The organism is Mycobacterium sp. TY814, from assembly GCF_030755175.1.
Lineage (GTDB): Bacteria > Actinomycetota > Actinomycetes > Mycobacteriales > Mycobacteriaceae > Mycobacterium.
The window spans coordinates 173,015-288,357 of the sequence record NZ_JAUFRY010000001.1; the positions used below are offsets into that span (position 1 = coordinate 173,015).

Consider the following 115,343-nt stretch of genomic DNA (forward strand, 5'->3'; position numbering starts at 1 on the left):
CCAGCAGTTCACGATTGGACCCGCGCCCGAAGGCGGCGTCCAGATCCACCAGGTGGATCCAGTCGGTGCCGTCGCGCTGCCAGCCCAGCGCGGCGTCCAGCGCCGAGCCGTACTCGGTTTCACTACCCGCCTTGCCCTGTACCAGACGCACGGCGCGGCCCTCGACGACGTCGACGGCCGGCAACAGAATCAGCGACATGACTACAGCCCTTCAACCCAGTTGTGCAGGATCGCGGCGCCGGCATCACCGCTCTTCTCCGGGTGGAACTGGGTAGCGGACAGCGGACCGTCCTCCACCGCCGCCAGAAACGGCACCTGATGTGTCGCCCACGTCAACATCGCTTCGGGTGAACCTTCCCACCGCTGCGCGGCGTAGGAGTGTACGAAATAAAACCGGGTGTCGGCGCTCATGCCCTTGAACAGCACACTGTCCGGCGGGGCATCGACCACATTCCACCCCATGTGCGGGATGACGGGCGCATCCAGCCGGGTCACCGCTCCCGGCCACTGACCGCACCCCGTGGTTTCGACGCCGAACTCGACGCCGCGCGCGAACAGGATCTGCATGCCCACGCAAACGCCGAGCACCGGCCGTCCGCCGGCAACCCGCTCGGCGATGATCCGCTCGCCGCCGATCTTGCGCAGGCCGGTCATGCACGCCTCGAAGGCACCGACGCCGGGCACCACGAGTCCGTCTGCGGCCAGTGCCTTTTCGGCATCCGCGGTGACGTCGACGTCAGCACCCACCCGCTCCAGCGCACGTTGCGCGGAGCGCAGATTGCCGGAGCCGTAGTCGAGAACAACGACGGATTTGGAAGTCACAGAACACCTTTGGTGGACGGAACGCCGGACACCCGGGGGTCGGGCTCAACAGCCTGGCGCAGTGCCCGGGCCACCGCCTTGTACTGCGCTTCGGTGATGTGGTGCGGGTCGCGCCCGTACAGGACCCGTACGTGCAGCGCGATGCGGGCGTTGGAGGCCAGCGTCTCGAACACATGCCGGTTGATGACGGTGTGGTAGGGCACCGAATTGCCGGCGATAGTGGTGTGCTGCAGGTGATCCGGCTCCCCGGTGTGCACGCAGTAGGGCCGCCCGGAGACGTCGACGGCAGCATGCGCCAGCGTCTCGTCCATCGGGATGAACGCGTCGCCGAACCGGCGGATGCCCTTCTTGTCGCCCAGGGCCTGTCCGAGAGCGGTGCCCAGCACGATCGCGGTGTCTTCGATGGTGTGATGCGCTTCGATCTCCACGTCGCCCTTGGTGCGCACCATCAGGTCGAAGCTGGCGTGCGAGCCCAGGGCGGTGAGCATGTGGTCGTAGAACGGGACGCCGGTGTCGACGTCCACCTCGCCGGTGCCGTCGAGGTCGAGTTCGACGACGATGTCGGATTCACGGGTGCGACGTTCGATGCGCGCACGCCGGTTTGCGGTTGTCACGGTGCTCCTAAGAATTGTTCACGATCCGCGGCACCCGATGTGGCCGCGCCGGCTAGATCGGTGGTGGCGATCTGGGCGCTCACCTTCAGAAACGCGTCGTTCTCGTCGGCCATTCCGATGGTGGTGCGCAGATATCCGGGAATGCCGACGTCGCGGATCAGGACGCCGGCCTCCAGGTAATGCTGCCAGGCAGCCGGCGCGTCGGCGAATTCGCCGAACAGGACGAAGTTAGCGTCACTGGGGATAACCCGGAACCCCATGTGGGTCAATGCCGTTGACACCCGCTCCCGCTCGGCGATCAGGGTGGCGACGCTGGCCAGGGTGTCGTCGGCGTGCCGTAGCGCAGCCCGCGCTGCCGCCTGGGTGACCGACGACAGGTGGTACGGCAGCCGGACCAGCAGCATCGCGTCGACCAGGGCGGGAGTCGCGACCAGGTAGCCCAGTCGGCCGCCGGCGAAGGCGAACGCCTTGCTCATGGTGCGGGTGACGACGAGCTTGGTCGGATATTCCTCGACCAGGGTGATGGCGCTGGGCTGCGAGGAGAACTCTCCGTAGGCTTCGTCGACGATCACGATGCCCGGCGCCACGTCGAGCAGCCTGCGCAGGTCGGCCAGCGAAATACTCTGTCCCGAGGGGTTGTTCGGGCTGGCGATGAACACCACGTCAGGCTGGCGGTCCACCACGGCGGCGACGGCCCGGTCGACGTCGAGACTGAAGTCGTCCGCGCGGGCGGCTTCGAGCCACTGGGTACGTGTGCTGTCGGAGATGATCGGGTGCATCGAATACGACGGGACGAAACCGATGGCACTGCGTCCCGGCCCGCCGAATGCCTGCAGCAACTGTTGCAGAATCTCATTGGAACCGTTTGCGGCCCAGACGCTTTCGACGGCCACCGGCGTGCCGGTCTGGGCGCTGAGGTAAGCGGCCAGATCGGTGCGCAGCGCCACGGCGTCGCGGTCGGGGTAACGATGCAGATCGGCGGCGGCCTCCCTTACCGAGCGCACCACATCGTCGATCAGCGCCTGAGTGGGCGGGTGCGGGTTCTCGTTGGTATTGAGCCGCACGGGAACATCCAATTGCGGTGCGCCGTAAGGGGACTTGCCCCGCAGATCGTCGCGCAGCGGCAGGTCGTCAAGGGTGGGTCGAGTCACCGCTCGAACCTCCGGCGTACCGCCTCGCCGTGCGACGGCAGGTCTTCGGCCTTGGCCAGCGTGACGACGTGGCCGGAGACGTCTTTGAGCGCGGCCTCGGTGTAGTCGACGACGTGGATTCCCCGCAGGAAGGTCTGCACCGACAGGCCACTCGAGTGGCGGGCGCTGCCCGCGGTGGGCAGCACGTGGTTGGACCCGGCGCAGTAGTCGCCGAGGCTCACCGGTGCGTACGGTCCGACGAAAATGGCTCCGGCCGAACGGATCCGGGCCGCGACCTGTGCCGCGTCGGCGGTCTGGATCTCCAGGTGCTCGGCGGCATAGGCGTTGACCACCTTGACCGCGGCATCGAGGTCGTCGGTCAGGATGATCTTGGACTGCGGGCCGGACAGCGCAGTGGTCACGCGCTCGCGGTGCACGGTGGTCTGCAGCTGGGCGGTGAGTTCGGTGTCGGTGGCGTCGGCCAGCTCGGGGCTGGGGGTGACCAGGACGCTGGCCGCCATCTCGTCGTGTTCGGCCTGGCTGATCAGGTCGGCGGCCACGTGCGCGGGGTCGGCGGTGTGGTCGGCGAGGATGGCGATCTCGGTAGGGCCGGCTTCGGCGTCGATACCGACCTGGGAGCGGCACAGCCGCTTGGCGGCGGTGACGTAGATGTTGCCGGGTCCGGTGATCATGTCGACCGGGACGAGCTCGCCCCCGCCGGTGTCGGTGCCTCCGTAGGCCAGCAACGCCACCGCCTGTGCCCCACCAACCGCCCAGACCTCCTCGACACCCAGCAGCTTGGCCGCGGCCAGGATGGTCGGGTGCGGCAGCCCCCCGAAGGCCGCCTGGGGCGGGCTGGCGACCACCAGCGAGTCGACACCGGCCTCCTGGGCCGGCACCACATTCATCACCACACTGGACGGGTACACGGCATTGCCGCCCGGCACGTACAGGCCGACCCGTTCGACAGGGACCCAGCGTTCGGTGACGGTGGCACCCGGGCCGAGCGTGGTCGTCGTGTCGGCACGGCGCTGATCGGCGTGGACGGCGCGGGTCCGTTCGATCATCACCTGCAGCGCTTCCCGCACGTCGTCATCGAGGCCGGCCACTGCCGCTTCGAGCGCGCTGTCGGGCACCCGCACGGCCGCCGGCCGCACACCGTCGAACTCTTCGCCGTAATTCAGCGCCGCCACCGCCCCGCGCTCGGCCACCGCCTCGACGATCGGCCGCACCCTGGGCAGCACCGCTTCCACGTCGACGCCGCCACGTGGCAGCTCAGCCCGCAACCGCGCAGCGGTCAACTCCACGCCCCGCAAATCGATACGGGACAGTGGCGAAGGCGATGGGGTCACGTCGACCATTGTCCCAGAGCAGCTCAAGTCGATATTCGACCGGTACAGTGCGCGGGTAAATGCGCGGGTAAAGAAGGAGCCAGCCATGTCTGCAAGGGATCGACACCCCAACAACGCCCCCGGCGTCCCGATGATCTTCCCGGTGTGGTTCGAGAACATCCAGGTCAAGTACCTCAACCCGCTGATCAAGCCGATCGCCCGGTTCCTGCCCGGTACCGCAACCATCGAACACCGCGGCCGCAAGTCCGGTAAGGCCTACAAGACGGTCGTGACCACCTACCGCAAGGGCAATGTGCTGGCGATCGCATTGGGCCACGGCAAGACGGACTGGGTGAAGAACGTGCTGGCTGCCGGCCAGGCCGACGTGCACTATGCCCGCCAGACCGTGCACCTCACCAACACGCGCATCCTGCCTGCGGGCACCGACGGCCCAGAGGCCGAAGGTCTGCCCAAGATGGCGCGGGCGCAGTTGCGCCGGATGGCCGTTTTCGTCGGCGACATCGCCTGAATCACGGCGTCGAGTGTGCGCCTACCGCCCTCGGCGTGCGTCTTCCGAGGCGAAATGGCTGTTTCACCGCCGTAGTCGCACACTTGATCAGCTCCTGACGAAGACGGTCTTGCCCGTCATCTCGGCCCACCCCGCCGGTGCGTCCTCCCACGGCACCACACGGTCGACGGCCGGCGACAGGTCGCAGCCGTCAGCCAGCATCCCCAGTACCTGCGGGATGGCGGCGCGGGCGTTGACCCGGCCGGTGACGAACCGCACGCCACGGGTGTAAAGCGGCAACAGCGCCAGCTCGACGGTCGGTTGGTAGTAGATGCCGGTGTCGGTGCACACGCCGTCGGGCCAGGTCGCGCGCAGTGTGGCAGCCAGCAGCGCCGGGTCGGCCGAGGTGTTCACCGTCACGGGGTACGGATCCCATTGCTTAGCGGGCTTCACCCGGTCGTGCACCGCGGCGCCCAGTTTCTCGGCGGCCGACAAACGGTGCGGGTCGGTGTCGACGTAGTCGACGTGGGCTCCCAGGGCCGCGGCGAACGCCGCCGCATACAACCCGATCGAGGCCCGGCCGACCACCAGAACCCGGCGATCCACCGCATCGACAGCGCTGAGTTCTTCCGCGAACGGCGCCACCGTTCGCCACCCGTCGGGGATGTTGTCCGACAGGGACGCGATGGCCACGGGATCCACCCCGTCCGGCACCGGGATAAGCATGGCGTCGGCGTAGGGCACCAGCACCAGATCCGACATGAAACCACCGCCATCCAGACCCGCGATGGGTCCCATCCCGTACATCGCCAGCAGCGGCAGCGAGGCGCACGACCCGGTGACGCCACGACGACACTCGCGACAGGTTCCGCAGTTGATCTGAAACGGCACCACCACCCGGTCGCCCACCCGCACGCCGGACACCTCATCGCCGACCGCCACCACCTCGGCCAGCCCCTCATGCCCGACGGCATATCCCGGCGGCAGGGGCAACCGGCCCGCACAGACCGCCACGTCCAGGTCGCAGCACGCCACCGCCAATGGCCGGACCAGGGCCTGACCGGGGGCCGAAATTTGCAGGTCCGCGGCGTCCCGCCACTCGTAGCGACCCGGATCGACATGCATCAGTTGCCTCATTGCAACATTCTTGAGTGATTACTCAAGTAAAGTCAAGACCATGCCGAGACCCGACCGCAGCCGCACCGCGCTCGTCGACACCGCCGCCACCCTGTTCCGGCGCCAGGGCTACGCGGCGACCGGCCTGAGCCAGATCCTCGAAGTGGCGGGCGTCAAACCAGGGTCGCTGTATCACCACTTCCCGCAGGGCAAGCAGCAGCTCGCCGCGGCGGCCGTCGACACCACCGGCTCGGCCATCGAACAGCTGCTGCGCCAGCTGCTGTCCACCGACAGACCGGTCAGCGACATCGTCGACCGCTGGATCGACGTGCTGGCAGCCGGACTGGCCGGCGACCCCCGCGACGGCTGTCCCGTGGAACCACTGGCCACCGAGGCCGTGCACGGCAGTCCCGCGATACGCGACGCCGCCGCCCGTGCCTTCGCGGGATGGTGCGCGGCGATCACCGACCGGCTGCGCCGGGACGGCTGGCCGGCGGCCCGCGCCGAGCAGGCCGGGTTTGCGGTGATCTCGCTGATCGAGGGAGCGCTGATCCTCTCGCGCACCAGCGGAGACACGACCGCACTCAACGCCGCGAAGGCCGCGGCCAGGCTGCTGCTGACGGTTTAACGTATTGGCGTGACCGACACCGTTGGCGAATTCCTCCGGGTCATCGACCTGGCCGGAGTCTTCGGCAACGCCATCCTTGGCGGGATCGTGGCGCGCGAGATGCATCTGGATCCCATCGGATTCGCCGCGCTGGCCACGCTGTCGGGCCTGGGCGGCGGACTGATCCGCGATACGTTGCTGCAGCACGGCCCGCCGGTCGCACTGACCGACTACCTTTATGCGCTGGCGGTCATCGCGGGAGCGATCGTCGCGTTCCTGACGCCGGTGCACGACCGCGCGTGGGCGCTGGTGTTCCCGGTGGTCGACGCGCTGGCCCTGGGGTGCTGGGCAGCGGCCGGCGCCCAGAAGACCCTGCACGTCGGCCTGGGCTGGCTGCCCGCGGTTCTGCTCGGCACCATCACCGCGGTCGGTGGCGGCGCCCTGCGAGACCTGGCCGTGCGACGGACGCCGCAGATCTTCGGGGGCAATACCCTCTACGCCACGTGCGCGGCGGCCGCCAGTGTTGTGGCGGTGGCCTTCGACTACGTAGGCCGGGCGTCGGCGGGCATGGTGATCGCCACTTTGGTCGGCGCCGGCTTCGTCCTGCTGGCCCGCTGGCGTGGCTGGCAGCTCTGGACGGGACTGGACTGGGATTACGACATCCAGCGGTCACCGGGCAGGCTGCTCCCGCGGATCGCGGTCCGGGTCAACCGCCGGCCGGCGCCCCCACCCACGCCCTGATCGGGCGACGATGCGCGTCGGAACGGACGCGGGCGGTCGAGGTCGGGCCTACATGTCCAGGCCGACGTCCAGCACCCGTACCGAGTGGGTCAGTGCGCCCACGGCGAGGTAGTCCACCCCGGTCCCGGCATAGGTTTTCGCGGTGTCCAGGCTGAGCCCTCCGGAGGATTCCAGCAGCACATCGGGCGCGTGAGCGTCGCGGCGCTGCACCGCGATCTGGGTCTGCCACACCGGAAAGTTGTCCAGCAGGATCAACTCGGGCTGCTCCGGCAGCACTTCATCCAGCTGCTCGAGGGAGTCGACTTCGACCTCGCAGGACAACTCCGGTACGGCGGCACGCACCGCACGCAGCGCCGCCAACACCGATCCCGCGGCCGCGACGTGGTTGTCCTTGATCAGCGCCGCGTCACCCAGGCCCAGGCGGTGGTTCACGCCGCCACCCACGCGCACCGCGTACTTCTGCAGTGCCCGCAGTCCGGGCAGCGTCTTTCGGGTGTCACGGATCTTGGCCTTGGTGCCCTCCACGGCGTCCACCCACGCAGCGGTCGCCGTGGCGATGCCGGACAAGTGGCACACCAGGTTGAGCATGGTCCGCTCGGCCGTCAACAGGCCGCGTGTCTCGGCCCGCACGGTCAGCAGCGGCTCACCCGGCACCACCCGCGCGCCATCATCTACCCGGTGCAGCACCTGGTAACCGTCACTGCCGATCACCTCGTCGAGCGCCAGCAGCGCCACGTCCACTCCGGCGATCACGCCGGGCTCGCGCGGCACCATCGACGCCGTGGCGACGGCGCTCGCCGACACCGTTGCCAGGGTCGTGGCATCCGGCCCGTAGCGCAGGTCCTCGTCCAGGCCACGGCGAATGGTCGCTATCGCATCGGCCCGCTCGGCGGCATCCAGTTTCATCAGCCCACCGCCGCCAGGGTCTCCACCTGAACGGAGCTGCGGTCGGGGCCGAGCCGTACCAGCGCGCTGCGTCCCTGGTCAGTGGCGGCAGCCGGGGACTCGGCGCGGTGATGGCAACCCCTGCTCTCGGTGCGCGCCCGCGCAGCGGCCGTGACCGTGCGCGCGGCCAGCGTCAACGCCGCATCCTCGGCATCCTGCCGGCACGTCACGGTGCGCGTCGCGGCCGCGTTCAGCATGTCGGCCAACCGGTTCAGGCCCTCGGCGTCGCGTACCACCGAGGCGTCGCGGCTCATCGCGTGCTGCAGGTCGCTGCGCCGCAGCGAGGTGCGCGTGATCGGCTCGGCCGGCTGTGCGCACGGACGACCGGACGCCACCGCGTGGGCGGCTGCCCCCTGCCCGGCACGGCCACCGACAACCAGGCCTTCCAGCAGGCTGTTGGAGGCCAGCCGATTGGCGCCGTGCATTCCGGTGCGGGCCACCTCACCCGCCGCGTAGAGACCTGGCAGCTCCGTTTGGCCGTACACGTCGGTGACGATGCCGCCACAGCTGTAATGCGCTCCAGGGACGATCGGGATGGGCTGGCGGACCGGGTCGATGCCGGCTGCCCGGCACGCGGCCGTCACGGTCGGGAAGCGCGAGGCGAACTCGGCGATGCCGCGCGCGTCGAGGTAGGCGCACGGGTCGCCGGTGGCTTTCAGCCGCGCGTCGATGGCGGCCGCAACCACATCGCGCGGGGCCAGGTCGCCCATCGGGTGCAAACCGGCGGTGATCGAATTGCCTTGACTGTCAAGCAGTATCGCGCCCTCGCCGCGGATGGCCTCGGTGATCAGCGGACGCCGCCCCTGCGCACCGGGAATGAAGAGCATGGTCGGGTGGAACTGGATGAACTCCAGATCGCTGACCGCCAGGCCCGCCCACAGGGCCAGAGCGATGCCGTCGCCGGTGGATCCGTTCGGGTTGGTGGTCGCGCTGTAGAGATGTCCCAGACCGCCGGTGGCCAGGATCACCGAGGGTGCGCTGATGATGCCGGTACCGTCCGGACGGGCCACCGACAGGCCGGTCACGCCCGCATCGTCGTGCAGGACTTGCAGCGCGACATGGCCGCTGCGGATGTCCAGGGTCCGGGCGGCATGGTCGAGCGTGCGCTGCACCTCGGCTCCGGTGGCATCGCCACCGGCGTGCACCACCCGCCGACGGGAGTGGCCGCCTTCGCGGGTCACATCCCAGGTGCCGGGCACGGCTTCGTCGAATCGTGCTCCGTCCCCGACCAATTCGGTGACGGCGCGGTAGCCGTCGGCGACGATCGAGTACACCGCGTCCGGGTCGCACAGTCCCGCACCCGCCGTCAGCGTGTCACTGACGTGGGCATCGACGGAATCGTCGTTGTCGGGCAGCACGACGGCGATGCCGCCCTGGGCGTAATGGGTCGCGGTGACCCCACGTGTCTGCGCCGCCTTGTTCAGGACCACGACCCGGGCTCCCGCGCGGTGGGCGGCCAGCGCGGCGGCCAGGCCTGCCACGCCCATCCCCACGACGACGACATCGGCGCTGTCACGCCACACCGGCCGGGTGCTCATTCGCCACCGCCGGGCTGACCGATCGCGATCATCCGCTGCACACTGCGCCGGCCCGCCGCGGCGACATCCGGATCGACGTGGACTTCGTCGGCGCCTTCCACCAGGCAGCGCAGCAGCGCCGCCGGGGTGATCATCTTCATGTACTTGCACGACGCGCGGTCGTTGACCGCCTGGAAGTCGACCTCCGGTGCCGCCCTGCGCAATTGGTGCAGCATGCCGACCTCGGTGGCGACTAGTACCTTCTGCGCGCGGGTCTGGTGCGCGGCGTCGAGCATGCCGCCGGTGGACAGGATCTTGACCCGTTCGGCCGGGAAGGCCCCCTCGCCCGCAAGGTACAAAGCCGAAGTGGCGCAACCACATTCGGGATGCACGTACAGCTCGGCGTCAGGGTTGGCACGCGCCCGTTCGGCGAGCTCGTCGCCGTTGATGCCGGCGTGCACGTGGCATTCACCGGCCCACACGTGCAGGTTCTTGCGGCCGGTCACCCGCCGCACATGCGCGCCCAGGAACTGGTCCGGGCAGAACAGCACCTCACGGTCGGGGTCGATGGAGGCGACGACGTCGACGGCGTTCGAGGACGTGCAGCAGATGTCGGTGAGCGCCTTGACCTCGGCCGTGGTGTTGACGTAGGAGACGACCACGGCGTCGGGGTGCTCGGCCTTCCAGGCGCGCAGGTCGTCCGGCGTGATCGAGTCGGCCAGGGAGCATCCGGCCCGCTGATCCGGGATCAGCACGGTCTTGTCCGGGCTGAGGATCTTCGCCGTCTCGGCCATGAAGTGCACGCCACAGAACACGATGGTGTCCTCGGGCGCCTCGGCGGCGATCCGCGACAGCGCCAGCGAATCCCCTACGTGGTCGGCGACGTCTTGGATCGCGGGCAGCTGATAGTTGTGCGCCAGCACGGTGGCGCCGCGCAACCGTGCCAGCCGGCGGATCTCGGCAGCCCACTGCGCGTCGCCGTCGACCCCGGTATAGCCGGTGGGCGTGCTGATGATGCGGGCCGCGAGCTCATCACAGATGGCGCCGACCCCCAGCGCCCGGCTGCGCCGTGCTTGCGATCGCCGCTCCGCGAGCGTGTCCATGCGATTCAAAATCGTCATGGCGGCTCCTTTCGCACTCGGGAGGTTTTCGACTTACAATCGAAAACATGCCCAATGGTAGCACCGCCCACGAAGTGCTCGCCGTCGTGTTCCAGGTTGGGATGGTTACCGGCGGCTCACACAAGGGAAAACCCCAGTTGAACGTGCTGTTATGGCAGCGCGCCCAGGATCCGCAGCGCGGCGCGTGGTCGCTGCCCGGTGGACGGCTGCGCAACGACGAGGACATGACCACCTCGGTCCGCCGGCAGCTGGCCGAGAAGGTCGATCTGCGCGAACTGTCCCACCTCGAACAGCTCGCGGTGTTCTCCGATCCACAGCGGGTGCCGGGCGGGCGGATGATCGCCTCGACGTTCCTGGGGCTGGTGCCCTCCCCCGCGACACCCGAGTTACCCCCGGACACGCGCTGGCATCCAGTCAATGCGCTGCCACCGATGGCCTTTGACCACGGACCGATGGTGGCCCACGCGCGCACCCGCCTGGTCGCCAAGATGTCCTACACGAACATCGGATTTGCCTTGGCGCCAAAGGAATTCGCACTGTCCACGCTGCGCGACATTTACGGCGCGGCGCTGGGCTATCAGGTCGACGCGACCAATCTGCAGCGGGTGCTGGCCCGCCGCAAAGTCATCACCGCCACCGGGACCATCGCCCAGTCCGGCCGCAGCGGCGGGCGACCGGCCGCGCTCTACCGCTTCACCGACTCCCAACTGCGGGTCACCGACGAATTTGCTGCACTGAAGCCCCCCGGATAGGGCCGACAATGGATTGTGACGAGCGGCACCCGGCGCGGTTTTAGGCGTGTCGACGGTTTGTACAGTAGCTTGTATAAGAGAAGAATAAGGCGAATTAAGATACTGGTAAGAGGCGCTGGCCGCCACGCGCAGCCGGCGCCGCATTATGACTAGCCTGAACTCCGCCCTCATTCGGGATCGCTGGGCGCGACGAAGGCCACGAAGGGAGCCTTAATGGTCGAGCTCGCAAAGCTGGGAGGCGAAACCGGGGCGGAATGGATCGGGCGACCCCCGCATGAAGAGCTGCAGCGCAAGGTCCGCCCGCTGCTCCCGGCCGACGACCCGTTCTACCAGCCGCCCGCCGGCTTCCAGCACGCCGCGCCGGGGACCGTGCTGCGCTCCCGCGAGGTCGAACTGGCGTTCATGGGGCTGATCCCGCAGTCCATCACGGCGACGCAGTTGCTCTACCGGACCACGGACATGAACGGAAATCCTGAGGCGACGGTCACCACCGTCCTGCTCCCGAAGGAACCCGCCCCCGGCAAGACCATGCCGCTGCTGTCGTACCAGTGCGCCATCGACGCCATCTCGTCCCGGTGCTTTCCGTCCTACGCGCTGCGCCGCCGCGCCAAGGCGGTCGGCTCGCTGACCCAGCTGGAGCTGCTGCTGATCAGCGCGGCCGTCGCCGAAGGGTGGGCGGTGTCGGTGCCTGACCACGAGGGCGTGCGCGGGTTGTGGGGGACCCCGTACGAACCCGGCTACCGGGTCCTCGACGGTCTGCGGGCCGTGCTCAGTTCGGAACGGCTCGGTGTGCCCGCGTCGGCACCGATCGGGCTGTGGGGCTACTCCGGCGGCGGGCTGGCCAGCGCGTGGGCCGCGGAAATGTGCGGCCAGTACGCCCCTGAGCTCGACATCGTCGGTGCGGTGCTCGGATCGCCCGTCGGCAACCTCGGGAACACCTTCAAGCGACTCAACGGCAGTCTGCTCGCCGGCCTGCCCGCCATGGTCGTGGCCGCGCTGACGCACGCCTACCCCGACCTGGACGCCGTGATTAAGGAACACGCCAACGAAGACGGCCTGGCCATGCTCGAGAGCATGGAGCGGATGACGACCGCGCAGGCCGTCATCTCGATGGCCAAGAAGAACATGGCCGACTACCTGGACGAGCCACTGGACGACATCCTGGCCACCCCGGCGGTCGCGCATGTCTTCGACAGCACCACCCTGGGAGTCGCCGTGCCGACGCCGCCGGTGCTGATCGTGCAGGCCGTGCACGACTACCTCATCGGTGTCGACGACATCGACGCGCTGGCCGACGCCTACTCAGCTGGCGGCGCCGACGTCACCTACCACCGCGACGCCTTCAACGAGCACATGCTGCTGCACCCGTTGTCCTCACCGATGGCGTTGCGCTGGCTCATCGACCGGTTCGCCGGCCGGCCCATCACCGACAACCTCATCCGGACCACCTGGCCCACCATGTTCAACCCGATGACCTACGCCGGGATGGCACGTCTGGCCGTGATCGCGGCCAAGGTCATCACCGGCAGGAAGATCCACCGGCGTCCCCTCTAGGGGGCGACCGGTCCGGCAGGAACGGGCGGCACCACAGCAGGACGCGGGTCGACGGGCGGGTAACCGCCCAGGTCGTCGCGCACCGTCCCGGTTGCCGCGAGGGCATAGATCAGGGCCGCGGTCGCCGTCGGCGACAGCAGCGTGGCGGCGATCTGCAGCGGCAGGTGACCGAAGAAAACCGGTGGCGCCTGTCTGACATAGGTCACGTTGTGATCGCCTGACGCGAGCGCAACCGTGTCGAAATTCAGTGCGCCGTAACGAAACAGGACCAGGAGCGCGCCGACGCCCGCGGCGGCCGCCGCGGCCCCGATCAGCCCGACGGTCAGCGCGGCGACCATCTGCGGTCCCCGGTGGTCGCGCCACTGCCACACCGCCACGGCGCCGACCACCGCAAGCACGCCGAGCAGACCGAGCAACATGAACGGCGCCACGAAGAAGTTCTGCGATTCGCTGCCCAGGTAATCGTGCACCCGCTCACCCTTGCGGCTGACCGCGACCACGGCGTGGATCGGCGGGGCGATCCACGCCCAGAGCGCACCGACCAAGACACCGGCAGCACTCAGTGCCAGCACGACGGTGAGCAGCGCGCGATTGCGGGGCGTGCGCGGCCCCACCGGGCGATCCAGGGGTGGAGAAACGTCGGTTACCGCTTCCTCGGTCATCTCTGCGCCTCCAGATCTGCCGAGTCCACCTGGCCATGTCGGGAGCATCGTGCCCACCAGCCGTCGGGCCGGACCTGCACGATCATCCGTCGTCCGCATTCGGCGCAGAACCGGGGCGGCTCCAGCCCCAGTTGTGCTGCCGTGGGCGTGGCCGAGCCCGCCGGTTCCCCGGTGTAGACGTTGTAGACACCGGCTCCGACCGGAGCACCCAGATTTCCCGCCACGCTTCTCTTTCTACAAACTCGCGTTGAGCGCCTTGAGCGGCATCTGCAGGTCGTCGAGCAGCTCCAGATCGGCCTCGGCGGGGCGACCCAGCGTGGTGAGGTAGTTGCCGACGATCACGGCGTTGATTCCGCCCAGGATGCCCTGCTTGGCGCCCAGGTCGCCGAGGGTGATCTCCCGGCCGCCGGCGAAGCGCAGCATGGTCCGCGGCAACGCCAGCCGAAACGCTGCCACCGCCTTGAGAGCCTCGCTGGCCGGCAGCACCTCCAGGTCGCCGAACGGGGTGCCGGGGCGCGGGTTGAGGAAGTTCAGCGGCACCTCGTGCGGGTCCAGTTCGGCCAGCTCAGCGGCGAATTCCGCGCGCTGCTCCAGCGTCTCCCCCATGCCCAGGATCCCGCCGCAGCACACCTCCATGCCCGCTTCGCGCACCATCGACAGGGTTTGCCAGCGTTCTTCCCAGGTGTGCGTGGTGACCACGTTGGTGAAGAACGAGCGGGCCGTCTCCAGGTTGTGGTTGTAGCGGTGCACACCCATCGCCGCCAGCCGCTCCACCTGCTCGGCGTTGAGCATCCCCAGCGAGCAGGCGATGTGGATCTCGACCTCGTTGCGGATCGCTTCGATTCCGGCGGCGACCTGGGCGAGCAGCCGCTCGTCGGGTCCGCGCACCGCGGCCACGATGCAGAACTCAGTCGCACCGGACTTGGCCGTCTGCTTGGCCGCCTCGACCAGGCTGGGGACGTCCAGCCAGGCGCTGCGCACCGGGGACTGGAACAGGCCCGACTGTGAGCAGAAGTGGCAGTCCTCCGGGCAGCCGCCGGTTTTGAGGCTGATGATTCCCTCGACCTCGACCTCCGGGCCGCACCAGCGCATCCGCACCTCGTGGGCCAGTGCGAGCAGCTCTTCCAGCCGGGCATCGGGCAACTGCAGGACCTGCAGCACCTGGTCTTTGCTCAGTCCCTGGCCACCGTCGAGCACTTGCCGGCGGGCAACCGCGAGGATGTCGTCGCTGTCTTTGCCATCCTGGCCGGTGTCGCTGGTCGGTCGAGTTGGCGCTTGAGTCACCGGGTACTCCCCTGTTTGTTGATCGCGTCCGAGCACGGTCGGACCTGTTCGCGGCCGCGGCGTTCGTGGCAGCCGGAATGAAATGGTGTTCAGGTTAGGGTAGCGGGCGCCCGGTCGGCGGATGCCGTGCGGTTGCCGGGATACGACCGGTTCCGGGAGGGTATGGAAGCACCATGAGCAATCCGCCCGTCACCTACCTGGCCGACCACGGGATCTGGCTGGCCATACCGGCGTTTCTGCCGGCGCTGATCGTCGCGGGAGTGGTGCTGTACGTCGCAATGAAAAACCGGCGAAGCTCCGGCAAAAAGCAGGATTGACCTGCCCGTCTTTTGGGCATTACAGGTTCGTCCCAGTCAGCCGTGCGCAACGGGAGGCGATCGCGGTGATATTGACAGTTGTTGCGGAGGCACCGGCGGCCGGTGGAGCCGCCATCAACCAGGTAATCGGGCTTTCGGTCGCCGCGCTGGTCATCACGTTGATCATGCTGGCCATCGGGTATGCGCACCGCACCCGCCGGATTACGTGGCTGGGGCGGTTCGCCGACTGGCTCGGCGTCAAGTTCAAGCGCCCGTCGTGGGTGGCGCTACCGGTGCTGGTGTACACCTCGTCGATCATCTGCGCGCTGTTCGGTTTCATCTGGGACGTCAGCTGGCATATCGGCGAGGGCCGCGACCCGGGCCCACTGGCCAATCCGGCGCACTACTTCATCATTTTCGGCCTGTTCGGGATATTCCTGGCCGGCATGATCGCCATCGTGCTGCCGTTCGACGAGCCTGGCCCGGCGCCGGTGCGCATCACTGACAACTGGCATGCACCCGTCGGCGGCATCTTGATGGCGGGCTGCGGAATGTACGCCCTGTTCGGGTTCCCGCTCGATGACATCTGGCACCGCATCTTCGGCCAGGACGTCACGCTGTGGGGACCAACGCACCTGATGATGATCGGCGGCGCCGGGCTCTCGCTGTTCTCGGTGCTCATGCTCGAATACGAGGGCGGACGGGCGCTGCCGGATGCGCCGCCGGAGAAGCCGTTCGTGCGGTTCCTGCGCTATCTGTCCTGCGGCGGGCTGCTGATCGGCCTGTCCGTCTACCAGATCGAATACGACTTCGGCGTCCAGCAGTTCCGCCTGGCGTTTCACCCGATGATGATCGCCGGCGTGGCATCGCTGGCGCTGGTCGTGGCCCGCGTGACGCTGGGCAAGGGCGCGGCGATCATCGCGGCGCTGTTCGCCATCGCACTGCGTGGTGCGGTCGCATTCACCGTCGGCCCAATTTTGGGAGCTCCGATCAACTGGTTCCCGCTGTACCTCGGGCCGGCGCTGATCGTCGAGTTGCTCGCCCTCAGTCCCCTGTTCAAGCGCCCCATCGCCTTCGGCGCCGTCGCCGGTCTGCTGATCGGAACCGTCGGCCTCTGGCTGAGTTCACTGTGGGTGGGCGCGGTTTACCACTACCCATGGCCGACCAGCATGTGGGGCGAGGCCCTCGCGATGTCGGTGCCCGTGGCGGTGATGATGGGCCTCTGCGGCGCGCTGACCGGGATGGTGCTCACCGGGCAACCGCTGCCGCGTCGGGCGATCGGCATCGCCATTGTCGCGGCGACCGTCGTCGTAATCGGTGGCGCGGTGGCCAACGGGCTGCACATCGTCATCCCGAGCAAGAACACCGCGACCATCAAATTGACCGACCTGCCCAGCGAGCCCGGCAAGCAGATGGTGTCCGCGGACGTCCAGATCAATCCGCCTGACCTGATCAAGGACGAACCTGACTGGGTGTCGATCACGTCCTGGCAGGGCAAGATGGAGAACCAGCGTGGTCTGGTCATCGATCGGCTGCAGCGGGTCGGCCCGGGGCACTACCGCAGCACTCAACCCATCCCGGTCTGGGGCTCCTGGAAGACCCTGCTGCGCGTCCAGGACGGCTACACCATGACCGCCGTTCCGATCTACGCTCCGGCCGACGAGGCGATCCCCGCTCCCGAGATCCCTGCCCAGCCCGTGATCACCCGGCCGTTCGTCCTGGAGAACACGATCCTGCAGCGCGAACGCGACCCGAACGCCCCAGAGTGGCTCTTCACGGCCGGCTCGATACTGGTGCTGATTTTCACGCTGATGGTGATCGCGGCCCTGACCTGGGGTGCCGGACGGATCAACGGCGAGACCAGCAAACCCAAACGAGCGGAGGAAGAACGACACCCGCTCCCGCGGGCGGCATGAGTTGATGACTGCACGCATCTTCGCCGCTGCCTGGGCAGCCGTGGTGGCCTGCGCGCTGGTCGGCTGCGGTGGCAGTTCGCACCGTGACCATCAGACCAGTGGTGCGGTGGGTCCGGGCCTGACGATCGAGGTCACCATCGCCAACGGACAGGTGAACCCGACCAACGCCACGCTGCAAGCCAGGGTGAAAGAACAGATCACGCTGAAGATCACCAGCGACGTCACCGACGAGCTGCATGTTCATTCGGTGCCCGACCACAAGTTCGAGATCGCGGCGGCGCCCAACCAAACATTCCAGTTCTCCGTCGACGTGCCCGGCAATGTCGACGTCGAGCTGCACCACCTCAAGCGCACTATCGCCACCATCCAGATCCAGCCGTGACCACCGCCGGGGCGGTGCTGGCGCATGGCCTCGGCGGGTCGAACGATCTTCCGGTCCCCTACACCTTCGCGTTGATCGGTGCGGCGTGGGCCCTGACGTTCACATTCGCACTGGTTGCCCTGGCGTGGAAGAAGCCCCGGTTCGATCCGGCCAAGCCGGGACACGCCCTGCCCGACGCGGTCACCCGCTTGGTCGATGCCCGTGTCACCCGCTGGACGGTGGCGGCACTGGCGTTGCTGTTGGCAGTGTGGGTGCTGCTGGCCGGGCTGTTCGGCCCGCAGACGCAGGCCAACGGTCTCCTCGGGGCGTTCTACGTTGTGCTATGGGTCGGGTTGGTGGCTCTCTCATTGGTTTTCGGGCCGGTATGGCGGATGGTCTCGCCGGTCCGCACGGTGTACGTCATGCTGCGGCGGTGCCTGCCGGAGCGGCTGGGACGGGCGCGGTTCGCCTATCCGGAGAGCTGGGGTTACCGTCCTGCCGCGCTGGGGCTGTTCGCGTTTGTCTGGATGGAGTTGGCCAGCCCCGACTCGGCGTCGGTGTTCGCCGTGAAGATCTGGTTGCTGGTTTACACCGTCGTTCTCCTGGTGGGCGCCTGGCTATGCGGTCAGCGCTGGCTGGCCCGGGCCGACCCGTTCGGCGTCTACAGCATGGCGGTGTCCCGGTTGTCGCCTTTTCGGCGTGATGCCGGCACCGGAAAGATCGTCGTCGGCAACCCGTTCGACCATCTGCCGTCGCTGCCGGTGCGGCCGGGCGTCGTGGTGGTACTGGCGGTGCTGCTGGGCTCCACGGCGTTCGACAGCTTCTCCGCATCGCCGACATGGCGCAACTTCTCCGACGGGGTGGCACGGGAGGCATCCGGGGTGCCGGAGACGCTGACGTCGTCGGCGCTGCGCACCGCCGGCCTGATCGTCTTCATTTCCGTTGTAGCACTGACATTTTCGCTTGCAGCTCGGGCCACCGGCGGAGTGGATGCCGAGCAGCGTCGGGCGTTGCCCGGCCAGATGGCGCACTCGCTGATCCCCATCGTGGTCGGCTACATTTTCGCGCACTACCTCACATACCTGGTGGAGCGTGGCCAGCAGGCCGTGATCGCGCTGGCCGACCCGCTCAGCCGTGACTGGCAGGTCGCCTACATCCTGTCGATGCACCCCGCCGTGCTGTCCACCATCAAAGTGACCTGCGTAGTTACCGGGCACATCGTGGCGGTCATAGCCGCGCACGACAAGGCTTTGCGGTTGCTGCCATCGGCACATCAGCTGACCGGGCAGCTCACCATGATGCTGGTGATGGTCGGCTACACCTTCATGGGCTTATATCTGTTGTTCGGCGGTTAGCCGAGACTGAATTCGACGCGCTCGTCACCGTCCCAGCGGCGGAGTCCGGCGAAGCGGCCCTCGAACTGCGCCGGCCGGCCCGCAACGGCCAGTGCCGAACCGAGATGCGCGGCGTCCATGCGCCGGGCCAGGGTCACATGTGCCGTCCACTGCCCCGGCAGGCTGTTCGCCATCGGCTCGGGGATCAGATGTGGGCCGCACAGCCGATGTACTTCGGCGTGCAGATCCAGCAACTCTCGTGACGGCACGATCAGCCGGGTGAACACGACGTTGGCCCGGCCGAACAACACCGGTGCGCCGATGGTGCAGCGCAACGGCAACTGCTGCGCCACCGGAACCAGCAATTCGTCGACGGCCGGGTCGATGCGCTGGGCGACCGCAACCGTCACGTGCGGACGGCCGGGCGGGACGCGGATGGGCAGCCCCGCCTTCTTCAACGCGCCGACGTCGTCCCACATCCGACGCAACTCGGCCTCGGTGTCAGAGTCGAAGAGCAGCTCGATCGAATGCGCCATCAGGACACCACCGACCTCACCCAGTCGCCGTCGAACGCGGCCGCACTCATCGCCGCAAAGCCGGCGGCCGTGCCGGCGCCCTCTGGCAGCGCGGCGCGCACCGGCGCCAGTCGGTTCAACTCCGGGCGGTTCGAACGCTCCACCGCTCCGGGTTGCGCCGGCCAACTGCCGATCACCAATCCGGCACACGGAACGTCATGTGTTGCAAGCGCTTCCAGTGTCAGCGCGGTGTGGTTGAGGGTCCCCAGACCGGCTCTGGTCACGACGAGCACGGGGGCCTCGAGGTCCGCCGCGAGATCACGCAGTGTGACGCCGCCGGCGGCGAGTTCCACCAGTAATCCGCCGGCACCCTCTACCAAGGTCAACCGGCCCGGTCGGTCCATGCCGCGGATCAGTGCCACCATCTCGTCGCGAGCCGGCAGCGACGTCCCGGCCTGCTCGGCAGCCGCCGCCGGAGACATGGGTAGCGGGTAGCGCGCCAAGCCCGCGAGTTCGGTCACACCGGCCAGGCGCCGCACCTCGGCCAGGTCGTCGTCGCCATCGGCGGTGCCGGTCTGGGCGGGCTTGCAAACAGCCACATCGATGCCCAGTTGACGGGCGCAGGACGCCAGCGCGGCGGTGGCGACCGTCTTCCCGACGCCGGTGTCGGTGCCGGTGACGACCAGGACCGTCAACGGCGGGCGCCGGACAGCACGTCGGCGAACACCCGCCGGGCCAGGTCGAGTTCGTCGGCGCTCAGCGAGGCCCGCGCGGTCAGGCGAAGGCGGGAGGTCCCGGCGGGTACGGTCGGCGGCCGGAAGCAACCCACCTTGACGCCCGCCTCCAGGCATGCCGTGGCCGCGGCCAGCGCGACCTCGGGATCACCCAGGATGACCGACACGACCGCCGACTGCGGAACCTCGGCGACACCACACGCCTGGGCCAGCGTGTCGGCATGGCTGAGTACCGCCGCCGGCCGCCACGGCTCGGAAATGAGCAGACGCAGCGCCGCCAGTGCGGCGCCCACCGCGGCGGGCGCCAGGCCGGTGTCGAAGATGAATGGTCGTGCCGCGTCGATCAGGTGGGCGCGCACCTCGGCCGGGCCGAGTACCACCCCGCCCTGACTCCCGAGCGCCTTCGACAGGGTGGTGGTGACCACCACGTCGGGCGCTCCGGCCAGCCCAGCCTCGTGCAGCAGGCCGCGGCCGCCGCCCCGCACGCCGAGTCCATGAGCCTCGTCGACGATCAGCAGCGCGCGGTGTCGCCGGCACACGTCGTGCAGTTCGCGCAGCGGCGCCAATGAGCCGTCGGCGCTGAACACCGAGTCGGTGACGACCACGGCGCGCTCTTCGTCGCGGGCGGCCAAAGCCGACTCCACCGCGCCGACATCGCGATTGGGCGTCACCACCACCCGAGCCCGGGACAGCCGGCAGGCGTCGACCAGGGATGCGTGCGAGTAGGCATCGGACACCAGCAACGAGCCCGGACCGGACAGGCTGACCACCGCACCCAGGTTGGCGGTGTAACCCGAGGAGAAAACCAGCCCGGCGGCGGCACCGACATACTCGGCGAGTTCGGCCTCGAACTGCGCGTGCAGTTCGGTGTCGCCGGTGACCAGCCGGGAACCCGTGGCCCCGGCACCCCACACCCGCAGCGCCTGGACGCCGCCTTCGATGACGTCGGGATGCTGAGACAAGCCCAGGTAGTCATTCGAGGCCAGGTCGAGTTCGGTGCTCACCGGCGGACGAGGCCGCAGGGATCGGCGCAAACCGGCCTGACGGCGCTGGATCTCCACCGCTTCCAGCCAGGCCAGCGGGGACGTCTCGGTTGACTTCATCGCTGATCAGACTACGAGCCGGGCAACCTGCACCATCGCCGAGGTGATCTGAGCGATCTCGTCGGGTGTGCAGACATACGGGGGCATTGCGTAAACCAGGTTGCGGAACGGGCGCAGCCACACACCGCAGTCCAGCGCCGTGGGCGTGGCAACCGCCAAATCAACCGCGCGGTCGCATTCGATGACGCCGATGCCGCCGCACACCCGCACGTCGGTGACCCCCGGCAGCGCGCGGGCCGGTGCCAGCCCGGCGCTCAGTCCGGCAGCGATCTCGGTGACCCGGGATCGCCAGTCCTGACTCAGCAGAACCTCGACACTGGCCACCGAAACCGCGCACGCCAGCGGATTGGCCATGAACGTCGGCCCGTGCATCAGCGCTCCCGCGCTACCGGCGCTGATGGTGTGGGCGATGTCGGTGGTGCACAGGGTCGCGGCCAGGCTCAGATATCCGCCGGTGAGGGCCTTGCCGACGCACATGATGTCCGGGCTGACGCCGGCGTGGTCGGCGGCGAACAGCTCGCCGGTGCGCCCAAAGCCGGTGGCGATCTCATCGAAGATCAGCAGCACCCGCTGGCGACGGCAGATCTCGCGCAGGTCGGACAGGTACCGCGGGTCGTGAAATCGCATCCCGCCGGCTCCCTGCACCACGGGTTCGACGATGACGGCTGCCAACTCGGCGGCATGGTCGGCCACCTGGGCTTCGAACGCCGCACTGTAGGCGGGGTCGTAGTCCCGCGGCACCTGCGGGGCGAACACCTGGGGCACCAGCACGTCGGACCACAGCGAGTGCATGCCTCCTTCGGGGTCGCAGACGCTCATCGGCGTGAACGTGTCGCCGTGGTAGCCGCCTCGCCAGGTCATCAGGCGATGCTTGGCCGGTTGGTCCAGGCTGCGCCAGTACTGCAACGCCATCTTCACCGCGACCTCCACCGACACCGAACCGGAGTCGCTGAAGAACACGGTCTCCAGGCCCGGCGGGGTGATCTGCACCAGCAGTTGGGCCAGCCGGGCGGCCGGTTCGTGGGTCAGACCACCGAACATGACGTGGTTCATGGTGTTCAGCTGGGCGATCATCGCCGCATCCAGGGTCGGGTGCCCGTGGCCGTGAATGGCGGTCCACCAGGAGCTCATCGCGTCCAGCACCTCGACCGGGCGACCGTCGCGGACCAGTGTCAGCCAGGCGCCACGCGCAGCGACGGCCACCACCGGCGGTATCGCTTCCCTGCCGATCGTGCTGTATGGATGCCAGAGATGTGCGGCATCGATCGCGCTGATCTGCGCGGGCGTCAATCGGGTTGGTGATTGTCCGGCCGCTGCCACGAAAGCCGACCTTAGTCGGTTGCGGTCGCAGAAAACCCGTTCATCGGGAAGCATGCAGGGCATGGCAGCACCGGAACAGTCCCGCGACCCGGACCAGGATCAGCGCCGGGTCATCCGGCTCCGCCTGGTTCCGTGGGACGTCATCACCATGTTTGTGCTGCTGGGGTTGCTGATCGCCGCGGTCACCATGACGACTTGGCCGACCCGGTTGTTCGCCTTCACCGACAACGTCTGCCAGGGTGACGACTGCCCGATGGTGCCGTTCGGGGTGAACTACTACATCTACCCCTTGGTGTGGGGCGGTATCGGCGCCGCCGGGACCGCCGCCCTGGTGGGTCCATTCGTGTCACTGGTCAAGGGCTGGTTCATGTCCTTCTGGCCGATCGTCGCGGTCGGCGTGCTCAGCCTGGCCTCGGTGCTGGGCCACGCCCTGACGGATTTCAGCAACACGTTCGGGCGCTGAACACGTTCTCGCGACATCACGTGGCGGCAACGTCTTTGAGACCGAAATCACAACTGCCATCACAAGATTGACCCTCTCCATCACCGTCGGGTCACGTTCCTACAAATAATGTTTCGCCACTCTGGCGGTCACTTATCTCTGTTGTCAAAGTGTCTGTAGTGACTGGTGTGATTTGGGCTCGGCTAACGGGGTCGGTCACGCCATCAGGTCCAGCGGCGCTCGGCCCCGAAGAGGCGGCCCATCGCTCCTGAACGCCGGCGGATGCGCGCGGTCACCGCGCTGAGGCACAGAGGGGCCACCCGGCCCCAGGAAACGAGGGAACGAAATGAAACGCGTCTACGCCTTCGCGATCGGGCTGCTGATGTTCGTGGCGCCAATGGTGACTGCCGCGGGGATAGCGTCCGCAGATCCTTACACCCGGTCCAACGACTACCAGCAGCTCGCCGACACGGTGATCGCGCGCGGACTCTCCCAGCGCGGCGTGCCGTTCTCGTGGGCCGGCGGCGGTGTCACCGGACCCACCCGCGGCACCGGTTCGGGCATCAACACCGTCGGGTTCGACGCCTCGGGCCTGATCCAGTACGCCTATGCCGGCGCCGGGCTCAAGCTGCCGCGTTCCTCGGGTCAGATGTACCGGGTCGGTGAGAAAGTCCTTCCCCAGCAGGCCCGCAAGGCCGATCTGATCTTCTACGGCCCCGAAGGCACCCAGAGCGTCGCGATGTACCTGGGGAACGGGCAGATGCTCGAGGTCGGTGACGTCGTGCAGGTCTCGCCGGTGCGCGCCAGCGGTATGGCGCCGTACCTGGTCCGGATCCTGGGGACGAATTCGTTGCAGACCGGACCGGTGCAGCCGGCGCCGGCGCAGACGGTGCCCGGACAGCAGGCTCCGGCCCAGACGATCCCCGGCCAACAGGCTCCAGCTCAGACCGTGCCCGGTCAACAGGCCCCGGCCCAGGCGGTGCCCGGTCAGCAGGCCCCAGCCCAGGCGGTGCCCGGTCAACAGGCCCCAGCCCAGACGATCCCCGGCCAACAGGCCCCAGCCCAGACGATCCCCGGCCAACAGGCCCCAGCCCAGACGATCCCCGGCCAACAGGCTCCCGTTCAGCAGGCGCCGCTGCAGCAGCAGGCCCTCCCGCAGGCACCGTTGCAGCAGGTGATCCCCCAGCCGCCGAATCCACTGGTTCCCACGCCGCAGCCGCCGCTGCAGCTGATGCCGGCGCAACCGGCCCCGGGAGCCACCGCCCCGCGCTGACCGACCGGGTTCCCGGGTTTCCCCCAAGCCGCCGCTTGCTCCGCACGGAGCGGGCGGCGGTTTTCGGTAAGTTAGCGGTGATCATGCCGACACCGCCGCCTCCTCCGATCCCGGCTGCCACCACGCAGGCCGCGGGCATGGGCACGCGCTCGTCCGGCTTCTACCGGCACGATCTCGACGGTCTACGCGGCATCGCGATCGCTCTGGTCGCCGTGTTCCACATCTGGTTCGGCCGGGTGTCCGGCGGGGTGGACGTGTTCCTGGCCCTGTCCGGATTCTTCTTCGGCGGCAAGGTGCTGCGGGCCGGATTGGGCGGGAAGCTGTCCCCGGCCACCGAGGTGGTCCGCCTGATCCGACGGTTGTTGCCGGCGCTGGTCGTGGTGCTGGCGGGGTGCGCGCTGCTGACCGTTCTGATCCAGCCGCAGACCCGGTGGGAGGCATTCGCCGACCAGAGCCTGGCCAGTCTCGGCTACTACCAGAACTGGGAACTGGCCCACTCGGCGGCCGACTACCTGCGCGCCGGCGAGGCGGTCAGCCCGTTGCAGCACATCTGGTCCATGTCGGTGCAGGGCCAGTTCTACGTGGCGTTCCTGGTACTGATCGCGGCCGTCGCCTATCTGGGCAGGCCGCTGGGCAGGCACCTGCGCACGGTTTTCGTGGTGCTGCTCAGCGTGCTGACGGTGGCGTCGTTCGTGTACGCGATCATCGCCCACCAGGCCTATCAGGCGACCGCGTACTACAACAGCTTCGCCCGGGCCTGGGAACTGTTGCTGGGAGCGCTGGTGGGCGCGGTGGTCCCCTACATCCGCTGGCCCATGTGGCTACGGACGGCGACCGCCACGGTGGCACTGGCGGCGATCCTGTCGTGCGGTGCCCTGATCGACGGTGTCAAGGAATTTCCTGGACCGTGGGCCCTGGTACCGGTCGGCGCCGCGATGCTGATGATCATGGCGGGAGCCAACATGGCCGGCGAGCCTGCCACCCGCGGCCGGATGCCCCTGCCCAACCGGGTACTGGCGGTCGGACCCCTGGTGACACTGGGCGCGATGGCCTACTCGCTGTACCTGTGGCACTGGCCGCTGCTGATCTTCTGGCTCTCCTACACCGGTCACCGCCAGGCCAATTTCCTCGAGGGGATGGGCGTGCTGCTGGTGTCGGGGGTGTTGGCCTATCTCACCACCCGCCACGTCGAGGACCCGTTGCGTTACCGGGCAGCCGCGGCACCGTCCGCGCCGGTGCCTTGGCGGCTGAGGTGGCGCCGGCCGACGATCGCGCTGGGATCAGTGGTGGCGCTGCTCGGTGTCACCCTGACCGCGACGTCATTCACCTGGCGCGAACATCTCGTCGCCGAGCGCGCCGGTGGCAAAGAGCTCAGTGGACTCAGCTCCGCCGACTACCCGGGCGCGCGGGCACTGGTCAACCACGTGCGGGTACCGAAACTGCGGATGCGGCCCACGGTGCTCGAAGTCAAGGAAGACCTGCCCGCCTCCACCCGGGACGGGTGCATCAGCGACTTCGTCAACCCGACGGTGGTCAACTGCACCTACGGCGACACCGATGCTCCGCGAACCATTGCCCTGGCAGGCGGGTCACACGCCGAGCACTGGCTGCCCGCGCTGGATCTGCTGGGCCGGCTGCACCACTTCAAGGTGGTGACCTACCTCAAAATGGGCTGCGCGTTGTCCACCGAGCAGGTCCCGCTGATCATGGGCAACAATGCGCCCTACCCCCAGTGCCGGCAGTGGGTGGAGACGACGATGGCCAAGCTGGTCACCGACCGCCCCGACTACGTCTTCACCACCTCGACCCGGCCCTGGAACATCAGGGCCGGCGACGTGATGCCCGCCACCTACATCGGCATCTGGCAAACGTTGTCCGACAACAACATTCCGATCCTGGGCGTGCGTGACACACCCTGGCTGGTCAAGGACGGTCAACCGTTCAACCCCGCCGACTGCCTGGCCAAGGCCGGCAATGCGGAGTCCTGCGGAGTGAAGCGCTCCGAGTTGCTGTCCGATCACAACGGCACGCTGGACTTCGTCGCTCAGTTCCCGCTGCTCAAGCCGATCGACCTGTCAGACGCGATCTGCCGGCCCGATACGTGCCGCGCCGTCGAGGGAAACGTGCTGATCTACCGGGATCCGCACCACCTGACGCCCACCTACATGCGGACGCTGGCACCGGAACTGGGACGGCAGATCGCGGCGATCACCGGTTGGTGGTGACACGCGACCAAGGGCGGCCGACACGGATAAGGTTTGGTGATGTCGTCGACGGAGCGCGGGAACCAGGGTGCATATGACGGCGCGGACGCCTCACCCGAACTGGCGACGGTATGGCCCGGGGCGCCATTTCCCTTGGGAGCCACTTATGACGGCGCCGGCACCAACTTCTCGTTGTTCTCCGAAGTCGCCGAGAAGGTCGAGCTGTGCTTGATCGCGCGCGACGGGAGCGAAACCCGGATCAATCTCGACGAAGTCGACGGCTATCTCTGGCACTGCTATCTGCCGACCGTTACCCCTGGGCAGCGGTACGGGTTTCGCGTGCACGGACCGTTCGATCCGGCGGCGGGTCACCGCTGCGATCCGAGCAAGCTGCTGCTCGACCCGTACGGCAAATCCTTCGTGGGCGACTTCGATTTCACTCAGGCGCTGTTTTCCTACGACCTGGAGGTGGCGGCCGAGGACCCGTCCGAAACCGGTACTCCCCCGATGGTCGACTCGCTGGGCCACACCATGACCAGCGTCGTGATCAACCCGTTCTTCGACTGGGCCTCTGATCGGGCGCCCTGCACGCCGTATCACGAAACGATCATCTACGAGGCGCACGTCAAGGGCATGACCCAGACTCATCCGGGTATCCCACACGAACTGCGCGGCACGTATGCCGGGCTGGCGCATCCGGCGATCATCGACCACCTCAAATCGCTCAATGTCACCGCCATCGAGCTGATGCCGGTCCACCAGTTCATGCACGACCACCGGCTGCTCGACCTGGGTTTGCGAAATTACTGGGGGTACAACACCTTCGGCTTTCTGGCTCCGCACTATCAATATGCGGCGACGCGCAAACCGGGTGGTGCGGTAGCCGAGTTCAAGTCGATGGTGCGCACTTTCCACGAGGCCGGCATCGAGGTGATCCTCGACGTCGTCTACAACCACACCGCCGAGGGAAACCATTTAGGCCCGACGATCAACTTCCGCGGCATCGACAACGCCGCCTACTACCGCCTGGTCGACGGTGACCTTCGCCACTACAAGGACTTCACCGGCACCGGCAACAGCCTCAACGTGCGGCACCCGCACACCCTGCAGCTCATCATGGACTCGCTGCGCTACTGGGTGCTGGAAATGCACGTCGACGGCTTCCGGTTCGACCTGGCCGCCACCCTGGCCCGCGAGTTCTACGACGTCGACCGGCTGTCAGCGTTTTTCGACCTGGTCCAGCAGGACCCGGTGGTCAGCCAGGTCAAGTTGATCGCCGAACCGTGGGACGTCGGCGAGGGTGGTTACCAGGTTGGGAATTTCCCAGGTTTGTGGACGGAGTGGAACGGGAAATACCGCGACACTGTGCGCGACTACTGGCGGGGCGAGCCCGCAACCCTCGGCGAGTTCGCTTCCCGGCTGACCGGGTCGTCGGACCTGTACGAAGCGACCGGCCGGCGGCCCGGCGCGAGCATCAACTTCGTCACCGCCCATGACGGTTTCACCCTGCAGGATCTGGTGTCCTACAACGAAAAACACAATGCCGCCAACGGTGAAGACAACCGCGACGGTGAGAGCCACAACCGGTCCTGGAACTGCGGCGTGGAAGGACCTACCGACGATCCCGACGTCGTCGCGCTGCGTTGCCAACAGATGCGCAACTTCTGGGCGACGTTGATGGTCAGTCAGGGCACCCCGATGATCTCCCACGGCGACGAGATCGGGCGCACCCAGTTCGGCAACAACAACGTCTACTGCCAGGACTCCGAGTTGTCCTGGATGGATTGGTCGTTAATCGAGAAGAACGCCGATCAGCTGACCTTCGCGCGCAAGGTAACGCGGCTGCGCAAGAAGCATCCGGTGTTTCGCCGCCGCCGCTTCCTCAAGGGCCGGCCCATCCGCAGTGGCGAGTCGGAAGTCCACGACATTTCCTGGCTGACGCCTGCCGGGCAGGAGATGACAGAGCAGGACTGGGACAACGATTTCGGCAAGAGCATCGCGGTGTTCCTCAACGGCCAGGCCCTGCCCGAACCGAACCGCCGTGGCGAACGGATCGTCGATGACTCGTTCCTGCTGTGTTTCAACGCCCACGACCAGGAAGTCACATTTGTCATGCCGCACGGCGACTATGCACAGCAGTGGACAGTGGAGCTGGACACCACCAGCCCGACCGGAGTGACCGAACGGGTGGTCGACGAGGGCGACGAGGTCGCACTGCCCGGACGCTCCGTGCTCATTTTACGTAAGACGTTGTGACGTATGCCTTTACCGGTCTCCGCAACCTATCGGTTGCAGTTGCGCGGCGCGTCCAGCGGCTTCGCGTTCACCCTTGGCGATGCTGAAAAGCTCCTGGATTACCTCGACGAACTCGGGGTGTCCCACGTCTACCTGTCCCCGATCCTGACCGCGACCGAGGGCTCCTCGCACGGTTACGACGTCACGGATCCGACCACGGTGTCGCCCGAAATCGGCGGCCCGGAAGGGCTGGCACGGCTGTCCGAAGCGGCGCAGGCACGCGGTATGGGCCTGGTGATCGACGTTGTGCCCAACCATGTGGGCATCGACCAGCCGGATCAGAACGCCTGGTGGTGGGATGTGCTGCGGCACGGGCGCGAATCCAACTACGCCGGGTACTTCGATATCGACTGGACCTTGGATGATGCGGGCCGAATCGTTTTGCCGCTGTTGGGTTCTGACGATGATGCGGCCGATCTGACGGTGGATGGCGACCTGCTGCGACTGGGTGACCTGGCGCTTCCCATCGCCCCGGGCACCGGCGACGGCCCCGGCCCCGAGGTGCACGAGCGCCAGCACTACCGGCTGGTGGGATGGCGCAACGGGGTGGTCGGATACCGCCGATTCTTTTCGATCACCTCGCTGGCCGGTCTACGTCAGGAGGACCGCAGCGTCTTCGACGCCAGCCACGCCGAAGTTGCCCGCTGGTTCAGCGAGCGGCTCGTCGACGGGGTGCGCATCGACCATCCGGACGGATTAGCAGATCCGGCAGGCTATTTGATCTGGCTGCGCGAGACGGTCGGACCCGACGCCTGGATCGTCATCGAGAAGATCCTGGGCGTCGACGAGGCGCTGGAACCCACGCTGCCGGTCGCCGGCACCACCGGCTATGACGTGCTGCGGGAGGTCGGCGGGCTTTTCGTCGACCCGGCAGGCGAGACCACGCTCACCGAACTCGTCGGGTCCGCGGGCGTGGACTACAGTGCAATGCCGGATATGTTGGCGCAACTGAAGATCCGCGCCGCCACCGACACCCTGGGCAGTGAGCTGGCCAGGTTGCGGCGCAGCATCGTCGCGAGCGCAGGTGCCGATGATCCGCGGTTGTCCGACGCCGTGGCCGCCCTGCTCACCCACATCGACGTCTACCGGTGCGACTACCAGTCTTTGTCGGCGATCCTGCCCACTGCCCTGGCGGAAACCCAAGCAGCGCAACCGGATCTGGGTCCCGCGCTGACGGTGCTGGCGGCGGCACTGGCCCGGGGCGGCGAGCCGGCCACCCGCCTGCAGCAACTCTGCGGCGCGGTCACGGCCAAGGCTGTCGAAGACTGCCTGTTCTACCGCGACGCCCGGTTGGTGTCGCTCAACGAGGTCGGCGGCGAACCGCACCGGTTCGGAGTCGGAGCCGCCGAGTTCCACCAGAGTTCGGCCACCCGCGCACGGCTGTGGCCGGCCGCGATGACGACGCTGACCACGCACGACACCAAACGCGGCGAGGACGTGCGGGCCCGGATCGGAGTGCTCTCTCAGGTGCCGTCGCTGTGGGCCGAGTTCGTCGGGCGCTGGGAGACTCATGCCCCCTCCCCCGATCCCGCAACCGGACAGTTCCTGTGGCAGAACATCTTCGGCGTCTGGCCGGTGAGCGGCGAAGTCACCGGCGAACTGCGCGAGCGGCTGCACGCCTACGCCGAGAAGGCGATTCGAGAGGCCGCCTGGCACACGTCGTGGAATGACCCGGACTCCGACTTCGAAGGCGCCGTGCACAGCTGGCTGGATACCGTGCTGGACGGGCCGGTGGCCGGCGAGCTGACCAGACTCGTGGGGCAACTCAACCCGCATGCCGCCAGCGACGCGCTGGGCCAGAAGCTGTTGGCCCTGACCGTGCCCGGCATCCCGGATGTTTACCAGGGCACCGAGCTGTGGGATGACAGTCTGGTCGATCCGGACAATCGCCGCGAGGTCGACTACACGACGCGGCGCAACGCACTGAAAGAATTGCAGCACCCCAAGATTCGCGTGGTCACCACCGCACTGCGGCTACGGCGGTCGCGGCCGGACTGTTTCCTGAACGGCGATTACGTGCCGGTGCTCGCCGCGGGTCAGGCCCGCGATCATGTCGTGGCGTTCCGCCGTGGTCCGGGCATTCTGGTGGCGGTGACCCGCTGGACGGTGGCCCTGGCCGACACCGGTTGGGGCGACACGGTAGTGCCGCTGCCGGAGGGGTCGTGGACCGATCGACTGACGGGCGCGGTGGCCAGCGGGCCGACGTCAGCCGCGCAATTGTTCGGTGAGTTGCCCGTGGTGCTGCTGGAGCGTCGTGATGACTGAATTCAAAGTATGGGCACCGAAACCCGAGCTGGTGCGACTGGACGTCGACGGCACGGTGCACGACATGGTCCGCTCCGACGACGGCTGGTGGCACACCGACGTCGACGCGCCCGCGGACGCCCGCTACGGCTTCCTGCTCGACGACGACGACACGGTGCTGCCGGACCCGCGCTCGGCCCGCCAGCCCGACGGGGTGCACGAACGTTCCCAGCTCTGGGACCCGTCGAACGCGGCCTGGACCGACAGTGACTGGTCGGGTCGGTCGGTCGAAGGCGCGGTGATCTATGAACTGCACGTCGGCACTTTCACGCCCGCGGGTACCTTCGACTCCGCCATCGAAAAGCTCGACTACCTGGTCGATCTCGGCGTCGACTTCGTCGAGCTGATGCCGGTGAACTCTTTTGCCGGTACGCACGGCTGGGGGTACGACGGCGTGCTGTGGTACAGCGTGCACGAACCCTATGGCGGTCCCGACGGCCTGGTCAGACTGGTCGACGCGTGTCACGCCCGCGGCCTTGGCGTGCTGATCGACGCGGTGTTCAACCACCTCGGCCCGTCGGGCAACTACCTGCCGAAGTTCGCACCATATCTGTCGTCGGCCAGCAATCCGTGGGGCGAGGGCATCAACATCGCCGACGCCGACTCCGACGAGGTGCGCCGGTACATCATCGGATGTGCGTTGCGGTGGATGCGCGACTTCCACGCCGACGGTCTGCGGCTGGACGCGGTGCACGCGTTGGTAGACCTCACCGCAGTGCACCTGCTCGAGGAGCTCGCCACCGAAACTGACTGGCTGTCAAGGCAGTTGGGCCGCCCCCTGGCTCTGGTCGCCGAGAGCGACCTGAATGATCCGCGGCTGATCACTGCACGCGAACGCGGCGGATACGGCCTGACCGCGCAGTGGGCCGACGACATCCACCACGCCATCCACACCGCGGTATCCGGCGAGCGGCAGGGCTATTACGGCGACTTCGGGTCCCTCGCCACGCTGGCCCAGACGCTTCGCCACGGTTTCTTCCACGCCGGCACCTACTCGTCGTTCCGGCGGCGCCGCCACGGTCGCCCGCTGGACACCACCGAGGACACCGGCATCCCGGCGACCCGACTGCTGGCCTACACCTGTACCCACGACCAGGTCGGCAACCGCGCCCTCGGAGACCGCCCGTCGCAGAACCTGACGCCGGGACAATTGGCCGTCAAAGCCGCTCTGGTGCTGGCATCTCCCTACACCGCAATGCTTTTCATGGGTGAGGAGTGGGGAGCATCCACGCCGTTCCAGTTCTTCAGCTCGCATCCTGAGCCGGAACTGGCCGAGGCTACCCGCAAGGGACGCAAAGCGGAGTTCGCCGAACACGGGTGGGACGCCGATGAGATCCCCGACCCCCAGGATCCGCAGACGTTCGAGCGGTCGAAGCTGAACTGGGGTGAAATCGCATCGGGAGCGCACACCCGGCTCCTGGCGTTCTACCGCGATCTGATCAACCTGCGGCACAACGAGCCCGACTTCGCCGACCCGTGGCTCGACCATCTGGTCGTCGACTACGACGAGGATCAGCGCTGGATCGTGCTGCGGCGCGGCGGCCTGACGGTCGCGTGCAACCTCGGCGAGGAGGCGGTATCCATACCCGTCAGCGGTGAGCTGGTGCTCGCCTGGGACGCCCCCGAGATCGGCAAGGACGCCACCCGGGTTCCCGGGCATTCCGTAGCCATCCTGCGGTAGCGTCCCCGCGCGAGCAGTCCCTGCGGTAGCGTCCCCGCGCGAGCAGTCGCAAAATCGCCCTAATCGCGCCCGATTTGGGCGATTTTGCGACTGCTCGCTGGCTGACCCGGCCCCGCGGGAACGATGACGGTCAGCTCGTTCCCGCTGCGCTCCACCCGCAGGCCGGCTCTGCGGGCGACGGCCGCGACGGCCGCCGCGTCGTCGGGCTCGGCCCTGGTCGCGGCCAGAACACGGGCCAGCCGTCCTTTGTGCGCCTTGTTGAAATGGGTCACCACCGCCCGCCGCCCATCGGGATACTCGGCCAGCACGTTCACCCCGACGGCCTCAGGCGCCCTGCCCAGCGCAACGTAGGACCCCGAACGGAGATCGACGATCAGGTGCTCGGCGGCCAACTCGCGAAGCAGCGGCTCCAGGACCGGGCGCCACCGGGTGGCCAAAGTGGGCTTGCCCGGCAGTTTCGACGTCGCCGAGAGCCGATAGGCGGGCACCTGATCGTCGGCGGCAAGCAGCCCGAACAATGCCGACACGATGAACAAGCGGGCACCCGCGCGCTTCGCCTCGGCGCCGCGCAGCGAATCGATGTCCAGCGCGTCGTAGAGGACCCCGGTGTAGCGGCGGATGGCCGGCAGCGTCGGCGCCACGCGCAGGGCTGCGTTGCGCTCGATCTCGGCGAGCTGCGACGGCGAGACGCCCAGTGCCGCCCTACTCGCCGCCGGGTCCGCCGCCAGCTCGACGAGCTCCGCCACCAGCGCCGACCGTAAGGGATTCAGCGCCGGGTGACCCAGGCTGTCGATGTGCAGAGGTGGGCCGTCGCCCCCCGCTCGCTTGGTCTCCGACGGGGGCAGCAGCACGATCACGGGTGCAGACGATAGTCGGCGCCCGCCACGCCCTCCCCGCGAGCAGACGCGAAATCAGCAGGCTCCAAGAATCCTTCAAGCGCCGTGGGCGACGCTATCTCCCATGACGACGATCGCCCCCCAGTTGGTAGCCCCCGCCCCCGCCGTCAAGGTCCCCACCGTCAAGCGCGCTGCCGTCACCCGGATCAGCGGCCTCGCCGTGATGAGCCTCGTCCTGGGCGTCCTGCAGTACGTGTTTCTCTTCATCCCCTGCTGGCTGGTCACGATCCCGTTCGGAGTACACGCGCTGCACCAGGCCGACAAGGCCAACGCCCCCAGCCGCGCGGTGGCGATCGCCGGCCTGGCGCTGTCGGTCATCCACTTCGCCGTCTACACCTTCGTCTTCATCTGGCTGCTCACCACCAGCTAACTCACACGCTCGCCGGTCCGGTGCCGTGAACGGCTTCCGCGATGGCATCCGCCAGCGGTTCGATCTCCTCGTCCGTCAAGTCGGCGATCGTGATGCGCATGCCCGGCGGCGTGTCCATCCGGAACCGTGTCCCCGGCGCCGCCGCCCAGCCCGCGTTGAGCAGCCTGGTGATGGCGACCGTCTCGTCGGGCACCGGAATCCACACGTTGAGGCCGGATCGGCCGTGAGCGGCAACGTCCCGCTCCGCCAGTGCTTCACACAGCGCGGTGCGGTTGCCGGCGTATTGTTTCCGCGCAGCGTGCACCAGCGTCGTCGCCGCGTCGTCCGACCACATGCGAACCGCGAGATCCTGCAGCAGCCGACTCACCCATCCCGGGCCCAGCCGCAGACGTCCGTGCACTCGCTCGATGGTGCGCCGGTCGCCGGCCAGCACGGCCAGGCGCAGGTCGGGACCGTATGCCTTGGACACCGAGCGGACAAATGCCCAGCGGCGCGTACATCCGGCCAGGGCGTGCAGCGGCACGCCGGAGATCTTGGCGCAGTGGTCGTCTTCGATGACCAGCACGTCGCTGGTCTTCGCGGCCAGCAGACTGCGCAGCGCCTTGGCACGCTCCTTCGACAATGCCGCGCCGGTCGGGTTCTGCGCGCGGGTGGTGACGATGACGGCCTTCACGCCGCGGCGCAGCGCCCGCGCCATGCTGAGCACCACCGGCCCGTCGTCGTCGACTCGGACGGGTTCTGGCGAAAGACCAAGTGCTGCAACGAGATCGAGCATATTCGCCCAACCCGGATCCTCCACCGCCACCCGGTCGCCGGGTCGCAGATGAGCACTGAGCACCCGCTCGATGCCGTCGAGTGCTCCACTGGTCACCGCGAGATGCTCGGCCGGAACCCCGTCGCCGCCCAGATCCAGACGGGCGCGATCGACCAGTTCGGCCGACATCGCGGACTGCCCGTACAACAACGGCCGCTCCTGCTTCGCCGGATCCAGCCTGGCGGTGGCGATGGGCAGCAGCGCCGGGTCCGGGTTGCCGGTCGACAGGTCGCGTGCGCCGTCGGGAACCGCGAGCCCCAGCAGCGACCGCGGCGTGGTCGCCGGCCGGTTGCGCACCCGGGTTCCACGGCGGCCCGCGGTCTCGACGGCCCCGCGGTCACGCAGCAGCCGGTATGCGGCGGCAACGGTGTTGGCGTTCACCCCGAGTTCGGCGGCCACTTCCCGGATCGACGGCAGCGCATCACCGGGCGCGAGGGCGCCCTCTGAGATGCCCTCTTCGATGCTGGCGGCGATCGACTCGGCACCCGTCCCGGAAATGGTGTATCGTACTGGCACAGTCTCAATTATGTACTAGAACAATAGCGAAGGCAAGCGGATGGACACGGCTTTTCACCCGACCCCACGCACCACCCCGACCCGCTACCGGGAGCGGGCCCGTTATGACCGCGAGACGGTGCACCGCATCCTCGATGAGTCGCTGATCTGCCACCTCGCATACATCAGGGACGGACAGCCGGTGGTCCTGCCGACCATCCACACCCGCATCGACGAGACCCTCTACATTCACGGCTCGTCCGGCAGCGGACCGATGCTGGCGACTCGGTTGTCCGGCATGCCGGTGTGCGTCACCGTCACGCTGGTGGACGGACTCGTGCTGGCCCGTGCAGCGATGCACCACTCGATGAACTACCGCTCGGTGGTCGCGGTCGGGACCGCGCGCCTCGTCGACGACCCGGACGAGAAGGGGCGTGCGCTGCACGCCGTCCTCGACCACATCCAGGCGGGCCGTGCCGACGATTGCCGACCGCCGAACGCCCGCGAACTCGCGGCGACCGCGGTGCTCGCACTGGATCTGGTGGAAGTCTCGGCCAAAATCCGCGAAGGCGGGGTGTCCGACGACGAGGAGGATCTGACGCTGCCGTACTGGGCCGGCGTGGTGCCGTTGCGGGTGACGGCCGAATCGCCCATTGCCGACGGCGATCTGGACCCCGCTACCCCGCTACCTGCGTATCTGCGCTAGACCGCCGCGCGTCAGAGCAGCAGGTAGCGGTACGCCGGCGAGCCGGGAAGCAGCGTTTCGACGTGAATCTCGGTCGCCCTCATCCGGGCGAGCAGACCATCGAGGTCCGCGGCCGAACCCAACTGGACCCCGACCAGCGCCTCGCCGGTCTCCCGGTTGTTGCGCTTGACGTACTCGAACAGCGTGATGTCGTCATTGGGACCCAGCACCTCGTCCAGGAACCGCCGCAGCGCGCCCGGCTCCTGCGGGAAGTCGACCAGGAAGTAGTGCTTGAGACCCAGGTGAACCAGGGATCGCTCGAGCACCTCGCCGTAGCGGGACACGTCGTTGTTGCCGCCCGAGATCAGACACACCACGGTGGAACCGGGCGCGACGTCGGCCTCCAGCAGACCGGCCACCGACAGCGCCCCGGCGGGCTCGGCGATGATGCCTTCGTTCTGATACAGGTCCAGCATCGCGGTGCACACCGCGCCCTCGTCGACCGTGGTGATCGAAACCATGTCCCCGGCGGCGGCCAGCGCGGCGTAGGTCAGCGTTCCCGCGCGCGCCACCGCGGCACCGTCGACGAACTGGTCGACGTGTTCCAGGGTCACCGGCTCGCCGGCGGCCAGTGCCGCCATCATCGCCGCGGCGCCGGCCGGCTCGATGCCCAGGACCGCGGTCTTCGACGTCCGTTCGGCCAGGTAGCTGGTGATACCGGCGATGCACCCGCCGCCACCGACGGGCACCACGACCAGGTCCGGCTCGTCGCCCAGGGCGTCCAGGATCTCGACGGCGATGGTGCCCTGACCGGCCATGGTGCGCAGGTCGTCATACGGCGGGACCAGCGTGGCGCCGGTACGTGCCACGTCTTCGCGGGCGGCCGCGGCGGCCATGTCGTACGTTGAGCCGCCCACGATCAGTTCGATGAACTCGCGCCCGTGATACCGGATCCGGTCCCGTTTCTGCTTGGGCGTCTTGGCCGGCACGTAGATGCGGCCGTGCACACCCAGTGAGCGGCAGGCGTATGCGAACCCCTGCGCGTGGTTGCCGGCCGAGGAGCATACGACTCCGGCGGACAGCTCCTCTTCGGAGAGCTGAACCAGCAGGTTGTAGGCGCCACGCAGCTTGTACGAGCGCACTACCTGCAGGTCTTCGCGCTTGAGGTAGACGGTGGCGCCGGTGATCTCGGACAACCGGTCGCTGTACTGCAGGGGCGTCGGCGTGACCACCGGAGCAATTCGCTTGGCCGCGCCGTCGATGTCAGCCGCGCACAGCGGCAGCTCGCGAGGGTTCTGGCTCAGTTCGGCGGACACCGGTCAATGGTGCCATGTCCCCAGGGGCCGCGTGCCGCCCCTATTCCTGACGACGGGCCAGTTCCGCGATCACGTTGACCCGGCGACACGCCGTCGCGATCTCGTCGGCGAACTCCCGCCGCCGCTTGGCGATGTCGGCCTGATCGGCACCGTCGACCAGCTCGCGATGGTGCGCCAGCCGCAGCGCGGTCTTGAACAGTTCCATCGAACGCGACTCGGCGTTGGCGATCCGGCGCTGCAACTCCCACTGCTTGCCCACTTCCAGGCACTCGGTGAGGAACGCGTCTTCGTCCAGCGCCTCGTCCTCGAGCGCGGCCAACCGGTCGGCGACGATGTGATACGCGTCCAGGAAGGGGCGCAGCACCAGGTGCGCCAGCAGCAGATCGGCGTCTTCCAGCAGGCGCCGCACATCGGCCGCGATGACTTCCTTGGACGTGTCCTCCACCGGCCCGATCAGCTTGACTTCGTCGGCGAGTTCGACCTCGAACTGCGCGCGCGCCGAGAACAGGAACTCGAACTTCAGCAACTCGCGCAGACTCAGCGCTTCGTCACGCACCGCCGCGGGAGAGACGAAACCGTCCCCGGAGCTCTCCGCGGTTTCCGACGCCGCCAGCAGAGCCAGCTCGGCGATCGCGCGGTCAACCAGGATGTGGATGGCGGTGTTGCGGTAGAACGCTGCGACCAGATGCTGGTCGGCGCCAACTCCCCACACCGCCTCGGTGCCGGCGTCATAGACACTCACCACCCCTGAATTGACCATCTGGTGCAGGGTCCAGCGGATCGTCGAGCGGTTCGTCAGGTCGGCGGCCCCGGCGACCGCCCAATTGCGGGCGGTGATGTAGCTGGCCAGCGGGCTCACCGTGGCCAAGACCTCGCTGATGGACAAGGACCGGTCAGCACCCAGCAACGCCAGACTCACCACCGCGGTGGGCGTCACCGGGGTGGCGCGGTTGATGCGGTGCTCGACGTCCAGCGCGATGCGTTCGACCACCGTGCCGGTTCCCGACGGGTCGGCCCTTAATTCCTCCAGGCGTTTGCGCAGCGGAAGTGGCTCACCGAAATCGAGATAGGCGCGGCCCAGTCGCTCCCCTTGCTGACGGGACAGCCGCACCAGGAAGCGCAGGTCCTCCGGGCGCTTGGTCGCCCCGTAGGCCTCGGTGGTCATCGCCTCCACTTCGTGCAGCTGGTCGTAGACGATTGATGTCGGCACCAAATACACTTCGGGACCGTCGATTTCGTCGACGGCGTCGGTGAGGTAGCGCAGGATGCCGAACACCGGCGGCCGCAGTTTGCCAGTGCGGGTGCGGCCGCCTTCGATCGACCAGGTCAGGTTGGTGTGGTTCTGCACCAGCTGGGCGGTGTAGGCGCGCAGCACGAACCGGTAGACCGGAATGTCCTTGGTCTGACGGCGAATGAAGATGGTGCCGGTGCGCTTGGCGAAGCCGCCCATCGGGAAGAAGTTCAGATTGGCGCCGCCGAAGGTGAACGCCGACGACAGGCGGTTGGCGGCGATCTCCTCGGGCAGCAGCATGCCGTCCAGGTAGGACCGATGAGAGAAGGCGAACGCCAGCGTCGCTTTGCGGTCCAGCGAACGCAACTGCGCGATCTGGTCCTCGTCGACGAGCACGTCGTAGGCCCGCATCAGCCATCGGCTGAAACCCCGCCACGCCTGCACCGCGCGCTCGTCGAGCGACGCAGCCACCTCACGCAGATATCCCGCGGCCTCCACCCGCACGCTGGCGGGATCGCGCCCGAGTTCGGCGGCCAGCGCTTCCAGCCGCTCACCGAACCAGTCGGCGTCCAGCAGCTGGGTCACCGCTTCGGGATCGGTGCCCAAGGCCGTTGTCGATTCGTCGACCAATCCGGTGCGCTGCAGCAGCTTTCGCACTCCGCTGCGACCGACCTCCCGTGCCGTCATCGCCCCTCCCTATGCCGGCTGCGGCGCCGGTGTGGCGCTGGGCTCGTGGATGTGCGGTCCGGGTTCACTCACGTAAAGCTCCTCAATCTCGGCGGAGTACTTGGCGTGGATCGGTTTGCGTTTGAGCTTCATGGTCAGCGTGATCTCGTCACCGCCGGGCTCCCACACGGTCGGCAGGATGCGGAACCGCTTGATCTGCTCCACCCGCGACAACTTGCCGTTCCCCTCGGCAACGCCCGCCGCGATCTCCGCGATCACATCGGGATGCGACGCCAGTGCCTCCGGCGAGGGATCGAGCCCCCGCTGCGCGGCGTAGGGGGCGACCGAGTCGGCATCGAAAACCATCAGCGCGGTGTTGTACGGCCGCCCGTCCCCGATCACGATCATCACACCGATCATGCCGCAGGCGGCGACGATGGTGTTCTCAATGTTGGCCGGGGACATGTTCTTTCCGGCCGCATTGATGATCAGTTCCTTCTTGCGGTCCACCACCCGGAGATAACCGTCGTCGTCGACCTCGAAGATGTCGCCGGTGTGTAACCAGCCCTCTCCGTCGATCGCTTCCGCGGTCTTCTCCGGTTCCTTGCGGTAACCCTTCATCACCAGCGGCCCCCGGACCAGATACTCGCCGTCCTCGGCGACCCTGCCCTCCAGCCCGGGCAGCAACCTGCCGACGGTGCCCAGCTTCGCGTCACGCGGGTGAGATGCGGTGGCCACACAGCTGAGCTCGGACATACCCCACACCTCAGACAGCGGGATACCGATACCCATGAAAAAGGCGAGTGTTTCGCGGGGAATCGGGGCTGCGCCCGACACCGCCCAGCGCAGCTCGCCGAAACCGATTCGCTCGCGCAGCTTGGACAACACCAGCTCATCGGCCGTGGCCCACTCGGCTGCCAGGTCCGCGGGCATGGTGTCGCCGGCCAGCTCGACCGCCGCGCGTTTGGCGGCGACCGACATCGCCCACTGCAGGGCCCGCCGCCTGGTGTCGTCGGTTTCCTGACTCACCGCGAATTCGATTCCGGCCCTGAGCTTTTCCCATACCCGGGGCACCGCACCCCAGACGTTGGGCTGCACGTCGGGCAGCACCGCGGCGATGGTGCGCACGTCCGCAACCGCCGTCACCTGGGTACCGAACATCTCTTGCGAGTACACGCCGGTCATCCGGTCGGCGATGTGGGCCGATGGCAGAAACGAGGTGATGCGGTCGCCGCGTTGCACTCCCAGCACCTCGTCCAGCGCGTATCCCTCGAAAAGCAAGTTGGCGTGCGTCATTTCGACGCCCTTCGGATTCCCGGTGGTGCCGGAGGTGTAAATGAGGGTGACGACGTCGTCGGGTTGCACGGCCTGCCAGGTTGCTTCGAAGTCGAAGTCCGCGGGTGCGGCCGCATAAAGGTCGGCTATGGACAGTGCGCCTTCGGGTGTGCCGTCGATACAGATGAGGTGCTCGATCGGTGCGCCGCTGGCCCGGATCCGCTCGACATATTGTTCTTCGCACATCACCACCCGGGTACCGGCGTTGCCGAACACATAGGTCAGCTGCTCGGCGGGCAAGGTGTTGTAGACCGAAAACGATGTCGCCCCAACGTGTTGGGCGCCGACCTCGAGTGGGTAAAACTCGACGCGGTTGGCCATCATCAGGGACACGGTGTCGCCGCGGCGAACGCCCAGACCGGTCAGCCCGGCGGCGACCTTGCGAACCTGTTCGGCGTAGTCGCGCCACGTCAGTTCTTGTGTGCCGCCTGGAGTGCGCAGGGCGACGGCGTCCGGGTCGACCAACGCGGCACGCTGGAAGGCCTCACACATGGTGCGCGGACGCTGGGTCGGGCTCATCTTCCGCACTCCTCGGCAGCAGATCGCTTCTCACCGCTGAGCCTACGTCCGCACTCGTGGCCCACGGAACACGGGACCGGGCGGACGTCGGTGCGCATTTGGATCGGGGATCGCTCAATGCCGAGCTGACGCTGCTGTGCCGCTCGGCCGGGCGTCGCCCTCACGCCGGCAGCGCGTGGTGGATTCCGCAGCTGCAGTCGTCGATGGACGGACAGGTGCAGCGCATTCCCCACTCGATGACCTCCCGCGCGCGCGCCAATGACGCCATCTGCGCGTCGATCTGCGCGAGTTTGGCCTCGGCGAGCGCACGGCTGGCGGGGCGCCCGGGCGCGTCGTCGGCGAACAACAGTTGGATCTCCTCCAGCGCGAATCCCGCGGACTTGCAGAGCCGGATCACCTCCAGCCGAGTCAGCACCGAGCCGTCGTAACGACGCTGGCCGCCCTGGCGGGCCGGTGGCGGTACCAAACCGATCTGTTCGTAGTAGCGCAACGTGGTCGCCGCGATACCGGCTCGGCGGGCCACTTCTCCGATGGTCAGGCGCATCGAGACCTCCAGGGCTTGACTTCGAGTTAACTCTAAGTCGTTGACTGTCGGTTATGCACACACTTCTGAACACCTCGCGGTACGCCATGCTGCGGTCGTTCCGTCGCGACGGCACGGCTGCCGACACCCCGATCTGGTTCGCATTCGACGGTGACGCGGTGGTCTTCCGCACCAAAATCGGGCCGAAGACCACGCGGCTGGCGCGACGCCCCGACGTTGCACTCGCCGCCTGCGACTACCGCGGCCGCGGCGCCACGGACTGGGCGCCCGGCCGCGCCACAGTGCTGTCCGGGGCCGACGCGCAGCGGGCCAATCGGCTGCTACACCAGCGCTATGGCTGGCAGTGGAATATCGTGCCGCTACTGAAGATTCCGGGCGTCACGAATGTGCACCGCGACCTCGGGCTGCGTGAGAAGCTGCGTCGGGCGCGGCACCGCGAGGTGTGGCCTGACAGCGCCATCGTCCGGGTTGAGCTGTAGCCCGACGAGAGCCCCGGACCGAGCGTGAAGCTAGCCGCACACTCGACGCCGAACGTGAAGCTGGCCGCACACTCGCGGCGGCCGCGAGCCGACTCAGCTACCCAGGCACCCCGGGCCGAGCAACTCCTTGAGGTCACCCATCAGCGCCGGCGACGGCGTCACACGCAGCGATTGATCCAGCTCCAGCGTGGTGATCCGGTCGCCGCTGATCAACCGCAGATGCACCTGCGATGTGCCCGGGTGCCGGGCCAGCACCTGCTTGAGCGCCGTCACCTTGTCGATGGTGCACTGCCGGGTGGGCAGACTCACGGCCAGCGGACGGTTCGGCTGAGCGTTGGAAAAGTCGGGCACCACAAGCTCATTGGCGATCAGGCTGATGCGGTCGTCGCGGATCGCGACCTTGGCGTTTACCAGTACCACCACGTCGTCGGCGATCTCGGCACCGTAGTTGGAATAAGTGTGCGGGAAGAACATCACCTCGATACCACCGGTGAGGTCTTCCAATTGCGCTGAGGCCCAGGGCATTCCGTTCTTATTGACGCGCCGGTTCACAGAGGCCAGAATGCCGCCGACCCGCACCTGGGTCTCGTTGGCGACGTCGCCGTCCAGGATCGCCGGGATGGCGGTGTCGACCTGCGTCGCCAGCAGATGCGCTACGCCGTTGAGCGGATGCCCGGAAACGTAGAGACCCAGCATCTCCCGCTCCAGGGCGAGTTTGTGTTTGTCTTCCCACTCGTCGTCGGGCACCTTGATGGTGAACACCGACTCGGTGCACCCGTCATCCCCCCCGAACAGGTCAAACTGGCCCATCGCCTCGGCTTTTTTGGTCCCGAGCACCGAGTCGACGGCGTCGGTGTGCACCAGGAACAGACCCTTGCGGGCATGCTTCAACGAATCGAAGGCACCGGCCTTGATCAACGACTCGGTGACCTTCTTGTTGCATGCCGAAATATCGATCTTGTTGAGGTAGTCCGAGAAGTCGGTGAATTTGCCTTTCTCGTTGCGGGTCTTGATCAGCGAACCGACCACGTTGGCGCCGACGTTGCGCACCGCACCCAGACCGAAGCGGATGTCCTCACCCACCGACGCGAAGTTCACCAAGGACTCGTTCACGTCCGGCGGAAGCACGGTGATACCCAGCTTGCGGCAGTCGGCCAGGTACACCGCGGCCTTGTCCTTGTCGTCGCCGACGGAGGTGAGCAGGCCGGCCATGTACTCGGCGGGATAGTTGGCTTTCAGATACGCCGTCCAGTAGGACACCAACCCGTATCCGGCGGCATGCGACTTGTTGAATGCGTAACCGGCGAACGGAAGAATGGTGTCCCACAACGCTTTCACGGCCTTTTCGGAGAAGCCGTTGGCGGTCATGCCCTCGTAGAAGCCTTTGTACTCGGCTTCGAGTACCTCGAGTTTCTTCTTACCCATGGCCTTACGCAGCGCATCGGCCTTGCCCATCGTGTACGAGGCGACCTTCTGGGCGATGAACATGATCTGCTCTTGGTAGACGATCAGACCGTAAGTCTCCGAGAGGATTTCGCGCAGTGGCTCCTCGAGCTCGGGATGGATCGGCTTGATCGCCTGACGGCCGTTCTTGCGGTCGGCGTAGTCGTTGTGGGCGTTCATACCCATCGGTCCCGGCCGGTACAGCGCCAGCACGGCGACGATGTCGTTGAACTCGGTAGGTTGCATGCGGCGCAGCAGATCGCGCATCGGGCCACCGTCGAGCTGGAACACGCCCAGGGTGTCGCCGCGGCCCAGCAGCTCATAAGTGGCCTTGTCGTCCAGCGGCAACGACTCCAGATCGAGGTCGATCCCTCTGTTGGCCTTGATGTTTTCCAGCGCGTCGCCGATGATCGTCAGGTTCCGCAGGCCCAGGAAGTCCATCTTCAGCAGGCCGATGGCCTCACAGGACGGGTAGTCCCAGCCGGTGATGATGGCGCCGTCCTGCGGCCGCTTCCACAGCGGAATGGCCTCCGTCAGCGGCTCACTGCTCATGATCACCGCACACGCGTGTACGCCGGCGTTGCGGATCAAGCCTTCCAACCCCCGCGCCGTCTGATAGATCGTGCGCACGTCGGGGTCGGTCTCGATCAGGCCGCGCACCTCGGCGGCCTCTTTGTAGCGTTCGTGGGCCGGGTCGGTGATGCCGGACAGCGGAATGTCCTTGGCCATGATCGGCGGCGGCAGGGCCTTGGTGATCCGGTCGGCGATCGCGAAGCCGGGCTGGCCGTAGTGAATCCGCGCCGAGTCCTTCAGCGCAGCTTTGGTTTTGATGGTGCCGAAGGTGATGACCTGGGCGACGCGGTCCTGCCCCCACTTGTCGGCGGCGTAGCGCACCATCTCACCGCGACGGCGGTCGTCGAAGTCGATGTCGATATCGGGAGCCGACGGACGCTCCGGGTTGAGGAAGCGCTCGAACAGCAGGCCGTGCGGGATGGGGTCGATATTGGTGATACCCATCGCGTAGGCCACCAGCGACCCCGCGGCCGAACCACGGCCCGGTCCCACCCGGATGTCGACCGAGCGTGCGTAGTTGATCAGGTCGGCCACGATCAGGAAGTACGCCGGGAAACCCTTGTCGCAGATGACCTTGATCTCGTACTCGGCGCGGTCAATGTAGTCCTGGCCGACACCATCGGGAAAGCGCCGCTGCAAACCTGCCATCACCTCGTGGTGCAGCCATGAACCCTGGTCGTGGCCATCGGGCACCGGGAAGATCGGCATCCGGTCGCGCGGCGTCCATACGTCGGCGTAGGACTGCACCCGCTCGGCGATCAGCAACGTGGAATCGCAGGCACCAGGGACCTGGCTGTCCCACAGCCGGCGCATCTCGTCAGCCGACTTGATGTAGTAGCCGTCGCCGTCGAACTTGAACCGGTTCGGGTCCGAGAGCGTCTTGCCGGTCTGCACACAGAGCAGGGCTTCGTGGTTGTGCGAGGCATCGCGGGTGACGTAGTGACAGTCGTTGGTGGCCAGCGGCGGAATGCCCAACTTGCGCCCGATTTCCAGCAGGCCTTCGCGGACCCGGTGCTCGATCGAGATACCGTGGTCCATCAGCTCGAGGAAGAAGTTCTCGGCGCCAAAGATCTCCCGCCACTTGGCGGCCGCCTCCAGCGCTTCGCGGTCATGCCCCAGGCGCAGCCGCGTCTGCACCTCCCCCGAGGGGCAGCCGGTGGTGGCGATGATGCCTTCGGCGTGTTCGGCAATCAGTTCGGCATCCATCCGCGACCACTTGCCGAGTTGACCTTCGAAGGACGCCAGTGACGACAGCCTGAACAGGTTGCGCAGGCCGGTCGCGTTCTCGGCCATCATCGTCATGTGCGTGTAGGAACCACTGCCGGAAACGTCGTCGGACTTCTGGCTGGGATCGCCCCAGGTGATGCGCCGGGTGTCGAACCGGGAAGCGGGAGCGATGTACGCCTCGACGCCGATGATCGGCTTGATCCCGGCCTTGGTGGCCGAGTTGTAGAACTCGCTGGCGCCGAACATGTTTCCGTGGTCGGTCATGCCGATCGCGGGCATCTCCAACCGTTGCGCCTCGGCCAGCATCGGCGAGATCTTCGCGGCACCGTCGAGCATCGAATACTCGGTGTGGTTGTGCAGGTGCACGAACGACGATTGGTTCATAGGGGAGCCAGTCTATGACCGGGCACCGACGCCTTTCGGGCGTGTCGCGCAAGTGTGTCTTGGCGGATTTACGCGTACCGCTCGACGAACAATTGCAGCGACTTTTCTACGTCCCCTTTGACCGCCCGCGCCGCGGCCGAGCCGACCGGGCCGAACAAGGCACGCCCGCCCAGCTCAAGGCGCAGACCCATGGTCGAACCGTCTTCGTGGGGCGCGACCGTGACGGTCACACCGTACTTTGCTCCGCCTTTGCCCGACCCTGACATGGCGACCTCGTGGGGCGGGTCCCACTTGGTCACGGTCCACGTCACCCGGTTGCGCAACCCCTTCGATCGCGCCACGCCGATGATCTCGGTTCCCACGGTGATCTCGTCGGGGATGTCGCTGCGCCATCCCTCGTGCATGACGAGCCATTCACCCAACTCGGAAAGGTCCGACACGCGCTCCCACATGTCCTGCGGGGCCATCGGAACGTTTGAGGTCAACTCAACGGAAGCCATCGGTTGAGACTAGCGAGGGTCGCAAGCCCGGCGAAGCCGGGCGCTGCGGGCCCGAGCCAACAACCCAGCGAGGGTCGCAAGCCCGGCGAAGCCGGGCGCTGCGGGCCCGAGCCAACAACCCAGCGAGGGTCGCAAGGCCGGCACAGCCGGCCGCCGCGGGCCCGAGCAATGCGGCTGGCCGCCGCGGGATGGTCCGCGATGCCGTTACGCTCAGCAACAGAGGAGGGGCGAGTGGTCGAGGATCGGGCGGGTTCGCAGTTCGGGCCGTATCGGTTGATCCGGATGTTGGGTAGCGGTGGGTTCGGCGAGGTCTACGAAGCCGAGGACACCGCCATGCACCGCACCGTGGCGCTCAAGCTGCTGAGCAATACGTACTCAAAGGACCCGGTGTTCCGCGAGCGCCTCTTCCGGGAGGCCCACACCGCCGGACGCCTCCGCGAACCCCACGTGCTGCCGATCCACAGCTGCGGCGAGATCGACGGCCAGGTCTACATCGACATGCGGCTGGTCCGGGGCGTCGACCTGGAGACGCTGCTCAAACGGGACGGGCCGCTCGACCCGGCGCGCGCGGTGAAGCTGATCCGCCAAGTGGCCGCCGCCCTTGATGCCGCCCACGCCGAAACCGTGCTGCACCGCGACGTCAAGCCGGCCAACATCCTGCTGTCCGGCGACGACTTCGCCAGCCTGGTCGATTTCGGTCTGGCCAGCGCGGCCGGCGACGCCCGGCTGACCAAGACGGGGAAAGCCGTCGGCACCTTCGATTACGTTGCTCCGGAACGGCTTTCGGAGGCCCCGGTAGACCATCGCTGTGATGTGTACGCGCTCGCCTGCGTCCTTTATGAACTGCTCACCGGCAAGGCGCCGTACGAAGAGCACCGGGATCTGTCCGCACTGATGACGGCGCACCTGACCGCGCCGATTCCGCGGCCCAGCCAACAGCGCCCGGGCATCCCGGCAGGGCTGGACGACGTCATTGCACGGGGCATGGCAAAGAATCCCGACGCGCGCTACCACAGCGCCGGGGAACTGGCCACGGCCGCGGAGAACGCCCTGAACCCGGCCGGCCCGACCCGCGAGTGGGCCGTCGAACCACCGCCGCCGCCGATCCAGCACGCCCCACCGCCACCCCCGACACAACCCGATCCCCGGCCGCCGTGGGCGCAGCCGCCCAGCCGGAAGCGCCGCAGTCGCGCCGCGCTGGTTGTGGCCGCGATCGCGCTGGTGGCCGTCGCGGTCACGGTCGGGGTTGTGGCCCTCACCCACCGGCACGAGGCTGCTCATTCCTCCATGTCCAGCGCGCCACGGCCCTCTTCGACGGTCCCGACGGTCCTGAAATTCCCCAACCTGGTGCTGGCGCGGGGAGTGGCAGTCAGCGGCGACGGGACGGTTTACGTCGCGGAGATGACCAGACACTCTCCGGAGGGCCGGGTGCTGAAACTCTCGCCCGGACAGGCCTCCCCCACCGAATTGGCATTCGGAGAGGTTTACGGCATAGACGTCGCGGTGGATTCAGCAGCAAACGTGTACCTCGCCGACGTTCACGCGCCCGGGGTATGGAAGCTCGCGCCGGGCGCCCGCGGCCCGATCTTGCTGCCATTCGGCCACGTTGGTCGGCCGGCCGGTGTCGCGGTGGGCGGGGACGGCAGCGTCTACATGACCGACAACGCCCTCAAACAGGTGCTGAAGCTGGCGCCCGGTGCAACCAGCGCCACCCAACTGATGCCCACCGTTCCGATGAACGGGCCCGGCGGCATTGCGGTGGACAAGGACGGCAACGTCTACATTGCTGACAGCGATGACCGCCGCGTGCTGAAGTTGCCCGTCGGCGCCGCCACTCCCACGGAGTTACCGTTCGCCGGCCTCGAAAAACCTTACGGTGTGGCGGTGGATCCGAGTGGCAACGTTTACGTCTCCGATTTGGAGGGTCACGGGATCATCAGATTGGCCAACGGCGCCACCAGCGCCGGTCGACTCACCTTCCCCGGCCTGAACTATCCGCTCGGCATCGCTGTGGACAACAGGGGCGATATCTTCGTCGTCGACTGCCACCGCACCGACGACTGCGCGACCGGGAAGGTGCTGGAACTGGGGCCGCCGCAATGACCGACGATCCCACCGTCCGCCACTCATCGAGTTCGCGGGTCGGCACCCGCTTCGGGCCGTATCTGCTGCGCCGCCTGCTCGGCACCGGCGGGTTCGGCGAGGTGTATGAGGCCGAGGACACCGTCATGCACCGGGTGGTGGCACTGAAGCTGTTGTCCAGCAGCTATTCTCACAATCCGGCTTTCCGGGAACGGCTCTTCCGCGAAGCCCGCACTGCCGGGCGTCTGCACGACCCGCACGTGGTGCCCATCCACGGTTGCGGAGAGATCGACGGGCAGCTCTACATCGACATGCGGCTCATCGACGGAACCGACCTGCAGAGCACGCTGGAGCGCGACGGCGCGCTGGGGCCGGCGCGGTCGGTGAACATCGTGCGCCAGATCGCGGCGGCCCTCGATGCCGCCCACGCCGAAACGGTGATTCACCGCGACGTCAAACCGGCCAACATCCTGCTCGGCAAAGACGATTTCGCCTGCCTCGTCGACTTCGGGCTGGCCAACGCCGCCACCGACACCAAGCTCACCAGCGAAGGCACCACAATCGGTTCGTTCGCCTATCTGGCCCCCGAGCGCCTCGCCTCGGGTGAGGCCACTCCCGCCGCCGATATCTACGCACTGGCCTGCGTACTCCACGAATGCCTGACCGGAGCGTCGCCCTTCGAGAACCGGACCGAGATACCCGCCCTGGTCGCCGCCCACCTGACCTCGCCGCCGCCGCGTCCCAGCCAGCAACGGCCCGGGACTCCGATCGGCTTCGACGAGGTGATCGCCCGGGGGATGGCCAAGGAGCCCGAGCGTCGTTACCGGACCGCCGGCGAACTGGGGGCCGCTGCCCAGCGCGCGCTGAATACACCGGTACCCAACCCGTCCTGGCCGCCCCAGGCGGCTCCGCCGACGCAGGCCTGGCATCCGCCGGCACCAGCGTTACCACCGAAATCGCAAGTGCCCGAGGCATTCCGGCGTAACTCCCGTCGCCGCATCGCGGTCGTCGTCGGCGCCTTGGCCGCCGTTGCCGTGATCACCGCCGTCGTGGTGGCGGTCTCCGGCACACCGAACTCCTCCAGCCCGGCCTCCAACTCAACGAGCGCCGCGCCCAGCCCGAGCACCCCGGCCGTCAACGCCGCACCTCCCCTGAACGCCACCCCGGTGACGACGATCGGCTACGGCGATCTGGGCGGTGTGGCGATCGACGCCGCCGGCAATGTGTTCGTGGTCGACACGGGCAACAAAAAGGTATTCAAACTTGCCTCGAACTCCAACGCCCCCACCGAGATTCCGATTCGCGGGCTGACCAAACCGAAGTCCGTGGCCGTGGACTCGGCCGGAACGCTGTATCTCACCGACTGGTCCAGACCCGGTACGGGTCAGGTGTGGAAACTTCCCCCCGGCGCCACCTCACCCATCGAACTGCCCTTCGGCGAGATACTTCCGTCCGGTCTCGCGGTCGACGGTGGCGGCAACGTCTATGTCACGGCACGGGATCAGGTGCTTCGGCTCGCCGTCGACGCTCCGGCTCCCGCCGTGCTTCCGTTCGGAGCCGGTTTGTTCGAGAGTGTCGCCCTGGACGCCGCCGGCAACGTCTATGGCCTGCAGATGGGCCGCGTCCTGAAACTGGCGCCCGGCGCAACCAGTCCCACACAGTTGCCCTTTGCGCAGCTGGGCCGGGCGCAAGGCATCGCCATCGACGCCAAGTCCACGATCTACGTAGTCGACAACTCCGACAATCTGGGGAAGCTCTTGAAACTCCCGGCGGGTGCCGCAATGTCGACAGCGCCCACCGTGCCCGAGAATCAGTCCTTCGACGGTATTGCGGTCGACGCAGCGGGGACCGTCTACCTGACCGAAAGCAACAGACTGCTCAAAATTGGAGCCGGTTGATGGGCGACTTGAAAACCCAACTGGCGCAACACGGTCCACTTGAGCCGGGTCGTGCGGTCGACGTTATTCGCCAGATCGCGGCGGCGATCGACGATGCCCACGCGCACCGAAGCGTGCACCACGGCGTGACGACCGAAACAGTCCTGTTGGCCGACGACGGCTCGGCACGTCTGGCGGACACGGAGGGCACAACACCGTCCACCGAGCGGACCCGCACGTTGGTCACCGATACCCAGGCGGCTTACGGCGCCGACATCTCGGCGCTGACTGCCGTGCTGTACGAGTGCCTCACCGGACACCCACCCAACGCCTCGGCGATGCCGCCGAGTCAGCAGAAGCCCGGCGTCCCAGCCGGTTTCGACGCCGTCATCGCCCGCGGCCTGGCGGCCAACCCCGATGACCGATACCGCAGCACCACCGAGTTGGTTGAGGCCGCACAAGCTGCGCTGTCGGCGGCGGTCACCCAGACGATCGATCTGCCACCACGCCAGCCCAATCCGCCTCCTCCACAATGGGATCCGGCGCACAACCGCACGATATCCTACCCACACACACGTCCCGTGGCGTTTCCACCGCCCCCGCGCCGACGAAACTTCGCGCCGCTCATCGCGGTGATCGCGATCGTCGTCGTGGTCGTGGTCGCTGCCTTCGCGATTCCCAAACTGGTCCACCACCCAGGGAATTCGGCAGCCCCCAAAACCACAACCACATCGACCCCACCCCAGCGCAACTACACCGGACTGCCCACCGCGCTACCGTTTCCCGGTCTGGGCGTGACGACAAGCGTGGGCGTCGATGGTGCCGGCAACATCTACGCGCTGGCTTCCCTCATCGGTGACGGGTCATTCGACACGATGCCGACGATGCTGTTCAAGCTGGCACCCGGTGCCGGGGATGCGGCCGCCGTCGACATCCCCGGTGTGAATGTTCGCTCGGCAACGGACTTCAAGGTCGACCAGGCCGGCAACATTTACTACAGCGAGGGCGCCCAGGTGTGGATGTTGGAGGCCGGCAAGACCAGCCCGATGCGGTTACAGTTCCGCGGCTTCTCCAAGATCGACGCCATCACGTTCGATTCGGCGGGCAACGTCTATGCGGTCGGCGGCATGCTGTCGTCCGACCTCAAACTCAAGTACGGGGTGAAGAAACTGGCCCCGGGCGAAAACCGCCCGACCGACCTGTCATTCGGCGGCCTGTACGTGCCCAAAGGCATCGCGGTCGATAAAGCCGGCAACGTCTACGTCAGTTCCGGCATCGAGAACACCGGCCACGGCAAGGTCGTCAAACTAGCGCCCGGCGCCACCTCGACGACCACGCTGCCCATTCCCGATATCTTGGAACCTCGCCAGATTGCTTTCGACAGCGCGGGCAATGTTTTCGTCGCTGACGGCTTCGGCAGGCGATTCTTCGAATTGCCGGCCGGTGGCGGCAGCGCCATTTCGATACCGATCCCCGCGAGCTCACACGGTGTCGCTGTCGACTCGGCCGACAATCTCTACGTCCTTACGGGCGCGATTGCCGATCAATCGGACAAGTCCGTGCGCCCAGGTCAAGTGCTCAAGGTCGTGCCCGAGAAGTAACCGCTTGGCGGCCGGGCTCAGTGGCTGGGGCCGCCGCGCAGTTTGTTTCCGATCCGGATCGCCGGCAGCAGCACGCTGCGCGGCAGCAACCGGCCGGTGGTGCTGGCGACCTTGGGCACCAAACCCGGTACCACGCCCCGCTTTCCGGACAACATGCCCTGAATGGCTTGTTCGGCGACTTCTTCCGGGGACACCTGCGCGAGCGGTACGCTGAACCGCTCGGCATTGGCGATCTCGGCCCACTCGGTGGGAACGGGACCGGGACACAGCGCCGTGACGGATACTCCCGTCCCGTGCAACTCCTCCTGGACGGCTTCGGAGAAGGTCAGCACGAACGCCTTGCTCGCCGAATACACCGCCATGAACGGAAGCGGCTGGAACCCGGCGATAGACGCGATGTTCAGCACGGCACCTGCGCCCCGCTCCACCATGCCGGGCAGTACCGCGCGGGTGAGCTCCATCAACGCCAGCGCGTTAAGGGTGACCTGCTCGCTCTCGCGCTCGGCGGGCAGTTCGTAGAAACGCCCACTGGTACCGAATCCGGCACTGTTGCACAGCCCGGCAATGGGATCGGTGCTGAGCCGCTGCGCGAGCTTGGCCCGTGAATCGGCGTCCGACAGGTCCAGGGGCAAGACCTCGACTTCAACCCCGTCGCTGTCTCGCAGCTGGTCGGCCAGCTCGTCGAGGCGCTCGCGGCGCCGGGCCACCAGCATCAGCGGAAAGCCGCGCCGCGCCAGGCCTTTCGCGAGTTCAGTACCGATTCCCGACGAGGCGCCGGTGATGACGACCGTACTCTGCTTGGTGGGCTTGGGAAGGCTCATGACGTCACCAATGGATCCCTCTGGTCGCCTGCAGGAAGGTCTCGCTTCGCTTGTCGAGATCTGTTTCGTCGGTTGGCTTTTCGCTGCCCTTGGCCGCCGAGGAGTCGTCGAACATGCCGAATGCGCGGTTACGCACCCGGTCCATCACCGCCGGGTTGACGGCGTCGGCGACGGCGGCGAATTGCCCGAAGGGCGAACTGGCCCGCCGCGGCCGGTGGATCAGCGCGTCGGTGATCACCCCGGCCGCCTGATCGGGCGTCAGGGTCGGGAAGTGGTCGTACATTGTCGTCGGGCTGATCATCGGTGTGCGCACCAGCGCCATGTGCACCGTGGTGAACCGGACGTTGTCGCTGACAGTCTCCGCCTGCAGCGCGTCGCACAGGCTGTCCAGCGCGGCCTTGCTGGCGATGTAGGCGCCGAAGCGTGGCGCGCGCGTCTGTACGCCGACCGAGGAGACGTTGACGATGTGGCCGAAGCCGCGTTCGCGCATGCCGGGGATGAACTTGAGGATCAGCTGGACCGCGCCCAGGTAATTCAATTGAATCGTGCGCTGGTAGTCATGAATCCGGTCGTAGGACAGAGCCAGCGACCGCCGGATCGAGCGGCCCGCGTTGTTGATCAGGATGTCGACCCCACCGAGGTCGTCGAGCACCTTGTCGGCCATGGCGGCGATCGCATCGGTGTCCGACAGATCGCACGGGTAGACATGGGCGGTGCCACCGTTGGCACGGATGTCGTCGGCGACTTTCTCGAGATTTTCCAGAGTGCGCGCGACGAGCACCACGGTGCCACCGGCCTCCGCGATCTTGTGCGCAGCCGCCTCGCCGATTCCCGAGGACCCGCCCGTGATGAGAACGACCCTGCCCTGCACCGCGTCGCTGAGTTTGCGACCCTGCACGGCGTCGAGCAGGTTCCTCAAATAGAAGGGCCGGTAGCGGCCCGCGGAGTTCGGCGTGTTGATCATGTTCGACATCGCCGCGAACGGTTTTTCGACCAGATGCGTGAGGTCCCCAAGATTCATCGGCAGTTGCTCCTGATGGCGGTGTGGAAGGTGTGACGGGGCGTCATGATGCCAACCTAGGACATCGCCCGGTGAATAGGTATACGGGTTGTCATTCCGGGAAGCGACGGCCGCGACGGCGATCGCGCCCCCGCCGTTGTCACACACCCTCGTCGTGAGCCCATTCTCGTGGGCCGGCATTCGGTCCCGGTGGTCCGCCCACCGGATGGGTTGACTGACACGTTTGCGCACGCGAGCCGGGCGAGCGGCGCGGTGAAAGTCGGGACGCTGTCCACGGCGTGTCGAGGACGTGCTAATCCCCGCCACCCGGTAGTCAGCAGGTATGAGACTGTTGGTCGTCGTCCTGGCCGTTCTGCTCGTCAGCGCCTGCAGCAGCAAGTCAGGGGGAACCCGGCCGACGACGCAGTCGAGCTCGTCGTCGGCGACCACCAGCACCCAGCCGCCCGCCCCGGCGATGACCTTCGACTGCGCCAAGCCGGCGAACAAAGCTCAGCAGTCAGTATGCGACGACCCCCAACTGACCGACCTCGACCGCCGGCTACAGGCCGCCTACCAGCAGGCCCTGGCACGACCGGGCGCCGACCAGGCGACGCTGACCACCGCACAGAGCGCGTTCGCGACCATCCGCGACGGGTGCGCCGATCGGGTCGAAATGCGGACCTGCGTATTGGAGGCCTATCAGACGCGGCTGGTCGAGTTGACGATCGCGGATCCGGCCACCGTCGCGCCGCCGGTCGTCACCTACACCTGCCCCGCTGACGCCGGAACGTTGACCGCGCAGTTCTACAACCAACTCGATCCCAAGACGGCGGTGCTGGACTGGAAGGGCGTGCAGGTCATTCTGTTCCTGCAGCCCTCGGGCAGCGGCGCCCGGTACGGCCGGCAGGGATCGGAGTACTGGGAGCACCAGGGCGAAGTGACGCTCGACCTCAGCGGCACCAAGTTCGTCTGCCGCACCCAGTAGCTGGTCGAAGACGACGACGGGTAGTTAGTCGAAAACGACGACGGCCCGTCCGACGATGTCGCCCCGGCCCAGTGCCTCCGGGTTCACATATGACAATGCGTAGGTGGGCAGGACCTTCGAAGAGCTGGTGGCCGGGGCCGATTGCGGGTCGAGGCGCGCAAGCGTGAGTGACAATGCTGAGCATGCGCTCGTTTGAGGAGCTGGTCGAAGAAGCCGTGGCCGTGCCGGTAGAAGGTTGGGACTTCTCCTGGCTGGACGGCCGGGCGACCGAGCAGCGGCCCTCGTGGGGGTATCAGCGGCTGATGAGTCGCAGACTGGCGAATGTGTCGGCGGCGCTGGACATTCACACCGGCGGCGGCGAGGTGCTCGCGGGCGCGGAAAAGTTCCCGCCAACCATGGCGGCCACCGAATCATGGCCTCCCAATGCGGCATTGGCCAGCAAGCGACTCCATCCCCGCGGCGTGGTCGTGATCGCCACCGGCAACGAGCCGCCGTTGCCGTTCGCGGACGAGGCCTTCGATCTGGTGATCAGCCGCCACCCGACAGCGGTGTGGTGGAGCGAGATCGCCCGGGTGTTGCGACCCGGTGGCACCTATTTCGCACAGCATCCCGGTCCGGCGACGGTGTCGGAGTTGGTGACCCACGTTGTGGGCCCGCAGCCACAACTTTGGGCACTCTACGAGCCGGATGCCCAGCGCGCCGGCGCGCAAGCTGCCGGGCTGCAGGTGCTGGATATGCGGATGGAGCGGCTGCGGGCAGAGTTCTTCGACATCGGCGCGGTTATTTATTTCCTGCGCAAGCTGATCTGGACGGTGCCCGATTTCACCGCCGAACCGTATTACTCGCGACTGCGCGAACTGCACGACCTGATTTCGGCGGAGGGCCGTTTCGTCACGCACCCGACGCGGGTGTTGGTGGAGGCACGCAAGCCCGCGCCGTCAGCCCTCGGCGCGTAGTACGTCCAGTGCATGCTGCAGATCGGCCGGGTAGGGACTGACGATCTCGATCCGCCGGCCGTCGGCCGGATGCGCAAAGGCCAGTGATCGTGCATGCAACCATTGCCGTTCCAGCCCAAGCTTTTTCGCCAGCTTCGGGTCGGCGCCGTAAACGAGGTCGCCGCAGCAGGGATGGTGCAGCGCGGAGAAGTGGACCCGAATCTGATGGGTGCGCCCGGTTTCCAGGTGCACGTCGAGCAGGCTGGCGGCGACGAACGCTTCCATGGTGTCGTAATGAGTGATGCTGTGCCGGCCGTCCCTGGTGACCGCGAACTTCCACTCGGGGCCGGGGTGACGGCCGATCGGTGCGTCGATAGTTCCGCTGGACGGGTCCGGATGGCCTTGGACCAGAGCGTGATAACGCTTTTCCACGGTCCGCTGTTTGAATGCCCGCTTGAGCACGGTATAGGCGCGTTCGGAGATGGCGACCACCATCACCCCGGAGGTGCCGACGTCGAGGCGGTGCACGATCCCCTGACGTTCATGCACACCGGAGGCGGTGATGCGGTAGCCCGCGGCCGCCAACCCACCCAGCACTGTCGGGCCCGTCCAGCCCACCGAGGCGTGCGCAGCGACCGCAGCCGGCTTGTCGACGGCGACGATGTCGTCGTCGGAGTAGAGGATCGTCATTCCCTCGATGTCGACAGGAGTGTTCTCCGGCGGTTTCGGCGGCTCCGGCAGCCGCACCTGCAGCCAGGCGCCGGCGTTGAGCCGGTCGGATTTACCCGCCGTCACGCCGTCGAGCTCGACACCGCCGTCTTCGGCGATGGCCGCCGCGGCGCTGCGGGACAGCCCGAGCAGGCGGGCCAGGCCGGCGTCCACGCGCATGCCCGCCAATCCGTCCGGGACCGGCAGCGAGCGCTCAGTCAACGGCGTCCTGGTCCTTGTCCCCGTTGGACTTCCGTCGCCCCACCGTGTCGAAATCGAAGCCGAAGATGGAGAGCACCACCAGCAGGATGGCGCCGCCGACCACCGACGGGTCGGCCACATTGAACACCGGCCACCACCCGACCGACAGGAAGTCGACGACGTGGCCGCGCAGTGGCCCGGGAGCCCGGAAGAAGCGGTCGACCAGGTTGCCCATCGCGCCGCCCAGGATCATGCCCAGGCCCAGCGCCCACCATGGCGAGACCAGCCGCCGCCCCATCCAGAAGATCCCGACCACTACGCCGGTCGCGATCAGGGTCAGCACCCACGTGTAACCGGTCGCCATCGAGAACGCGGCACCCGAGTTACGCACCAGCGTCCAGGTCACGGTGTCCCCGATGATCGACACCGGCTGGCCCGGCGGCAGAAGTTTGACCGCCAGAACCTTGGTGATGATGTCGAGCGCCAGCACCACTCCCGCGACCGACAAGAGCAGGCGCAATCGACGGGGCGGCGCCTGAGGCGCGGGGGCACCGCTGTCGCGGGCTCCTTCGGCGTCACCGGCTGAAGTCAGCGGATCAGCGGATCCCGTTGGTTCGTCAGGCACCCCACCATCATCCACTAAGAGGTGTTCATGCCCGTCACGCGGATGGGCCCGCGCGTGCGGAATGATCCCCTCATGGTCCGCATCACCGTCATCACCACCGGAGGGACGATCTCGACGACCACCGGCGCCGACGGCGTCCGCCGGCCCGCCCACCGCGGCGCCCAGCTCACCAGCGGTCTCAGCCCGGCATTCGAGGTCGACGTCATCGACCTGATGGCGGTTTACAGCTCGGAACTGGTCACCACCGACTGGGACCTGATCCGCGCCGCGGTGCTCACCGCGATCGACGACGGAGCCGCGGGAATCGTCATCGCCCATGGCACCGACACCATGGAGGAAACCGCGCTGTGGCTGGAGCTGGGGTACTCCGGCGCGGCGCCGGTGGTGCTGACCGGGGCGATGCGCAGCTCCGACGCCCCCGACTCCGACGGTCCGGCCAACCTGCGCGACGCGATCACGGTGGCAGGCAGTGCGCAGGCCCGTGGTCTGGGTGTGCTGTTGTGTTTCGCCGGCCGGGTGTTGCAGCCGTTGGGCCTGCGCAAGGCGTCAACCCAGGATCTGAGCGGTTTCGCCGGGCACCTGCTCGGCACCGTGTCCGGCGCGATGACCGCTCCCAAGGTGCGGCCGTTTCTCGGCGACCTGCGCGCAGCGGAGGCGCCGCGCGTCGACATCGCGGCCGCCTACCTGGGCAGCGACGCGGTAGCGCTGGACGCCTTCGCCGCGGCCGGTGCACGGGGCGTGGTGCTCGAAGCGTTGGGAACGGGCAACGCCGGGCCGGCCGTGGTCGATGGGGTACGTCGTCTCTGCCGCGACGGCGTAGTCGTGGCGGTGTCGACCCGGGTTCCCAACGGCCGGGTCAGTGCGCATTACGGCCCCGGCCACGATTTGGTCGAAGCGGGTGCCGTACTGGTGCCGCAGCTGGCCCCGCCACAGGCCCGGGTCCTGGTGATGGCGGCGCTGGCGCTGGAGTTACCGGTCGCCGATGTCGTCGGCCGATGGGGTTGACCGCACCTGGACCCTGCCCGGTTCGAGGTGACGTGGCTGCGCCGATCTGGCGAGAGCCACGTCAGAGGATGACTGTCCGGGGTAGACGCGAGGCTCGCCTACAGCAGGGCACGGGCGCTATTGCGGCGCAGCTTGCCAGACGTGGTCTTCGGAAGGCTCCCAGGCTGAAGGAGCCGCACCTCGCGCGGCGGGTGGCCTACATGACTGCTCACCCGTGCCGCGACGGCCCGACGGATTCCGGCCCGCTCGGACTCGTTGAAGCGTTCGTAGACTTCTGCGAGAACCGCAAAACCTTCACGTTCGGTGTCCAACCGCAGCGCTACGACGCAGCCTTTGCGCACACCCTCAACGCTCGCCGCGGCGCGCTCGATGTCGTGAGGATGAAGATTGCGGCCGGCTAGCACGATGACATCCTTGAGGCGTCCACAGACGTGGATCCGACCGAGTTCATCGAGATATCCGAGGTCTCCTGTGTCGAACCAACCTGTGTCGTCGAGCACCGGAACCGTACCGTCAACGGTGACGTATTGCCGGCCGATGGAGGGGCTGCAGAGCTCGATGGCGCCGACCTGCCTGGCCTCATGCAGCACCTGACCATTTCTGGCGATGCGGACCTGCATATCCGGGATCGGTAATCCCAAACACACCACGGGCTGGGCGTCCTCTGAGTCGGGATCGATCGGTTCGGCGCGGTGGTTCTCGGCGAGGCTCCGGCGGGAAACGTAATCGACGACCGCCGGCGCCCGGAAGTCGCCCGCGGAAACCGTGAGAGTTGCTTCGGCCAATCCGAAAAATGGCGTCGCCACGCCGGCACCCATACCGAACCGCGATCCCACCGAGGTCAGATATTCCAGGTCACGATGGTCGATCGGTTCGGCACCGTTGACCGCAACTCGCAAGCTTGACAAGTCAATTGAATCGGGGTCGGCCTTTTCGAGCACACGAGCCAGAACTGAATAGGCGAAGTTGGGACCAGCCGTCACCTCGGCGCGAAACTTACTGAGCATCTCAGCCCAGACAATGGGCCGCCGAAGGAACGCGTCGGTTCGAATGACGATCACTTCATTGCCGGTCTTCATCGGCAGGCAGATGAAGCCGACCATACCCATGTCGTGGCAGAGCGGCAGCCAGCTGGCCATCACGGTGTCGATGTTGATCTCGACTGCACGACATGACGCTTCGACGTTGGCGGCCAGATTCCCATGGCTGATTTCCACCGCTTTGGGCACTCCGGTGGAGCCAGACGTGAGCTGGCGCATTGCGATGTCGTCGTCGTCGGTTTCCACCAACGCGATCGGACCCGCGCCACGCAGAGAATTGACGGTGCAGACGCGCAATCCCTCTGCAGTGAGGGCCTCTGCCGCCACCTCGAACGGATCGCCCAGCACCACCAACGGGGCATTCAACATCCGGCACGCTTGTACGGTGTCGGCGGTCCACACCGCCAGATCGTTGCGTGGGGTGGGTTGCTGCAACATCGTCAACGCGGCTCCGCGAATCCACAGGGCCTGCGCCAGGGGCGCCACGTCAGATGCCTCCGCAGCCAACACGGCGACGGTGTCGTTGCGACCGATATCCATGCTGGACAGAACATTTGACATGCCGCAAGCCTGCTTGTGAACCTCCTGCCAGGTTATCGATAGAGGTTCATCGATCGAACCGACGCGCAGGGCGTGGGGCGAGGTTTCGGCGGTTAGGAAGATGTCGCGGAGTAGCGTGCTCAAGACATCAGGCCCTCTCTCGATACACTTGTCAAACGCAATTGCATTGGGCGGCGACTGATTTAAAACAGCCACAACCTCCGCCGCGCCTGCGGAGTCCCTACCGGCCCCGGAGCTTAATTCCCGGCAAACCTTCACGCTGTCACAACCGATCAATTGTTGTTCTTAGCGCGCGACTTCGCACCAAATATTTTGGAAAAAAAGTCATAGTGTCCATCCCGGAACTTAGCCACCAATCAGGTCAAGAAAGGCGCGCGCAGCAGGCATTCATGACACATACATGCGACCGCTCTCCGCCCTCACAGATATGAGATGCGCAGACAATGCCGTAATAGTTGGGTAGTCCCAGGCGATAGTTGCATCCGCCTCGATGTCGAGCTCGCGTTGCAGATCGGCACACAGCGAAAGACTCATTGTCGAGTCGAAACCATATTCCGGCAACGGGGTTTCGACGTCGATGGAGTCGCGCGGTGTGTTAAGATAACCGGCAACTCTTTCACTAAGCCAATCGGCAAGCTGAGCTTGGTTCACGTTTGTTGCTCCTGTTAACGAGTGCGTGCCGATGGGCCGTTAGTAATTGAGTACTCTACTTCCCGTACCTGCAGTCGTCACCCACCCGATCAACTGCGACTTATATGACACATATCGGTCTTATATGGGCATCGCTTGCTCATTCTGAGACAGCTTTTTCCGTAATTCCACTCTTGTCTACATCACCGAAACCGTCGTCGCCGACGTCATTGACAGCTCTTCGGCGCATCAGGCTGGTCGGGCGCTGGGGATGAAGGCGCCGGCACCGAATCCTGATCCCGGTCGCGCAGCTCACCGACGTAGTCGGGCCAGTCCAGGCTGTCAACCGGGTTAGCGGCGGTGATGTCGCCGGTATCGATCGGAAAGGTGCGGGCCAGCCCCGGTCCCGAACCGCGGGTCTCGAATCGGACGGTGACGACGCCGTGGCCCGCGCCCTGTACCCAGCCGTGTCCGAAGTCGCGGTGCGTGACGTCGTCGCCGATGCGCCACGACGAGCCGTCCTGTCCGGTGAGCAGTGCGGCGCGCATCGTCTCGAAATCCTGGTGTGCCTCCGTGGGTGACACGTCCAGCTCGGGAAACAACGATTCCTGCCGCACGTCGCTGAGACCCGAAAACCCAACGCCGAGAAGGCGGATCGGGCCGATCTGCAGTGGGTCCAGCAGCAGCCTGCGGGCCACCGCCGTCAGCGCGCTCGCTTCGGCCGTCGCATAGGGCAACGTCGCCGAGCGGGTGAGGGTACTCATGTCGGACTTCTTCAGTTTCACCGTCACCGTGCGCGCGCCGCGGCCGTCTTTGAGTAGCCGCCGATGCGCGTGCTCGGCGATCGGCTCGATCGCCTCCCGCAGCTGGTCCAGGGTGGTCAGATCAGTCGCGAACGTGGACTCGGCGCTGATCTGTTTGGCTTCGGCGCGTTCGGCGACGGGGCGGTCGTCGATCCCGCGGGCCAGCCGGTGCAGCGCGGGACCGATGGTGGCACCGAGAATGTTGGACACTTCCGCGTCGGACAGCGCCGCCAACTGTCCGATGGTCTCGATGCCGAGTCGGTGCAGTTTCTCCTCGGCGACCGGACCGATCCCCCACAGCCGCCGCACCGGCAGGCCGTCGAGCAGCAGCCGCTCTTCGGCACGGCGCACCACGCGAATACCGTCGGGTTTGGCCAGGCCCGAGGCAATCTTGGCGATCTGTTTGCCCGAACCCGCGCCCACCGACGCGATCAGACCGGTCTCATCGCGAACCCTGCGGCGCAGCATTTCGCAGAATTCTTCCGCGTCGGACGCCGAGGCCCCGACCAGTTGCGACGGCTCGCCGAACGCCTCGTCGAACGAGAGCTGCTCGACAACGGGAACCACACTGCGCACGGTGTCGAAGACGCGCCGGCTGGCCACGCCGTAAACGACTCCGCGCGGCGGCAACACGACCGCGCTCACCCCGACCAGCCGACGCGCCTGGTGCATCGGCATGGCAGAACGGGCACCGAACACGCGCGATTCGTAGCTGGCTCCGGCCACTACCCCTCGGCCACCCAAGCCGCCCACCAACACCGGACGGCCCCGCAGGGTCGGCCGGGTGAGTTGTTCGACTGAGGCGAAGAACGCGTCCATGTCCAGGTGCAGCACCCAACGGGACTCCACGACTGTCGATGCTATTGCGGCACGGCTGAGCCCTTGCGGCCGAGGCGCATCAGGGACTTCCGATCGCCGTACAAGCCAATTTGCGAAGGAAATACGGATTACGCAGGAGTAAATATTTCGTTGCGCACACGTTTAAGAAGTCCCATTCGGGGTCACTTCTCTTGAGGCGAGTGCGCTTGCCAAAGGCATGCATCAAGGGGGATGGCTATGTCGGTGTTGATCGCTCCTGAATGGGTTCAGTCGGCGGCTCAGGAATTGTCCGGCATTCGCTCGACGATAGAGCAGGCCGCCAAATCCATCGCGGGTTCCACTACATCGATTTCACCGGCAGCAGCCGACGAGGTTTCGGCCGCCGTCGCCGCGATGTTCGGCGACCTGGGCCGGGAGTTCCAGACACTCAGTGCGCAGACTCACGCATTCCACGCCGAGTTCGTCAAGACCCTGAACTCGAGCGTCAGCGCGTACCTCGGCGCCGAAATCGCCAACGCCCAAAAGACTTTGGCAAGCCTGGTACCCGCGGCCGCAGCCGCCTCGGCCGCCTCGATCCTGGACGGTCTCACCGGCAGCCTGGGCAACCTCGGCGGACTGCTGGGCGGCTCCGGCAGCCTCTTGAGCGGTCTCGGGACTTTCCCGTCCCTTCAATCCCTACTGCCCGGCATATTCGGTGCCACTCCCGGACCCACGCCGCCCAGCTTGGCCGCGATCACCGGACCCTACGAGGCATTTGTCTCCAACACGATCACCAATCTGCAAAGCCTCGGCACTGGTCTGGCCACCAACCCATTTCCGTTCCTGCACCAATTCATCACTAACCAGTCGAACTACGGGCAGATAATCACGTCGGCTTTTTCGAACGCGGCTCAGCACTTGAACAACGGGGCCGCCGCGACCCAGATCCTGGCCGATCTGGCGCCCATCGCCTCGATACCGGGCCGGATCGGTCAGAACGCGGTCAACCTGCTCGCGACCGTCACCGACTTCTCCTACTCCGTCGGCGTCAACCTGACCGATCCCCTGCAAATCGGGGCCGCCTTCTTCGGGATGCCCATAGCGCTCGGCATCGATGCCATCGGTTCGCCCGTCACCACGGCGAATGCCATCGCCTCCGTCGGTGCGGCCTTCAGCAGCGCCGTGCAGAGCGGAGACGGTTTCGGGGCCGCTGTCGCGGTCCTGACCTCCCCTGCCGTCGTCGCGAACGGGTTCCTGAACGGCCAGTACACGCTGGGGGTGACCCTGCCCGGGGTGCCCCTGCCCGTGCTCGGCGGTCTCCCTGCCATCACTGTCCCGCTGCACGCCAGCATCCCCCTGGGCGGGATATTGACCCCGTTGTCGACCGTGACGGTCAACATCGATCCGCTACCCGGCAGTCCCATCGTCAGCGTCCCGATGGGCGGCACGCCCACTGGCGGGATTCTGCCGGGGCTCCTGCTCTACGCACCTCAGCAGCTCGCCCAGGCGATAGGCGCGCCACCGCTGCCGAGCCCGCTGCTGCCCCTGCCGCAGATCACCGTGCCGGGTCTGCCGTCGCTGGGATCTCTGCTGCCCGGTCTGAGCCTGCCGACCCTGCCTGGGCTGACCGGATCGCCGCTGCCGCCGCTCCTGGGTGGGCTGCTGTAGCGGCGTCAGGTAGCCGCAAGCTCAATCTCGTTGTCCGACTGGCTTATCGCCCAGTCGACGTAGCGGTCGATCCCGGTCCAGATCTCGACCTGAGGCGCAAAACCGATGCTGCGCGCCAGCTGGATATCCGCGGGGTAGCGTGCGACCTCCCCGGGTCGCGCCGGCCCCCTGACTACGTCCACCTGGAATTTGGTGGCAATGTACTCGGCGATGTCGCGCACGCTCGTGTTGATACCGCTGGCGAAGTTGATTGCGCGGCCTTTGAGTTCCGGATTGTCCAGAACCAGCAGGTAGGCCCGCACCACGTCACTGACGTGGAGGTAGTCGCGCGTCGCGGTCCCTTCACCGAAGACGGTGAGATCCCTGCCCGCCATCGCCTGGCGCACGAGTATCGGGATCAGCGCACCGAATGCGCCGCTCTTCTGCCGCTCGCCGAAAATGTTGAACGGGCGGACCACGGTGATATCCATGTCGTAGGAACGGAAGTAGGAATAACAGAGCCGGTCGGCCGCCGCCTTGGACGCGCCGTAGGGACTGTTCGGCATCAGCTCGGCGGTCTCGTCCAGCAGCTCATCCGCGCCGAGGTCCTGCCCGTCGCCGTACACCTCACACGTCGAGGCGTAGACGACGCGCGATCCGCTCCGGCGGGCCGCCTCGAGAATGTTGTAGGTGCCCATCACATTGGTGTCCAGAAAGCTCTTCGGATCGCTGAGCGACTTGTCGACATTGACGTTGGCAGCCAGATGGAAGACGACCTCGTGCTCCGGCACCGTCTTGGCGGTCAGTTCGGCGTCAGTCACCGAACCGAAGACCACATCGGCCCGACTGTCGGCCTGCAGTCGTCTGGTATTGCGCTTGGCGGCGCTGGACAACGTATTGAGAACGGTCACTTGATGTCCCACGGCGAGCAGCACCTCGGCAAGGTGGCTTCCCTGGAAACCCGCTCCCCCAGTCACGAGAATTCTCACTGCACAAAGCCCCCCGCGTTCCGTGCCGTTCTTCGCTGAACCGGCTCATAGCTTACTGGCCCGCCGTGGCACATCCGGTTAGCCGGTCGCGACACGTACGGTGGCCGATAGAGATTGAGAGGGGGGTTTCTCGGTGTGTCCGTCGAATACCGGATCCGCTGACGTCGCGGCCCATGTCCGCGAGGAGATCCACGCCTGGGCTACGCATCCGGCTCTGACGGAGTTGGTGGAGATGTTCGGCGGGGCCGTTCCGTCAGACCTTGACCTCGTCGAGCGCCTCGGCTGGCTCGACGATTTCAGCACCGTGTGGGATTACCGGGCGCGGGCACGGGCAGGAGCGGGGCGGGTGAACAGCCAGGACGCTGCCGGAGCCGTGCGGTGGCTCATTCCCCGCCTGGACGTACCTGCCGGCCAGCAGCAGAAGATCGTCGCACTGGCAGACGAACTCGGCCTGATCGGCGAATCGATGCCCAGCGCAACCGATTTCGATTACCTGCTGGTGATCGGCGGCGGCCGGTACACGAACCGGCTGCGCGTCGGCTACGCACGAGAGGTGGCGGCGGGGCGGCAAATCGGGCATGTGGTGTTGGCTGCGGCCTCACGCCCCCTCATGGATTCCGAGCGGGACGCGGTAGCCGTCCTCGCGCCGGCGGCCCGCAGCGAGTTCGACCTGGTGGCCGCGGCCGCCGGTGAAATGCTGGGGCTCGATATCCGCGAGGTTGAGGATCATGCACGACGACGCGTCGATCGGCCGCACCGCGACCGAGCCGTCTGGCGGTTCCCAGCGGACAGCAACGAACTGGGCGTGCCGGTCACTCTGCTGGAAACGCCGTCACCCGATCCGGACAACCGCCGGGCGAATTCCGGTGACACGTATACCTTCGCCGCGCAGACGGTAGGTATGCGCGGGTCGACGTGCCTGCTGGTGACCGGCCAACCGGTGGTTCCCTATCTGCACTTCGAGGCGTTGCGCACGCTGGCGCTGCCGTTCGGAATCCGTTTGGAGTCTGCGGGATTCGGGATCGAGCGGTACAACCGTCTCGGCGAGCTGGACGAGCAGCATCCGGCCAAGATCCTGCAGGAGGCGCGATCGGCGATCCGGTCCGCGCGGGCCGTGGCCGAGCGGCTCACCCGGCAACGGTGATGGTGCACGGAGTGGCCGCCGGATAGGTACCCGACACCGGCCGCGGCCGGCCCTGCGGTGGCCACGGCTGCAAACCCCGGTTGCCCAGATAACGCAGCGGGCTGGTGTGCCCGCCGCCCGCGTGGACCTCGAAATGCAGGTAGCCGTCCGCTGATTCGGCTTCCAGACCAACGGCGCCGATCTGTGCCCCGGCAGCGATCTCATCGCCCACTCGGTGCTCGCCGCCGCGGAACACATAGACGAGGTCGGCCTCTGCGTTCGACACCGTCACCGACCGGAGCCCACGGTCATCGAGATCGTCTGTGCGAGTGACGGTTCCGGACGAGACAGCGTGGATGGCGGTGCCCGGCGCAGCGGCGAAATCGATACCGGGGTGGAATGTGCCGGCCCGTGGACCGTAACCCGCTCCGATTGACAGCTTTTCACGGTCGATCGGCAAGCGGGCATCGACGTCGACCGGATCGAAATCGCCTCGGCGGCGTCGACCGTAGTCAGCCGTGAGCAGGTCGACCTCGTCGCGCGCATAACCGAACAACAGCGCGCGGTCGTAGGGGACGCCGTAGTTCAGCCGGCAATCCGGGTCGATTCTGCGGTAGTGGTCGACCTTGGCCACTCGTTCGGCAAGCGTGGACCAGCCGTGGTGCACCAGGCGAACGTCGTACACCATCCCGATGCGACCGCGTTCGGTGATGTTGGCGGGCCAGTGCGGATTGTGAATCATCCTGGTCCCCGCCCGAAGTTCCGGACGCCAGCGCCAGAACGGTCCGCGCACCGACTCCGCCGGCCCCATGATCGGGATCATGTCCGGGAATTCCGGATCATGCCACGTCGGGATCATCGGGCACATCAGCGCCGCCACGTCGGCCGGAATATCGGCCAGCATGCCGCGCACGTCGACGTCGGCCTCGACCACCTGGTCGGAGTCGATCATGGCGATCCAGTCGGGACGGCAGAAATCGGCCATGCGATACAACAATTCCAGCCCCGGGGGTTCCGGGATGAGCCATGGCGTCTGCGGCAGATCCGACCGGGCGCGAACGACATTCGTCACCGCGGGATGCTCAGCCAGGATGTCGGCGGAGTTGTCGGTACTGCGGTCGTCGATCACATAGATGTCGTCGCACCAGCCGGACAACGAGTCCAGGACTCGCGGCAGGATGTCCTCGCCGTTGTGCACCCGGAACAGCCCCAGAACCCGCATCGTCCCCCTCCGTTCGGCCCGTGCCTCACGCGGAGGCACGTTGAATGAATACCCGCACTCCGTCCCCGATTTCGGCGGCCCCGTCCGCGGGTTCACCGAACTCGAAACTCGTGGCCAAGATTTCACCCGCGATCAGATCACGGTGCGTGGACGCCCACTCGGCCCGCCCGGCAGGCACCGACATCACCACAGTGATCCGGTCGGACACCTCGAGGCCGGTCGACTTACGCAGCTCCTGCAGTTCGCGGATGCGGTCTTTGGCCCAGCCCTCTGCCTCGAGCTCCGGGGTTACCGTTCCGTCCAGTACCACCAGCCCGGCACCACCCGGCAGGGCCGCGGTGAATTCCGGGTCGGCGGCCACCAATCGGGAGCTGTACTCCTCCGGCTGCAGGATCGCGGGTCCCGCGGTCAGGGTGCCGTCCGGGTTGACCACGCCCTCCCCCGCTTTGACGGCCTTGATCGCGGCCTGCACGTCCTTGCCCAGCCGCGGGCCGGCGACCCGCGCGTTGACGGTCAGCTCGAACCGGCCGTAGGTGTCGATCGCATCGGTCAGCTCGACCTGCTTGACGTTGAGTTCGTCCCCGATCAGCCCGGTGAACGGCTGCAACTGAGACGGGTTCTCCACGGCCACCGTCAGTTTGGGCAACGGCAACCGCACCCGCAGCTTCTTGGCCTTGCGCAGCGACGACGCCGCCGAGCACACGTCCCGCACCTGGTCCATGGCGGCCACCAGCTCGGGGTCGGCGGGCAGTTCGGCCGCCTCGGGCCAGTCCGTCAGGTGCACCGAACGGCCGCCGGTCAGCCCGCGCCAGATCAGCTCGGTCATGAGCGGCAGTAGCGGTGCCGCCAGTCGTGCCGTCACCTCCAGCACCGTGTGCAGTGTGTCGATGGCGTCGACGTCTTCCACCCAGAAGCGTGAACGTGACCGTCGCACATACCAGTTCGTCAACGCCTCGGTGAACTGGCGCAGCTGTTCGCAGGCGCCTGAGATGTCGCAGATATCCAGCGAAGCGGTCAGGTCGTCGCGCAGTACCGCAAGTTTGGCCAGGATGTAGCGGTCCAGCACATGCGCCGAATCGGTGCGCCATACACCGACCTTCGGCGCGTAGAGCGCCAGGAACGTGTACGCGTTCCAGAACGGCAGCAATACCTGCCGCACCCCGTCGCGGATACCTTGCTCGGTGACAATCAGGTTGCCGCCGCGCAGGATCGGTGACGCCATCAGGAACCAGCGCATGGCATCGGAGCCGTCGCGGTCGAACACCTCGGTGACATCCGGGTAGTTGCGCAGCGACTTGCTCATCTTCTGGCCGTCCGAGCCCAGCACAATGCCATGCGCCACACAGGTTTTGAACGATGGCCTGTCGAACAACGCGGTGGCCAGCACGTGCAGCGTGTAGAACCAGCCGCGGGTCTGGCCGATGTACTCGACGATGAAGTCGCCCGGATAGTGGCCGTCGACCTGCTTGTCAGGGTCGTCGCTCTGGACCCCGTCGAACCACTCCTTGTTCTCGAACGGGTAATGGACCTGTGCGTAAGGCATCGAACCGGAGTCGAACCACACGTCGAGCACGTCGGAGATGCGCCGCATCGTGCTGTGGCCCGTGGGGTCGTCGGGGTTGGGCCGGGTGAGTTCGTCGATGAATGGCCGGTGCAGGTTGTCCGGGCGCACTCCGAAGTCCCGTTCCAACTCGTCCAGGCTTCCGTAGACGTCGATGCGCGGATAGGCCGGGTCGTCGGACTTCCACACCGGAATCGGGGTGCCCCAGTAGCGGTTTCGCGAGATGGACCAGTCGCGGGCGCCCTGCAGCCACTTCCCGAACTGTCCGTCCTTGACGTGTTCGGGGTACCAGGTGATCTGCTGGTTGAGCTCCACCATCCGGTCCCGGAACTGGGTCACCCGCACGAACCACGACGACACCGCACGGTAGATCAGCGGGTTGCGGCAGCGCCAGCAGTGCGGGTAGGGGTGCTCGTAGGTCTCGTGCCGTAGCAGCACCGCGCCGTTGGTCGCGGCGGGACCGCTCTGGCTTTTCAGGTCGCGGATGATCTGCGGGTTGGCGTCAAAGACATGCTGCCCCTGGTAGTCCGGAACCGTCGCGTCGAATCGGCCCTTGGAATCGACGGGCGTAACAGGCACGATGCCGACCGGGTCGGTGGTGGCCATGTCGTCCTCGCCGTAGGCCGGCGCCATGTGCACCAGCCCGGTGCCGTCCTCCGTGGTGACGAAGTCGGCGGACAACACCTGAAAGGCCTTGGGCGAGTCCAGGAAATAGGCGAACGGCGGCAGGTACCGGGTGCCCAACAACTCGGCGCCGCGATAGGTGCCGAGAACTTCGGGGTCCTCCCCGAGTTCGCGGGAATATGCGGCCAGCCGCGCCTCGGCCAGGACGAAGCGCCGATCGCCGGACTGCACCTGGACGTAGCTCACGTCGGGATTGACCGCGACGGCGAGGTTCGACGGCAGGGTCCACGGCGTCGTCGTCCAGATCAGCAGGTAGGCACCGTCCAGTCCATTTTGTGAGTCGCCACCCACGACCTTGAACCCGACCGTGAGGGCGGGGTCCTGGCGGCTCTGATAGACGTCGTCGTCCATCCGCAGTTCGTGATTGGACAACGGGGTCTCGTCACGCCAGCAGTACGGCAACACCCGGTAGCCCTCGTAGGCCAGGCCCTTGTCCCACAGCTGTTTGAAGGCCCAGATCACCGACTCCATGTAGCTGGGATCGAGCGTCTTGTAGTCGTTGTCGAAATCGACCCAGCGCGCCTGGCGGGTCACATACTGCTGCCACTCGTCGGTGTAGCGCAGTACTGAGGCACGGCAGGCATCGTTGAAGGCGGCGATGCCCATCGAGTCGATCTGGGACTTGTCGGTGATGCCCAGTTGCCGCTCGACTTCCAGCTCGGCAGGCAGACCATGTGTGTCCCAGCCGAATCGGCGTTCTACCTTGTTTCCGCGCATGGTGCGATAGCGCGGCACGATGTCTTTGACGTAGCCGGTCAGCAGGTGCCCGTAGTGCGGCAGGCCATTGGCGAACGGCGGGCCGTCGTAGAACACATATTCCGGAGCGCCGTCGCGGCGGGCGATGCTGGCCCGGAACGTGTCGTCCCGGAACCAGTAATCGAGCACCTCGAGTTCGAGCGCCGGGAAATCCGGCGCGCCGCTGGCCAGCTTGGGGTAGGCCGTACGGCCGGCTTCGAGTTCAGCCTCGAATTCAGCTTCGTCGCTCACGTGGGTCGTCTCCGGTGCCTCGAGATCTTCAGGCACGGGGACGACGGGCGCGCTGGTGCGCGAACGCCGCGGTACCACCCCGCTTGCCACGCTGACGCGTGACCACTCGAAAGGCTGTGACGGGCCCGCCCGTTCGGTTCTACTGGGCCGATTGGCTGTTCTTCCGAAAGCTCCCCGGTGATGGCCGGATCGACGCTGGTCTGCCGCTGATTCTAATTGCGATCGCAAACCCGGCGAAGCCGGGTGCCGCGGGTCGCAATCAGAAGACGGGAAGCACTCCAAGGGGCCGGCCCGCCGCAGGACGCTCCTGCGGTCGGCTAGCCCCTTGGAGTGCCGGGTAGCGCACTATCCATGGGCGTCACGCCTGGACTTCGAGAACGCCGATGCGCCACAGCGCGGCGTACATGTGCCGCAGCGGGATGTTCAGCAGGCGGGCGGCGCCGGCCACCAGCGGGTCGCCCCCGGCCGCGAGCACCTGCTCGGTGCGACGGGCTTTCTTCGGCGCCGGAGCGACCGGCAGGTCGCGCACCACGTGCAGCTTGGGCGCAGCGGGAACGGCAACTACTTCGTCATACAGTGCAGCGGTCATGATCGCCTCCTCGGATAAGACGTTGGCAGGTGGAACTCAAAGGAATCTTGGGAAGTCCCGTCCCGCAACGGTTCCGACGTGAAGGCTGTGTGAAGACTCAGCCGAGAACGTCGCGCCGGAGACCGGTCAGGGACGAAACAGCGCCCGGATATCGACCCGGACTGCCACTGGAACTCATGCGTCCCTCACCTCCTCTCGGTCACGACCCACGCGAGTGTTCGCGTGATCTGCTGCGCGCACAAGGAGAACAGAATGCCGGCGTTCCGCCGGAAATCCGCACCCCTCTCGTCAGAGCTTTGGCACTACCCGACGTGTCCGGTAACCCGGAAGCCACCTGGGCTCAACCCTTAAGCCGGGAGGAGCTGTCCTGACCCGGGGCGTCTTTCGACGTTCGGGGTCAGTGGCCTGTGTTCGTGTAGCCGCCTCACCTAACGAGGTGCCTGCCTGACCGATAATGCACGACGTACGGGCGCGGGTCAACGCGGCACCCCCGGGTTTCGGGATCTTTATGCTTTCACTACGCACGCCCACAGCTTCCATTCAGCAATAACGCATCTGAGCTGCGGAAACGAGAAGGCCGCGGGACGATCTCCCAGGTTACGTTTCGGTATGAGTTCGCTATGTCACATCATTGAGCCGGCCGATGGTGTCGATGTATTCCTCCACCATGTCGAGCACCACCGCGCGGGTCGGACGGACCCGGTCCAGCGAGCCGACCACCTGGCCGACGAAGTACGTCGCCAGCTCGCGCGCTTTCGCCCCGGGATGGGCAGCCGCCTGGTTGATCCGGACCTGAGAGTCGGTAATCAGCGCCGTCTGCAGCGGCATTCCCAACGGGTTGGGGGTGTCGGGGCGTTCCCATTCTTCGGTCCAGGCGGTGCGCAGCATGCGGGCCGGCTTCCCGGTCATGGACCGCGACCGCACGGTGTCCGACGACGTCGCCGCCAGGAACTTGTCCTTCACCACTGGCGCGGTCTCGGCTTCCTCGGTGGTGAGCCATACCGAACCGCACCACACCCCCTCGGCACCCAGGGCCATGGCGGCCGCGATCTGGCGTCCGCGGGCGATCCCACCGGCCGCCAGCACGGGCGTCGGGGCCACCGCGTCCACCACCTCGGGCACCAGCACCATGGTCGCGACCTCACCGGTGTGTCCGCCTGCCTCGGTGCCCTGCGCGACGATCAGGTCGACCCCGGCCGCCGCGTGCCGGCGGGCATGTTCGGTGGTGCCGGCCAGCGCGGCCACCAGGACGTCGTGGCTGTGCGCCCGCTCGACGAGATCGTGCGGCGGCGGACCGAGTGCACTGGCGATCAGCCGTATCTTGTGGGCGAAGGCCACCTCCAGCAGCGGTTCGTAGCCCTTGGGTGAGATGTTGAGCCCACCTCTGATCGTCTGCTCCTGTTCGCCATGTGGCGCAACGCCGTAACGGTTCAGCATCTCCTCGACGAAAGCGCGGTGCTCGGCCGGCAACAGGTCCTGGGCCTGCCGTGAGTTGACGCCACCGGTGTCGGCGCCGACGTATTTCGGCGGTAGCAGCAGATCGACACCGTAGGGCTTGCCGTGCGTCTGCTCCTCGATCCAGGTGAGCTCGCTTTCCAGCCGTTTCGGGCTGTGGGCGGTGGCACCGAGCACCCCGAACCCGCCCGCATTGGTCACTGCGGCCACCACGTCGCGGCAGTGACTGAAGGCGCAAATCGGAAACTCGACGCCGAGCATCTCGGCAACTCTGGTTCGCATGTCGCCGACGCTACGCCCTACCGATCAGGGGAGGACGGAGCCCGGCCGTCGGGCGGCCACGCGGCCACCCCGTCTTCCAGCGGCACCTCAAGGCTCTGCAAAATCGACGCAACCATCCGCCACGCACCGATGACGGTGACCAGTTCGATGAGAACGGCTTTGCCGCCGCCCAATTCGTGTTCGCAGGCAGCCCAGTTCGCGGCACTCACCGCGCCGTCGTGCACGACGTCGTCGGTCGCCGCCAATACGGCTCGCTCGGTGGGCCCGAAACCGCCGTAGCCCTGCCAATCTCGCACGCCCAGCAGGTCCTCTGCCGAGACGCCGAGGCGGGTGGCCACCCGCCAGTGCTGCGTCCACTCATAGGTGCACTCGGTAAGCCACCCGATCCGCATGATGACCAGTTCGCGCAGCCTGCGGTCCAGGACACCGTGCCAGAGCATGCTGGCGAGCAGGTCGTTGAATGGTCCCGCCAACACTGGATGGTTCAGCAGCGTCTGAAAGATGCTGAGTTCGGCCATGTAGTCCGGGACGCCGGCCTGGTCGGCGGCGGCTTTGGCCTCTTCGACAGGCAGCAACGGTATCCGGGCGGGCTTGCTCATGCGGGCCTGTCAGGCGTCCAACCGGGCGAAGGCCTTGTCCTCGTACATCTGAACCGACTGCTGCCGGCGGATCTTGCCGCTGGTGGTGATGGGGATGGACCCGGGTGACACGAGCACCAGGTCGGCCACATTCAGCCCGTGCGAGTCGAAGATGGCGGCAGTGATGTCGCGTTTGAGCACAGCCAGTCGCTCCGCCAGCTCCTGCGCCGATTCGTCGGATTTCTGCTTGACTTCCACGATCGCCGCCAGCTTTTCGACACCGTCCTGCGGAACGGCGATTGCGGCGCAACGGCCGGCGCTGATCTCCTGAATGGTCGCTTCGATGTCGTCGGGAGAATGGTTGCGCCCGTAGACAATCAGCAGGTCCTTGATCCGGCCCATGATGAAAAGCTCACCGTTGGAAAAGAAACCGGAGTCTCCGGTACGCAACCACGGGCCTTCGGGAGTTCCCTCCGGCGGATTGACGATCGTCGCACCAAACGTGTCCGCTGTGGTCTCCGGTTTGTCCCAGTACCCCGACGCGACGTTGCCGCCCTGCACCCAGATCTCGCCGACCTTGCCTTCCGGGCACTCGGTGCGGGTGTCGCCGTCGACGATGCGAACCAGCTGTGATTTCGGCACTCCGTAGCTGACAAGCGGTGTGCCGCTGCCGCTTTCGACCCGCACGGCCTCCCCGTCCGGCAGCTTCTGTGAGTCGAAATCGACGATCTCCGGTGGATCACCCACCTTGCGCGTGGCGATGTACACGGTCGCTTCGGCCATGCCGTAGGCCGGGCGTAATGCCTTGGCGGCGAATCCGAAGCGGGCGAACCGGTCGGCGAAGCGCTTGAGGGTCGCGGGCTGGACCCTCTCGCTGCCGTTGAGCACGGTGTGCACGCCGCTGAGGTCGAACCCGGTCAGGTCCTCGTCGGAGGTCTTGCGTACCGCGATGTCGAACGCGAAGTTCGGCCCCGCCGAGATGGTGGTCCCGTAGCGCGCCAGCAACTGCGGCCAGCGGGCCGGGCGCTGCAGAAACGCCACCGGGCTGGTGAGCACCGTCCGTCGGCCGGCGAGGATCGGCATGATCGCCCCGAGCAGGAGACCCATGTCGTGGTATAGCGGAAGCCAGGACACCACGTCCAGGTCCGCCGGCGGCACTCCCCCTTCGTTGACGAAGAAGTCGGCCATGATCTGCTCGAAATTGGCGAAAACGTTCGCGTTCGAGACGGTGACGCCGGCTGGCGTCCGGGTCGATCCGGACGTGTATTGCAGATACGACGTGCGCGCACCCTCGTCTGCGATGCGTTCCGGCCGGGAAGATTTCGGCCGGGAATCCAGGTCCAGCAGGTCGACCTCGATGATGGCCGGTGGATTTTCGCCGGCCTGCGGTTCGACGCACTCCTTGACGTTGGTGATGGCGGCCGACGTCGTCAGGATCACCGACGGCGCGGTATCGGCCAGCACCGAAATGGTGCGCTCGTCGTGGGCGCCGCCGTAGGGCACCGAGAGCGGTACCCCGATGAATCCGGCCTGCAGCGCACCGAGGAATCCGACGACGTACTCGAGTCCCTGCGGGGCCAGGATCAGCGCGCGGTCACCGGGCGAACCGGTCTGCTTGAGCTGCTCGGCGATGTTGAGGGTGCGACGGTGCAGCTGCGCCCAGGTGAGCGTCTCCTCGACGCCTTCCCAGTCCAGGTCGTAGTTGAGGTAGGTGAGCGCCGCACCGTTCGGATTGAGACTCGCGCGTTCGCGCAGCACAGCAGGGATAGAAGAGCCAACCACGGGATCGCACACTACCCGCCGGAACACGCCCCTCGTGGTCCGTATCGCCGAAGTCAGGCGGCCACGTCCCGGAATCACACCGGAAGCGATCACGGCGGCCCCGCGGCCAGCGCTACCCACACGGCCTGTTGGCACTGGTGGCCGATCTCTACAGCGCAGGTGCCGCCCCGGATTTCGCGGCGCTCAATCCGGACGGCCGCCTGGTGGACGCACCGCTGCCGGCATAGACCAAGCGGCCGCTGCTGCCGACTGCGCAGCCGGGCCCCGGCCACGGCCACGGCCACGGCCACGGCCACGGCCACGAATACCGTTGCAGCACAACCGCTTCCTTCCCGCGCAATCCGATCGCTTAGGATTCCGTCGCCCGGTATCTGGACACGGTGAAATCGGTCTTTCGGCGGGTGGCCGCGGGACACGAACGCGCGCCATTGCGCGACACCGCACGATTGCAGTCACAGCCGTATTGAGCCATGCCGGAAACAGGTCGACCGGATGACGCCGGTTCACCATCTCAAGGCAGGGAAGGCTGCTGCGGGCCGGATACCGCCCGGCCGTGTCGGCACAACCGTCCCACTTTCCGGTTCGAGGGCCCTATGCTGGCGTTTTGCCGCTGATCGCGAGGCTTATCCGGCCGGCTGCGAGCGGTGTGATCAGCGTCACCTTGATCGAAATTTTTTGTACGTTCGCACGATTTTTCTACATGCGGCGGAGCGACCCGATACGCTTCTGATCGCGCCTGACTATGACGTGGGCGCCGAAATGTGGGGGTCGGCGATTGCGTCCGCTGCTGCGGGTTGGGGCAGCAGGGAGCGAAGTTCGACGAGAACTTGCCGAAGATGACTTGGACGCGGGCTAAGGAGATGACGTACCACCGTGGAAAAAGCACGCGTAACGCCGGTTGCGGTCATTGGTCTGGCGTGCCGGCTGCCGGGGGGCATCGACTCACCTGACCAGCTGTGGCAGGCGTTGCTCCGAGGCGAAGACTTCGTCACCGAGGTCCCGCTCGACCGCTGGGACATCGACGAGTACTACGACCCCGAACCCGGCGTGCCCGGCCGCTCCCACTGCAAGTGGGGCGCCTTCATGGACAACCTCGGCGACTTCGATCCCGAGTTCTTCGGCATCTCCGAACGCGAAGCCATCGCCATGGATCCCCAGCACCGTCTGTTGCTGGAGACCTCATGGGAGGCCATGGAGCACGCCGGCCTCACCCCCACCCAGATGGCTGACTCCCTCACCGGAGTGTTCATCGGCTTCACCCACGCCGACTACCAGTTCGTGCAAGCCGAGACCGGCGCCCTGGAAGGCCCGTACGGCAACACCGGCACCAACTCCTGCATGGCCTCCGGCCGGGTGTCCTATGCCCTCGGACTGCGTGGTCCCGCGGTCACCGTCGACACCGCGTGCTCGTCGGGTCTGTTCGCCGCACATCTGGCCGCCCGCAGCTTGAGCGAGGGCGAAAGCGACCTGGCCTTCGCCGGCGGTGTCTACGCGATGCTCGAGCCACGCCGCTTCGCGTCTGGTTCGGCCAACGGCATGCTGTCGCGCAGCGGCCGCTGCCACGCGTTCGACGTCGAGGCCGACGGGTTCGTCTCCGGCGAGGGCGCCGTGATGCTGCTCCTCAAGCGACTTCCGGACGCGCAGCGCGACGGCGACCGGATCCTGGCGGTCATCCGCGGAACGGCCGCCAATCAGGACGGCCACACCGTCAACATCGTCACGCCCTCGGCTGAAGCGCAGGAAGCGGTGTACCGGGCGGCGCTGGCGGCCGGCGGCGTGGACCCCGCCACCGTCGGCATGGTCGAAGCCCACGGACCCGGCACCCCGGTGGGTGACCCCCTGGAATACGCGAGCCTGGCTGCCGTCTACGGGATTGACGGGCCGTGCGCGGTCGGTTCGGTCAAGACAAACTTCGGCCACACCCAATCGACCGCCGGTGCGCTCGGGTTGTTGAAGGCCATCCTGGCCGTCCAGCACGGGGTGGTGCCGCAGAACCTGCACTTCCACACCATGCCGGACAAGATGGCCGAGATTGAGACCAATCTTTTTGTGCCACAAGAGGTTACAGCGTGGCCGATCAGCGACCCTGATCAGCCGCGACGGGCCGCCGTCTCGTCGTACGGCATGTCGGGCACCAACGTGCACGCCGTGTTGGAGCAGGCCCCGGCGCCGACCCCGGAACCCGTCACCGTGTCCCCGGACGGCAGCACCGGCCTGGAAGGCACGCTGGTCTTTCCCGTGTCGGCGAGTTCGGAAGAGGCGCTGCGCACGACGGCCGGGCGGCTTGCCGACTGGATCGACGCGCAGGAGGACCTGTCGCTGCCGGATCTCGCCTACACACTGGCACGCCGCCGCGGTCACCGCTCGGTGCGCACGGCCGTGCTGGCCGGCACCACAACCGAGTTGTCCGAGGCGCTGCGCGAGCTCGCCGGTGGCGAGCTGCCCCTTCCGCCCGCGGTGAGCCAGGATTACCGCGGTCCGGTCTGGGTGTTCTCCGGGCAGGGTTCGCAGTGGGCCGGGATGGGCAAGGACCTGCTGGCCAACGAGCCGGTGTTCGCGGCCACCATCGCCGAGATCGAGCCGCTGATTGCCGCGGAGTCCGGCTTCTCGGTCACCGAGGCGCTGACCGCACCCGAGAAGGTCACCGGCATCGACCGCGTCCAGCCCACCATCTTCGCCATGCAGGTGGCCCTGGCCGCCACCATGAAGGACTACGGCGTCACCCCCGGCGCGGTGATCGGGCACTCCCTCGGGGAGTCCGCAGCCTCCGTCGTCGCCGGCGCGCTGTCGCTGGAAGACGGCGTCAAGGTGATCTGCCGGCGCTCCAAGCTGATGACCCGCATCGCCGGCGCCGGCGCCATGGCATCGGTGGAACTGCCCGCGCAGCAAGTCTTTTCGGAGCTCCTGGGCAGCGGCATCACCGATGTGACCGTCGCGGTGGTCGCCTCGCCGCAGTCCACCGTGATCGGCGGGGCCACGGATGCGGTCCGCGAGTTGATCGCCGCCTGGGAAGAGCGCGACGTGATGGCCCGCGAGGTGGCCGTCGACGTGGCCTCCCACTCCCCCCAGGTCGACCCGATCCTCGACGACCTGACCGAGGCGTTGGAAGACATCAGCGGCCAGGAGCTCGCAGTCCCCTATTACTCGTCGACCTCCTTCGACCCGCGCGAGGAGCCCTACTTCGACGCGTACTACTGGGCCGACAACCTGCGCCACACCGTGCGGTTTGCCGCCGCGGTCCAGGCCGCCCTCGAAGACGGCTACCGGGTCTTCACCGAGCTGTCCCCGCACCCGTTGCTCACCCACGCCGTCGACCAGACCGCCCGGGGTATCGACATGTCGGCGGCCGCACTGGCCGCCATGCGCCGCGAGCAACCGCTGCCACACGGCCTGCGCGGCCTGGTCGGCAACCTGTACATCGCGGGCGCCGCGGTGGACTTCGCCGTGCTCTACCCGAATGGCAATCTGCTGGAGACACCGCTGCCGGCGTGGACCCACCGCCGCCTGCTGCTCGAAGAGAGCACCGACCGGCTCGCCCACGCCAACACCGTGGCAGTGCACCCGCTGCTGGGCGCGCACGTGCGCCTGCCCGAGGAGCCGGAGCGCCACGTCTGGCAGGGCGACGTCGGCACCGAAGCGCAGCCCTGGCTGGGCGATCATCAAATCCACCGCGCCGCAGCGCTTCCCGGCGCCGCGTACTGCGAGATGGCACTGGCCGCAGCCCGTACGGTGCTCGGCGACAACGCCGAGGTCCGTGACGTCCGATTCGAGCGGTTGCTGCTCCTCGACGAGGTGAGTCTTGTCGGGGCTACCGCGACGGTCGAGGCACCCGGTGTCGTTCCGTTCGTGGTGGAGACCAACGACGATGGCGAACGGTCCCGGCGGGCCTCGGCAATGCTGCATGCCGGGTCCGACGAAGACGCCGGCGCAGCACCGGCCGCCCATGACATCGAGGCGTTGCTGGCGTCGCACACGAACCCCGCCGACGGCGACGACCTTCGCCACGAGTTCGACGGGCGGGGCATCCAGTACGGTCCGGCCTTCAGCGGCCTGACCGCGGCGCACGTCACCGAGGAAGCCGGTGACACGGTGCTGGCCGAGGTCGCCGTTCCCAGCTCGATCCGCGCCCAGCAGGGCGCCTACGGCGTGCACCCCGCACTGCTGGACGCATGCTTCCAATCGGTGGCCGCGCACCCCAGCGTCGCCAGCGCCGGCGGTGGCGGCCTGCTGCTCCCGCTGGGGGTCCGGCGACTGCGGGCCTACGGTTCGGCCCGCCATGCCCGCTACTGCCTGACGACGGTGACCCCGGACGGTTCGGGGGTCAACGCCGATATCGACATCCTCGACGAGCACGGCACCGTGCTCCTGACGGTCCGCGGCCTGCAGATGGGCACCGGCGCCGCGCCCGGCAGCGAGCGCGACCGCGTGCTGGCCGAGCGGCTGCTGACTATCGAATGGCAGCAGCGCGACCTGCCGGACAAGACCGTGACCGAGCCCGGCAACTGGTTGTTGATCAGCACTTCCGACGCGGCCGACATGATGGCGACCCAGCTGACCGACACCCTGAAGATGCACGACGCCGACAGCGCGACGATCTCCTGGCTGCTGCGCGACGATCACCAGGCGCAGGCCGGACTCCTGCGCGACCAGCTCAGCGCCAACGCGTTCAACGGCGTGGTCGTTCTCACCGCACCGCAGAGCGCGGACGCGGAGGCCGGCGGCTTCGTCGACCGGGGCAGGGAATACGTCGAGCACCTCGTGCGCATCGCGCGTGAACTACCCGACATCGAGGGCCAGACCGCTCGCCTGTACGTCGTGACCCGCAACGCCCAGACGGTGCTGACCGACGATTGCGCAAATCTCGAACAAGGCGGTCTGCGGGGCCTGCTGCGCGTCATCAGCGCCGAACACCCCCACCTGAAGGTCACCTACGTCGACGTCGACGAGCACACCGGCGCCGAGCAGGTGACCCGCCAGCTCCTGCTCACCGAGTCCGAGGAAGACGAGACGGCCTGGCGCCACGACGAGTGGTACACCGCGCGCCTGAGCCCGACCCCGCTGGGACCCGACGAGCGCCGGACCACTGTGGTCGAACACGAGAACCAGGGCATGCGCCTGCAGATCCGCACCCCGGGTGACCTGCAGACGCTGGAGTTCGCCGCATTCCAGCGCGTGGCACCCGGGCCCGGCGAAATCGAGGTCGCCGTCGGTGCCTCCAGCATCAACTTCGCCGATGTGCTGGTCACTTTCGGCCGCTACCAGACGGCCGACGGGCAGCAGCCCCAGTTGGGTACCGACTTCGCCGGGGTGGTGACCGCGGTGGGACCCGACGTCACCGACATCAAGGTCGGCGACCGCGTCGGCGGCCTGTCCGCCAGCGGCTGCTGGGCCACCTTCGTCACCTGTGACGCGCGCCTGGCCACCCCCATTCCCGACGGCCTGACCGATGCCCAGGCGGCCGCGATCACCACCGCGTCGGCCACCGCCTGGTACGGCCTGCAGGATCTGGCCCGCATCAGGCCGGGCGACAAGGTGCTCATCCACTCCGCGACCGGCGGTGTCGGGCAGGCCGCGATCGCGATCGCGCGCGCCGTCGGCGCCGAGATCTTTGCCACCGCGGGCAGCGAGCAGCGGCGAGAACTGTTGCGCTCCATGGGAATCGAGCACGTCTACGATTCGCGCAGCGTCGAGTTCGCCGAGCAGATCCGCCACGACACCGACGGCTACGGCGTGGACATCGTGCTGAACTCGGTGTTCGGCGCCGCCCAATTGGCGGGGGTCAAGCTGCTGGCCCGCGGCGGACAGTTCGTCGAGATCGGCAAGCGCGACATCTACGGCGACACCAAGCTCGGTCTCTTCCCGTTCCGGCAGAACCTGTCGTTCCACGGCCTGGACCTCGGCTTGCTGTCTGCCACCGACCCGGCCGCGGTCCGCGAGTTGTTGACCACGGTGTACAACGCGACCGCCGAAGGCGTGTTGCCGATCCCCGAGAGCACCAGTTACCCGCTGGCCGATGCGGCGACGGCGATCCGCGTGATGGGTGCGGCCGAACACACCGGCAAGCTCATCCTCGAGGTCCCGCACGCGGGCCGCAGCAGCGTGGTGTTGCCACCCGAGCAGTCGCGGGTGTTCCGTGGTGACGGCGCCTACATCATCACCGGCGGCCTGGGTGGTCTCGGATTGTTCCTGGCCGAGAAGATGGCCGATGCCGGCGCCGGGCGCATCGTGCTCAGCTCGCGCTCTACGCCCAGCGAAAAAGCCTTGGAGACAATCGAATTGATTCGCTCCATCGGGTCGGACGTCGTCGTGGAATGCGGTGACATCACCCAGGCCGGCACGGCCGGCCGGCTGGTGTCCGCGGCCACCGCCACGGGCCTGCCGTTGCGCGGGATTCTGCACGCGGCCGCGGTCGTGGAGGACGCCACCCTGCCCAACATCACCGAAGAGCTCATCCAGCGCGACTGGGCTCCCAAGGTGCACGGCGCCTGGCACCTGCACGAGGCGACCGCAGGACATGACCTGGACTGGTTCTGCTCCTTCTCGTCGGCGGCGGCGCTGGTGGGATCGCCGGGCCAGGGTGCCTACGCCGCCGCCAACAGCTGGCTGGACGCCTTCACCCTGTGGCGGCGCGCCCAGGGGCTGCCGGCGATTTCGATCGCCTGGGGCGCCTGGGAGGAGATCGGCCGGGCGACGGCGTTCGTCGAGCAGTCCAGCGAAGGCGAGGCCATCGCCCCGGACGAAGGCGCGTACGCGTTCGATGCGCTGCTGCGTCACAACCGGGCGTACACGGGTTATGCGCCGGTGATCGGCTCGCCCTGGCTGACCGCCTTCGCTCAGCGCAGTCCGTTCGCCGAATTGTTCAAGTCGGCGAAAGGCCGCTCGGGCACCAATAAGCTCGTCGCCAAGCTCATGGAGATGCCGGTCGAGGAGTGGCCGGGCCAGTTGCGGCGGGTCATCTCCGAGGGTGTGAGCCTGATTCTGCGGCGTGCGGTCGACCCCGACTGGGCACTGTCGGAGTACGGACTCGACTCGCTGGGCAACCTCGAACTGCGCACGCACATCGAGACGGAAACCGGAATCCGGTTGACGTCCAACGAGATCACCACGGTGCGTGACCTGGCTGACCGGATCGCGGAAAGGCTCGCGGCGGCCCAGGATGTCTCGACGCCTGCTTGACGGTCGGCGGGCAACGCCGCTCCCCGGTCAGCTTGCCGCGCTGGTGTGCGAGTCGTTAACTGCACTCAAGCCGCGAGCCCAGGTTGCGCCGACTGAATCGCCCTGGAAATCCCGGAGACTGGCCTTGCAAACGGGGATGCAGGTGTGCCAAAGGAACAGTCGTCGCGGAACCTTGAGGCGCGTCGCTAGAGCCCGGCGGAACAGGCCGCGTGCCTGGGTGCGCCAGGCAGACATCGACGATGGGTATGCGCCCGGGGTGTCTACCGCGGAGTCTCAGCGTGTCAATTTCAAGGCCGAATGGATTACCGACTGCCCGCAACGGCCCCTGGATGGACCGTCGAGGACGTCGAATTAGCGACCCTGGGCTGGGCGCACTGGCACAACATCGCCCGGCTAACTCGGCGACCTTCCGGCGGCCGAGTTCGAAGCCGGCCAACCACTGGTCGAAGTCCAATTACCGGAGCCTCCAGCACAATCAGGGCTATCCACTTGGCTCACTCTCTCCATTTGAGTCAACGCCAACGCAGGCCGAAAAAGGCATTTGTCCCATTCTCTCCTAGGCTGCCACCCGACGCACCGCCACCAGTGCCGGCCCAGCCGAGATATAGGGCATTGCCGCCATTCCCTCCGTTGCCCGACCCAACAAAGGGAAATCCACCCGTCCCACCCCTCCCGCCGAAGCCGATCACCGCATCGCCGCCGTTTCCACCCTGACCCATTGCAGAGAAGGACGCCCCCGTCCCGCCCCATCCGCCGAGGCCGATCAGCGCGTTACCGCCGTTACCCCCGACCGTGCCACCGCCTCCGCTTCCACCGACGCCGAAGATGCGGGCATCGCCGCCGGCCGCACCGGTCCCGCCTTTCCCGCCCATACCGAAAAGACCTACGTCGCCGCCGACACCACTGGCGTAGCTGCTGTTTCCCGAAGCGCCGCCTTCCCCACCGAAACCGAATACCGGAGCGAGCCCGCCGGTGCCACCCCTACCGTCGACGGCGAACCCGCCCCTGCCACCCGTCCCGAACAGCCCGGCGGCACCGCCTGTGCCCCCGGCCACTCCGGCCGCTGTGCTCGCGCCCCCGCGACCGCCGTTGCCCAGCAACCACCCACCGTCACCGCCGGCCTGCCCAACTCCGTCAACTGTTCCTCCGTCGACACCGTCGCCGATCATCGGACGACCCAACAACGCCATCGAGGGCGCATTGACCACATCCAACAGCTGTCCCTCAAACCGCTCCAACCATCCCGCCGCCGCCTGCTCGGTCTGCTCGTAAGCTCCCACCCCCGCGCCCAGCAACTGCACGAAATCTTGGTGAAACAGCGCTGCCTGCGCACCGGCCGCCTGATACTCACGCCCTAAACCGCCGAACAGCGCCGCAATCGCTGCCGACACTTCATCCCCCGCCGCCGGCAACACACCCACCGTCGCCTCCAACGCGACCACATTCGCCTGCTGCAGCCCCTCTCCCAAGCCCACAAAATCGCGCACAGCTGCGTGCACCACATCTGGAACCACACCAACGAACGACACCACACCACTCCCCTCAGCAACGGCAACATAGACGCAATATGGGCCGACCCACAGAGCGCATAAGGTCTGCAGGACAGTACAAGTCGATTCGCCCGACGACGGTTTCTAAAGCCAGACCGGACTAGATTCGCCGCACTCGAGTCGTAACTGCGCATGAATCAGACTCAGAAGCGACGAACCCGTCTTCGCCAGTGTCTCGAGCGCCGCCCTCCGCCGATGTCGGCGAGCAAGTCAGAAACCCCCCGCGTGACAACGAACACGAACAAACACCCGGCTACGCCATAACGATGACCGGCGCTCAACGCGCTACTGACACACGCGACTTCGTGTTGCATCACCTACCTGCTCCGCGCACAGTGTGCTGACCGAAACCCTGGTCAACTCGTTCTTGCTCTATGCGACAGGAACTTTGGCATCTCAATACCCGCAGGTGAGATCCTCGCTCGAGACGTTTAGAGGGAGGGCCAGCTACCTAAATCGATGCATCCACAAAGGACCGTTCACCATCACGGCGCCGGGCTTGACCAAGCGGGCCGCGCGCCGCCCAGCGACCACCGACTGGACCTCCGCGTGGATTGCCACCTCTGTAACCTGCGGTTTTGTTGCCACCCAACGACCGGACCAGTGAGCGCGCGTTCGATGTGATTGCTGTCACCTTGGCTGATTATTTTTGTACGTTCGCACGATTTTTCCACATGTGACCAATCAACCGGTTACGCTTCTGAACGCGCCCAACTATGTAGTTGGCGCCGAAATCTGGGGGTCGGTGTACGCGTCCGTAGCTGCGGTTGGGGCAGTGCGGACCGAAGTTCGACGAGAACTTTACCGAAGAGGGTTCGAAGCGCGGGCTAAGGAGATGACGTACCACCGTGGATAAGACACGCGTACCGGTTGCGGTCATTGGTCTGGCGTGCCGGTTGCCGGGGGGCATCAATTCACCTGAACAGCTCTGGCAGGCGCTGCTGCGGGGCGAGGATTTCGTCACCGAGGTGCCGCTCGACCGCTGGGATATCGACGAGTACTACGACCCCGAGCCTGGCGTGCCCGGTCGCTCCCACTGCAAGTGGGGCGCCTTCGTGGACAATATCGGCGACTTCGACCCCGAGTTCTTCGCTATCGCGGAGAAAGAAGCAGTGGCGATGGACCCCCAGCACCGCATGCTGCTGGAAACGTCCTGGGAAGCCATGGAACATGCCGGCCTGACTCCGGCGCAGCTGGCCAACACTCAAACCGGGGTGTTCATCGGCCTCAACCACGGCGACTACCAGTTCGTGCAGGCCGAGACCGGCACCCTGGAAGGCCCGTACGGCAACACCGGCACCAACTCCTGCATGGCGTCCGGCCGGGTGTCCTATGCCCTGAGCCTGCGCGGCCCGTCGGTCACCGTGGACACCGCGTGCTCCTCCGGTCTGTTCGCCGCGCATCTGGCGTTCCGCAGCATCAATGACGGCGAGAGCGACCTCGCCTTTGCCGGTGGTGTCTACGCGATGCTCGAGCCGCGCCGCTTCGCGTCGGGTTCGGCCAACGGCATGCTGTCGCGCAGCGGCCGCTGCCACGCGTTCGACGTCGAGGCCGACGGGTTCGTCTCCGGCGAGGGCGCGGCCGTGCTGCTGCTCAAGCGCCTCGACCACGCCCAGCGCGACGGCGACCGGATTCTGGCCGTGCTGCGTGGCACCGCGGCCAACCAGGACGGTCACACCGTCAACATCGTGACTCCCTCGGTTGAGGCCCAGGAGGCCGTGTACCGCACCGCACTGGACGCCGCCGACGTCGACCCCGGCACCGTCGGCATGGTCGAGGCGCACGGGACCGGAACGCCGGTCGGCGACCCCGTCGAGTTCGAGAGCCTGGCCGCCGTCTACGGCAACGACGGCCCGTGCGCGCTCGGGTCGGTGAAGACCAACTTCGGGCACACTCAGTCGACCGCCGGTGCGCTGGGGCTCATGAAGGCGGTGCTGGCCGTTCAGCACGGCGTGGTGCCGCAGAACCTGCACTTCAACACGATGCCCGAAAAGATTGCCGCGATCGAGAGCAATCTTTTTGTGCCGCAAGAAGTTACGCCATGGCCCAAGGACGACCAGGCCGTTCCCCGGCGGGCGGCGGTGTCGTCCTACGGCATGTCGGGTACCAACGTCCACGCCATCCTGGAGCAAGCGCCGGCGGAAGCGCCCCGGGCCGGGGACGCGGGCGCCACCGGGCTGGCAGGCACCTTGATCTTCCCGGTATCGGCCAGCTCCGAGGAAGCGCTGCGCACGACCGCCGGCCAGCTCGCGGACTGGGTCGAAGCGCAGGGCCCGGACCTTCAGATCTCCGACCTGGCCTACACGCTGGCCCGTCGGCGTAGTCACCGGCCGATGCGCACCTCGGTGCTGGCCGCGTCCTCCACCGAGCTGCGAGACGCCCTGCGTGCGGTGGCCGACGGCGAAACGCCGTACCCGCCCGCGGTCGGCCAGGACAAGCTGGGGCCCGTCTGGGTGTTCTCCGGGCAGGGTTCGCAGTGGGCCGGGATGGGCAAGGACCTGCTGGCCAACGAGTCGGTGTTCGCGGCCACCATCGCCGAGATCGAGCCGCTGATCGCCGCGGAGTCCGGTTTCTCGGTCACCGAGGCGCTGACCGCACCCGAGAAGGTCACCGGCATCGACCGCGTCCAGCCCACCATCTTCGCCATGCAGGTGGCCCTGGCCGCCACCATGAAGGACTACGGCGTCACCCCCGGCGCGGTGATCGGGCACTCCCTCGGGGAGTCCGCAGCCTCCGTCGTCGCCGGCGCGCTGTCGCTGGAAGACGGCGTCAAGGTGATCTGCCGGCGCTCCAAGCTGATGACCCGCATCGCCGGAGCCGGCGCCATGGCATCGGTCGAACTGCCCGCCCAACAGGTGCTGTCGGAACTGATGGCGCGCGGTGTCAACGACGCCGTGGTCGCCGTCGTCGCCTCGCCGCAGTCCACCGTGATCGGCGGGGCCACCCACACGGTGCGCGAGCTGGTCGCCGCCTGGGAAGAGCGCGACGTGATGGCCCGCGAAGTGGCCGTCGATGTGGCCTCCCACTCCCCCCAGGTCGACCCCATCCTTGACGACCTGACCGAGGCACTCGAAGACATCACCGCACTGGAACCGCAGGTTCCCTACTACTCCGCCACGTCGTTCGACCCCCGTGAAGAGCCGTACTGCGACGCCTACTACTGGGCCGACAACCTGCGCCACACCGTACGTTTCGCCGCCGCGGTGCAGGCCGCCCTCGAAGATGGCTACCGGGTCTTCACCGAGCTGTCCCCGCACCCGCTGCTCACCCACGCCGTCGACCAGACCGCCCGCAGCCTGGACATGTCGGCTGCCGCACTGGCCGCCATGCGCCGCGAGCAACCGCTGCCGCACGGCCTGCGCGGCCTGGTGGGCGACCTGTACGCAGCGGGTGCCGCCGTGGACTTCGCGGAGCTTTACCCGGCCGGGCGCCTGGTCGATGCGACGCTGCCGGCGTGGGCCCACCGGCGTCTGATGCTGCTGGAAAGCACCGACCGCCTCGCGCACACCCATGCCGTCGCCGTGCATCCGCTGCTGGGGGCGCATGTACGCCTGCCCGAGGAGCCGGAGCGCCACGTCTGGCAGAGCGACATCGGCACCGAGGCCCTGCCCTGGCTCGCCGACCACCAGATCCACGGTGCCGCCGCGCTTCCCGGCGCCGCGTACTGCGAGATGGCGCTGACCGCGGCCCGCACCGTGCTGGGCGACGCGGCCGAGGTGCGTGACGTCACCTTCGAGCAGCTGCTGCTGCTGGACGAAGAAACCTACGTCGGCGCCACCGCCACGGTCGAGGCACCCGGAACGGTTCCGTTCACGGTGGAGACCACCCAGGGCGGGGAACGCACCCGGCGGGCGTCGGCCGTCCTGCACGCCCTGAGCGACGAAGAGGCTGCCGATCAGCCGGCTCCACGCGACATCGCTGCCCTTCTGGCCAGCCACCAGAGCGCCGTCGAGGGCGATGACCTCCGGCTCGAAGCCGACCTGCGCGGCATCCAGTTCGGGCCCGCCTTCTGCGGCCTGGCCACCGCCTACACCGCCGAAACCGACGACACCGTGCTGGCCGAGGTCGCACTGCCCGGATCCATCCGGTCACAGCAGGGCGGTTACGGCATCCATCCGGCCCTGCTGGACGCGTGCTTCCAGTCCGTCGCGGCGCACCCCAGCGCCCGCACCGCCGGTAATGGCGGCCTACTGCTGCCGTTGGGCGTCAGCCGGATTCGCTCGTACGGCTCCGCGCGCAACGCTCACTACTGCCTCACCACGGTGACCCCCGACGGCACCGGGGTGCTCGCCGACATCGACGTCCTCGACGAGCAGGGCACCGTGCTCCTGGCGGTGCGCGGCCTGCAGATGGGCACCGGCGTATCCCAGAGCGATGAGCGCGATCGCCTGCTGAGTGAGCGGCTGCTGGCCATCGAATGGCAGCAACGCGAGCTGCCCGAGAAGACCGTCACGGAGCCCGGCAACTGGCTGCTGATCAGCACCTCCGAAGCCACCGACATGATGGCCACCCAGTTGACCGACGCCCTGAAGATGCACGACGCACAGAGCACCACGATGTCCTGGCCGCTGCACGGCGACCACGACGCCGCTGCCGAGCGGCTGCGCACGCAATTCGAATCCGCCAGCTTCTCCGGTTTGGTGGTGCTCACCGAACGGCAGAGCGGCACCGATGCGGATTCGATCGTCCGCGGCCAGGAGTACGTCAAGCTTGCGGTGCGCATCGCCCGCGAACTTCCCGAACTGGTAGGCCAAGCGCCGCGGCTGTACGTGGTGACGCGCAACGCCCAGACGGTGCTGGCCGACGACTGCCCGAATCTCGAACAGGGCGGACTGCGTGGCCTGCTGCGGGTGATCGGTGCCGAACACCCCCACCTGAAGGTCAGCTACGTCGATTTGCCAAACGAGCTTGGCGACCAGAGCACCGAGAACGTGGCGCGCCAGTTGCTGCTGGCCACCGAAGAAGACGAGACCGCCTGGCGCGATGGCCAGTGGTACACCGCGCGGCTGTACCCGACGCCGCTGCGACCGGAGGAACGCCGCAACACCGTCGTCGACCACCGGGAAGAGGGCATGCGGCTGCAGGTCCGTGTTCCCGGTGACCTACAGACGATGGAGTTCACCGCGTTCGACCGGGTGCCACCGGGCCCGAACGAGATCGAGGTTGCGGTCAACGCCGCCAGCATCAACTTCGCCGACGTGCTGGCGGCCTACGGCCGCTGCCCGACCTTCGACGGCAAGCAGCCGCCACTCGGCCTCGATTTCGCCGGTGTGGTGACCGCGATCGGCTCCGACGTCACCGACCACAAGGTGGGTGACCACGTGGGCGGCCTGTCTCCGGACGGCTGCTGGTCGACTTTCGTCACGTGTGACGCAGGCCTGGCCGCCACGTTGCCCGAAGGGCTGACCGATGCCCAGGCTGCCGCTGTGACGACGGCCTCGGCCACCGCCTGGTACGGCCTGCAGGATCTGGCCCGGATCCGTTCCGGCGACAAGGTGCTCATTCACTCCGGCACGGGCGGTGTTGGCCAGGCGGCAATCGCGATCGCGCGCGCCGCCGGCGCCGAGATCTTCGCCACCGCCGGTAGCGAGAAGCGCCGGCAGATTCTGCGAGACATGGGTATCGAGCACGTCTACGACTCCCGCAGCACCGACTTCGCCGAGCAGATCCGGCGCGACACCGACGGCTACGGCGTCGACATCGTGCTCAACTCCGTGACCGGGGCCGCCCAGCTGGCCGGGATAAGGCTGCTGGCCATGGGCGGGCGGTTCGTCGAGATCGGCAAGCTGGACATCTATCAGGACACGAAGGTCGGCCTCTTCCCGTTCCGGCAGAACCTCGCGTTCTTCGGCGTCGACCTGGCGCTGATGTCGCGCACGCATCCCGCCCAGGTCCGCGGACTGCTGCAGCAGGTCTACCAGCAGACCGCCGACGGCGTGCTGCCGCTGCCCGAGGCCACCCACTACCCGTTGGCCGAGGCCGCCACCGCGGTACGGATCATGGGCGCGGCCGAGCACACCGGCAAGCTGATCCTCGACGTCCCGCACGCCGGCCGGAGCAGCGTCGTGCTTCCTCCGGAGCACGCGCAGGTGTTCCGCGGCGACGCCTCCTACATCATCACCGGTGGCCTCGGCGGCCTTGGACTGTTCCTGGCAGAGAAGATGGCCGGCGCCGGCGCGGGCCGGATAGTGCTCAGCTCCCGCTCACAGCCCAGCCAGAAGGCGCTGGAAACCATCGAGTTGATCCGCTCCATCGGCGCCGACGTCGTCGTGGAATGCGGCGACATCGCCGAACCCGGCACCGCGCAGCGGCTGGTGTCCGCCGCCACCGCTACCGGCCTGCCGCTGCGCGGTGTGCTGCACGGAGCCGCCGTGGTCGAGGACGCCACCCTGCCCAACATCACCGAGGAACTCATCGAGCGCGACTGGGCACCCAAGGTGCGTGGCGCGTGGCATCTGCACGAAGCGACCCAGGGCTGTGACCTTGACTGGTTCTGCTCCTTCTCCTCGGCGGCAGCGCTGGCCGGCTCTCCCGGTCAGGGCGCCTACGCGGCAGCCAACAGCTGGCTGGACGCCTTCACCCTGTGGCGGCGTGCTCAGGGACTCCCGGCCACCTCGGTCGCGTGGGGAGCCTGGGGCGAGATCGGCCGCGGCACCGACTTCGCCGAGACCTCGGGCGACGCGATCGAGCCGGAGGAGGGCGCCTACGCCTTCGAGGCGTTGCTGCGGCACAACCGCGCCTACACCGGCTACGCCCCTGTCATCGGGTCGGCGTGGCTCACCGCCTTTGCCCAGCGCACTCCGTTCGCCGAGGCATTCAAGTCCGCCGGAAAGGGTCGGTCAGGCACCAGCAAGTTCCTGGCCGAGCTCGCCGAGCTGGACCGTGAGGAATGGCCGGCCCGGCTGCGCCGGATGATCTCCGAACAAGTCGGCCTGATTCTGCGTCGATCGGTCGACGTCGACCGTCCGATTTCCGAGTTCGGTATGGACTCGCTGGGCAACCTGGAACTGCGCACCCATATCGAGTCTGAGGTCAAGATCCGCGTCACGACTACCGACATCACCACCGTTCGGGGCTTGGCAGATCACCTTTACGAGCAATTGACATCAAAAGGCGACGCAGCAACACCTGTATGAGGTAGAAAAGACCAAGCGCCGCTGCTTGGCAGCCGGCAGAAATCGAGGAGGAAGCGTGATCATAGGCGGGGGATCAGCAGACGTCACTCTCGGCGTAGGAATCGTCTACGACTGGGAGCCTGGCCCTGGTTCGGTCGTGACGTGGCAGCCGACACCGGCCTCACGCGCGAAAGCTGCAAAAGCGCCTGTCGTTGACGTGCCGCCCAGTTCGATGCAGGCCGGCCATTTGCGCGGCTATGTGGAATTCGGCGAGCGCGGACTCGACTATTCGCGTTTGGTAATGGGCTCGTGGGAAATTCCGGGCAAGTGCGATATCCGGACTATGACGCACGTCATCAACGCGCACGTGCGCCGGCACGAAACGTACCGCAGCTGGTTCGAATACAACGGTCCGAAGGACATTGTTCGGCACAAGATTCAAAACCCGCGCGACATCCAGCTCGCTCCGGTTCAGCACGGTGAAATGACGCAGCCGGAATGGCGTGAGCTGGTCGTCTCCACTCCGCCTCCGCTGGAATGGGACTGCTTCCGCTTCGGTCTGATTCAGCACGAGAACCACTGCTCGTTGTTCGCCATTGTCGACCACCTGCATTGCGACCCGGCCGTGGTCTCGTCGCTGTACGTCGAGATTCTGACCAACTACCGCGCGCTGCTTGAGGGCAAACCGCCGCTGGTCATGCCGGAACCGGGCAGCCACGACAACTTCTGCATTCGTGAAGCGAAGATCTCGGCCGAGGCGACGCTGGACACCCCCGAGGTCCGCAAATGGATCGACTTCGCCGAGAGCAACGGCGGTGGCCTGCCGGAATTCCCGTTGCCGCTGGGTGAGCAGTCACACGCCTGCGGTGGCGACATCATGATTGAGAAGCTGATGACTCCGCAGCAAACGGCCAAGTTCGAGGCCACCTGCATGGCGGCGAATGCTCGCTTCAGCGGCGGGCTGTTCGGCTGCGTGGCGCTGGCGCACTACGAGCTGACCGGCCAGGAAACCTACAGCGGCATGACTCCGGTCGACAAACGGAATTCGCCCGAGGAATACCTCTCGATGGGCTGGTTCACCGGCGCGGTGCCTTTCACCGTTGCCGTCGACCCGAATTCCTTCGCGGAAACCGCTCGCTCCACCCAGGCGTCATTCGACGACAACATGGACATGGCGAACGTGCCTTACGAGCGGGTTCTGGAATTGGCCCCCTGGCTCAAGCGGAATTCGTCGCAGTTCTTCATGACGAATTACATGGACGCCGGCCTGCCGCCCCTTTCCGCCGTAGTTGCCACCGCACTGAAGGGTGCGAATGCAACGGCTTACAACGACGGCCGGAACCCCGCTTATCTGTACTTCTCGGTGATCCGGCTTTTCGACGAGGTTTCCATCATGGTGAACTTCCCGAACAACCCGGTGGCCCGCGAATCGGTGAGCCGCTACCTTGAGGTTCTGAAGTCCGTATTCGCCCGCGCCTGCGAGGGTCAGTACGCAAAGGCAGCTGTCCAGCTGGCGCAATAGCCCTTTGTTTTACGGCCCCGTCAATCGGAACTCATCCGAATGGCGGGGCCGTAAAACGAAAAAGGGCCGGACACGGCCCGTATTCAAGCACCAAAAATCGAATTGGAACGCGCGAGAATAGAATGGTCGCGCGCTGAGCGATAACCGTCAGCAACATCGAGCGATAGCAACGCTCCAGCTACGAAGCTGCGGTGCTGAGAACCGAAGTCTATGACGCCGCTGCGCGGCTCGTGGGCGGTTTCGCAAAATCCGGCCAACTTTGCCGGTGGCGGGCGCCCAGCCGCGGGCGCATCCCGAACCGTCGCGCGGGCAGGTAAACCGCCCGGTAGCTACGTTTGCCGAACCGGCCGTTTCGGTCGTTCCTCCTTACGAACGGGTCCGCCGGCCCCGGGCGCACCGCTGCCAGACCCCACCCGGAGCGCTCGGTCCGTTCGTCACGGCGATCGTCGGCGCAGCACGCGAAGCACAGGATCCCGCAACCGCGAAAGGTCCCGCCGGCGAACCGCGAAAAAAGCCTCTACCAGCAACGTTCGCCCAGGACGCGGATGTGCGACCTGGTCTCTGATCCCTGGCGACCACGCATTCAGCCGGTTGATTGCCACTCGATTGCGGGCCCGGCCACCGCGCACGGTGCCGACCTGGCGACGAGGTGAAGATACGCACAATTCTTGTACGTCTGCACGATTTTTCCACATCCACCGAGCAAAGCGGATACGCTGCTGATCACCTCATGAATGTGAGTTGGCTTCGGCGCGGGGGCAGAGCTTGTTCGGGGCTTGATGGACGGGCTCGCTCACTCGCGCAGCGCAGCGGCGCCCCCCGAAACGAATCGAGATTCGAGCTGACCGCCGGGAAAAGCTGCACCGAGGCCTGGGTTGGACGCGCGGGTATGCACGCGGGTATGGAGAGGTGAACGACGTGGACAGGACGGGTGTCACTCCGGTTGCCGTCATCGGTATGGCGTGCAGACTGCCGGGAGGCATCGACTCCCCGGAACGGCTGTGGGAAGCGTTGCTCCGCGGCGAAGACTTCGTCACCGAGGTTCCCTCCCACCGCTGGGACGTCGAGGAGTTCTACGACCCCGAGCCGGGTGTGCCGGGCCGTACGGTCTGCAAGTGGGGCGCCTTCCTGGACGACGTCGCCGACTTCGACCCGGAGTTCTTCGGCATCACCGAGCGCGAAGCCACCGAGATGGACCCGCAGCACCGTCTGCTGCTGCAGACGTCGTGGGAGGCCATGGAGCACGCCGGCCTCACCCGTGACGCGCTGACCGCCGTCCAGACCGGCGTTTTCGTCGGTCTGATGCACGACGACTACCTGTTCATGCACGCCGATGCCGACACCCTGAGCGGCCCCTACGGATACATGGGCAACAGCTTCGCGATGGGCTCGGGCCGGGTCTCCTACGCCATGGGCCTCAGCGGCCCGGCGATGACGGTCGACACCGCGTGTTCGTCGGGTTTGTCGGCCATCCACCTGGCCTGCCAGAGCCTGGACGACGGTGAAAGCGACATCGCGCTGGCCGGCGGCGCCTCGGTGACGCTGGAGCCCCGCAAGGCGGCGTCGGGTTCTGCCATCGGGATGCTGTCCGCCACCGGCCATTGTCACGCGTTCGACGTGAAAGCAGACGGCTTCGTGTCCGGCGAGGGCGCCGTGATGCTGCTGCTCAAGCGACTCGCGGACGCCGAGCGCGACGGCGACCGGATCCTCGCGGTGATCCGCGGCACGGCCGCGAACCAGGACGGCCGCACCGTCAACATAGTCACCCCGTCGCTGCCCGCGCAGGTCGCGGCGTACCGGGCTGCGCTGGCCGCCGGCGGCGTCGACCCGGCTACCGTCGGCATGGTCGAGGCGCATGGCACCGGCACCCCGATCGGCGATCCGATCGAATACGCCAGCCTCGCCGAAGTCTACGGCACTACCGGGCCGTGCGCCCTGGCGTCGGTGAAGACCAACTTCGGGCACACCCAGTCTGCGGCCGGCGCGCTGGGCATGATGAAGGCCGTGCTGGCCGTGCAGCACGGGGTGATCCCACAGAATCTGCACTTCACCCAGCTGCCTGAGAAGTTCGCCGAGATTGAAACCAATCTCTTTGTGCCGCAAGAGAACACACCGTGGCCCCGGGGCGACGAGTCGACGCCGCGGCGGGCCGCCGTGTCGTCGTACGGCTTCTCGGGCACCAACGTGCACGCCATCATCGAACAAGCACCGCAACCACAGGCGCCCAAGACCGTCGAGCCGGACGGCGCCTCCGCGTTGCAGGGCGCGCTGATCTTCCCGATCTCGGCGAGCTCGGAAGACGGCCTGCACCAAACGGCCACCCGCCTGGCCGATTGGGTAGACGCCCAGGAGCACCTGGACATCCGGGATCTGGCGTACACACTGGCCCGGCGACGTTCCCCACGCGCGGTGCGCACCACCGTCATCGCCGAAAGCCGCAGCGAGCTGACCGAGGCACTGCGCGCGGTCGCCCGGGGCGAGGTGCCCTACCCGCCGGCCACCGGGCAGGACGACAAGGGCCCGGTCTGGGTGTTCTCCGGACAGGGATCGCAGTGGGCCGAGATGGGCAAGGACCTGCTGGCCACCGAACCGGTGTTCGCGGCCAAGGTCGCCGAGATCGAGCCGCTGATCGCCGAGGAGTCCGGCTTCTCGGTCGCCGAGGCGATGACCGCACCGGAGAAGGTGACCGGCATCGACCGCGTCCAGCCCACGATCTTCGCCATGCAGGTGGCGCTGGCCGCGGCGATGAAGTCCTACGGCGCCAACCCCGGCGCCGTCATCGGACACTCGCTCGGCGAGTCCGCCGCATCCGTCGTCGCCGGCGCGCTGTCGCTCGAAGACGGCGTCAGGGTGATCTGCCGGCGGTCCAAGCTGATGACCAGGATCTCCGGCGCGGGTGCCATGGCATCGGTCGAACTGCCCGCCGAGGAAGTGATCACCCAACTGGTGGCGCGCGGGGTCAGTGACGTCGTGGTCGCGGTGGTCGCCTCGCCGCAGTCCACCGTGATCGGCGGCGACACCCAGTCCGTGCGTGACCTCGTCGCCGCCTGGGAAGAGCGCGGCGTGATGGCCCGCGAAGTGGCCGTGGACGTGGCTTCGCACTCGCCGCAGGTGGACCCGATCCTCGACGAACTCTACGAAGTGCTCGCCGACATCGAACCGCTGGAGCCGGAGGTGCCCTACTACTCGGCGACCTCCTTCGACCCGCGCGAAGAACCGTACTGCGACGCCGGCTACTGGGCCGACAACCTGCGCCACACCGTGCGGTTCGCCGCGGCGGTACAGGCCGCGCTGGAGGACGACTACCGAGTGTTCACCGAGTTGTCCCCGCACCCGCTGCTGACCAATGCGGTGGACCAGACGGCGCGCAGCCTGGACAAGGCGGCCGCCGCGCTGGCGAGCATGCGCCGCGAACAGCCGCTGCCGCACGGCCTGCGCGCGCTGCTGGGCGACCTGTATGCCGCCGGCGCCGCGCTCGACTGGTCGGTGCTCTACCCCGACGGCCGGCTGCTGGATGCGCCGCTGCCCGTCTGGAGCCAGCGGTCGCTGTTCCTGGCCGGCAGCGGCCTGGACTCGGTGGCTCGCCGCAGCGCGCTGGTGCCCGCGCATCCTTTGATGGGCGTGCACGTGCGGCTGCCCGAGGAGCCGGAGCGCCACGTGTGGCAGGGCGAGGTCGGCACCGACGCACTGCCGTGGCTGGGCGATCACCAGATTCGCAACGCCGACGTGTTGCCCGGCGCCGCGTACTGCGAAATGGCGCTGGTCGCGGCCCGCACCGTGCTCGGCGACGCCGCGGAGGTACGCGAGCTGCGCTTCGAACAGACGCTGCCCCTGGACAAGCAGACCCCCGTCGGAATCACCGCCACCTTCCAGGGACCCGACGTCGTCGACTTCACGGTGGAGAGCAACCGGGAAGGGCGTTACGAGCGGCAGGCCACGGCGGTGCTGCATGCGGCCGACCCGACGGATCAGCCGCCCGCGCTCAACCTGACCGAGCTGCTCGCCAACCACCCGCGCCCAGTGGACGGCGACGACATCCGCAAGTGGATGGACAAGCGCGGCCACCGGCTGGGGCCCGCGTTCGCGGGCCTCGGTGGCGCGCACATCGCCGAGAACGCCGGCAACACCGTGCTGGCCGAGGTCTCGCTGCCGGGTCCGCTGCGTCCGCAGCAGGGCACCTACGGCCTGGTGCACCCGGCGTTGCTGGATGCCTGCTTCCAGGCGGTGGCCGCACACCCCAGCGTGGGCAGCGCCCTCAACGGCGGCCTGCTGCTGCCGTTGAGCATCCGCCGGCTACGCGCCTACGGTTCGGTTCGGCACGCCCGCTACTGCTACGCGACGGTGACGGCATGCGGTGCCGGCGGCGTGGAAGCCGACCTGGACATCGTCGACGAGAGCGGCACCGTCCTGATGACGGTGCGCGGCCTGCAGATGGGCACCGGCGCTTCGCCGGACAGCGAGCGCGACCGCGTCCTGGGTGAGCGGTTGCTGACCATCGAATGGCAACCGCGCGAGCTGCCCGACGTCACGGTGACCGAACCCGGCAGCTGGCTGCTGGTCACCACCTCCGAGACCGCCGACCTGACGGCCACGGCACTGACCGACGCCTTGAAGGTGTACGACGCCCAGGCCACCACGCTGTTCTGGCCGTTCGCCGGCGACCACGCCGCACACGCCGAGCAACTGCGCGCTCACCTGCAGGAAGGCGCCTTCCACGGCGTCGTGCTGGTCACCGCACCGCAGCAGAACGCCGTCAACGAGTCCGGCGACCGCGGCGGGCAGTACGTCGAGCACGTGGTGCGCATCGCCCGTGAGCTGCCGGAACTACTCGGATCCCCGCCGCGGCTGTACGCGTTGACGCGCAACGCGCAAACGGTGCTGGCCGAGGACCACGCCAACCTCGAGCAGGGCGGTCTGCGCGGCCTGCTGCGGGTGATCAGCTCGGAGAACCCGCAGTTGAAGGTCAGCTACATCGACCTGCCGAACGACCTTGGCGACCAGGGCGCCGAGCAGGTGGCGCGCCAGTTGTTGCAGAACACCGGCGAGGACGAGACCGCGTGGCGCAACGACGAGTGGTACACCGCCCGGATGCTGCCCACTCCCCTGCAGCCCGAGGAGCGACGCTCCACGGTCGTCGATCATGCGGACGCCGGCATGCGCCTGCAGATCCGTACGCCAGGCGATCTGGAAACGCTGGAGTTCGCCGCGTTCGACCGGGTGCCACCCGGGCCGAATGAGATCGAGGTCGCGGTGAGCGCGTCCAGCGTCAACTTCGCCGACGTGCTGGCCACCTTCGGCCGCTATCAGACGTTCGACGGCCAATTGCCCGATCTGGGACTCGATTTCGGCGGCGTGGTGACCGCGGTCGGCTCCGACGTCAGCGACCACAAGGTCGGCGATCGCGTGGCCGGGCTGTCCACCAACGGCTGCTGGGCCACCTTCGTCACCTGCGACGCCCGGCTCGCCGCCACCGTGCCGGACGGCATGACCGACGCCGAAGCGGCCGCGGCGACCACCGCGTACGCCACCGCCTGGTACGGCCTGACAGACCTGGCCCGGATCCGCTCCGGGGACAAGGTGTTGATCCACTCGGCCACGGGTGGCGTCGGCCAGGCGGCCATCGCCATCGCGCGCACGGTCGGAGCCCAGATCTTCGCCACGGCGGGTAGTCCGGAACGCCGGGAGAAGTTGCGCGCCATGGGAATCGAGCATGTCTACGACTCCCGCAGCAACGAGTTCGCCGAACAGATCCGCCGCGACACCGACGGCTACGGCGTAGACATCGTGCTCAACTCGCTGACCGGCGCCGCGCAACAGGCTGGGATCAAGCTGCTGGCTCTCGGTGGACGCTTCATCGAGATCGGCAAGCGCGACATCTACTCCAACACGCGGCTGGAGCTGTTCCCGTTCCGGCAGAACCTGGCGTTCTACGGTGTCGACCTGGCCCTGATGGCCGAGAGCCACCCGGCGCAGGTCCACGACTTGCTGAGCACCGTCTACCAGCAGATCGCCGCCGGCGCGCTGCCGACGCCGGAGGTCACGCACTACCCGATGGCCGACGCCGCGACCGCGATCCGGGTGATGGGCGCCGCCGAGCACACCGGCAAGCTGGTACTCGACGTTCCGCATGTCGGGCGCAGCAGCGTGGTGATGCCGCCCGAGCAGGCGCCGGTCTTCCGGGGCGACGGTTCCTACATCATCACCGGTGGCCTCGGCGGCCTCGGCCTGTTCCTGGCCGAAAAGATGGCCAGCGCCGGCGCCGGCCGCATCGTGCTCACCTCACGCTCCCAGCCCAACCAAAAGGCTTTGGAGACAATCGAATTGGTCCGGTCCATCGGATCCGACGTGGTGGTGGAGTGCGGCGACATCGCTGCAGCCGGTACCGCGGAAAAGCTGGTGGCCACCGCCACCGCGACGGGTCTGCCGCTGCGCGGCGTGCTGCACGCGGCCGCCGTCGTCGAGGACGCCACACTGCCCAACATCACCGAGGAACTCATCCGCCGGGACTGGGCGCCCAAGGTGCACGGCGCATGGAACCTGCACGAGGCCACGACGGCACAACCACTGGACTGGTTCTGCTCGTTCTCCTCGGCGGCAGCCCTGGTGGGTTCACCCGGTCAGGGTGCCTACGCGGCGGCCAACAGCTGGCTGGATGCCTTCACCCACTGGCGGCGGGCCCAGGGTCTGCCGGCCACTTCGATCGCGTGGGGACCGTGGGGCGAGATCGGCCGCGCCACCTCGTTCGCCGAGGCGGCGGGCGACGCGATCCAGCCCGAGGAGGGGGCCTACGCGTTCGAGGCGCTGCTGCGGCACAACCGCGCGTACACCGGCTACGCCCCCATCATCGGATCACCGTGGCTGAATGCGTTCGCCCAGCACAGTCCGTTCGCGGAAGCGTTCAAGGCGACCGTCAAGCACGGCGGCAACAGCAAGTTCCTCAGCGAACTGGACAAGCTTCCGCAGGAAGAGTGGCCGGCCCGGTTGCGACGCATGGTTTCCGAGCAGATCGGGCTGATCCTGCGCCGGACCATCGATGTGGACAAGATGCTCACCGAGTACGGCCTGGATTCGCTGAGCAGCCAGGAACTGCGAACCCGCATCGAGTCGGAGACGGGTGTCCGCATCACGGCGACCAACATCAACACCACGGTGCGCAGCCTGGCCGACCTGCTGTACGAGGAGCTGGCGGGGGAAGCAGTCGCGTCGGCGTGAAGTTCGTACTGGCAGTCCACGGCACCCGCGGCGATGTCGAACCCTGCGCCGCCGTCGGTATGGAGTTACAGCGGCGCGGCCATGACGTGCGAATGGCGGTGCCGCCCAACCTGATCGGGTTCGTCGAGGCGGCGGGTCTGAGCGGCGTGGCGTACGGACCGGACTCCGGGATCCAGATCAACCAGGTCGCGGCGTTCGTCCGCAACCTGACCAAGGCGCAGAACCCGCTGAACCTGGCGCAGGCGGGCAAGGAGCTGTTCGTCGAAGGCTGGGCCGAGATGGGCGCGACGCTGGCCGAGCTGGCCGAGGGTGCCGACCTGTTGATGACGGGCCAGACCTATCACGGCGTCGTCGCCAATGTCGCTGAATACCATGACATTCCGATGGCGGCATTGCATCATTTCCCGATGCACGTCAACGGGCAGGTCGGCATCCCGTCGCTTCCACTGCCCAGCACCGTGGTCCGTACCGTCGCCAAAGCATCATGGCGACTGTATTCGTACACCACCGGCGACGCCGATCGCACCCAGCGCCGCGAACTGGGCCTGCCGTCCACCTCGGTCCCCGCCCTGCAGCGGATCGTGAGCCGTGGTGCGCCCGAGATCCAGGCGTACGACCCGGCGCTGTTTCCGGGAATCGCGCACGAATGGAAAGTGCAGCGGCCCTTCGTCGGTGCGTTGTCGATGCGGCTGCACACCGAGCCGAACCCCGAGCTGGAGGAATGGATCGCCGCGGGCACTGCCCCGATCTATTTCGGTTTCGGCAGCACCCCGGTCCAATCGCCCACCGAGACCGTCGACATGATCGCCGATGTGTGTGCCGAACTGGGCGAGCGCGCGCTGGTGTACTCCCCCGCCGCGACTGCCGCGGTACAGCCCGATCATGTGAAATTGGTTGGGCTGGTCGACTATTCGACGGTGCTGCCGCAGTGCCGTGCGGTGGTCCACCACGGCGGGGCCGGCACCACCGCGGCCGGGTTGCGTGCCGGGATGCCCACGATGATCCTGTGGGACGTCGCCGATCAACCGATCTGGGCGGCCGCGGTGCAGCGCGTGAAAGTCGGCACGGCGAAACGTTTTGCACACGTCACCCGAAAGTCGCTACTGCGCGGGGTGAAGACCATTCTCGAGCCAAGCTACGCCGCGCGCGCCCGCGAGATATCAACGCGGATGAGCGATCCGGCCGACGCCGTGGCCAAGGCCGCCGACCTCTTGGAAGAGGCGGTACGGGTCAGCGCTTAGCAGCTGGTGGTGCAGTTGAGCGGAAACGACTTGTACCACTTGCGCCGATGGGCAGCACCCATCTCCCGCAGGATCCCCATCGCCGCGGGCCAGCCGTGGGTGCGACTCAACCCCCGGATCATCGACGCACTCGCGCCGTACTGGTAACGCCGACCACCGAAATGGGTGTTGGCCGTCTTGCGTCCGAAGTGGTTGATGTAGGCCATTTCGGTTGTGTACAAGCCGAACCCAGCCTTGCGCGCCCGCAGCGCCAGATCGAGGTCGAGCCCCCAACCGTAGCGGCCGAAGGTGGTCAGATCCATACCGCCGACCGCATCCCAGCATTGGCGGGACATCACCAGCGCGGTTCCCTCGACAGCGGGCACGACGCGGTACAACGGTCGCGGAGTGTAGTTTTCGGCGTCCGGCTTCTCATCGGTGACCGAGTACGGGAATCCCAGATCGAACATCGGTCCCACGATTCCCACGTCGGCCGGCAGCCGCCGGTCCAGCAGGGCGTCGACGAATCCCTTAGAAATGCGGGTGTCGTTGTTCAACGTCATCGCGTGGGAGTAGCCCTCGGAGAACGCAATTCGGAAGCCGAGCTCGCTGCCGCCGGCCCAGCCCAGGTTCTCTCCGGGAGTGTTGACCCGCTCGTTGCCGATCTTGGGGTAGTCGCCACGATTGTCGACGATCAGGTACTCGGCGCCCTCCCGCTCCAAGTCGGCCACGAGTGCATGCGTGTACTCGTGCTGACCGAATACCGGCACCGTAATCAGTAGGGACACAGGCGAAGCCTACACCGACGGCCCCATGTCCGAGGCCCGTTCGGGAAGCCCTAACGGCGGCGCCGGAAGGTGTCTTCCAGCAGGTCCGCGACGGCGCAGACACTGGCGGCGGGTTTGGTCATCCGGCCCGCGAGGTCGCGGGCCCGGGATACGAATTCCGGCGCGAGAACCTTCTCCAGGTCGGACGCCAGCGAATCCGCGGTGCTGCTCGAGAAGCGCCTGCCCCAGCCGACTTTCAACTGTTTGATCTGAGCCGACCAGATCGGTTGATCGGAGGTGACCCACAGAACCAGGGTCGGAACTCCGGCGCGCAATCCCGCGGCAGTGGTCCCGGCGCCACCATGGTGAACGACGGCACGGCAGGTGGGAAAGACCGCGGCGTGGCTGACCGCACTCACCACCTTGACGTGGTCGGGCAACCGCATCCCCGCGGCGTCGTCGCGGGGGCCCGAACAGATCAACGCCCGCTCCCCCAGCCGCGCGCACGCCGCACTGATCATCGCGACCCGGTCGGCCAGTGAGCCGACCGGCATACTGCCGAATCCGAAATAGATCGGCGGTGTGCCCGCCGCGATCCACGACGCGACTTCGTCGTCCACTTCGGTGGGCCGCTCCATGGTCAGGGCGCCGACGAACGGTCGTCGCTCATCCCACTCGGCCGCCAGGCCGGGGAAGCAGAGTTCGTCATAGGCCTGGATCTCCAGCACCCCACGTTCGGCCATCCGCTGCGGCGCCGGACTCGACGCGTCCGGCAGGCCCAAGTCTCGACGCTGGGCATTCTCGACGCCCTTGGTCATGCGCCAGTACAGCTGGTCGAGCGTCTTCATCGTGGCGCGCACCACCGGGGCGGGAAACCGCGCCGGGAACGCGACCTGGCCGTTGGGCCGCATCGGGAAGAAATGCAGCGCGGCCAGCGGAATGTCATGGCGCTCAGCGACATTGGCGACGACTTCCTGATAGATCTGGCCGGTCAACAAAACGTCGGCGCCCTCGGCCAGCGGGGCCAGCGTCGTAGCCAGCTCCGCCCAGCCCCGGGTGACCGGCGCCATCGCTTCGCGCGCCAGCTTCACCGGGTTCTGAAACCGCCACCCGTTATGCAGAAACTGCTCGTCCAACTCCTGCTGCGAGTCGCGCCGCCCGTATGCGGCGGCCGCCAGACCGGCCGACTCGACGAAGCCGATCAAGTTCGGCGGGACCGCCAGCAGCACGTCATGGCCGCGACGCTGCAATTCGAGCCCCACCGCGGCGCACGGCTCGATATCGCCGCGGGTGCCGTAGCTGGCGACGACGGCCTTCATCGTCGAAGCATTTCTGAAGTGACCGTCAATCCTTCACGAAGTGGTAGATGCGGTAGGTGAAGCCGCCGTCCTTGCGCAGGTCGCGGTCCATCAGGTTGGCGGCATAGCGGGTCACTGCCCCGACGAATGCCGGCGCCCGGCTGCCGACCTGTTCCTGCGTCCGCCGGGTGATGGCAGCAAGGCCGCGCTTGGCCTCCGCCTCGATGTCGCGTTCGGAGACCTTGCGCAGTGGGGCGGCCGCCAAGACCGCTTCCCATCCGGCGATATGGGGAATCCGGCGCGAGTCGGTGTACAGGAAGTGGCCGCCCGGACGGAGCACCCGCACCACCTCTTCGAGGAACTTCGGGAAGTCGGGGTACTGGTGCGAGGCCTCGACATTGAGCAGCACGTCAAACGATCCGTCGGGGAACGGCAGGTTCATCGCATCGCCCTGGACGAAGTCCAGCCCGGGCAGCTTGTGCCGCTTCTGGCACAGCTCGATGCTGGCCGGATTGAGGTCGAGACCGGTGTACGACGCCGGGCCCAGGGTGCGCACGATGTAGGACGCTCCGCCGCCGGCGCCACAGCTGACTTCCAGCACCTTCTTGCCGGTGAGATCGATCTGGCTGGCGGTCTGGTGGTAGAGCTGGATGCCGTACCGGTTCTGCTCGTCGGCGTCTGACAGGGGCAGACCCAGCGGCGGATCTTCCTCGTAGCCGAAGTTGAAGAACACCACGTCATTGCCCACCTGGCGGGTGCCTAGCGGCAGAAAGTACTTCGTGGTGAGCTTCGCGACGATCGGGTTGGATTGCAGGCGGTATCTGAGAGCCACCGGGAGAGTGTCGCATGACTCCCGCGCGCGGCGGGCCGAAAGCGGCAACCTCGATGACCCCCGGATCAGCACATCCGTCCAACTTTACGCATGTCAAGCAACCGTTCGAGCCCGCTGAATTGAGGCCGGAAACTTCGCGAATCCTCGGCGTCGCGGCCGATCGCAAAGCTCTGATCAGGAGTTTTGTCCGGAAGGGTGTCGACACCCGAGCGTTGGAGCCGCGCAGTCTCCGAAACTCCGGAATCTTCCGTTCCCCCACCTGACCAGCGCTCCTGCCTGTACGGTGATTACGTGGCGCGGCAGGTGAAATCGCACGACGAGGCCAAGGTCGGGGGGATCTTCGACCGCGTAGGCGACTTCGTCGTCAAGCAACCATGGCTGGTGATCGGTTCCTGGATCGCGGTGGCCGTGGTGCTCGTCCTGAGTTTCCCGCCTCTGCAGGTTCAGGCCGCCAAGCACGAACCGAAGCAGCTTCCCGACAATGCGCCGACCATGATCGCCCAGCACGAGATGGCCAAGGCATTCAGCGGCGGTTCCAGCGTCGGCGGCAAGGGCGGCTCACTGCTGCTGGTCATCCTGACCGACGAAAAGGGTCTCAGTGCCGCCGACGAGGACACCTATCACAAACTGATCGACAACCTGCACGCCGATACGGCAGACAAGATGCAGGTGCAGGATTTCCTGGGCACGCCGAAAGCGCGTGAGATCTTCGAAAGCAAGGATAAGAAGGCCTGGAACCTTCCTATTCAACTTCCGGGTGACGCCACCTCCCCCGAAAGCCAGGCGGCGCTGCGCAACATCACCGCGATCACCAAGAAGACCGTCGCGGGAACCTCGCTCAACGCCTACATGAGCGGGCCGGTCGCGACCGTCGCCGACGTGCAGAAGATCGGCGAAGAGGACGTCCAGATCATCGAGACCGGCACCATCATCAGCGTGCTGGTCATCCTGATCATCGTCTACCGAAATCTGGTCACGATGATGATGCCGCTGGCCACCATCGGTGTGTCCATCGTCGGTGCACAGGGACTGTTGTCCGCACTGGCCGAGATGGGCTTTGTGGTCAACATGCAGAGCATCGTGTTCATGAGCGCCGTCATGATCGGTGCCGGGACCGACTATGCCGTCTTCTTGATAAGCCGATATCACGACTTCGTCAGACACGGCGAAACATCGGACGTCGCCGTCAAAAAGGCGTTGATGTCGATCGGCAAGGTGATCGCCGCATCGGCGGCCACGGTCGCGGTCACCTTCCTCGCGATGATCTTCACCAAGCTGGAAGTGTTCTCGGCCGTCGGCCCGGCGATCTCGATCTCGATCGTGGTGACGCTGATCGCCGCGACCACCTTCCTGCCGGCCGTCCTGGTGATCGTCGGACGACGGGGCTGGATCAAGCCGCGTCGCGATATGACCACTCGGTTCTGGCGCATCTCGGGATCGCGCATTGTGCGGCGTCCCGTAATTCACCTGGTCGGCAGCCTGGTCATCCTGCTCGCCCTGGCCGGCAGCACCAGCCTGATCAGGTTCAACTACGACGACCTCAAGACCGTCCCGCAGGACATGGACAGCGTCCGGGGGTTCAACGCCCTCAACCGGCACTTCCCGATGAACTCGATGAGTCCGATGGTGCTGTTCGTCCAGTCCAAGAACGACCTGCGGACCCCGGCAGCGCTGGCCGACCTGGAGATGATGTCCCGCCGGATCGCCGACCTACCGGACATCGTGATGGTGCGTGGCCTGACCCGGCCCAACGGCGAACCGCTGAAAGAGACCAAGGTGTCCTTCCAGGCCGGTGAGGTCGGCAGCAAGCTCAACGAGGCGTCCTCGGCCATCTCCGAACACGGCGGTGAGCTGGACCATCTGGTCGGGGGCTCCCGGCAATTGGCCGACGCGCTGGCCCAGATCAGGAGCCAGGTCAACGAAGCTGTCGCCAGCTCGGCCGGCCTGGTCAGCATGCTGCAGAACATGCTGCAGCTGATGGGTGGCGACAAGACCATCCAGCAGCTCGACCAAGCGTCCGGCGCTGTCAGCCGCATGCGGGCGCTCGGCAACAATCTGAGCGGGACCGTCAGCGATGCCCAGACCACGGCGGTGTGGGCCGCCCCCATGGTGACGGCCCTCAACGAAAGTCCGTCCTGCAACGCAGACCCCGCGTGTGTGCGATCGCGCGGACAGCTGGCGGCCATCGTCGAGTCCGGCAACAACGGCCTGCTTCGCTCGATTCAAGCGTTTGCCGTCACGCTGCAGCAGACCGATCAGTACCAGACGTTGGCGCAGACGGTCGGCAAGCTGGATGACCAACTGAAGCAGATCGTCAACACCATGAAGATGGTGAAGGGCCTGCCCAATACCCTCTCGCAACTGCAGCAGGGTGCCGGCGCCCTCGCCGACGGCAGTGGCGCCGTCGCGGACGGCGTCCAGGCTCTGGTCGACCAGGTGAAAAAGATGGGCGGCGGTCTGAACGAGGCCTCCGACTTCCTGTTGGGAATGCGGCGCGATGCCGAACGCCCGAATATGGCCGGGTTCAACATTCCGCCGCAGATCCTGACCCGTGACGACTTCAAGCAGGGCGCCCAGGCGTTCCTGTCGCCCGACGGGCACGCCGCGCAGTACCTGGTGCAGAGCGGGCTGAACGGGTTCACCGTCGAGGGCATGAACCAGATCAGAAAGATCGTGGAAGTCGCCAACTCCGCGTTGCCGAATACCGAGCTCTCGGACGCCAAGATCGCCCTGATCGGCATGCCGACCGTGATGGCAGATACCCGCGATTACTACAACAGCGACATCCGGTTCATCGTCATCGCGACCATCATCATCGTGTTCCTGATTCTGGTGGCGCTGCTGCGTGCCGTCGTGGCGCCTTTGTATCTCATTGCGTCCGTTCTGGTTTCGTACCTCTCGGCGCTGGGTCTGGGCGTCATCGTCTTCCAGCTGATCCTGGGCCAGGACCTGCACTGGAGCCTGCCCGGTCTGTCGTTCATCCTCTTGGTCGCCGTCGGCGCCGACTACAACATGCTGCTTATTTCCCGAATACGTGATGAGTCGCCGCACGGGGTGCGGGTCGGCGTCATCCGTACCGTAGGCTCCACCGGTGGGGTGATTACCTCGGCGGGTCTGATCTTTGCCGCGTCCATGTTCGGTTTGTTGGCCGCCAGTGTGACCACGATGGCTCAGGCCGGCTTCACCATCGGTATCGGCATCGTGATCGACACCTTCCTGGTGCGCACCATCACCGTTCCCGCGCTGGCCGCGATGATCGGCCAGAAGAACTGGTGGCCGTCAAAGATGGGCCAGAGCAACAAGTTCCGCAAGAAGAGCAAGTGGGAGCAGCAGGCCGAGGTGTGGGTCGACCGCACCAAGCGGTTTGTCACGGGCAAAGCCCCGGCCCCACCGCCGCCCAAACCCCGCGTGGTACGGCCACCGAAACCGAAACCGGTGGGCAGCACCATCGACCTGCTGCCGGCGCATTCGCTCCCGTTGTTCGGCCTGAGCACGGTGCCCGACTACGATCTGTCGAAGTGCGCATCGCAGACCAAGCGCAAGCGCAAGGCGAAAAATATGCGCTTGGGCAAGCAACAGGCCGACCAGCTCCTCACTCATTCGTTGCCACTGTTCGGGCTCGCCGAAATGCCGGGTTATCAAGAGCTGCAACGGGAATTGAACGGCGACAGCCCGGTGGTCAAGCCCAAGCCGGACACGCCGGTCATTACCTGACTCCGTCTGCCGACCGCCTGCCCGGGTATTGCCGCCGGCCGCAGGCCGAATCTGCAGTAGCGCACTACGTAAATCGTTTCCCCTGCCACGCGTGACGATTCCCTTGGCGGGCCGCACAGTCCGCGGCCGCAGCGGGGAGACGTACGGTGGCAACTCATCCTTCAAGCCATTCGATCAGGTCCACCACGGTGGCCGCCGCCCGCCCTGTTCAGATTCTGGCGGCACAGCACCGTGTCGCACACGTAGTGGTCGCCGGTTGGACAGCGGCGTGGGCGGTCGTGCATCTCTACGTGGTGACGGTCGGATTCTCCAACGCCCTCTTCTGGCTGACGTATTACGTACCCAACTATCGGTTCGGTTTCGTGCGCCGGGGTTTGGGCGGCCAGATCATTTCCTGGCTGCCCGAGTCCTATTACTTCGCGGCCGCCCGTACCCTGCTGTGGACGTCGACCGTTTTGTGGCTGGTCTCCCTGGCCGTACTGATGTGGCGGGTGAAGTCTGCGGGCGCCAGTTGCGAGCGCCGGACGATGCTGATTCTGGCGATACCGGTACTGCCCTTCGGGTTGTCCTATGCGCTGTATTCGCCGCACCCCGAACTGTTCGGAATGGCAGCGCTGCTGGCCTTCGCCAACGGCCTCACCCGCTGTCGAACTCCCCGTGCCAGAACGGTTCTGAGCGCAGCCTATGGCGGCGCGATCGCCGTTTTGGCCCTGGCGCACGAGGCGATCCCCCTGCAACTCGCACTGGGTGCCGTGCTGGCGATCGTGGCGCTGCCCGACGGGGCGACGCGTGCCGGTACACGCGTGTGCGCCGCATTGGCCGTGGGCCCGGGCCTCGTCGCTACTGCCCTGGTGGCGGCGTTCGGCCACCGCGACGTATCGGCGAAACTGTGTGCTCAACTGCCACACGGGAAGCTCGACAATCCCTGGGCGGTCGTCAAAACGCCTGGCGCAGCAATTGATTACCTGTTCGGCCGGATAGAAAATACGTCGGACTTCCACGACTGGGTGTGCGAGAACGCGTTGCCGATTCTTGATGCCGACACCACCGCCGCGATGCATCTGGTGGCGAGTTACGGCGCGGTACGACTGCTCGGTTCGTTCACCCTCGGACTGCTCTTCTTCCTCGGCACGATGTGGGCAATTCGCTACATCTGCGCCGTCCCGATCCAGGTTTTGTCGGGCGCGGTGCGAAGCAACACCGTGTTGGTCGCGACGGCGGCGGCGTTGTATGTCCCGATATTCGCGACCGGTGTGGACTGGACCCGTTGGTGGATCATCATCACCGCCGATGTCGCGATCGTCTACATCGTCTGCGCCGGCGCACGCCCGGAAATCGATCGAGCCCCGTCACACAGAACCGTCACCGTTTTCGTCTGGGCGGTGATGGCGTTGGCGGTGCTTCCCCTCGGCGCCGCCAATAACGTTGGCGTATAAGGGCTAAGCGTCCAGGCGGACGAACTCGCCCCTGCGGTAGAGCTCCCCGCACTGCGCGCGCCGGGGCTTGCCGCTGGTGGTGATCGGAATCGAACCCTGGGCCACCAGCACGAGGTCGGAGGCGCTCAGCCCGTGCGCCTTCGAAATGGCAGACGTCACTTCACGTTTCACGAAGCTGTAGCGCTCGGCCGCCTCCTCGGGCGTCTCGTCCTTTTGCTTGAGTTCGATAATGGCGACGAGTTTCTCGACCCCGTCCTGGGGAACCGCGATCGCCACACACCGGCCCGGACTGACCGTCTGGATGGTCGCCTCGATGTCGTCGGGCGAATGATTGCGCCCGTACACGATCAACAGGTCCTTGATGCGGCCCAGGATGAACAACTCACCCTCGGAATAGAACCCGGAATCGCCGGTGCGCAGCCACGGACCCTCCGGTGTACCGGGGGTGGGGTTGACGATCGACGCGCCGAAGGTGGCCGCGGTGGTCTCGGGGTTCTGCCAGTAGCCGGACGCGACGTTGCCGCCGTGCACCCACAGTTCACCGACGGTCCCCTCCGGGCATTCGATGCCGGTGTCGGGATCGACGATGCGCACTTCCTGGGTGTCCACCACGCCGTAGCTGACCAGCGGTGTGCTGCTTTCGCTGTCGCCTTCGATCCGTTCGGCGTGGCCGTCCGGCAACTTCGTCGCGTCGAAGTTGACGATCTTCGGCGGTTGCCCCGCCTGGCGGGTCGCGACGTACACCGTGGTTTCGGCCATCCCGTAGGACGGGCGGATGACCTTGGGGTCCAGCCCGTACGGGGCGAACCGGTCGACGAAACGCTTCAGCGTGACGGGCTGCACCCGCTCACTGCCGTTGAGGATCGCGTGGATCTTGCTGAGGTCGAGGCCTTCGAGGTCTTCGTCCTTGGTCTTGCGCGAGGCCAGATCGAAGGCGAAGTTCGGCGCGGCGGTGAATCCCAGTGTGTTGTTGGCAAGCATCTGCATCCACCGGGCGGGGCGCTGCAGAAATCCGATGGGGCTGGTCAGCTTCGCCGGCATGCCGGTGAGGATGGGCATGATCAGACCCAGGATGAATCCCATGTCGTGATAGAAGGGCAGCCACGACACCACGGTCGATCCCGGCGGGGCGAGTTTCCCGTAGACGCCGTAGTAGGCGGTCATGATCTGCTCGAAGTTGGCCATCAGATTCTTGTTCGACACCATGACCCCGGCCGGGGTGCGGGTGGAGCCGGACGTGTACTGCAGATAGATGGTTTCCGGCTGCTCGTAGCGGGCGCGGCCGGCCGCACCGGGCCGACCGTCCAGCTGCAGCTTGTCGAGCTCGATGATCTCGGTGTTGACGTCGCCAGGCTGCGCTCGCACGTACTCGGCCACGTTGTCGACGATCGAGGAGGCGGTGAAGACCACCGCCGGCGAGGTGTCAGCGAGCACCGATGCCGTGCGTTCGTCGTGGGCGCCGCCCATCGGAACGGAAAGGGGCACCGCGATCACGCCGGCGTGCAATGACGCGAGGAAGCTCACGATGTAATCCAGGCTTTGCGGCGCCAGGATCAGCGCACGATCTCCGGTCGTCGCATGCTCCCGGATCAGCGCGGCAAGGTTGAGCATTCGCACATACAGCTGTGACCACGTCAGAGTCAGCTCGACGCCGTCCCAGGAGTGGTCATAGTCGATATAGGTCAGCGCAATGTCGTTGGGCTGCAGACTCGCACGCTCGCGCACGACATTGGGAAGTGAGGATTCAACCACGGACATCAGACTACCGTTGACGGGGACTCATCTTGGGAAAACGGGATTGCGACCTTCCACATCGCCCGGGCGGACACACCCCGGTGAATAATCGCCATATCGTGGACAACCGGCTTGCGCACATGGATCAGGTGTCGTTTCTGGGTGTGCGGGCGCTCGGTTACGGGACGCTGGCCCAGGTTGTCTGGTTGTACAACCGCCAAGTCGATATCGATGCGCTGCGCCGATTCCACCGCAACCTGGGCCGCGGTCTTTTGGGCCGTCGAATCGAGCGGTCCCCCTTGCCCTTCGCGCGTGATCGATGGGTGCTGTCGCCGGGTCCCGCGGACATCGAGTCAGCAGAAGCACCACGTCCGCGGAGTGAAGTGAACGCGTGGGCCTACGAGCGGGCCTGCCTACCGATCGATCCCGAATTCGGCCCCGGCTGGCACCTTGGCGTGCTGCCGCTGCATGACAGCGGGACGGCCATCAGTCTGGTGGCCTCACACACGCTGGTCGACGGACTGGGGTTGGTGGAGGTGATCGCCGACGCGGTCACAGGTAAGACCCGCGATCTGGGCTATCCCCTGCCGGGCTCGCGCAACCGGCGGCGGGCGGTACTCGAGGATGCCCGCCTGACCCTGGCCTCCGTGCCCGAACTGGCTAAAGCGCTGGCCGCGGGGCTGCGACTGGCCCGTCAGGGTCGGCAAGAGTTCGCTTCCTCGATCGCGGGGGCTCCGCCCGCTCCGCGCGCGGCTCGCGACAACGAGCCCGTGGTGGTGCCGACCCTGGTCGCCTATGTCGACCTGGCCGAGTGGGACGCGTGCGCGGCACGCCTGGGTGGCACCAGCAACTCGCTGTTCGCCGGATTCGCTGCCAAGCTCGGTGTGCGGATGGGACGCCAGGCCGCCGACGGGACCGTCGCCCTGGCGTTTCCGGTGGGACAACGGCTGCCGGACGATACCCGCGGCAACGCGATGACCTTCGCCAATATCACCGTCGACCCCGCCGGCGCGGCATCGGATCTGGCCGAGATACGTGCCAAGCTCAAGCTCGCGCTCACCGAACGGGCAGCTCAGGCCTACGAGCTGTTGGCGCCGCTGCCGCTGGCCGCGCTCACCCCTACGTGGGCGGCGCGCAAGCTCGTGGGTGTCGGCCTGGGCTCGTCCGTCCTGCCGGTCGGCTGTTCCAACCTGGGGCCACTCGATCCTGCGGTGATCCGACCGGATGGCTCCGAGGCCGACTACGCCTACGGGCGACTGATCGAACCCGGCATCAGCAAGCGCGCGTTGGAAGGCATGGGCGGCCAGCTTTTCGTGGCGTCCGGACGTACGCCCGGAAAGGTCTTCGTCAGCGTGGTCGCCTACCAACCCGGCCGGGAGAACTCTCCGGAGGCGTTGCGCAGGCTCGTATCCGAGACGTTTGCCGAGTTCGGACTGACGGCCGACCTCGACGATTAACCGATCGTGTCGCGGATCTGGCGCGCGAGACGGAATTCCCGGAAGGGCGCCGTCGCCAACGTCGTGACGTGCAGGCGCCGCTGCGGCCCGAGAATGGCGACTTCGATCAGCAGCGCGAGCCACGCCGGGATCCACCAGAGCGCCGCGGCGATGCGAATCCGCTTGGGCGACAACGGGTCCACCATCAACCAGGTGAGAACGCGCTGCCGGTCGAGCAGGTTGCGCCGGGTAGCCATGACTCGCGTCGTCGCCGTTGCGGTGGTGTGATTGCGCACCGAAAGCTCTTGCGGGACAAAGCGCACCGCCGATCGCAGCATCAGGCGCATCCAGAAGTCCACATCGACCAATTGAAAGATGTCGGTGCGGAAACCGCCGGCATCCAGCGCCAGCCGCCTGCGGAACATGACGCACGTCGGTTCGCCGATCCAGTTGTCCTTGGCTCCACGCGCCACCATCTGGGCGACCAACGACGCCCCCTGGTTGTACTCGCCGAGCTTGCGGAAGTGGGTGTGAATGCTGCCGTAGCGCCGCGCCCAGTCCCGGTCGTCGGTCTCCACCTGCCGGGGCGCGAACGCCACGCCCACACCCGGGTCGTCGAAGCATGCGACCAGGGTTTTCAGCGCGCCGGGAAGCAGCCAGTCGTCGCCGTGCACGAACTGGATGAGGTCGCCGCGCGCGGCCTGCAGGCACCTGTTGTGATTGGCGTTGAGACCCAGTCGGGGCTGGTTGCGAATCAATCGGTCCCCGGGTCGCAGCATCGCCGCAGCGATGGCGGCGCAATCGTCAGTGGAGTCGTCGTCGACAACCACGATCTCGAAATCGGTGCCGTCCTGATCCAGGATGCTGCGCAGGGCGCGCTCGATTGTGTCGCTGTTGTTGTACATGGGAATGCACACCGACACCCGCGGACAAGCTTCTGATTCATCCATGCTGTCGGGCTGCAACGATCATCCTCGATGCGTCAGCGCGCATCCGGCAACGGCTCAGAGAGCCGCCACACCCTGGGCCAGGAAAATGCATCCCACGCCGAAGAGGATGGTCAGGGTCATCTGACGACGGTAGGTGCGGACCCAGTTCTGGACCCGCAGCATCACCTGCTCGGTCTTCTGGGGCACCGTCAGATGTGCGATCAGGGGAATTTCGATGACCGCGAGCACCAGGAGGACGAAGACGAAGAAGGCACTGAGCTGGGTCCCGATTCCTGAACCGGACGCCATGATGAAGGTCAGCGCGATCAGGCTCTCCAACGGCGGCACCGATGTCGCGATCCCGACGAGGAACGCCGGCCAGACCACGTCGCAGTTCAGCATCTCCTGCATGCGGGCCGACGTGCGGGCGACCAGTCCCGGCGGGCGCTGTTCCAGCACCATCGTCGGCATGCCGGGACCCCCCACGGGCACCGGGATGCCGGCCTGCGCGCGCGACCGGGCCACCGAGCGCGCCGCCAGCAGCAGGATGATCACGCCGACGATGACCTGCAGGCGTCCACCCGACAACACCACGGTCGCTTCTCTGAAGTCCTGGGCCATCGCGCCTGCGCTGTGGATCACGACGATGGCGAATTCACGAATGAAGAGCAGCACTGCCAGTGCCACCGCCGCGGCCGCCACGATGCCGCCAAGCCAGAAGGCAAACAGGTTGGTCATCGGGCGTTTGCGGGACAGCATGACCAGGGCGAGCCCCAGCCGAGCGGGGTCCAACGCCATCCCGAAGCCCATGTACAGCACCATTTGCCACATCACCGAGGACGTTACTAAAACCAAACGTCTCCCGTGGCGTTACTGAGAAACTGCTAAAAAATCGTGCCTGAGCAGCAAGGATATCCGTGTCGCGCGCCCACCCGACGCGGGCGTGGATCGAACACCCGGGCGAGTTGGCAGCACTGCACCGCCGCAGGTTCGCCAATGGTGAACACACGTTCGGTTGCGAACGGCGCCGCCGACCGCTGGCTATACTCCGCGAGCGTATGGCGGTGCCCGCCCTCTGATCCCTGGCGCAGCACATAAAGGAGGCTCGCGGTGACCGAACCAGCCGCCGGCCTGCCCGAAGCCAGCCCCAAAGTCAGCCCCAAAGTCAGCATCGTCACGACCACGCACAACCAGGAGGAGTACGTCCGGCAGGCCTTCGACAGCTTCGTCGAACAGCAGACCGACTTTCCTGTGGAGATCGTTGTCGCCGACGACGCCTCGACCGACAGCACCCCCGCGATCATCCGTGAGTACACCGACCGGCATCCGCACCTGTTCCGCCCGATCTTCCGGCCGCAGAATCTGGGTCTCAACCGCAACCTGGTGGGAGCACTGGCGGCGTCCCGCGGCGAGTACATCGCGCTGTGCGAGGGCGACGACTACTGGATCGACCCCTTGAAGCTGAGCAAGCAGGTGGCGTTTCTCGATGAGCATCCGCAGACGGCGGTGTGCTTCCACCCGGTGCGGGTGGTGTGGGAGGACGGCTACGCCAAAGACTCGAAGTTCCCTCCGGTGCACGTGCGGGGCAACCTCAGCGTCGACGGGCTCATCCTGATGAACTTCATCCAGACAAACTCGGTCATGTACCGGCGCCTGCCCCGCTATGACGACATCCCCGCGGATGTCATGCCGCTGGACTGGCACCTGCATGTCCGGCATGCCGCCCGCGGCGAGATCGCGATGCTGCCCGACACCATGTCCGTCTATCGCCGCCACGCTCAGGGCATGTGGCACAACCAGGTGATGGACCCGGCGAAGTTCTGGCTGACGCAGGGCCCCGGCCATGCGGCGACGTTCGACGCGATGCTCGACGTGTTCGAAGGCGATGCGCCGCGCGAGGAGTTGATCGCGTTCATGGCCGACTGGGTGCTGCGCCACATCGCCGATATCCCAGGCCCGGACGGCGAAGCGGCTTTGCAAAACACCATCGCCGCACACCCCAGATTTGCCATGCTGGCTCTGCAACACCGCTGGGCGACGCCGGCGCGGCGGCTTAAGATCCAGTGGCGCAAGCTAGCCGCCGCCGCCCCGACCCGGAAAGGGTTGGTGGATGTTTGGCCATCCCGACTGCGACACTCAGCCGGGTCCCGCTGATCGCTCAGCAGGCACGACAAGACTACGGAAGGATCTGAGCAACACCATGGGGGCAGGAAAATCCGAGGCCGCGGTGCAATTCACCGCGCACAATGTGCGCCTTGACGACGGCACTTTCACCATCCCCGGGGCAGCGCAGTCGGTGGACGAGTATTCGTGGTTCAAGTCCTCGCGCGGGATCCTCGAGACCGTATTTCCCGGAGACAAGAGCCACTTGCGTCTGGTCGACATCGGATGCCTGGAAGGCGGGTACGCAACCGAGTTCGCACGCTTGGGCTTTCAGGCCCTGGGCATCGAGATACGCGAGCTGAACATCGCTGCGTGCAACTACATCAAGTCGAAGACCGATCTGCCCAATCTGCAGTTCGTCCAAGACAACGCGCTGAACGTCGCAAATCACGGCGTCTTCGACGCAGTGTTCTGCTGCGGCCTGTACTACCACCTGGATAACCCCAGGGAATACCTGGAAACGCTGTCGTCCGTCACCAACAAGCTGCTGATTCTGCAGACGCATTTCTCGCTCATCAACCGCAGCGACAAGCTGCTGCGGCTACCCACGACGGCGCGGCAGTTCACCGACCGGGTGCTCAGAAGGCCCGAACCGGTGAAGTTCATGCTCTCGGCGCCTACCGAACACGAGGGACTGCCGGGCAGGTGGTTCACCGAATTTTCCGACGACCGATCATTCGGCAAACGGGAAACCGCAAAATGGGCATCC

80 protein-coding genes, 2 pseudogenes and 1 riboswitch (2 of these 83 running past the window's edge) are annotated in these 115,343 nt (G+C 66.9%); of the genes and pseudogenes, 37 read left to right on the forward strand and 45 right to left on the reverse strand.

All coding sequences use genetic code 11. From position 1 onward, the window contains the following. The 5 genes in view from priA to hisD are tightly spaced (at most 2 nt apart) and all read right to left on the reverse strand, a layout consistent with a single transcriptional unit that may run on beyond the window. Positions 1-199, reverse strand: partial view of a bifunctional 1-(5-phosphoribosyl)-5-((5-phosphoribosylamino)methylideneamino)imidazole-4-carboxamide isomerase/phosphoribosylanthranilate isomerase PriA gene (gene priA, locus QXH22_RS00560; RefSeq protein ID WP_306240813.1) — the 5' end (the start) only. 548 nt of this gene lie to the left of the window's left edge; only the first 199 of its 747 coding nucleotides appear in the window; its start codon is at positions 197-199; its stop codon lies off the left edge, out of view. A 2-nt stretch (positions 200-201) separates the two neighbouring features. Beyond that, entirely contained in the window at positions 202-822 is a 621-nt protein-coding gene (hisH, locus tag QXH22_RS00565) for an imidazole glycerol phosphate synthase subunit HisH (RefSeq protein ID WP_306240814.1), read from the reverse strand. Then, positions 819-1,451: an imidazoleglycerol-phosphate dehydratase HisB gene (gene hisB, locus QXH22_RS00570; RefSeq protein ID WP_306244235.1), complete on the reverse strand. Its 633-nt coding sequence runs from the start codon at positions 1,449-1,451 to the stop codon at positions 819-821. The genes hisH and hisB overlap by 4 nt, the downstream gene beginning before the upstream one ends. Next, the gene (locus QXH22_RS00575; protein ID WP_306240815.1) at positions 1,433-2,587 is read right to left on the reverse strand and encodes a histidinol-phosphate transaminase; all 1,155 of its coding nucleotides are present in this window, start codon (positions 2,585-2,587) and stop codon (positions 1,433-1,435) included. The genes hisB and QXH22_RS00575 overlap by 19 nt, the downstream gene beginning before the upstream one ends. Then, positions 2,584-3,927, reverse strand: coding sequence for a histidinol dehydrogenase (hisD, locus tag QXH22_RS00580; RefSeq protein WP_306240816.1), 1,344 nt, complete (start codon positions 3,925-3,927; stop codon positions 2,584-2,586). Before hisD ends, QXH22_RS00575 begins: the two co-directional genes overlap by 4 nt. Positions 3,928-4,003: 76 nt before the next feature. On the opposite strand from hisD, the gene QXH22_RS00585 reads away from it, so the two are divergent. Continuing rightward, positions 4,004-4,426 carry a nitroreductase family deazaflavin-dependent oxidoreductase gene (locus tag QXH22_RS00585; RefSeq protein WP_306240817.1) on the forward strand — a complete coding sequence of 141 codons (423 nt, stop codon included), beginning with the start codon at positions 4,004-4,006 and terminating at the stop codon, positions 4,424-4,426. A gap of 87 nt (positions 4,427-4,513) precedes the next feature. Here QXH22_RS00585 and QXH22_RS00590 read toward each other — a convergent pair whose 3' ends face one another. Beyond that, positions 4,514-5,542, reverse strand: coding sequence for an alcohol dehydrogenase catalytic domain-containing protein (locus QXH22_RS00590; protein ID WP_306274687.1), 1,029 nt, complete (start codon positions 5,540-5,542; stop codon positions 4,514-4,516). 40 nt (positions 5,543-5,582) lie between these two features. On the opposite strand from QXH22_RS00590, the gene QXH22_RS00595 reads away from it, so the two are divergent. Both QXH22_RS00595 and QXH22_RS00600 read left to right on the forward strand, forming a co-directional pair. Continuing rightward, entirely contained in the window at positions 5,583-6,149 is a 567-nt protein-coding gene (locus QXH22_RS00595; protein WP_306274688.1) for a TetR/AcrR family transcriptional regulator, read from the forward strand. Between the two features lie 9 nt (positions 6,150-6,158). Beyond that, positions 6,159-6,869: a trimeric intracellular cation channel family protein gene (locus QXH22_RS00600; protein WP_306240820.1), complete on the forward strand. Its 711-nt coding sequence runs from the start codon at positions 6,159-6,161 to the stop codon at positions 6,867-6,869. Between the two features lie 48 nt (positions 6,870-6,917). On the opposite strand, the gene nadC is transcribed toward QXH22_RS00600, so the two are convergent. From nadC to nadA, 3 genes are read right to left on the reverse strand one after another with little or no spacing between them, the layout of a single operon-like run. Next, entirely contained in the window at positions 6,918-7,775 is an 858-nt protein-coding gene (nadC, locus tag QXH22_RS00605) for a carboxylating nicotinate-nucleotide diphosphorylase (RefSeq protein WP_306274689.1), read from the reverse strand. After that, a complete protein-coding gene (locus QXH22_RS00610; protein ID WP_306274690.1) occupies positions 7,775-9,352 on the reverse strand; it encodes an L-aspartate oxidase in 1,578 nt (525 codons plus the stop codon). Before QXH22_RS00610 ends, nadC begins: the two co-directional genes overlap by 1 nt. Next, on the reverse strand, positions 9,349-10,452 hold the full coding sequence (gene nadA / locus QXH22_RS00615; RefSeq protein WP_306274691.1) for a quinolinate synthase NadA: 1,104 nt from the start codon (positions 10,450-10,452) through the stop codon (positions 9,349-9,351). Before nadA ends, QXH22_RS00610 begins: the two co-directional genes overlap by 4 nt. A 47-nt stretch (positions 10,453-10,499) precedes the next feature. On the opposite strand from nadA, the gene QXH22_RS00620 reads away from it, so the two are divergent. Both QXH22_RS00620 and QXH22_RS00625 read left to right on the forward strand, forming a co-directional pair. Beyond that, positions 10,500-11,204: an NUDIX domain-containing protein gene (locus tag QXH22_RS00620; RefSeq protein WP_306274692.1), complete on the forward strand. Its 705-nt coding sequence runs from the start codon at positions 10,500-10,502 to the stop codon at positions 11,202-11,204. A 213-nt stretch (positions 11,205-11,417) separates the two neighbouring features. Further along, complete coding sequence (locus tag QXH22_RS00625; RefSeq protein WP_306274693.1) at positions 11,418-12,758, forward strand: lipase family protein; 1,341 nt, start codon at positions 11,418-11,420, stop codon at positions 12,756-12,758. Here the strand turns inward: QXH22_RS00625 and QXH22_RS00630 are convergent. Genes QXH22_RS00630 through bioB form a run of 3 tightly spaced genes read right to left on the reverse strand, consistent with a single transcriptional unit; the run spans position 12,755 to position 14,704 of the window. Then, positions 12,755-13,420, reverse strand: coding sequence for a DUF2567 domain-containing protein (locus tag QXH22_RS00630; RefSeq protein ID WP_306240829.1), 666 nt, complete (start codon positions 13,418-13,420; stop codon positions 12,755-12,757). The genes QXH22_RS00625 and QXH22_RS00630 overlap by 4 nt on opposite strands. Beyond that, complete coding sequence (locus tag QXH22_RS00635; protein ID WP_306240830.1) at positions 13,417-13,644, reverse strand: hypothetical protein; 228 nt, start codon at positions 13,642-13,644, stop codon at positions 13,417-13,419. Before QXH22_RS00635 ends, QXH22_RS00630 begins: the two co-directional genes overlap by 4 nt. Positions 13,645-13,654: 10 nt before the next feature. After that, entirely contained in the window at positions 13,655-14,704 is a 1,050-nt protein-coding gene (gene bioB / locus QXH22_RS00640) for a biotin synthase BioB (protein WP_306240831.1), read from the reverse strand. Positions 14,705-14,877: 173 nt separating this feature from the next. Here bioB and QXH22_RS00645 point away from each other — a divergent pair, with 173 nt between their 5' ends. From QXH22_RS00645 to QXH22_RS00660, 4 genes are all read left to right on the forward strand, one after another. Next, on the forward strand, positions 14,878-15,021 hold the full coding sequence (locus tag QXH22_RS00645; protein WP_306240832.1) for a hypothetical protein: 144 nt from the start codon (positions 14,878-14,880) through the stop codon (positions 15,019-15,021). Between the two features lie 113 nt (positions 15,022-15,134). Further along, a complete protein-coding gene (locus QXH22_RS00650) occupies positions 15,135-16,916 on the forward strand; it encodes a hypothetical protein (RefSeq protein ID WP_306275922.1) in 1,782 nt (593 codons plus the stop codon). Between the two features lie 4 nt (positions 16,917-16,920). Next, positions 16,921-17,298: a hypothetical protein gene (locus QXH22_RS00655; RefSeq protein ID WP_306240833.1), complete on the forward strand. Its 378-nt coding sequence runs from the start codon at positions 16,921-16,923 to the stop codon at positions 17,296-17,298. Next, positions 17,295-18,632 (forward strand): hypothetical protein, encoded by a 1,338-nt coding sequence (locus tag QXH22_RS00660; RefSeq protein WP_306240834.1) that lies wholly within the window; start codon positions 17,295-17,297, stop codon positions 18,630-18,632. Before QXH22_RS00655 ends, QXH22_RS00660 begins: the two co-directional genes overlap by 4 nt. Here QXH22_RS00660 and QXH22_RS00665 read toward each other — a convergent pair. Genes QXH22_RS00665 through QXH22_RS00680 form a run of 4 tightly spaced genes read right to left on the reverse strand, consistent with a single transcriptional unit; the run spans position 18,629 to position 22,283 of the window. After that, a complete protein-coding gene (locus QXH22_RS00665; protein WP_306274694.1) occupies positions 18,629-19,147 on the reverse strand; it encodes a 2'-5' RNA ligase family protein in 519 nt (172 codons plus the stop codon). The two genes, QXH22_RS00660 and QXH22_RS00665, sit on opposite strands and share 4 nt — an antisense overlap. Then, positions 19,147-19,821, reverse strand: a complete 675-nt coding sequence (gene bioD, locus QXH22_RS00670; protein WP_306274695.1) for a dethiobiotin synthase — start codon at positions 19,819-19,821, stop codon at positions 19,147-19,149. The genes QXH22_RS00665 and bioD overlap by 1 nt, the downstream gene beginning before the upstream one ends. Further along, positions 19,818-20,963 carry an 8-amino-7-oxononanoate synthase gene (locus QXH22_RS00675; protein ID WP_306274696.1) on the reverse strand — a complete coding sequence of 382 codons (1,146 nt, stop codon included), beginning with the start codon at positions 20,961-20,963 and terminating at the stop codon, positions 19,818-19,820. The genes bioD and QXH22_RS00675 overlap by 4 nt, the downstream gene beginning before the upstream one ends. Before the next feature lie 6 nt (positions 20,964-20,969). Continuing rightward, the gene (locus QXH22_RS00680) at positions 20,970-22,283 is read right to left on the reverse strand and encodes an adenosylmethionine--8-amino-7-oxononanoate transaminase (RefSeq protein ID WP_306274697.1); all 1,314 of its coding nucleotides are present in this window, start codon (positions 22,281-22,283) and stop codon (positions 20,970-20,972) included. Positions 22,284-22,344: 61 nt separating this feature from the next. Between QXH22_RS00680 and QXH22_RS00685 the strand changes: the two genes are divergently transcribed. The 6 genes and pseudogenes from QXH22_RS00685 to treZ all read left to right on the forward strand — a co-directional run bounded on the left by QXH22_RS00685 (position 22,345) and on the right by treZ (position 32,482). Next, positions 22,345-22,746, forward strand: a complete 402-nt coding sequence (locus QXH22_RS00685) for a hypothetical protein (RefSeq protein ID WP_306240839.1) — start codon at positions 22,345-22,347, stop codon at positions 22,744-22,746. Between the two features lie 325 nt (positions 22,747-23,071). After that, positions 23,072-23,740 (forward strand): annotated as a pseudogene (gene ripD, locus QXH22_RS00690) (NlpC/P60 family peptidoglycan-binding protein RipD); the annotation flags it as partial. Between the two features lie 341 nt (positions 23,741-24,081). Next, complete coding sequence (locus QXH22_RS00695) at positions 24,082-26,223, forward strand: acyltransferase family protein (protein WP_306274698.1); 2,142 nt, start codon at positions 24,082-24,084, stop codon at positions 26,221-26,223. A 39-nt stretch (positions 26,224-26,262) separates the two neighbouring features. Continuing rightward, entirely contained in the window at positions 26,263-28,458 is a 2,196-nt protein-coding gene (gene glgX, locus QXH22_RS00700) for a glycogen debranching protein GlgX (protein WP_306240841.1), read from the forward strand. A gap of 3 nt (positions 28,459-28,461) precedes the next feature. Next, positions 28,462-30,762 carry a malto-oligosyltrehalose synthase gene (gene treY, locus QXH22_RS00705; protein ID WP_306274699.1) on the forward strand — a complete coding sequence of 767 codons (2,301 nt, stop codon included), beginning with the start codon at positions 28,462-28,464 and terminating at the stop codon, positions 30,760-30,762. After that, positions 30,755-32,482: a malto-oligosyltrehalose trehalohydrolase gene (gene treZ, locus QXH22_RS00710; RefSeq protein ID WP_306274700.1), complete on the forward strand. Its 1,728-nt coding sequence runs from the start codon at positions 30,755-30,757 to the stop codon at positions 32,480-32,482. Before treY ends, treZ begins: the two co-directional genes overlap by 8 nt. 59 nt (positions 32,483-32,541) lie before the next feature. Here the strand turns inward: treZ and yaaA are convergent, their stop codons facing one another. Then, positions 32,542-33,339, reverse strand: coding sequence for a peroxide stress protein YaaA (gene yaaA / locus QXH22_RS00715; RefSeq protein ID WP_306274701.1), 798 nt, complete (start codon positions 33,337-33,339; stop codon positions 32,542-32,544). 103 nt (positions 33,340-33,442) lie between these two features. On the opposite strand from yaaA, the gene QXH22_RS00720 reads away from it, so the two are divergent. Beyond that, positions 33,443-33,748: a DUF4190 domain-containing protein gene (locus tag QXH22_RS00720; RefSeq protein ID WP_306240846.1), complete on the forward strand. Its 306-nt coding sequence runs from the start codon at positions 33,443-33,445 to the stop codon at positions 33,746-33,748. Between the two features lies 1 nt (position 33,749). Here QXH22_RS00720 and QXH22_RS00725 read toward each other — a convergent pair whose 3' ends face one another. Next, complete coding sequence (locus QXH22_RS00725; RefSeq protein WP_306274702.1) at positions 33,750-35,078, reverse strand: aminotransferase class I/II-fold pyridoxal phosphate-dependent enzyme; 1,329 nt, start codon at positions 35,076-35,078, stop codon at positions 33,750-33,752. 40 nt (positions 35,079-35,118) lie between these two features. Here QXH22_RS00725 and QXH22_RS00730 point away from each other — a divergent pair, with 40 nt between their 5' ends. Continuing rightward, entirely contained in the window at positions 35,119-35,763 is a 645-nt protein-coding gene (locus tag QXH22_RS00730) for a pyridoxamine 5'-phosphate oxidase family protein (protein ID WP_306240849.1), read from the forward strand. Between the two features lie 11 nt (positions 35,764-35,774). Here the strand turns inward: QXH22_RS00730 and ilvA are convergent, their stop codons facing one another. The 4 genes from ilvA to QXH22_RS00750 all read right to left on the reverse strand — a co-directional run bounded on the left by ilvA (position 35,775) and on the right by QXH22_RS00750 (position 41,353). Beyond that, on the reverse strand, positions 35,775-37,058 hold the full coding sequence (ilvA, locus tag QXH22_RS00735; protein WP_306240850.1) for a threonine ammonia-lyase: 1,284 nt from the start codon (positions 37,056-37,058) through the stop codon (positions 35,775-35,777). 40 nt (positions 37,059-37,098) lie between these two features. Then, complete coding sequence (locus QXH22_RS00740; protein ID WP_306240852.1) at positions 37,099-38,976, reverse strand: lysophospholipid acyltransferase; 1,878 nt, start codon at positions 38,974-38,976, stop codon at positions 37,099-37,101. Between the two features lie 9 nt (positions 38,977-38,985). Beyond that, positions 38,986-40,809, reverse strand: a complete 1,824-nt coding sequence (gene fadD11 / locus QXH22_RS00745; RefSeq protein WP_306274703.1) for a fatty acid--CoA ligase FadD11 — start codon at positions 40,807-40,809, stop codon at positions 38,986-38,988. A gap of 160 nt (positions 40,810-40,969) precedes the next feature. After that, complete coding sequence (locus QXH22_RS00750; protein WP_306274704.1) at positions 40,970-41,353, reverse strand: MerR family transcriptional regulator; 384 nt, start codon at positions 41,351-41,353, stop codon at positions 40,970-40,972. Positions 41,354-41,406: 53 nt separating this feature from the next. Between QXH22_RS00750 and QXH22_RS00755 the strand changes: the two genes are divergently transcribed. Next, positions 41,407-41,832 (forward strand): PPOX class F420-dependent oxidoreductase, encoded by a 426-nt coding sequence (locus QXH22_RS00755; protein WP_306274705.1) that lies wholly within the window; start codon positions 41,407-41,409, stop codon positions 41,830-41,832. A 93-nt stretch (positions 41,833-41,925) separates the two neighbouring features. On the opposite strand, the gene dnaE is transcribed toward QXH22_RS00755, so the two are convergent. Continuing rightward, positions 41,926-45,459 carry a DNA polymerase III subunit alpha gene (gene dnaE / locus QXH22_RS00760; protein ID WP_306274706.1) on the reverse strand — a complete coding sequence of 1,178 codons (3,534 nt, stop codon included), beginning with the start codon at positions 45,457-45,459 and terminating at the stop codon, positions 41,926-41,928. Between the two features lie 68 nt (positions 45,460-45,527). Beyond that, positions 45,528-45,959, reverse strand: coding sequence for an SRPBCC family protein (locus QXH22_RS00765; RefSeq protein ID WP_055576211.1), 432 nt, complete (start codon positions 45,957-45,959; stop codon positions 45,528-45,530). Between the two features lie 231 nt (positions 45,960-46,190). On the opposite strand from QXH22_RS00765, the gene QXH22_RS00770 reads away from it, so the two are divergent. The 3 genes from QXH22_RS00770 to QXH22_RS00780 are packed head-to-tail and all read left to right on the forward strand — an operon-like array spanning position 46,191 to position 51,519. After that, entirely contained in the window at positions 46,191-48,062 is a 1,872-nt protein-coding gene (locus QXH22_RS00770; RefSeq protein ID WP_306274707.1) for a serine/threonine-protein kinase, read from the forward strand. Further along, positions 48,059-49,939, forward strand: a complete 1,881-nt coding sequence (locus QXH22_RS00775; RefSeq protein ID WP_306274708.1) for a serine/threonine-protein kinase — start codon at positions 48,059-48,061, stop codon at positions 49,937-49,939. The genes QXH22_RS00770 and QXH22_RS00775 overlap by 4 nt, the downstream gene beginning before the upstream one ends. Then, the gene (locus QXH22_RS00780; RefSeq protein WP_306240862.1) at positions 49,939-51,519 is read left to right on the forward strand and encodes a hypothetical protein; all 1,581 of its coding nucleotides are present in this window, start codon (positions 49,939-49,941) and stop codon (positions 51,517-51,519) included. Before QXH22_RS00775 ends, QXH22_RS00780 begins: the two co-directional genes overlap by 1 nt. 17 nt (positions 51,520-51,536) lie before the next feature. On the opposite strand, the gene QXH22_RS00785 is transcribed toward QXH22_RS00780, so the two are convergent. Further along, positions 51,537-52,340: an SDR family oxidoreductase gene (locus QXH22_RS00785; protein WP_306274709.1), complete on the reverse strand. Its 804-nt coding sequence runs from the start codon at positions 52,338-52,340 to the stop codon at positions 51,537-51,539. Positions 52,341-52,344: 4 nt separating this feature from the next. Then, positions 52,345-53,361, reverse strand: a complete 1,017-nt coding sequence (locus QXH22_RS00790; RefSeq protein ID WP_306274710.1) for an SDR family NAD(P)-dependent oxidoreductase — start codon at positions 53,359-53,361, stop codon at positions 52,345-52,347. A 322-nt stretch (positions 53,362-53,683) separates the two neighbouring features. Here QXH22_RS00790 and QXH22_RS00795 point away from each other — a divergent pair, with 322 nt between their 5' ends. Then, positions 53,684-54,325 (forward strand): MliC family protein, encoded by a 642-nt coding sequence (locus tag QXH22_RS00795; protein ID WP_306274711.1) that lies wholly within the window; start codon positions 53,684-53,686, stop codon positions 54,323-54,325. Positions 54,326-54,498: 173 nt separating this feature from the next. Then, positions 54,499-55,281 carry a class I SAM-dependent methyltransferase gene (locus QXH22_RS00800; protein ID WP_306240867.1) on the forward strand — a complete coding sequence of 261 codons (783 nt, stop codon included), beginning with the start codon at positions 54,499-54,501 and terminating at the stop codon, positions 55,279-55,281. Here QXH22_RS00800 and QXH22_RS00805 read toward each other — a convergent pair. Together QXH22_RS00805 and lspA are read right to left on the reverse strand one after the other, a co-directional pair. Beyond that, entirely contained in the window at positions 55,264-56,190 is a 927-nt protein-coding gene (locus tag QXH22_RS00805; RefSeq protein ID WP_306274712.1) for an RluA family pseudouridine synthase, read from the reverse strand. The genes QXH22_RS00800 and QXH22_RS00805 overlap by 18 nt on opposite strands. After that, positions 56,183-56,794 carry a signal peptidase II gene (gene lspA, locus QXH22_RS00810; RefSeq protein WP_306240869.1) on the reverse strand — a complete coding sequence of 204 codons (612 nt, stop codon included), beginning with the start codon at positions 56,792-56,794 and terminating at the stop codon, positions 56,183-56,185. The genes QXH22_RS00805 and lspA overlap by 8 nt, the downstream gene beginning before the upstream one ends. Positions 56,795-56,866: 72 nt before the next feature. Here lspA and QXH22_RS00815 point away from each other — a divergent pair, with 72 nt between their 5' ends. Further along, positions 56,867-57,799, forward strand: a complete 933-nt coding sequence (locus QXH22_RS00815) for an asparaginase (RefSeq protein WP_306274713.1) — start codon at positions 56,867-56,869, stop codon at positions 57,797-57,799. Positions 57,800-57,897: 98 nt separating this feature from the next. Here the strand turns inward: QXH22_RS00815 and QXH22_RS00820 are convergent, their stop codons facing one another. The 3 genes from QXH22_RS00820 to QXH22_RS00830 form a co-directional block, all read right to left on the reverse strand. Further along, positions 57,898-59,523 (reverse strand): fatty acyl-AMP ligase, encoded by a 1,626-nt coding sequence (locus QXH22_RS00820; RefSeq protein ID WP_306274714.1) that lies wholly within the window; start codon positions 59,521-59,523, stop codon positions 57,898-57,900. Positions 59,524-59,787: 264 nt separating this feature from the next. After that, entirely contained in the window at positions 59,788-60,051 is a 264-nt protein-coding gene (locus QXH22_RS00825) for an acyl carrier protein (RefSeq protein ID WP_306274715.1), read from the reverse strand. A gap of 206 nt (positions 60,052-60,257) precedes the next feature. Then, positions 60,258-61,667: a DNA polymerase IV gene (locus QXH22_RS00830; protein WP_306275923.1), complete on the reverse strand. Its 1,410-nt coding sequence runs from the start codon at positions 61,665-61,667 to the stop codon at positions 60,258-60,260. Between the two features lie 222 nt (positions 61,668-61,889). On the opposite strand from QXH22_RS00830, the gene QXH22_RS00835 reads away from it, so the two are divergent. After that, a complete protein-coding gene (locus tag QXH22_RS00835; RefSeq protein ID WP_306274716.1) occupies positions 61,890-63,299 on the forward strand; it encodes a PE family protein in 1,410 nt (469 codons plus the stop codon). Between the two features lie 5 nt (positions 63,300-63,304). On the opposite strand, the gene QXH22_RS00840 is transcribed toward QXH22_RS00835, so the two are convergent. Further along, entirely contained in the window at positions 63,305-64,267 is a 963-nt protein-coding gene (locus QXH22_RS00840; protein WP_306274717.1) for a dTDP-glucose 4,6-dehydratase, read from the reverse strand. Positions 64,268-64,400: 133 nt separating this feature from the next. On the opposite strand from QXH22_RS00840, the gene QXH22_RS00845 reads away from it, so the two are divergent. After that, positions 64,401-65,411 (forward strand): hypothetical protein, encoded by a 1,011-nt coding sequence (locus QXH22_RS00845; protein WP_306274718.1) that lies wholly within the window; start codon positions 64,401-64,403, stop codon positions 65,409-65,411. On the opposite strand, the gene QXH22_RS00850 is transcribed toward QXH22_RS00845, so the two are convergent. The 6 genes from QXH22_RS00850 to QXH22_RS00875 all read right to left on the reverse strand — a co-directional run bounded on the left by QXH22_RS00850 (position 65,395) and on the right by QXH22_RS00875 (position 74,530). Next, on the reverse strand, positions 65,395-66,612 hold the full coding sequence (locus tag QXH22_RS00850; protein WP_306274719.1) for a peptidoglycan DD-metalloendopeptidase family protein: 1,218 nt from the start codon (positions 66,610-66,612) through the stop codon (positions 65,395-65,397). The two genes, QXH22_RS00845 and QXH22_RS00850, sit on opposite strands and share 17 nt — an antisense overlap. 25 nt (positions 66,613-66,637) lie before the next feature. Beyond that, a complete protein-coding gene (gene ileS, locus QXH22_RS00855) occupies positions 66,638-69,844 on the reverse strand; it encodes an isoleucine--tRNA ligase (protein WP_306274720.1) in 3,207 nt (1,068 codons plus the stop codon). Positions 69,845-70,202: 358 nt separating this feature from the next. Further along, positions 70,203-70,433 carry an Rv1535 family protein gene (locus QXH22_RS00860; protein WP_306240878.1) on the reverse strand — a complete coding sequence of 77 codons (231 nt, stop codon included), beginning with the start codon at positions 70,431-70,433 and terminating at the stop codon, positions 70,203-70,205. A gap of 273 nt (positions 70,434-70,706) precedes the next feature. Beyond that, a riboswitch (M-box (ykoK) riboswitch) is annotated at positions 70,707-70,876 on the reverse strand. Positions 70,877-71,051: 175 nt separating this feature from the next. Then, the gene (locus QXH22_RS00865) at positions 71,052-72,170 is read right to left on the reverse strand and encodes a nitronate monooxygenase family protein (RefSeq protein ID WP_306274721.1); all 1,119 of its coding nucleotides are present in this window, start codon (positions 72,168-72,170) and stop codon (positions 71,052-71,054) included. Between the two features lie 17 nt (positions 72,171-72,187). Next, entirely contained in the window at positions 72,188-72,769 is a 582-nt protein-coding gene (locus tag QXH22_RS00870; protein WP_306274722.1) for a carboxymuconolactone decarboxylase family protein, read from the reverse strand. Between the two features lie 9 nt (positions 72,770-72,778). After that, positions 72,779-74,530 (reverse strand): AMP-binding protein, encoded by a 1,752-nt coding sequence (locus QXH22_RS00875; RefSeq protein WP_306240881.1) that lies wholly within the window; start codon positions 74,528-74,530, stop codon positions 72,779-72,781. A gap of 873 nt (positions 74,531-75,403) precedes the next feature. Between QXH22_RS00875 and pks2 (QXH22_RS00880) the strand changes: the two genes are divergently transcribed. Next, positions 75,404-81,706, forward strand: a complete 6,303-nt coding sequence (gene pks2 / locus QXH22_RS00880; protein WP_306274723.1) for a sulfolipid-1 biosynthesis phthioceranic/hydroxyphthioceranic acid synthase — start codon at positions 75,404-75,406, stop codon at positions 81,704-81,706. A 312-nt stretch (positions 81,707-82,018) separates the two neighbouring features. Beyond that, a pseudogene (locus tag QXH22_RS00885) lies at positions 82,019-82,217 on the forward strand (hypothetical protein); the annotation flags it as partial. 1 nt (position 82,218) lies between these two features. Here the strand turns inward: QXH22_RS00885 and QXH22_RS00890 are convergent. Then, entirely contained in the window at positions 82,219-83,235 is a 1,017-nt protein-coding gene (locus QXH22_RS00890; protein ID WP_306240884.1) for a PE family protein, read from the reverse strand. Positions 83,236-84,104: 869 nt separating this feature from the next. Between QXH22_RS00890 and pks2 (QXH22_RS00895) the strand changes: the two genes are divergently transcribed. From pks2 (QXH22_RS00895) to QXH22_RS00910, 4 genes are all read left to right on the forward strand, one after another. Then, on the forward strand, positions 84,105-90,392 hold the full coding sequence (pks2, locus tag QXH22_RS00895) for a sulfolipid-1 biosynthesis phthioceranic/hydroxyphthioceranic acid synthase (RefSeq protein ID WP_306274724.1): 6,288 nt from the start codon (positions 84,105-84,107) through the stop codon (positions 90,390-90,392). Between the two features lie 136 nt (positions 90,393-90,528). Next, a complete protein-coding gene (locus QXH22_RS00900) occupies positions 90,529-91,893 on the forward strand; it encodes a condensation domain-containing protein (protein WP_306240886.1) in 1,365 nt (454 codons plus the stop codon). A gap of 909 nt (positions 91,894-92,802) precedes the next feature. After that, on the forward strand, positions 92,803-99,105 hold the full coding sequence (pks2, locus tag QXH22_RS00905; protein ID WP_371934142.1) for a sulfolipid-1 biosynthesis phthioceranic/hydroxyphthioceranic acid synthase: 6,303 nt from the start codon (positions 92,803-92,805) through the stop codon (positions 99,103-99,105). Beyond that, complete coding sequence (locus QXH22_RS00910; protein WP_306274726.1) at positions 99,102-100,346, forward strand: glycosyltransferase; 1,245 nt, start codon at positions 99,102-99,104, stop codon at positions 100,344-100,346. The genes pks2 (QXH22_RS00905) and QXH22_RS00910 overlap by 4 nt, the downstream gene beginning before the upstream one ends. Here the strand turns inward: QXH22_RS00910 and QXH22_RS00915 are convergent. From QXH22_RS00915 to QXH22_RS00925, 3 genes are read right to left on the reverse strand one after another with little or no spacing between them, the layout of a single operon-like run. Continuing rightward, positions 100,343-101,113: a glycosyltransferase family 2 protein gene (locus QXH22_RS00915; protein ID WP_306240889.1), complete on the reverse strand. Its 771-nt coding sequence runs from the start codon at positions 101,111-101,113 to the stop codon at positions 100,343-100,345. The two genes, QXH22_RS00910 and QXH22_RS00915, sit on opposite strands and share 4 nt — an antisense overlap. 50 nt (positions 101,114-101,163) lie before the next feature. After that, a complete protein-coding gene (locus tag QXH22_RS00920; RefSeq protein ID WP_306274727.1) occupies positions 101,164-102,411 on the reverse strand; it encodes a glycosyltransferase in 1,248 nt (415 codons plus the stop codon). Positions 102,412-102,436: 25 nt separating this feature from the next. Further along, positions 102,437-103,294, reverse strand: a complete 858-nt coding sequence (locus QXH22_RS00925; protein WP_306240891.1) for a phthiotriol/phenolphthiotriol dimycocerosates methyltransferase — start codon at positions 103,292-103,294, stop codon at positions 102,437-102,439. A 231-nt stretch (positions 103,295-103,525) separates the two neighbouring features. Here QXH22_RS00925 and QXH22_RS00930 point away from each other — a divergent pair, with 231 nt between their 5' ends. Continuing rightward, complete coding sequence (locus tag QXH22_RS00930) at positions 103,526-106,936, forward strand: RND family transporter (RefSeq protein ID WP_306275924.1); 3,411 nt, start codon at positions 103,526-103,528, stop codon at positions 106,934-106,936. A gap of 146 nt (positions 106,937-107,082) precedes the next feature. Beyond that, positions 107,083-108,372, forward strand: a complete 1,290-nt coding sequence (locus QXH22_RS00935; protein ID WP_306274728.1) for a hypothetical protein — start codon at positions 107,083-107,085, stop codon at positions 108,370-108,372. Positions 108,373-108,375: 3 nt separating this feature from the next. On the opposite strand, the gene QXH22_RS00940 is transcribed toward QXH22_RS00935, so the two are convergent. Further along, positions 108,376-110,130, reverse strand: coding sequence for an AMP-binding protein (locus QXH22_RS00940; RefSeq protein WP_306274729.1), 1,755 nt, complete (start codon positions 110,128-110,130; stop codon positions 108,376-108,378). 77 nt (positions 110,131-110,207) lie between these two features. On the opposite strand from QXH22_RS00940, the gene QXH22_RS00945 reads away from it, so the two are divergent. Then, on the forward strand, positions 110,208-111,563 hold the full coding sequence (locus QXH22_RS00945) for a hypothetical protein (RefSeq protein WP_306274730.1): 1,356 nt from the start codon (positions 110,208-110,210) through the stop codon (positions 111,561-111,563). Here the strand turns inward: QXH22_RS00945 and QXH22_RS00950 are convergent. Together QXH22_RS00950 and QXH22_RS00955 are read right to left on the reverse strand one after the other, a co-directional pair. Next, a complete protein-coding gene (locus tag QXH22_RS00950) occupies positions 111,560-112,492 on the reverse strand; it encodes a glycosyltransferase family 2 protein (RefSeq protein ID WP_306240895.1) in 933 nt (310 codons plus the stop codon). The genes QXH22_RS00945 and QXH22_RS00950 overlap by 4 nt on opposite strands. Positions 112,493-112,546: 54 nt before the next feature. Next, positions 112,547-113,302, reverse strand: a complete 756-nt coding sequence (locus QXH22_RS00955) for a GAP family protein (RefSeq protein WP_306240896.1) — start codon at positions 113,300-113,302, stop codon at positions 112,547-112,549. 300 nt (positions 113,303-113,602) lie between these two features. On the opposite strand from QXH22_RS00955, the gene QXH22_RS00960 reads away from it, so the two are divergent. Beyond that, positions 113,603-114,625, forward strand: a complete 1,023-nt coding sequence (locus QXH22_RS00960; protein ID WP_306275925.1) for a glycosyltransferase — start codon at positions 113,603-113,605, stop codon at positions 114,623-114,625. Further along, positions 114,582-115,343, forward strand: partial view of a class I SAM-dependent methyltransferase gene (locus QXH22_RS00965; protein ID WP_371934143.1) — the 5' portion only. It continues 183 nt past the right edge of the window; only the first 762 of its 945 coding nucleotides appear in the window; its start codon is at positions 114,582-114,584; its stop codon lies beyond the right edge, outside the window. Before QXH22_RS00960 ends, QXH22_RS00965 begins: the two co-directional genes overlap by 44 nt.

Excerpts from the sequence above, each read along its gene's own strand:
- QXH22_RS00800 (WP_306240867.1), top strand. The coding sequence starts at position 54,499 with ATGCTGAGCATGCGCTCGTTTGAGGAGCTGGTCGAAGAAGCCGTGGCC.
- glgX (WP_306240841.1), top strand. The coding sequence starts at position 26,263 with ATGTCGTCGACGGAGCGCGGGAACCAGGGTGCATATGACGGCGCGGAC.
- QXH22_RS00585 (WP_306240817.1), top strand. The coding sequence starts at position 4,004 with ATGTCTGCAAGGGATCGACACCCCAACAACGCCCCCGGCGTCCCGATG.
- QXH22_RS00685 (WP_306240839.1), top strand. The coding sequence starts at position 22,345 with ATGGCAGCACCGGAACAGTCCCGCGACCCGGACCAGGATCAGCGCCGG.
- treZ (WP_306274700.1), top strand. The coding sequence starts at position 30,755 with ATGACTGAATTCAAAGTATGGGCACCGAAACCCGAGCTGGTGCGACTG.
- QXH22_RS00860 (WP_306240878.1), bottom strand. The coding sequence starts at position 70,433 with ATGACCGCTGCACTGTATGACGAAGTAGTTGCCGTTCCCGCTGCGCCC.
- QXH22_RS00780 (WP_306240862.1), top strand. The coding sequence starts at position 49,939 with ATGGGCGACTTGAAAACCCAACTGGCGCAACACGGTCCACTTGAGCCG.
- QXH22_RS00835 (WP_306274716.1), top strand. The coding sequence starts at position 61,890 with ATGTCGGTGTTGATCGCTCCTGAATGGGTTCAGTCGGCGGCTCAGGAA.
- QXH22_RS00665 (WP_306274694.1), bottom strand. The coding sequence starts at position 19,147 with ATGGCGCATTCGATCGAGCTGCTCTTCGACTCTGACACCGAGGCCGAG.
- treY (WP_306274699.1), top strand. The coding sequence starts at position 28,462 with ATGCCTTTACCGGTCTCCGCAACCTATCGGTTGCAGTTGCGCGGCGCG.
- QXH22_RS00850 (WP_306274719.1), bottom strand. The coding sequence starts at position 66,612 with ATGCGGGTTCTGGGGCTGTTCCGGGTGCACAACGGCGAGGACATCCTG.
- QXH22_RS00590 (WP_306274687.1), bottom strand. The coding sequence starts at position 5,542 with ATGAGGCAACTGATGCATGTCGATCCGGGTCGCTACGAGTGGCGGGAC.
- QXH22_RS00655 (WP_306240833.1), top strand. The coding sequence starts at position 16,921 with ATGACTGCACGCATCTTCGCCGCTGCCTGGGCAGCCGTGGTGGCCTGC.
- QXH22_RS00920 (WP_306274727.1), bottom strand. The coding sequence starts at position 102,411 with ATGAAGGCCGTCGTCGCCAGCTACGGCACCCGCGGCGATATCGAGCCG.
- QXH22_RS00755 (WP_306274705.1), top strand. The coding sequence starts at position 41,407 with ATGCACACACTTCTGAACACCTCGCGGTACGCCATGCTGCGGTCGTTC.
- QXH22_RS00815 (WP_306274713.1), top strand. The coding sequence starts at position 56,867 with ATGGTCCGCATCACCGTCATCACCACCGGAGGGACGATCTCGACGACC.
- QXH22_RS00625 (WP_306274693.1), top strand. The coding sequence starts at position 11,418 with ATGGTCGAGCTCGCAAAGCTGGGAGGCGAAACCGGGGCGGAATGGATC.
- QXH22_RS00955 (WP_306240896.1), bottom strand. The coding sequence starts at position 113,302 with ATGTGGCAAATGGTGCTGTACATGGGCTTCGGGATGGCGTTGGACCCC.
- QXH22_RS00765 (WP_055576211.1), bottom strand. The coding sequence starts at position 45,959 with ATGGCTTCCGTTGAGTTGACCTCAAACGTTCCGATGGCCCCGCAGGAC.
- QXH22_RS00775 (WP_306274708.1), top strand. The coding sequence starts at position 48,059 with ATGACCGACGATCCCACCGTCCGCCACTCATCGAGTTCGCGGGTCGGC.
- QXH22_RS00720 (WP_306240846.1), top strand. The coding sequence starts at position 33,443 with ATGACGACGATCGCCCCCCAGTTGGTAGCCCCCGCCCCCGCCGTCAAG.
- QXH22_RS00675 (WP_306274696.1), bottom strand. The coding sequence starts at position 20,963 with ATGAAGTCAACCGAGACGTCCCCGCTGGCCTGGCTGGAAGCGGTGGAG.
- QXH22_RS00730 (WP_306240849.1), top strand. The coding sequence starts at position 35,119 with ATGGACACGGCTTTTCACCCGACCCCACGCACCACCCCGACCCGCTAC.
- QXH22_RS00865 (WP_306274721.1), bottom strand. The coding sequence starts at position 72,170 with ATGCGAACCAGAGTTGCCGAGATGCTCGGCGTCGAGTTTCCGATTTGC.
- QXH22_RS00750 (WP_306274704.1), bottom strand. The coding sequence starts at position 41,353 with ATGCGCCTGACCATCGGAGAAGTGGCCCGCCGAGCCGGTATCGCGGCG.
- fadD11 (WP_306274703.1), bottom strand. The coding sequence starts at position 40,809 with ATGAGCCCGACCCAGCGTCCGCGCACCATGTGTGAGGCCTTCCAGCGT.
- hisD (WP_306240816.1), bottom strand. The coding sequence starts at position 3,927 with ATGGTCGACGTGACCCCATCGCCTTCGCCACTGTCCCGTATCGATTTG.
- QXH22_RS00595 (WP_306274688.1), top strand. The coding sequence starts at position 5,583 with ATGCCGAGACCCGACCGCAGCCGCACCGCGCTCGTCGACACCGCCGCC.
- QXH22_RS00630 (WP_306240829.1), bottom strand. The coding sequence starts at position 13,420 with ATGACCGAGGAAGCGGTAACCGACGTTTCTCCACCCCTGGATCGCCCG.
- QXH22_RS00645 (WP_306240832.1), top strand. The coding sequence starts at position 14,878 with ATGAGCAATCCGCCCGTCACCTACCTGGCCGACCACGGGATCTGGCTG.
- QXH22_RS00870 (WP_306274722.1), bottom strand. The coding sequence starts at position 72,769 with ATGAGCAAGCCCGCCCGGATACCGTTGCTGCCTGTCGAAGAGGCCAAA.
- dnaE (WP_306274706.1), bottom strand. The coding sequence starts at position 45,459 with ATGAACCAATCGTCGTTCGTGCACCTGCACAACCACACCGAGTATTCG.
- QXH22_RS00610 (WP_306274690.1), bottom strand. The coding sequence starts at position 9,352 with ATGAGCACCCGGCCGGTGTGGCGTGACAGCGCCGATGTCGTCGTCGTG.
- QXH22_RS00695 (WP_306274698.1), top strand. The coding sequence starts at position 24,082 with ATGCCGACACCGCCGCCTCCTCCGATCCCGGCTGCCACCACGCAGGCC.
- nadA (WP_306274691.1), bottom strand. The coding sequence starts at position 10,452 with ATGACGATTTTGAATCGCATGGACACGCTCGCGGAGCGGCGATCGCAA.
- QXH22_RS00620 (WP_306274692.1), top strand. The coding sequence starts at position 10,500 with ATGCCCAATGGTAGCACCGCCCACGAAGTGCTCGCCGTCGTGTTCCAG.
- nadC (WP_306274689.1), bottom strand. The coding sequence starts at position 7,775 with ATGAAACTGGATGCCGCCGAGCGGGCCGATGCGATAGCGACCATTCGC.
- QXH22_RS00795 (WP_306274711.1), top strand. The coding sequence starts at position 53,684 with ATGAGACTGTTGGTCGTCGTCCTGGCCGTTCTGCTCGTCAGCGCCTGC.
- QXH22_RS00740 (WP_306240852.1), bottom strand. The coding sequence starts at position 38,976 with ATGACGGCACGGGAGGTCGGTCGCAGCGGAGTGCGAAAGCTGCTGCAG.
- QXH22_RS00790 (WP_306274710.1), bottom strand. The coding sequence starts at position 53,361 with ATGAATCTTGGGGACCTCACGCATCTGGTCGAAAAACCGTTCGCGGCG.
- QXH22_RS00785 (WP_306274709.1), bottom strand. The coding sequence starts at position 52,340 with ATGAGCCTTCCCAAGCCCACCAAGCAGAGTACGGTCGTCATCACCGGC.
- QXH22_RS00950 (WP_306240895.1), bottom strand. The coding sequence starts at position 112,492 with ATGGATGAATCAGAAGCTTGTCCGCGGGTGTCGGTGTGCATTCCCATG.
- QXH22_RS00940 (WP_306274729.1), bottom strand. The coding sequence starts at position 110,130 with ATGTCCGTGGTTGAATCCTCACTTCCCAATGTCGTGCGCGAGCGTGCG.